Annotated in this window: 112 protein-coding genes (1 of these 112 only partly in view); 75 read left to right on the top strand and 37 right to left on the bottom strand. The window is 49.1% G+C overall.

Translation table 11 applies throughout. From position 1 onward, the window contains the following. Positions 1 to 1,081: the 3' portion of a D-xylose transporter XylE gene (gene xylE / locus ACXAD6_RS18155; RefSeq protein ID WP_202411455.1), read on the top strand. The gene continues 362 nt to the left of window position 1, outside the view; 1,081 of the gene's 1,443 nt are visible here — the last part of the coding sequence; the start codon falls outside the window, past its left edge; the stop codon is at positions 1,079 to 1,081. Between the two features lie 221 nt (positions 1,082 to 1,302). Here xylE and ACXAD6_RS18150 read toward each other — a convergent pair whose 3' ends face one another. Next, positions 1,303 to 2,646: an alanine/glycine:cation symporter family protein gene (locus tag ACXAD6_RS18150; RefSeq protein ID WP_474970110.1), complete on the bottom strand. Its 1,344-nt coding sequence runs from the start codon at positions 2,644 to 2,646 to the stop codon at positions 1,303 to 1,305. Between the two features lie 188 nt (positions 2,647 to 2,834). Here ACXAD6_RS18150 and ACXAD6_RS18145 point away from each other — a divergent pair, with 188 nt between their 5' ends. Then, positions 2,835 to 3,851: a threonine aldolase family protein gene (locus tag ACXAD6_RS18145; protein ID WP_474970109.1), complete on the top strand. Its 1,017-nt coding sequence runs from the start codon at positions 2,835 to 2,837 to the stop codon at positions 3,849 to 3,851. 287 nt (positions 3,852 to 4,138) lie between these two features. Here the strand turns inward: ACXAD6_RS18145 and ACXAD6_RS18140 are convergent, their stop codons facing one another. Beyond that, the gene (locus tag ACXAD6_RS18140) at positions 4,139 to 5,497 is read right to left on the bottom strand and encodes an FAD-dependent oxidoreductase (protein ID WP_474970108.1); all 1,359 of its coding nucleotides are present in this window, start codon (positions 5,495 to 5,497) and stop codon (positions 4,139 to 4,141) included. Between the two features lie 147 nt (positions 5,498 to 5,644). Beyond that, a complete protein-coding gene (locus tag ACXAD6_RS18135; RefSeq protein WP_027955925.1) occupies positions 5,645 to 5,926 on the bottom strand; it encodes a hypothetical protein in 282 nt (93 codons plus the stop codon). A gap of 237 nt (positions 5,927 to 6,163) precedes the next feature. On the opposite strand from ACXAD6_RS18135, the gene ACXAD6_RS18130 reads away from it, so the two are divergent. After that, positions 6,164 to 7,288 carry an endonuclease gene (locus ACXAD6_RS18130; RefSeq protein ID WP_474970107.1) on the top strand — a complete coding sequence of 375 codons (1,125 nt, stop codon included), beginning with the start codon at positions 6,164 to 6,166 and terminating at the stop codon, positions 7,286 to 7,288. A gap of 220 nt (positions 7,289 to 7,508) precedes the next feature. On the opposite strand, the gene ACXAD6_RS18125 is transcribed toward ACXAD6_RS18130, so the two are convergent. Then, positions 7,509 to 7,745, bottom strand: a complete 237-nt coding sequence (locus ACXAD6_RS18125) for a hypothetical protein (protein ID WP_160890064.1) — start codon at positions 7,743 to 7,745, stop codon at positions 7,509 to 7,511. 330 nt (positions 7,746 to 8,075) lie between these two features. On the opposite strand from ACXAD6_RS18125, the gene ACXAD6_RS18120 reads away from it, so the two are divergent. Both ACXAD6_RS18120 and ACXAD6_RS18115 read left to right on the top strand, forming a co-directional pair. Continuing rightward, positions 8,076 to 8,543 (top strand): NUDIX hydrolase, encoded by a 468-nt coding sequence (locus ACXAD6_RS18120; RefSeq protein WP_474970106.1) that lies wholly within the window; start codon positions 8,076 to 8,078, stop codon positions 8,541 to 8,543. 55 nt (positions 8,544 to 8,598) lie between these two features. Next, entirely contained in the window at positions 8,599 to 9,867 is a 1,269-nt protein-coding gene (locus ACXAD6_RS18115) for a M48 family metallopeptidase (RefSeq protein ID WP_474970105.1), read from the top strand. Positions 9,868 to 9,902: 35 nt separating this feature from the next. On the opposite strand, the gene ACXAD6_RS18110 is transcribed toward ACXAD6_RS18115, so the two are convergent. Together ACXAD6_RS18110 and ACXAD6_RS18105 are read right to left on the bottom strand one after the other, a co-directional pair. Further along, positions 9,903 to 10,424: a PilZ domain-containing protein gene (locus tag ACXAD6_RS18110; protein WP_474970104.1), complete on the bottom strand. Its 522-nt coding sequence runs from the start codon at positions 10,422 to 10,424 to the stop codon at positions 9,903 to 9,905. Between the two features lie 231 nt (positions 10,425 to 10,655). Beyond that, complete coding sequence (locus ACXAD6_RS18105; RefSeq protein WP_474970103.1) at positions 10,656 to 10,799, bottom strand: LapA family protein; 144 nt, start codon at positions 10,797 to 10,799, stop codon at positions 10,656 to 10,658. A 132-nt stretch (positions 10,800 to 10,931) separates the two neighbouring features. Here ACXAD6_RS18105 and ACXAD6_RS18100 point away from each other — a divergent pair, with 132 nt between their 5' ends. The 7 genes from ACXAD6_RS18100 (at position 10,932) to rlmH (ending at position 17,954) form a co-directional block, all read left to right on the top strand. Next, entirely contained in the window at positions 10,932 to 12,293 is a 1,362-nt protein-coding gene (locus tag ACXAD6_RS18100; RefSeq protein ID WP_474970102.1) for a sigma-54 interaction domain-containing protein, read from the top strand. A 194-nt stretch (positions 12,294 to 12,487) separates the two neighbouring features. Beyond that, complete coding sequence (locus ACXAD6_RS18095) at positions 12,488 to 13,183, top strand: CoA transferase subunit A (protein ID WP_474970459.1); 696 nt, start codon at positions 12,488 to 12,490, stop codon at positions 13,181 to 13,183. A 17-nt stretch (positions 13,184 to 13,200) separates the two neighbouring features. Next, a complete protein-coding gene (locus ACXAD6_RS18090) occupies positions 13,201 to 13,881 on the top strand; it encodes a 3-oxoacid CoA-transferase subunit B (RefSeq protein WP_474970101.1) in 681 nt (226 codons plus the stop codon). Positions 13,882 to 13,894: 13 nt separating this feature from the next. Then, entirely contained in the window at positions 13,895 to 14,671 is a 777-nt protein-coding gene (locus ACXAD6_RS18085; RefSeq protein ID WP_474970100.1) for a 3-hydroxybutyrate dehydrogenase, read from the top strand. Positions 14,672 to 14,688: 17 nt separating this feature from the next. Continuing rightward, entirely contained in the window at positions 14,689 to 15,867 is a 1,179-nt protein-coding gene (locus ACXAD6_RS18080; RefSeq protein ID WP_474970099.1) for a thiolase family protein, read from the top strand. A 36-nt stretch (positions 15,868 to 15,903) separates the two neighbouring features. Then, on the top strand, positions 15,904 to 17,187 hold the full coding sequence (locus ACXAD6_RS18075) for a GntP family permease (RefSeq protein WP_160837508.1): 1,284 nt from the start codon (positions 15,904 to 15,906) through the stop codon (positions 17,185 to 17,187). 287 nt (positions 17,188 to 17,474) lie between these two features. Then, a complete protein-coding gene (gene rlmH, locus ACXAD6_RS18070; RefSeq protein WP_206934881.1) occupies positions 17,475 to 17,954 on the top strand; it encodes a 23S rRNA (pseudouridine(1915)-N(3))-methyltransferase RlmH in 480 nt (159 codons plus the stop codon). Between the two features lie 94 nt (positions 17,955 to 18,048). Here rlmH and ACXAD6_RS18065 read toward each other — a convergent pair whose 3' ends face one another. Continuing rightward, a complete protein-coding gene (locus ACXAD6_RS18065; RefSeq protein WP_474970098.1) occupies positions 18,049 to 18,669 on the bottom strand; it encodes a GntR family transcriptional regulator in 621 nt (206 codons plus the stop codon). Between the two features lie 201 nt (positions 18,670 to 18,870). Between ACXAD6_RS18065 and garR the strand changes: the two genes are divergently transcribed. The 4 genes from garR to ACXAD6_RS18045 all read left to right on the top strand — a co-directional run bounded on the left by garR (position 18,871) and on the right by ACXAD6_RS18045 (position 25,848). Continuing rightward, positions 18,871 to 19,785, top strand: coding sequence for a 2-hydroxy-3-oxopropionate reductase (garR, locus tag ACXAD6_RS18060; protein WP_474970097.1), 915 nt, complete (start codon positions 18,871 to 18,873; stop codon positions 19,783 to 19,785). Between the two features lie 24 nt (positions 19,786 to 19,809). Next, positions 19,810 to 21,237, top strand: a complete 1,428-nt coding sequence (locus tag ACXAD6_RS18055) for a four-carbon acid sugar kinase family protein (RefSeq protein ID WP_474970096.1) — start codon at positions 19,810 to 19,812, stop codon at positions 21,235 to 21,237. Between the two features lie 72 nt (positions 21,238 to 21,309). After that, entirely contained in the window at positions 21,310 to 22,665 is a 1,356-nt protein-coding gene (locus tag ACXAD6_RS18050; RefSeq protein ID WP_474970095.1) for a GntP family permease, read from the top strand. Positions 22,666 to 22,974: 309 nt separating this feature from the next. Then, positions 22,975 to 25,848, top strand: a complete 2,874-nt coding sequence (locus ACXAD6_RS18045; protein ID WP_474970094.1) for a DEAD/DEAH box helicase — start codon at positions 22,975 to 22,977, stop codon at positions 25,846 to 25,848. A gap of 38 nt (positions 25,849 to 25,886) precedes the next feature. On the opposite strand, the gene ACXAD6_RS18040 is transcribed toward ACXAD6_RS18045, so the two are convergent. Next, positions 25,887 to 26,279 (bottom strand): (deoxy)nucleoside triphosphate pyrophosphohydrolase, encoded by a 393-nt coding sequence (locus ACXAD6_RS18040; RefSeq protein WP_224868766.1) that lies wholly within the window; start codon positions 26,277 to 26,279, stop codon positions 25,887 to 25,889. A 261-nt stretch (positions 26,280 to 26,540) separates the two neighbouring features. Here ACXAD6_RS18040 and ACXAD6_RS18035 point away from each other — a divergent pair, with 261 nt between their 5' ends. The 17 genes from ACXAD6_RS18035 to ACXAD6_RS17955 all read left to right on the top strand — a co-directional run bounded on the left by ACXAD6_RS18035 (position 26,541) and on the right by ACXAD6_RS17955 (position 44,468). Continuing rightward, complete coding sequence (locus ACXAD6_RS18035; protein ID WP_474970093.1) at positions 26,541 to 28,256, top strand: sensor histidine kinase; 1,716 nt, start codon at positions 26,541 to 26,543, stop codon at positions 28,254 to 28,256. Next, positions 28,253 to 29,818 carry a response regulator gene (locus tag ACXAD6_RS18030; RefSeq protein WP_474970092.1) on the top strand — a complete coding sequence of 522 codons (1,566 nt, stop codon included), beginning with the start codon at positions 28,253 to 28,255 and terminating at the stop codon, positions 29,816 to 29,818. Before ACXAD6_RS18035 ends, ACXAD6_RS18030 begins: the two co-directional genes overlap by 4 nt. A gap of 113 nt (positions 29,819 to 29,931) precedes the next feature. Further along, positions 29,932 to 31,233: an extracellular solute-binding protein gene (locus ACXAD6_RS18025; protein ID WP_474970091.1), complete on the top strand. Its 1,302-nt coding sequence runs from the start codon at positions 29,932 to 29,934 to the stop codon at positions 31,231 to 31,233. A 21-nt stretch (positions 31,234 to 31,254) separates the two neighbouring features. Next, positions 31,255 to 32,142, top strand: coding sequence for a carbohydrate ABC transporter permease (locus ACXAD6_RS18020; protein WP_474970090.1), 888 nt, complete (start codon positions 31,255 to 31,257; stop codon positions 32,140 to 32,142). After that, positions 32,139 to 32,969 carry a carbohydrate ABC transporter permease gene (locus ACXAD6_RS18015; protein WP_474970089.1) on the top strand — a complete coding sequence of 277 codons (831 nt, stop codon included), beginning with the start codon at positions 32,139 to 32,141 and terminating at the stop codon, positions 32,967 to 32,969. Before ACXAD6_RS18020 ends, ACXAD6_RS18015 begins: the two co-directional genes overlap by 4 nt. A 4-nt stretch (positions 32,970 to 32,973) precedes the next feature. Continuing rightward, on the top strand, positions 32,974 to 34,254 hold the full coding sequence (locus ACXAD6_RS18010; RefSeq protein WP_474970088.1) for a glycoside hydrolase family 125 protein: 1,281 nt from the start codon (positions 32,974 to 32,976) through the stop codon (positions 34,252 to 34,254). A gap of 19 nt (positions 34,255 to 34,273) precedes the next feature. Next, entirely contained in the window at positions 34,274 to 35,647 is a 1,374-nt protein-coding gene (locus tag ACXAD6_RS18005; protein WP_474970087.1) for a glycoside hydrolase family 1 protein, read from the top strand. After that, on the top strand, positions 35,637 to 36,545 hold the full coding sequence (locus tag ACXAD6_RS18000; protein ID WP_474970086.1) for an ROK family protein: 909 nt from the start codon (positions 35,637 to 35,639) through the stop codon (positions 36,543 to 36,545). The genes ACXAD6_RS18005 and ACXAD6_RS18000 overlap by 11 nt, the downstream gene beginning before the upstream one ends. A 52-nt stretch (positions 36,546 to 36,597) precedes the next feature. Continuing rightward, positions 36,598 to 37,482: an AbaSI family restriction endonuclease gene (locus ACXAD6_RS17995; RefSeq protein ID WP_474970085.1), complete on the top strand. Its 885-nt coding sequence runs from the start codon at positions 36,598 to 36,600 to the stop codon at positions 37,480 to 37,482. A gap of 253 nt (positions 37,483 to 37,735) precedes the next feature. Continuing rightward, positions 37,736 to 38,737 (top strand): LacI family DNA-binding transcriptional regulator, encoded by a 1,002-nt coding sequence (locus ACXAD6_RS17990; protein ID WP_474970084.1) that lies wholly within the window; start codon positions 37,736 to 37,738, stop codon positions 38,735 to 38,737. A 26-nt stretch (positions 38,738 to 38,763) separates the two neighbouring features. Next, a complete protein-coding gene (locus ACXAD6_RS17985; protein WP_474970083.1) occupies positions 38,764 to 39,717 on the top strand; it encodes a sugar kinase in 954 nt (317 codons plus the stop codon). Between the two features lie 9 nt (positions 39,718 to 39,726). Further along, entirely contained in the window at positions 39,727 to 40,383 is a 657-nt protein-coding gene (gene hxlA / locus ACXAD6_RS17980) for a 3-hexulose-6-phosphate synthase (RefSeq protein ID WP_474970082.1), read from the top strand. After that, a complete protein-coding gene (hxlB, locus tag ACXAD6_RS17975; RefSeq protein WP_474970081.1) occupies positions 40,346 to 40,903 on the top strand; it encodes a 6-phospho-3-hexuloisomerase in 558 nt (185 codons plus the stop codon). Before hxlA ends, hxlB begins: the two co-directional genes overlap by 38 nt. A 12-nt stretch (positions 40,904 to 40,915) precedes the next feature. Next, positions 40,916 to 41,572 (top strand): bifunctional 4-hydroxy-2-oxoglutarate aldolase/2-dehydro-3-deoxy-phosphogluconate aldolase, encoded by a 657-nt coding sequence (locus ACXAD6_RS17970; RefSeq protein WP_474970080.1) that lies wholly within the window; start codon positions 40,916 to 40,918, stop codon positions 41,570 to 41,572. Between the two features lie 31 nt (positions 41,573 to 41,603). Next, on the top strand, positions 41,604 to 42,635 hold the full coding sequence (locus tag ACXAD6_RS17965; RefSeq protein WP_474970079.1) for a TRAP transporter substrate-binding protein: 1,032 nt from the start codon (positions 41,604 to 41,606) through the stop codon (positions 42,633 to 42,635). A gap of 70 nt (positions 42,636 to 42,705) precedes the next feature. Next, positions 42,706 to 43,182, top strand: coding sequence for a TRAP transporter small permease (locus tag ACXAD6_RS17960; RefSeq protein ID WP_474970078.1), 477 nt, complete (start codon positions 42,706 to 42,708; stop codon positions 43,180 to 43,182). After that, a complete protein-coding gene (locus ACXAD6_RS17955; RefSeq protein ID WP_206934818.1) occupies positions 43,179 to 44,468 on the top strand; it encodes a TRAP transporter large permease in 1,290 nt (429 codons plus the stop codon). Before ACXAD6_RS17960 ends, ACXAD6_RS17955 begins: the two co-directional genes overlap by 4 nt. Before the next feature lie 135 nt (positions 44,469 to 44,603). Here ACXAD6_RS17955 and ACXAD6_RS17950 read toward each other — a convergent pair whose 3' ends face one another. The 3 genes from ACXAD6_RS17950 to ACXAD6_RS17940 all read right to left on the bottom strand — a co-directional run bounded on the left by ACXAD6_RS17950 (position 44,604) and on the right by ACXAD6_RS17940 (position 46,611). Continuing rightward, on the bottom strand, positions 44,604 to 45,533 hold the full coding sequence (locus ACXAD6_RS17950) for an ABC transporter ATP-binding protein (protein ID WP_474970077.1): 930 nt from the start codon (positions 45,531 to 45,533) through the stop codon (positions 44,604 to 44,606). Further along, positions 45,533 to 46,222: a hypothetical protein gene (locus ACXAD6_RS17945; protein WP_474970076.1), complete on the bottom strand. Its 690-nt coding sequence runs from the start codon at positions 46,220 to 46,222 to the stop codon at positions 45,533 to 45,535. Before ACXAD6_RS17945 ends, ACXAD6_RS17950 begins: the two co-directional genes overlap by 1 nt. An 89-nt stretch (positions 46,223 to 46,311) precedes the next feature. After that, on the bottom strand, positions 46,312 to 46,611 hold the full coding sequence (locus ACXAD6_RS17940; RefSeq protein WP_474970075.1) for a hypothetical protein: 300 nt from the start codon (positions 46,609 to 46,611) through the stop codon (positions 46,312 to 46,314). A 183-nt stretch (positions 46,612 to 46,794) separates the two neighbouring features. Between ACXAD6_RS17940 and ACXAD6_RS17935 the strand changes: the two genes are divergently transcribed. The 6 genes from ACXAD6_RS17935 (at position 46,795) to ACXAD6_RS17910 (ending at position 49,625) form a co-directional block, all read left to right on the top strand. Further along, complete coding sequence (locus tag ACXAD6_RS17935) at positions 46,795 to 46,962, top strand: hypothetical protein (protein ID WP_474970074.1); 168 nt, start codon at positions 46,795 to 46,797, stop codon at positions 46,960 to 46,962. After that, positions 46,934 to 47,302: a hypothetical protein gene (locus ACXAD6_RS17930; RefSeq protein ID WP_474970073.1), complete on the top strand. Its 369-nt coding sequence runs from the start codon at positions 46,934 to 46,936 to the stop codon at positions 47,300 to 47,302. The genes ACXAD6_RS17935 and ACXAD6_RS17930 overlap by 29 nt, the downstream gene beginning before the upstream one ends. A gap of 122 nt (positions 47,303 to 47,424) precedes the next feature. Next, on the top strand, positions 47,425 to 47,781 hold the full coding sequence (locus ACXAD6_RS17925; RefSeq protein WP_474970072.1) for a hypothetical protein: 357 nt from the start codon (positions 47,425 to 47,427) through the stop codon (positions 47,779 to 47,781). Positions 47,782 to 48,191: 410 nt separating this feature from the next. Further along, positions 48,192 to 48,446, top strand: a complete 255-nt coding sequence (locus tag ACXAD6_RS17920) for a hypothetical protein (protein ID WP_474970071.1) — start codon at positions 48,192 to 48,194, stop codon at positions 48,444 to 48,446. 503 nt (positions 48,447 to 48,949) lie between these two features. Beyond that, complete coding sequence (locus ACXAD6_RS17915) at positions 48,950 to 49,387, top strand: GNAT family N-acetyltransferase (RefSeq protein ID WP_474970070.1); 438 nt, start codon at positions 48,950 to 48,952, stop codon at positions 49,385 to 49,387. 64 nt (positions 49,388 to 49,451) lie between these two features. Beyond that, the gene (locus ACXAD6_RS17910) at positions 49,452 to 49,625 is read left to right on the top strand and encodes a hypothetical protein (protein WP_474970069.1); all 174 of its coding nucleotides are present in this window, start codon (positions 49,452 to 49,454) and stop codon (positions 49,623 to 49,625) included. Positions 49,626 to 49,706: 81 nt separating this feature from the next. Here the strand turns inward: ACXAD6_RS17910 and ACXAD6_RS17905 are convergent, their stop codons facing one another. Beyond that, positions 49,707 to 49,898, bottom strand: a complete 192-nt coding sequence (locus tag ACXAD6_RS17905) for a hypothetical protein (protein ID WP_474970068.1) — start codon at positions 49,896 to 49,898, stop codon at positions 49,707 to 49,709. Positions 49,899 to 50,226: 328 nt separating this feature from the next. Between ACXAD6_RS17905 and ACXAD6_RS17900 the strand changes: the two genes are divergently transcribed. Continuing rightward, positions 50,227 to 50,439, top strand: a complete 213-nt coding sequence (locus tag ACXAD6_RS17900) for a hypothetical protein (protein WP_474970067.1) — start codon at positions 50,227 to 50,229, stop codon at positions 50,437 to 50,439. 107 nt (positions 50,440 to 50,546) lie between these two features. Here the strand turns inward: ACXAD6_RS17900 and ACXAD6_RS17895 are convergent, their stop codons facing one another. Beyond that, positions 50,547 to 51,545: a tRNA dihydrouridine synthase gene (locus tag ACXAD6_RS17895; RefSeq protein WP_474970066.1), complete on the bottom strand. Its 999-nt coding sequence runs from the start codon at positions 51,543 to 51,545 to the stop codon at positions 50,547 to 50,549. A 301-nt stretch (positions 51,546 to 51,846) separates the two neighbouring features. Here ACXAD6_RS17895 and ACXAD6_RS17890 point away from each other — a divergent pair, with 301 nt between their 5' ends. Then, positions 51,847 to 52,476, top strand: a complete 630-nt coding sequence (locus ACXAD6_RS17890; protein WP_474970065.1) for a hypothetical protein — start codon at positions 51,847 to 51,849, stop codon at positions 52,474 to 52,476. Positions 52,477 to 52,521: 45 nt separating this feature from the next. Here the strand turns inward: ACXAD6_RS17890 and ACXAD6_RS17885 are convergent, their stop codons facing one another. Then, a complete protein-coding gene (locus ACXAD6_RS17885; protein ID WP_474970064.1) occupies positions 52,522 to 52,881 on the bottom strand; it encodes a hypothetical protein in 360 nt (119 codons plus the stop codon). 201 nt (positions 52,882 to 53,082) lie between these two features. On the opposite strand from ACXAD6_RS17885, the gene ACXAD6_RS17880 reads away from it, so the two are divergent. Together ACXAD6_RS17880 and ACXAD6_RS17875 are read left to right on the top strand one after the other, a co-directional pair. Next, on the top strand, positions 53,083 to 53,415 hold the full coding sequence (locus ACXAD6_RS17880) for a PadR family transcriptional regulator (RefSeq protein WP_474970063.1): 333 nt from the start codon (positions 53,083 to 53,085) through the stop codon (positions 53,413 to 53,415). Next, positions 53,412 to 54,170, top strand: coding sequence for a DUF1129 family protein (locus tag ACXAD6_RS17875; protein ID WP_474970062.1), 759 nt, complete (start codon positions 53,412 to 53,414; stop codon positions 54,168 to 54,170). Before ACXAD6_RS17880 ends, ACXAD6_RS17875 begins: the two co-directional genes overlap by 4 nt. Positions 54,171 to 54,211: 41 nt before the next feature. Here ACXAD6_RS17875 and adhP read toward each other — a convergent pair whose 3' ends face one another. From adhP to ACXAD6_RS17860, 3 genes are all read right to left on the bottom strand, one after another. Beyond that, complete coding sequence (adhP, locus tag ACXAD6_RS17870) at positions 54,212 to 55,234, bottom strand: alcohol dehydrogenase AdhP (RefSeq protein ID WP_474970061.1); 1,023 nt, start codon at positions 55,232 to 55,234, stop codon at positions 54,212 to 54,214. 183 nt (positions 55,235 to 55,417) lie between these two features. After that, positions 55,418 to 55,705 carry a hypothetical protein gene (locus ACXAD6_RS17865; protein ID WP_474970060.1) on the bottom strand — a complete coding sequence of 96 codons (288 nt, stop codon included), beginning with the start codon at positions 55,703 to 55,705 and terminating at the stop codon, positions 55,418 to 55,420. Between the two features lie 20 nt (positions 55,706 to 55,725). Next, a complete protein-coding gene (locus ACXAD6_RS17860) occupies positions 55,726 to 55,896 on the bottom strand; it encodes a hypothetical protein (RefSeq protein ID WP_474970059.1) in 171 nt (56 codons plus the stop codon). A 69-nt stretch (positions 55,897 to 55,965) separates the two neighbouring features. Between ACXAD6_RS17860 and ACXAD6_RS17855 the strand changes: the two genes are divergently transcribed. Next, entirely contained in the window at positions 55,966 to 56,265 is a 300-nt protein-coding gene (locus tag ACXAD6_RS17855; RefSeq protein ID WP_474970058.1) for an allophanate hydrolase-related protein, read from the top strand. An 896-nt stretch (positions 56,266 to 57,161) separates the two neighbouring features. Here ACXAD6_RS17855 and ACXAD6_RS17850 read toward each other — a convergent pair. The 3 genes from ACXAD6_RS17850 to ACXAD6_RS17840 form a co-directional block, all read right to left on the bottom strand. Further along, complete coding sequence (locus ACXAD6_RS17850; protein ID WP_474970057.1) at positions 57,162 to 60,266, bottom strand: efflux RND transporter permease subunit; 3,105 nt, start codon at positions 60,264 to 60,266, stop codon at positions 57,162 to 57,164. A 79-nt stretch (positions 60,267 to 60,345) separates the two neighbouring features. Next, entirely contained in the window at positions 60,346 to 61,689 is a 1,344-nt protein-coding gene (locus ACXAD6_RS17845) for a sensor histidine kinase (protein ID WP_474970056.1), read from the bottom strand. Then, positions 61,686 to 62,363: a response regulator transcription factor gene (locus ACXAD6_RS17840; RefSeq protein WP_474970458.1), complete on the bottom strand. Its 678-nt coding sequence runs from the start codon at positions 62,361 to 62,363 to the stop codon at positions 61,686 to 61,688. Before ACXAD6_RS17840 ends, ACXAD6_RS17845 begins: the two co-directional genes overlap by 4 nt. A gap of 316 nt (positions 62,364 to 62,679) precedes the next feature. Between ACXAD6_RS17840 and ACXAD6_RS17835 the strand changes: the two genes are divergently transcribed. Together ACXAD6_RS17835 and ACXAD6_RS17830 are read left to right on the top strand one after the other, a co-directional pair. Beyond that, on the top strand, positions 62,680 to 64,101 hold the full coding sequence (locus ACXAD6_RS17835) for a YfcC family protein (RefSeq protein ID WP_474970055.1): 1,422 nt from the start codon (positions 62,680 to 62,682) through the stop codon (positions 64,099 to 64,101). 28 nt (positions 64,102 to 64,129) lie between these two features. Further along, the gene (locus tag ACXAD6_RS17830) at positions 64,130 to 65,278 is read left to right on the top strand and encodes a M20 metallopeptidase family protein (RefSeq protein WP_474970054.1); all 1,149 of its coding nucleotides are present in this window, start codon (positions 64,130 to 64,132) and stop codon (positions 65,276 to 65,278) included. Positions 65,279 to 65,375: 97 nt separating this feature from the next. Here ACXAD6_RS17830 and ACXAD6_RS17825 read toward each other — a convergent pair whose 3' ends face one another. Further along, the gene (locus tag ACXAD6_RS17825) at positions 65,376 to 66,161 is read right to left on the bottom strand and encodes an SDR family NAD(P)-dependent oxidoreductase (RefSeq protein ID WP_474970053.1); all 786 of its coding nucleotides are present in this window, start codon (positions 66,159 to 66,161) and stop codon (positions 65,376 to 65,378) included. 300 nt (positions 66,162 to 66,461) lie between these two features. Between ACXAD6_RS17825 and ACXAD6_RS17820 the strand changes: the two genes are divergently transcribed. From ACXAD6_RS17820 to ACXAD6_RS17795, 6 genes are all read left to right on the top strand, one after another. Then, positions 66,462 to 67,091, top strand: a complete 630-nt coding sequence (locus ACXAD6_RS17820; RefSeq protein WP_474970457.1) for a 2OG-Fe(II) oxygenase — start codon at positions 66,462 to 66,464, stop codon at positions 67,089 to 67,091. A 143-nt stretch (positions 67,092 to 67,234) separates the two neighbouring features. Further along, entirely contained in the window at positions 67,235 to 68,344 is a 1,110-nt protein-coding gene (locus ACXAD6_RS17815) for a GGDEF domain-containing protein (RefSeq protein WP_474970052.1), read from the top strand. Between the two features lie 87 nt (positions 68,345 to 68,431). Beyond that, complete coding sequence (locus tag ACXAD6_RS17810; protein WP_474970051.1) at positions 68,432 to 69,370, top strand: ABC transporter substrate-binding protein; 939 nt, start codon at positions 68,432 to 68,434, stop codon at positions 69,368 to 69,370. A 34-nt stretch (positions 69,371 to 69,404) separates the two neighbouring features. Beyond that, positions 69,405 to 70,394: a FecCD family ABC transporter permease gene (locus tag ACXAD6_RS17805; RefSeq protein ID WP_474970050.1), complete on the top strand. Its 990-nt coding sequence runs from the start codon at positions 69,405 to 69,407 to the stop codon at positions 70,392 to 70,394. A gap of 15 nt (positions 70,395 to 70,409) precedes the next feature. Continuing rightward, the gene (locus ACXAD6_RS17800) at positions 70,410 to 71,411 is read left to right on the top strand and encodes a FecCD family ABC transporter permease (protein WP_474970049.1); all 1,002 of its coding nucleotides are present in this window, start codon (positions 70,410 to 70,412) and stop codon (positions 71,409 to 71,411) included. A 137-nt stretch (positions 71,412 to 71,548) separates the two neighbouring features. Then, a complete protein-coding gene (locus ACXAD6_RS17795) occupies positions 71,549 to 72,415 on the top strand; it encodes an alpha/beta fold hydrolase (protein ID WP_474970048.1) in 867 nt (288 codons plus the stop codon). A 525-nt stretch (positions 72,416 to 72,940) separates the two neighbouring features. On the opposite strand, the gene ACXAD6_RS17790 is transcribed toward ACXAD6_RS17795, so the two are convergent. Both ACXAD6_RS17790 and ACXAD6_RS17785 read right to left on the bottom strand, forming a co-directional pair. Further along, complete coding sequence (locus ACXAD6_RS17790; protein WP_474970047.1) at positions 72,941 to 73,090, bottom strand: hypothetical protein; 150 nt, start codon at positions 73,088 to 73,090, stop codon at positions 72,941 to 72,943. Between the two features lie 198 nt (positions 73,091 to 73,288). Then, positions 73,289 to 73,489: a hypothetical protein gene (locus tag ACXAD6_RS17785; RefSeq protein WP_474970046.1), complete on the bottom strand. Its 201-nt coding sequence runs from the start codon at positions 73,487 to 73,489 to the stop codon at positions 73,289 to 73,291. Between the two features lie 111 nt (positions 73,490 to 73,600). Between ACXAD6_RS17785 and ACXAD6_RS17780 the strand changes: the two genes are divergently transcribed. The 3 genes from ACXAD6_RS17780 to ACXAD6_RS17770 all read left to right on the top strand — a co-directional run bounded on the left by ACXAD6_RS17780 (position 73,601) and on the right by ACXAD6_RS17770 (position 74,917). Beyond that, on the top strand, positions 73,601 to 73,786 hold the full coding sequence (locus tag ACXAD6_RS17780) for a hypothetical protein (protein ID WP_474970045.1): 186 nt from the start codon (positions 73,601 to 73,603) through the stop codon (positions 73,784 to 73,786). 88 nt (positions 73,787 to 73,874) lie between these two features. Then, complete coding sequence (locus tag ACXAD6_RS17775) at positions 73,875 to 74,240, top strand: CidA/LrgA family protein (RefSeq protein ID WP_474970044.1); 366 nt, start codon at positions 73,875 to 73,877, stop codon at positions 74,238 to 74,240. Further along, complete coding sequence (locus tag ACXAD6_RS17770) at positions 74,237 to 74,917, top strand: LrgB family protein (protein ID WP_474970043.1); 681 nt, start codon at positions 74,237 to 74,239, stop codon at positions 74,915 to 74,917. The genes ACXAD6_RS17775 and ACXAD6_RS17770 overlap by 4 nt, the downstream gene beginning before the upstream one ends. 153 nt (positions 74,918 to 75,070) lie before the next feature. Here ACXAD6_RS17770 and ACXAD6_RS17765 read toward each other — a convergent pair whose 3' ends face one another. After that, positions 75,071 to 75,610: a hypothetical protein gene (locus ACXAD6_RS17765; protein ID WP_474970042.1), complete on the bottom strand. Its 540-nt coding sequence runs from the start codon at positions 75,608 to 75,610 to the stop codon at positions 75,071 to 75,073. A gap of 408 nt (positions 75,611 to 76,018) precedes the next feature. Between ACXAD6_RS17765 and ACXAD6_RS17760 the strand changes: the two genes are divergently transcribed. From ACXAD6_RS17760 to ACXAD6_RS17745, 4 genes are all read left to right on the top strand, one after another. After that, positions 76,019 to 77,539: a malate:quinone oxidoreductase gene (locus ACXAD6_RS17760; RefSeq protein ID WP_474970456.1), complete on the top strand. Its 1,521-nt coding sequence runs from the start codon at positions 76,019 to 76,021 to the stop codon at positions 77,537 to 77,539. Positions 77,540 to 78,157: 618 nt separating this feature from the next. Next, on the top strand, positions 78,158 to 79,453 hold the full coding sequence (locus tag ACXAD6_RS17755) for an acetamidase/formamidase family protein (RefSeq protein ID WP_474970041.1): 1,296 nt from the start codon (positions 78,158 to 78,160) through the stop codon (positions 79,451 to 79,453). Positions 79,454 to 79,605: 152 nt separating this feature from the next. Then, a complete protein-coding gene (gene fmdA, locus ACXAD6_RS17750) occupies positions 79,606 to 80,784 on the top strand; it encodes a formamidase (RefSeq protein WP_474970040.1) in 1,179 nt (392 codons plus the stop codon). A 44-nt stretch (positions 80,785 to 80,828) separates the two neighbouring features. Next, positions 80,829 to 81,005, top strand: a complete 177-nt coding sequence (locus ACXAD6_RS17745) for a hypothetical protein (protein ID WP_474970039.1) — start codon at positions 80,829 to 80,831, stop codon at positions 81,003 to 81,005. A 104-nt stretch (positions 81,006 to 81,109) separates the two neighbouring features. Here ACXAD6_RS17745 and ACXAD6_RS17740 read toward each other — a convergent pair whose 3' ends face one another. Further along, positions 81,110 to 81,439 carry a hypothetical protein gene (locus ACXAD6_RS17740; protein ID WP_474970038.1) on the bottom strand — a complete coding sequence of 110 codons (330 nt, stop codon included), beginning with the start codon at positions 81,437 to 81,439 and terminating at the stop codon, positions 81,110 to 81,112. Positions 81,440 to 81,579: 140 nt separating this feature from the next. Between ACXAD6_RS17740 and ACXAD6_RS17735 the strand changes: the two genes are divergently transcribed. Together ACXAD6_RS17735 and ACXAD6_RS17730 are read left to right on the top strand one after the other, a co-directional pair. Continuing rightward, positions 81,580 to 82,566, top strand: a complete 987-nt coding sequence (locus ACXAD6_RS17735) for an aldo/keto reductase (RefSeq protein ID WP_474970037.1) — start codon at positions 81,580 to 81,582, stop codon at positions 82,564 to 82,566. Between the two features lie 277 nt (positions 82,567 to 82,843). Then, positions 82,844 to 85,048: a hypothetical protein gene (locus ACXAD6_RS17730; protein WP_474970036.1), complete on the top strand. Its 2,205-nt coding sequence runs from the start codon at positions 82,844 to 82,846 to the stop codon at positions 85,046 to 85,048. A 46-nt stretch (positions 85,049 to 85,094) separates the two neighbouring features. Here the strand turns inward: ACXAD6_RS17730 and ahpF are convergent, their stop codons facing one another. Together ahpF and ahpC are read right to left on the bottom strand one after the other, a co-directional pair. Further along, a complete protein-coding gene (gene ahpF, locus ACXAD6_RS17725; RefSeq protein WP_474970035.1) occupies positions 85,095 to 86,630 on the bottom strand; it encodes an alkyl hydroperoxide reductase subunit F in 1,536 nt (511 codons plus the stop codon). Between the two features lie 15 nt (positions 86,631 to 86,645). Continuing rightward, positions 86,646 to 87,209 carry an alkyl hydroperoxide reductase subunit C gene (gene ahpC / locus ACXAD6_RS17720; protein ID WP_027956005.1) on the bottom strand — a complete coding sequence of 188 codons (564 nt, stop codon included), beginning with the start codon at positions 87,207 to 87,209 and terminating at the stop codon, positions 86,646 to 86,648. A gap of 422 nt (positions 87,210 to 87,631) precedes the next feature. Here ahpC and ACXAD6_RS17715 point away from each other — a divergent pair, with 422 nt between their 5' ends. Both ACXAD6_RS17715 and ACXAD6_RS17710 read left to right on the top strand, forming a co-directional pair. Beyond that, positions 87,632 to 88,210 carry a copper resistance CopC family protein gene (locus ACXAD6_RS17715; RefSeq protein ID WP_474970034.1) on the top strand — a complete coding sequence of 193 codons (579 nt, stop codon included), beginning with the start codon at positions 87,632 to 87,634 and terminating at the stop codon, positions 88,208 to 88,210. Between the two features lie 67 nt (positions 88,211 to 88,277). Next, positions 88,278 to 89,333: a copper resistance D family protein gene (locus ACXAD6_RS17710; RefSeq protein ID WP_474970033.1), complete on the top strand. Its 1,056-nt coding sequence runs from the start codon at positions 88,278 to 88,280 to the stop codon at positions 89,331 to 89,333. A 43-nt stretch (positions 89,334 to 89,376) separates the two neighbouring features. Here the strand turns inward: ACXAD6_RS17710 and ACXAD6_RS17705 are convergent, their stop codons facing one another. Genes ACXAD6_RS17705 through ACXAD6_RS17695 form a run of 3 tightly spaced genes read right to left on the bottom strand, consistent with a single transcriptional unit; the run spans position 89,377 to position 92,998 of the window. Then, positions 89,377 to 90,723, bottom strand: a complete 1,347-nt coding sequence (locus ACXAD6_RS17705) for a GntP family permease (protein ID WP_027956007.1) — start codon at positions 90,721 to 90,723, stop codon at positions 89,377 to 89,379. An 18-nt stretch (positions 90,724 to 90,741) separates the two neighbouring features. After that, positions 90,742 to 92,277 carry a gluconokinase gene (gene gntK / locus ACXAD6_RS17700; protein WP_474970032.1) on the bottom strand — a complete coding sequence of 512 codons (1,536 nt, stop codon included), beginning with the start codon at positions 92,275 to 92,277 and terminating at the stop codon, positions 90,742 to 90,744. Continuing rightward, on the bottom strand, positions 92,270 to 92,998 hold the full coding sequence (locus tag ACXAD6_RS17695) for a GntR family transcriptional regulator (RefSeq protein ID WP_474970031.1): 729 nt from the start codon (positions 92,996 to 92,998) through the stop codon (positions 92,270 to 92,272). The genes gntK and ACXAD6_RS17695 overlap by 8 nt, the downstream gene beginning before the upstream one ends. Positions 92,999 to 93,201: 203 nt before the next feature. Here ACXAD6_RS17695 and ACXAD6_RS17690 point away from each other — a divergent pair, with 203 nt between their 5' ends. From ACXAD6_RS17690 to ACXAD6_RS17660, 7 genes are all read left to right on the top strand, one after another. Further along, the gene (locus ACXAD6_RS17690) at positions 93,202 to 94,026 is read left to right on the top strand and encodes a PRD domain-containing protein (protein WP_474970030.1); all 825 of its coding nucleotides are present in this window, start codon (positions 93,202 to 93,204) and stop codon (positions 94,024 to 94,026) included. A 209-nt stretch (positions 94,027 to 94,235) separates the two neighbouring features. Continuing rightward, positions 94,236 to 95,618 (top strand): sucrose-specific PTS transporter subunit IIBC, encoded by a 1,383-nt coding sequence (locus ACXAD6_RS17685; RefSeq protein ID WP_474970029.1) that lies wholly within the window; start codon positions 94,236 to 94,238, stop codon positions 95,616 to 95,618. Positions 95,619 to 95,704: 86 nt separating this feature from the next. Beyond that, entirely contained in the window at positions 95,705 to 96,661 is a 957-nt protein-coding gene (locus ACXAD6_RS17680) for an aminoimidazole riboside kinase (RefSeq protein ID WP_474970028.1), read from the top strand. Between the two features lie 3 nt (positions 96,662 to 96,664). Further along, positions 96,665 to 98,116, top strand: coding sequence for a glycoside hydrolase family 32 protein (locus ACXAD6_RS17675; RefSeq protein WP_474970027.1), 1,452 nt, complete (start codon positions 96,665 to 96,667; stop codon positions 98,114 to 98,116). 485 nt (positions 98,117 to 98,601) lie between these two features. Continuing rightward, positions 98,602 to 99,879: a glycoside hydrolase family 68 protein gene (locus ACXAD6_RS17670; protein WP_474970026.1), complete on the top strand. Its 1,278-nt coding sequence runs from the start codon at positions 98,602 to 98,604 to the stop codon at positions 99,877 to 99,879. A 62-nt stretch (positions 99,880 to 99,941) separates the two neighbouring features. Beyond that, a complete protein-coding gene (locus tag ACXAD6_RS17665) occupies positions 99,942 to 101,270 on the top strand; it encodes a glycoside hydrolase family 68 protein (RefSeq protein ID WP_474970025.1) in 1,329 nt (442 codons plus the stop codon). Between the two features lie 473 nt (positions 101,271 to 101,743). Further along, positions 101,744 to 103,729, top strand: coding sequence for an acyltransferase family protein (locus tag ACXAD6_RS17660; protein WP_474970024.1), 1,986 nt, complete (start codon positions 101,744 to 101,746; stop codon positions 103,727 to 103,729). Positions 103,730 to 103,785: 56 nt separating this feature from the next. On the opposite strand, the gene ACXAD6_RS17655 is transcribed toward ACXAD6_RS17660, so the two are convergent. Continuing rightward, entirely contained in the window at positions 103,786 to 105,288 is a 1,503-nt protein-coding gene (locus tag ACXAD6_RS17655; RefSeq protein ID WP_474970023.1) for an esterase/lipase family protein, read from the bottom strand. 224 nt (positions 105,289 to 105,512) lie between these two features. Here ACXAD6_RS17655 and ACXAD6_RS17650 point away from each other — a divergent pair, with 224 nt between their 5' ends. Beyond that, complete coding sequence (locus tag ACXAD6_RS17650; protein WP_474970022.1) at positions 105,513 to 105,890, top strand: hypothetical protein; 378 nt, start codon at positions 105,513 to 105,515, stop codon at positions 105,888 to 105,890. Positions 105,891 to 105,945: 55 nt separating this feature from the next. On the opposite strand, the gene ymzB is transcribed toward ACXAD6_RS17650, so the two are convergent. Continuing rightward, a complete protein-coding gene (gene ymzB, locus ACXAD6_RS17645) occupies positions 105,946 to 106,293 on the bottom strand; it encodes a protein YmzB (RefSeq protein ID WP_474970021.1) in 348 nt (115 codons plus the stop codon). Between the two features lie 98 nt (positions 106,294 to 106,391). On the opposite strand from ymzB, the gene ACXAD6_RS17640 reads away from it, so the two are divergent. Both ACXAD6_RS17640 and ACXAD6_RS17635 read left to right on the top strand, forming a co-directional pair. Then, entirely contained in the window at positions 106,392 to 107,240 is an 849-nt protein-coding gene (locus tag ACXAD6_RS17640; protein ID WP_474970020.1) for a hypothetical protein, read from the top strand. Beyond that, the gene (locus tag ACXAD6_RS17635; RefSeq protein ID WP_474970019.1) at positions 107,237 to 107,935 is read left to right on the top strand and encodes an LPXTG cell wall anchor domain-containing protein; all 699 of its coding nucleotides are present in this window, start codon (positions 107,237 to 107,239) and stop codon (positions 107,933 to 107,935) included. The genes ACXAD6_RS17640 and ACXAD6_RS17635 overlap by 4 nt, the downstream gene beginning before the upstream one ends. Before the next feature lie 38 nt (positions 107,936 to 107,973). On the opposite strand, the gene ACXAD6_RS17630 is transcribed toward ACXAD6_RS17635, so the two are convergent. Next, on the bottom strand, positions 107,974 to 109,425 hold the full coding sequence (locus ACXAD6_RS17630; protein WP_474970018.1) for a DASH family cryptochrome: 1,452 nt from the start codon (positions 109,423 to 109,425) through the stop codon (positions 107,974 to 107,976). A 194-nt stretch (positions 109,426 to 109,619) separates the two neighbouring features. On the opposite strand from ACXAD6_RS17630, the gene ACXAD6_RS17625 reads away from it, so the two are divergent. Then, a complete protein-coding gene (locus tag ACXAD6_RS17625; RefSeq protein ID WP_474970017.1) occupies positions 109,620 to 110,546 on the top strand; it encodes a hypothetical protein in 927 nt (308 codons plus the stop codon). A gap of 24 nt (positions 110,547 to 110,570) precedes the next feature. Here ACXAD6_RS17625 and ACXAD6_RS17620 read toward each other — a convergent pair whose 3' ends face one another. Then, complete coding sequence (locus tag ACXAD6_RS17620; RefSeq protein WP_474970016.1) at positions 110,571 to 110,756, bottom strand: hypothetical protein; 186 nt, start codon at positions 110,754 to 110,756, stop codon at positions 110,571 to 110,573. 119 nt (positions 110,757 to 110,875) lie between these two features. Between ACXAD6_RS17620 and ACXAD6_RS17615 the strand changes: the two genes are divergently transcribed. Beyond that, the gene (locus ACXAD6_RS17615; protein ID WP_474970015.1) at positions 110,876 to 111,331 is read left to right on the top strand and encodes a hypothetical protein; all 456 of its coding nucleotides are present in this window, start codon (positions 110,876 to 110,878) and stop codon (positions 111,329 to 111,331) included. Positions 111,332 to 111,423: 92 nt separating this feature from the next. On the opposite strand, the gene ACXAD6_RS17610 is transcribed toward ACXAD6_RS17615, so the two are convergent. From ACXAD6_RS17610 to ACXAD6_RS17600, 3 genes are all read right to left on the bottom strand, one after another. Continuing rightward, positions 111,424 to 112,050 carry an NUDIX hydrolase gene (locus ACXAD6_RS17610; RefSeq protein ID WP_474970014.1) on the bottom strand — a complete coding sequence of 209 codons (627 nt, stop codon included), beginning with the start codon at positions 112,048 to 112,050 and terminating at the stop codon, positions 111,424 to 111,426. A 65-nt stretch (positions 112,051 to 112,115) separates the two neighbouring features. Continuing rightward, entirely contained in the window at positions 112,116 to 114,041 is a 1,926-nt protein-coding gene (locus tag ACXAD6_RS17605; RefSeq protein WP_474970013.1) for an ABC transporter permease, read from the bottom strand. Beyond that, positions 114,031 to 114,792 (bottom strand): ABC transporter ATP-binding protein, encoded by a 762-nt coding sequence (locus ACXAD6_RS17600; RefSeq protein ID WP_474970012.1) that lies wholly within the window; start codon positions 114,790 to 114,792, stop codon positions 114,031 to 114,033. The genes ACXAD6_RS17605 and ACXAD6_RS17600 overlap by 11 nt, the downstream gene beginning before the upstream one ends. Positions 114,793 to 115,343: the final 551 nt, after the last annotated feature.

Genomic DNA, 115,343 nt, shown 5'->3' with positions numbered 1-115,343 from the left:
CATTATCGGCGGGATTGGTGTCGGACTGGCCTCCGGTCTTGGACCGCTTTACATCAGTGAAACATCACCGGCCAAGATCCGCGGCAAGCTGGTGACGCTGAACAACCTGGCCATCATTTTCGGTATGCTCGTCGTCTATATCATCAACTGGCGGATTGCTGCCGGACAGAGTACCGCGTGGATCCATGATATCGGCTGGCGCTATATGTTCGCTTCTGAAGCCATCCCTGCGCTGTTATTTTTCGGATTGTTATTCTTAGTACCGGAAACACCGCGCTACTTAATCTTGAAAAACAAAGATGAAAAAGCGATGGATATTTTAACGAAGGTCAACGGCTCAAAAGAAAAGGCGAAAGCGATCTTCGATGAGATCAAAGAAACCGTTCAGAAGGAAGGCACGAAGAAAGCACGCGTCTTTTCCTACGGCAAGCTTGTCGTCATCGTCGGAATTTTACTGGCTGCTGCCCAGCAGTTCGTCGGTATCAACGTTATCCTGTACTACGCGCCGCGTATTTTCGCCAACATGGGAGCATCGGCAGACGGATCGATGATGCAGACCGTTCTGATTGGTGTCGTCAACTTCATTTTCGTATTGATTGCGCTGCTGCTTGTTGAAAAAGTCGGAAGAAAACCGCTCCTGCTGATCGGATCGGTCGGTATGGGTGTGGGGATGTTCGGGATATCCGCCCTGTCCTTCGCTGATTCACTTGGACTTGGCGCATTATTGTTCATTCTCCTGTACGTCGCTTTTTACAACCTTTCCTTCGGGCCGCTCGTCTGGGTGCTGGCATCGGAATTGTTCCCGAACAAGATTCGCGGACAGGTCATGGCGATTACTGTAGTAGCAAACTGGGGAAGTAACTTGTTGATTTCATCCACATTCCCGTCGCTGCTTGAAATCGGTGCAGGCGTCGCCTACGGTTTCTACGGCGTGATGTGTGTCCTTTCCTTCCTATTCGTCTGGAAGCTCGTTCCGGAAACGAAAGGAAAAACACTCGAGGAAATTGAAGAACATTGGACAAGCAAAGCGGAGGATCAATCATCTGCAGCCTATTCTACACTGGAAGAAAGAAAAGCTTAACTGAAAGCGGTTATAGAAAGAGGGATATACAATGGAGCGTTATTCATGTGAAGGTGACTTGGAAGGACCCCTTTTCGTATACGAGTTTCGACCAAAAAACAGCACACGAAAGGATCCAGCCAAATCAGAATCATTTTATCACATGCGTTCCGGAAGAAAAAAGCAAACGCACTGAGGATAGAAAAAAAGCCAGCCCGGCATCAGGCTGGCTTTTTTCTGTTTCAGGAGTGAAGACGGTCGCTGTTCCACGTCTTTTTGATGATTTTCGTTAAGGCAAGGACAGCGATCAAGTTAGGAACCACCATCAATGCATTGAACGTATCGGCCATCTGCCAGACGAATTCCACCTGGACGACGGCTCCTGTGACGATAAACAGCAGCACGAACGCACGGTAGGCCGGTACGGCTTTTTCCCCGAACAGGAACTTCACGTTCACCTCTCCGAAGAAGGCCCAGCCGAGGATCGTCGTAAAGGCGAAGAACAAGAGGCAGATCGCGATGAACGGAATACCGAATTCACCGAGTCCGCGGGCGAACCCTTCCTGCGTAATCGCACTTCCTTCAAGCCCTGTTTGATGGGCATCGGTTACAAGTACGACGAGGGCGGTCATCGTACAGATGATCACAGTATCGATGAATACACCGACCATGGCCACCAGCCCCTGGTGGGACGGGCGCTTCACTTGAGCGACGGCATGGGCGTGCGGGGTGGAACCCATACCCGCTTCGTTCGAGAACAAGCCGCGGGCAATGCCGTACCGGATCGCTTCTTTCACCGTAGCACCGAGCACACCACCGCCGGCGGCTTCCGGACTAATCGCAGCCTGCACGATCAGCTGCAGCGTCGGCAGCACCTGATCCCAGTACTGCACCATAATGACGAGGCTTCCGCCGATGTACAACAGCGCCATGACGGGGACGACATTTCCGGCAAAGGTGGAAATCCGGTCAATCCCGCCGAATAAAATAAGACCGATTAAAATAGCAATCACAATACCAAGACCGAGATTGAGACCGAACGAGGAGGCATCCAGCGCCTGATTCATCGCTGTAGCGATCGCGTTGGACTGCACCATGTTTCCGACAAAGCCGAGCGCAATGATGATGGCTACAGCGAAAAAGCCGGCCAGCCATTTGCTGCCAAGACCGTCACGGATGTAATAGGCCGGACCACCGTGGACGGATCCATTTTTCTTTACCTTATAGAGCTGGGCGAGGACCGCTTCGGCAAAAATCGTCGCCATGCCGAAGAACGAGCTGATCCACATCCAGAAAATCGCACCGGGTCCACCGGCAGCGATCGCTGTGGCGACACCAGCCAGGTTTCCGGTTCCGACCTGCGCAGAAATCGACGTGGCGAGCGCTTTGAACGAATGGATGCCTTCCTGTTTTTCCTTCTTGAAAAGCGGTGCGAAGGTAATCTTGAAGCCTTTACCAAGGAAGCGCACCTGGATGAAGCGGAGCTGGAAGGTGAGCCATACACCGGTTCCGAGAAGGAAGACGAGCATGACAGGTCCCCACAGAACACTGTTTATATCTTTAAAAAGTTGCGTCAACTGTTCCACTTTTTTAATGTCCTTTCTTTCTTTAATGTATAACCATAAAAAAGAGTATCGCACGTGGAAGCGTTTCACAGCAAGTGACATTTATTGAAAACTCGGCGATTTCAAGCGATTTTTGACTGTTTTTTCACATCCCTGTCTTTCCTTTTTGTCAGATCCTTCTATACAATAGAAGAAAAAGGGGAGAGACGATGATCGATTTACGAAGCGATACAGTAACCAAACCAACGGAAGCGATGCGCCGGGCCGCATATGAAGCGGAGGTGGGGGATGATGTGTATGAAGAAGATCCCTCCGTCAAAAAATTGGAAGCCGAAGCGGCTGCGACACTCGGAAAGGAAGACGCCTTGTTTGTCACAAGCGGTACCCAAGGCAACCAGATTGCCGTTTTGACCCATACAAGACCGGGGAATGAAGTGATTCTTGAAGCCGACTCGCACGTTTTCTTCTACGAAGGGGCCGCCATGTCCGCCCTTGCCGGCGTTCAGCCCCGCACGATCGTCGGCCACCGGGGAGTGATGAACCCGGATGATATTGAAGCGGCTGTCCGTGCGGATGATATTCATTTTCCGGAAACTGGTTTGATCTGTCTGGAAAACACGCACAACAAAGCAGGGGGAGCCGTTGTCCCGCTTGAAAACATGCGCCGGGTTTACGAAACGGCCCGGGAGCACGGCATTCCGGTTCATTTGGACGGGGCACGACTGTTCAATGCCGCAGCTGCCTCAGGGAAGTCTGTGAAAGCGTACGCTGATTGGACGGATACCGTGCAGATCTGTTTATCGAAAGGGTTGGGCGCACCTGTGGGGTCGATCATCGCCGGTTCGTCCTCGTTTATCCGTCAGGCGAGAAAATGGCGGAAGCGGCTCGGAGGTGGTCTGCGGCAGGTCGGGATGATCGCTGCGCCTGCCTATATTGCATTGACGGAAATGACGGAGCGGCTGTCGGACGATCATGAAAAAGCACGGCTGCTTGCTGATGGAATGTCCCGTTTACCGGGGTATGAGGCCGCTCCGGTCGAAACGAATATCGTCCTAGTTGATGTCACAGCGACCGGAATGACGGCTGCAGCATTCGTTGAAAAGCTTAAGGAACGCGGCATTCTCGCTGTCCCGTTCGGACCTTATGTGGTAAGGTTTGTGACCCATTATGATGTGACAGAGCAGGAGATTTACGACGTGCTGGATGATATCGAACGGATAGGCTGACCCAGCCGATTTACTGGTTGGAAATGGAAGGTTTGCGAGTATACAGAGACTACAACACACTTGGAGGTGGGCTCTGATCGCAGATGTCATTCCATTCCGGTCAGGTGAGCGTACGTCAGCTGCAGAACGTGAATGTGTGGAGTTATATGAGCGCGATCCGTACATGAATGACAATATCCCTCTGGATGAACTCGGTCATCATCTGCGACGGACGTTGACGAACCGGCAGAAAGGCTGTAAGAAAAAATGAACAAACCCCCGTGAATGGGCACGGGGGATTGATTCATTTAGACGAGGGCTGGTGTCCGGTTGTAATCCTGCTGCGCTTCAAGCCCCGCCTTGTTCAAGAAGTTCCACGGCTGGTTGAAGTGCGGCTGGAAAAAGAAATCGACGTAAGCAAGCTGGTCGATCGTCATCCCGGCCTGAATGCAGACGCTCATCGTATTGATGGACTGCGTCACATCGGCTTTGGACAGCACCTGGGCGCCGAGAATCTTCCTTGTTTCCGGATCGATCGTCACTTTCAGCTTCACATTTTCCGCTGTCGGCATGAACGCCGGGCGGTGAGTATCTTCTATTGTGAAACTTTTCACATGAACATCTAAAAGTTGACCAGATGTTTCTGTCAGCCCTGTGGATGCCATGTTGTAGTCGTAAATGTGCAGCCCGGATGTACCCTGGGTGCCTCCGTGGGGCATGACCGGCTCCATGATGTTACGGGCGGCGAGTGTTCCCATACGGACCGCGTTCGTTGCGAGCGGGATATAGGCATGTTTTCCAGTCGGGTTGTACGTCACGGCACAGCAGTCTCCTGCTGCGAAGATATCAGGGTGGCTCGTCTGCATATATTCATTGACGATGATTGCACCGTTATCGAGCATGTCGACGATTCCTTTGACAAGATCGGTGTTCGGACGGAACCCGACACACATGATGACAAGATCGGTCTCATAGCTTCTGCTGTTCGTGATCACACGCCCGACCTGGCCGTCGCTGCCTTCAAACCGCTGGACGGTTTCATTCATCGCTAACGTCATGCCGCGGTTTATGAAGTCCTCTTCGACGATGGACGTGAATGCCTCATCCAGATATTTGTTCAAAATCCGGTCGGCACCATCAATCAATGTCACCTCTTTGCCTGCTTTTTCAAAGGCTTCAACAAGCTCGACACCGATATAACCAGCTCCAACGACAGTCACTTTTTCAGCGTGTGCAGCCCGTTCAATGATGGTATTCGCCTGGTTGTAGTTTTTCGCAAGCAGAATGTTCTCAAGATCGATGCCTTCGATCGGCGGTGTCACCGGCCATGATCCGGTCGTGATCACTAATTTATCATAGGAATCGGTGAGATGTTCACCGGTCACAAGGTTCTCAGCGTAGATGGTTTTCGCTTCAGCATCAATGTCTTTCACGTCATGCTGCATCCGGATCGTAACGCCGAGCTTCTGCAGCTCCTCCGGAGAAGAATAAAAGAGTCCCTGCGGGTCTTCGACGACTCCGCCGACATAGAGAGCGAGTCCACAGGATAGAAAGGAGACGTTATCGTTTCGTTCATAAACGGTAATCTGAGCTTCAGGATACATGGTCGCCATATTCGTCACCGCAGCGGTTCCTGCGTGGGTACTTCCAATTACTGCAATCTTCATGGAATAGATCCTCCTTATAAGCTCATGTGAAATACTTCACATGTTAACTGTAATTGTATTATAAGACGGATCGAAGAAGAATACAACCCTTTTGCTCACTATTTCACAAAATAAAAATAACCCGCCGGAAAGCCGGCGGGGCAGGAGTTATTCCTTATCCTTGCGGGGGAACGTTTTATTTTTCACTTTCTTGAAGGCCTCAGAGGACGTATCCACCGTTTTGTCGATGGCTTCGGTGCTTTTTTCGGACGCTTTTTTAATGATGTTCCCCGATGAATCGACGGTTTTGCCAATCAATCCGCCTTCACCGGTAATCGATTTGATGACCTTCCCGGACGAATCGACCGTCTGGTGGACGATGTTGTTGGCCTCTTTGGCCACCTGCTTGAAGAAGCCGTCTTTTTCCTTAGAGCTGCGCTTTTCACTCATGTGAACATCTCCTCCTTGGAATCAATGGCTTACCCTTTATACATATGTACCCGTGATGTTCCTATGACAGGAGAAAAGAAATCTGATTCGGACGTCATGCGCCGGAGGTCCTCATTATGAAGCGGATGTTAACGCTCTGTGAGAATCGTGCTAACTTCACGGTTTCAGGCAGGAAATCAAAGGTCGATATGGAAAGAAGCGGTGTAAGGCCACATGACAAACAAGGGAGTGTACATGATGAAGAAATTATTTTTGATTGTCTTTAGTCTTGTCTTTTTTACCGGGGGACCAGCTGTAAGCGCCGCTGGAAACCTGTCTGTCCAGGAAGCGATGCAGACGTCCAACGGGACCGATGTGACTGTTGAAGGGTACATTGTCGGCGTTCCGGTATCCCAGTCGACCGTGGAGCAGAGCAATTTTTCCTCCAATTATGCTCTTGCGCTTGCGGATGACGCCGGTGAAACGGATATGAATGACATGATTCTGGTCAAGTTGGATTCTGAATACCGCTATGAATGGGGACTTCAGAACAACCCCGGATTGATGGGTGAAAAAATCGTCGTGGACGGCACCCGTGATGCCTACTTCGGCCATGAAGGCGTCGAATACGTAAGCTCGATCGCCAAAACGTCCGGCGACTGCGGCGGCGACACCGGGAGCGGGGACGGAGACGGCTCGACGTCCGATGACTACTACAGCAGTGCGGATGGATTAACAGGAGATGCATTGAAGCAGGAGCTGCACAACGTCATCGACGATCACAATGAGCTTACATATTCCGACGTATGGGATGCGCTTCGCCATACTGATGAAGATCCGAGCAACACAGGCAATGTCCTGCTCCTGTATACAGGGAACTCGATGTCCAAGTATGACAACGGCGGGTATGTCGATGATTGGAACCGCGAGCACGTCTGGGCGAAGTCCCACGGCGATTTCGGCACAAGCATGGGAGCCGGCACCGACATTCATCACCTGCGTCCGACCGATGTATCGGTGAACTCTGCCCGCAGCAACCTAGATTTTGATAATGGCGGATCCGCTTATGCCGACGCTCCGGATACGTATTCAGACAGTGACTCCTGGGAGCCCCGTGATGAGGTCAAAGGGGATGTGGCCCGGATGATTTTCTATATGGCCGTCCGCTACGAAGGCGATCAGGGCGAACTGGACCTTGAAATTGCGGATTACACCGGTACGAGCGGTCCATACTTAGGGAAGCTTTCCACATTGAAACAGTGGCACGAGAGCGATCCGGTCGACAGCTTTGAGCGTAACCGGAACGAGATCATTTTCAGTGACTATCAAGGCAACCGCAACCCGTTCATCGACCACCCGGAATATGTGGAACAGATCTGGTAAAGAGAAACCCCCGGAAGCGACCTGCTTCCGGGGGTTCTGCATTCTTTCATTCTTACAGCAGCAACATCAGTCATGATGAGTGCTATTGTATCTGAACTTATGTAAACGTATCTCCAACCTGTTAGAGTTCTTCATGATATTCTTCCTTGTTGTACAACCGGAAGATACATTGATTCAGTCCCGGAAAGTGGGGGACTTAACAAAAAGCTGCTCCGGTTTTTTACGAACGATTTTTCTTCAACATCTGGTAGGTACCAAGGACAAGCAGTACAGCTGCGACGATGAGTTCGGTCCTGAATATCATGGGAAAGCCAGTGAAGACATGCGCCTCCATCGGTCCGCCACTCCCCAAAGTCTCTAAGTTCTGCAACATGAGCCATTGGCTGTACATCATCACTATACTGTAATGAACAAAAGAACCGAATAAAAGAAAGACACCATATTTTATAAAGTTCACGTTATATCACCTCCTCTTCTAAACCACACTTCCATCATCTAATTATTTATGGTTTGCCTGAGACATACAACCTTGAGAAAACAATCAATTATAAACGATTTTTTTCCAAAACAAGATCGTCCGTCTTAACGTCCTTTTTTTGGGGGGGTTTATGCTGAAAAAAGGGAGGGGAGCACCAGCCGGCCTTCTGTTTACCCATATATCCTTGAATAGGTGGAAATCCTTATATTCATTTAAGTCACAGCTGCTCCAAAAAAATAAAGGACTCCCGCCCCCGTCCGGCGTAAGTAATAGGAATGGGATTTGTTAACGAAAAAAGGGGGCAGACGGATGGATGTACGATTCCGCAGCGACGGCCGGTTTTTCAATCACCGCGCCGCCGGCATACTGATCGAGCAGGGGCATGTGCTGTTACATAAACAAAAGAAAGATGCCCACTGGTCCCTGCCGGGTGGTGGCATTGAGCTCGGCGAGGATTCGATGAATACGATCATCCGTGAGATGAGGGAGGAACTCGGCTGGGAGGTCGAGGTCGAGCGTACGGTCTGGATTGCCGAAAGCTTTTTCCCTCACCGCGGGGAAGCGCTTCATGAGGTGGCTTTTTACTATGCGCTGGAAACGAAGGAGCCACAGTTCAGGACCGGTCCTTTTTCCGGTAAAGAAGGCGATCGTCTTATCTATCAGTGGATTGCTCTGGATGATCTGTCCCTGCATGAGGTGAAGCCGGCGTTTCTTAAGAAGTCGCTGCTGGAAATTCCAGATCATCTGATGCATCTGATCCTGAAGGAAACGTTCTAAGCGGACGGGCGGGCTCGTACACTATGACGAATGCGTATGTCAGGGAGGGCAGGCAGTGAAGAAAAAATTTATCACATGGACGTTCATTCTCTACGGCCTCTATAGTCTGGTGCTGGGCCTGTATTTTTTCCAGTGGTCAAACCCCGGCGTGCCTCCGGAATACGAAGGGACCGCCGCCGATCCGGCGACATTTATGACCGCGAGGGAGCTTGAACTCAGTCAGGAATACTCGACCTATCAGAACTTCCTCTCCTTTCTCGGCGAGCCGTTGGAATGGATCGTCTATCTCGGTGTGATGGTTTTCGGCGCGTCGATCGTCTTCAAGCAGTTCGGGGAGAAGGTGTCACGCTTCCGCATCATCCAGATTCCGTTGTTTGTGCTGTTGTTATCGACGCTGACATCGATCCTGCTATTCCCGATCGATTACGTAAAGCGGCGCTTGTCGGTGGAGTACGGCATTTCCACCCAGAGCTTTTCAAGCTGGATGCGCGATGAGCTGCTCAGCTTCTGGATCGGCTGGCTCATCATGGCCGTTCTCATTACTGTCTTATATTTCCTCATGAAAAAATTCGAAAAGCGCTGGTGGCTGATCGCCTGGCTGCTGATGATCCCGTTTCTCATTTTCATGATGTACCTGCAGCCGGTCGTCATCGACCCGCTGTATAATGATTTCGGTGAACTGCAGGACAAACAGCTCGAGGAAAAAATTCTCACACTCGCCGATGAAGCGGATATTCCTGCTGATCGTGTTTATGAAGTGAACATGTCGGAGAAAACGAACAGCATGAACGCTTATGTGAACGGCATCGGATCCAATCTCCGCATCGTCTTATGGGATACGACCCTGAACCGGCTTCAGGAAAACGAAGTGCTTTTCATCATGGCGCATGAAATCGGCCACTACGTCATGAACCACCTGTATTGGAATCTTGCCGGGGCCATCTTCGCCACCTTCCTTGGACTGCTGGTGACCTATCACCTGCTGCGGTGGGCGGTGCGGCGCTACGGGGAAAAGCTCGGCTTCACGAAAGTGTCCGACATCGCGAGTCTGCCGATGTTTTATTTGATCCTGACGCTGCTCTCTTTCCTTGCAAGTCCTGTGGAGCTTGCGATATCACGCAATGCGGAAGCGGATGCCGACCGTTATGCGATCGAGATGACACAGGATACGGAAGCGGCCGTCGGGTCCTTCCAGGAGCTCACCGTCAACGGTTTGAGTGACGTCGATCCACCGGCGCTCGTGAAGTACCTGCGCTACGGGCATCCGACAATGATGGAACGGATCTATATGCTGGAAAACTATGAGCTGAGCGAAGAGAAGTAGGCAAGAGCCTCCGGGTGTCCGGGGGCTTGTTCTATTCAGAGTGCCTTTTTATTTTTCACAATCTGCAGCTGATACAGGATGCGCTCCAGGCGCTCCCGGTTCTTTTCGCTGATTTCGATGAACTCCACCCCATAGACAACGGCGGAGCTTGATAACTCCTCGTGTTTCCGGGCCATCCGGGCCTGCAGGTCAAACTCTTCGTCGTTCAAGAAAAAGTGCAGCGCAATGGTGATGTTCTCCTGGATGGGGATGTTGTACGGTGATGAAAATTTCAATCCGGTGAGGCTGATGTTTTCGATGTAGCTGATAAAGTATTTCTGGTTCAAGGCTTTGAACCGTTTGGTATCGATATCAATGATGATGATTTTACTTTCGACATGGGGTACATCGACCCGGAGGCTTCTTTGTACGTACGGTTGTTTCGACGGGGGGCCGCTTCTTGCGGGGGGATCGGCAGCTGTTGGAGCGTCCGCTGCCTTTTTCTTAAGAAGATCTTTCATTAATAACACGGTAAACACGACAATGATCAGGGCTTCTGCCCATACGATATAAACCAAGACAACCACCTCGTATTCCTTCAAGTGTATCCCGGTTCTCTTTCTGACTGGTCCGGGCCGAAAGGTTGTATGGATGCGGTCTCCCGTTTTTTTATTTTTGGCGGCTTCACGCTCCTTTTGTGGGTATTTTTATTGATTTTATTGCATGATATAGGTATTTGCTTTTACATATCCATGTTTGTTTTAGGGAAAGCTGTGATTTTTACTAAAACATAGGAAGAGTATAACCTATTATAAGGAATGGTCCTCGTCTCTTTCCCGCTCCAGACGGTCCAGCCGCTCCTTCAACCTCTTATTCTCTTTTTTCGCCTGTTCCGCTGTATAAAAAGCTCCGACGGCCAAAGATAAGGCCAACCAGCTCCACAACCAGTCCATATCAAACACCTCCCTTTCCCATCCTATCATGGTAAAAAAAGGAGGTGGGGTATCTAGCAACGCCAGCTCTCTTTTGATAGACTCAAAGTAGCGACTATTGAAAACGTTATCATAGTAAAGGAGTGACCCAGGATGCCATCGATGCTTGAGGAGCGCAATCATGTGCTGGAGACGCTGTTTGGCAATGTGAAGCACTGTATCGTCGTCGTCGACCGGGCCGGCCGGATTTCCTATATGAATGAAAGCTACGGCCGGTTTTTAGAAGTCGACCAAAAAGAAATCACCGGCCGCCACGTGACCGAAGTGATCGAGAATACGCGGATGCACATCGTCGTCGACACCGGGGAGGAGGAGATGGCCGATCTCCAGAAGATCCGCGGCGATTATATGATCGCCCACCGGATTCCGCTCCAGGAGGACGGCGAGGTGATCGGCGCCCTCGGCATGGTGCTGTTCCGCGATACCGACGAATGGAAAATTATGAACACCCACATCAAGGACCTCCTGCTTGAGCTCGAGACATACCGCAGCCAGATGCAGCACGTGAACGGCGCCAAGTATTCGCTTCATGACATCATCACCACCTCACCGGAAGTACTGCAGGTCAAGGAAAAGATCCGCAAAACCGCCTACAGCGACGTGTCGGTGCTCGTCCGCGGCGAAAGCGGGACAGGCAAGGAATTGTTCGCCCACAGCATCCATCACTTGAGTGAGCGGAGCCAGCAGCCCTTCATCAAGGTGAACTGTGCGGCCATCCCGGAGCATTTGATCGAAGCGGAGCTGTTCGGCTACCAGGAAGGAGCGTTTACCGGTGCGAAAAAAGGCGGTAAGCCGGGCAAATTTCAGCTCGCCCACGGCGGCACGCTGTTTCTTGATGAAATCGGCGACATGCCGCTCCACGCCCAGGTGAAAATCCTCCGTGCCCTGCAGGAAGGCGAAATCGAAGCGGTCGGCGCAGAGAAGCCGCAGGCCATCGACGTCCGCATCATCGCTGCCACCAACCGGCCGCTCGAAGCGCTTATCAAGGAGGACAAATTCCGGGAGGATCTCTTCTACCGCATCAATGTCGTCCAGATCGATATTCCTCCGCTCCGCAGACGCCGGGGCGACATCAAGGTGCTCACGAAGTTTCTGTTGAAAAAGCTCAGTGACCGGACCGGCAAACGGGTCGAGACGCTCGCCCCGGACGTGGAGGCTCGCTTTAACAAACACGACTGGCCGGGGAATGTCCGTGAACTGGAAAACGTCATCGAATCCGCCATTCATATGACGGACGACGGGGAAATCCGTTACGGCGACCTGCCGGATTACCTGTCATCATCCGGAAACGGTCAGCGCGCCGGACAGACGCTCAAGGACGTCGTTGAGGAAGCGGAAAAAGCGGCGATCCTCCGCGCAATCGAAGAAGCGGACGGTGACAAATGTACAGCCGCCGACCGCCTCGGCATCGGCAAATCAAGCTTGTACGACAAAGTGAAAAAGTACGACCTGTAAGCCATTCCAGATTTCAGGAATCCGTTCCGGAAATCCGGAATGGGTTTTTTTATGCCGTTTTGTAAGGGTTTTCATGAATGGTAAATCAGTTTTTCCATAAATCCGGAAACCGGAAAACCAGATTCCTTTAGTACCGCGGTTGAAAAGTTGGCATGAAACTTGCATGTAGAAGGATGGAAGGGGTGGAAACCAATATGAAACACATGTACACATCATTTCAGGAAGCGGTTAAGGACATAAACGATCACTCAACGATTATGGTCGGAGGATTCGGACTCGTCGGAATCCCGGAAAATCTCATTTTGGCACTCGTCGAATCGAACGTGAAGCATCTCACCGTCATCAGCAACAACTGCGGCGTTGACGACTGGGGGCTCGGCCTGCTTTTGGAAAACAAACAGATTGATAAGATGATCGGCTCCTACGTCGGCGAAAACAAGGAATTCGAACGCCAGGTGCTCGCAGGTGAACTGGAAGTCGAGCTCACGCCGCAGGGAACGCTCGCAGAACGCATCCGCGCAGGCGGCGCCGGCATTCCGGCTTTCTATACACCGGCAGGCGTCGGAACACCGATTGCGGAAGGAAAAGAAGTGCGCACCTTCGACGGCAAAGACTATCTGCTGCAGACCGGACTTACCGCTGATGTCAGCCTCGTCCGTGCCCTGAAGGGTGACAAGCACGGCAACCTCATTTATAACAAAACGGCGCGCAACTTCAACCCGATGATGGCCGCTGCCGGTGCGGTCACGATCGCCGAAGTCGAAGAGCTGGTCGAGCCGGGCGAACTGCATGCCGATCAGATCCACACGCCGGGCATCTACGTACAGGGACTCATTGAAGGACAGCAGGAAAAACGCATCGAACGCCGGACCGTACGCACTCACGCATAACAAAAGGAGGGGCTATTATGGCCGTAGAAATGGATAAAGCGGCAGTCAGGGAACTGATTGCCCGACGTGCTGAAAAGGAAATTGAAAGCGGTTACTATGTGAACCTTGGAATCGGAATGCCGACGATGGTCGCCAACTACATCGATGCGGATAAGGAAGTTGTCCTGCAGTCGGAAAACGGACTGCTCGGCATTGGACGCTCTCCGTACGAAGAGGAAGTCGACCCGGACTTGATCAACGCCGGAAAAGAAACCGTCACCGCCTCCATCGGCGCCGCCTACTGTGACAGTGCGGAATCGTTCGCGATGATCCGCGGTGAGCACCTCGACCTTGCGATTTTAGGCGGCATGGAAGTCGCAGAGAACGGCGATCTCGCCAACTGGATGATCCCCGGAAAAATGATCAAAGGCATGGGCGGGGCGATGGATATCGTCCACGGCTCCAAAAAAGTCGTCATCATCATGGACCACGTGAACAAGCACGGCGATCCGAAAATCCTGAAGGAATGCCGTCTCCCGCTCACAGGAAAAGGCGTCGTCGACCGCATCATCACCGAGCGTGCCGTCATGGACGTAACAGAGGAAGGTCTGAAGCTGATCGAAATCGCCGAAGGCTGGACAGTGGATGAAATCAAGGCATCGACAGAAGCGGATCTGATCGTCAGCGACGAGCTGATGACAATCCAGTCCAACACGTGAGGAGGAACACCGGATGGTAGAAAATAAAGTCGTCTTCATTACAGGCGCGGCCAGCGGCATCGGCTATGAAATCGGCACCGAGTTTGCCAAGAACGACGCCAAGGTCGTCCTGAGCGATATAAACGAGGAAAAAGTGAAGGAAGCCGAAAAGCAGCTGTCTTCAGAAGGGTATGACGTCACAGGGCTCGTCTGTGACGTGACGAAGGAAAAGGATATCCAGGACGCCATCAATAAGACGGTGGAAAAGTACGGCCGTCTCGACGTGCTCGTCAACAACGCCGGCCTCCAACACGTTTCGTCCATCGAGGAGTTTCCGACAGAGAAGTTCGAGCTGATTACGAAGATCATGCTTGTTGCGCCGTTCATGGCGACAAAGCATGTGTTCCCGATTATGAAAAAGCAGGGCTTCGGCCGCATCCTCAACATGGCCTCCATCAACGGCCTGATCGGATTCGCCGGCAAGTCCGCCTACAACAGCGCCAAGCACGGCGTCATCGGTCTCACAAAAGTGACCGCTCTGGAAGGCGCGGAGGACGGCATTACCGTCAACGCCATCTGCCCGGGCTATGTCGATACACCGCTCGTCCGCAACCAGCTTGAGGATCTCGCCAACAACCGCGGCGTCTCGCTCGATAAGGCACTCGAGGAAGTTATCTATCCGCTCGTCCCGCAGAAGCGTCTCCTAAAAGTCCAGGAAATTGCCGACTACGCGCTGTTTTTAGCCAGTGATAAAGCGAAAGGCATTACCGGTCAGGCGGCTGTCATCGACGGCGGCTATACGACTCAGTAACCGAAAGGGGTATTTCAATGAAACCCGTATATATCGTAGAAGGAGCGCGCACGCCGTTCGGTACGTTCGGCGGCGCCCTCAAAGACGTGGAGCCGACAGACCTCGGCATCACTGCAGGAAAAGAAGCGCTGAAGCGGAGCGGTATCGACGCCGGCAGCATCGACTTTTCCGTCATCGGCAACGTCATTCATTCATCTCAAAATGCACCGTACATGGCGCGCCACATCGCGCTGAAAACAGGCATCCCGATGGAAAGCCCGGCCCTTGCCGTCAACCGCCTCTGCGGTTCGGGCATGCAGTCCGTCGTATCCGCAGCCCAGTCCATTCTCCTCGGGGAAGGGGAAACCGCCCTTGCCGGCGGTGTCGACAGCATGAGTCTCGCCCCGTACGCCCTGCGCGGCAGCCGTTTTGGTACGAAGCTCGGCACACCGAAGGTCGATGATATGCTCTGGTCTGCGCTTACCGATGAGTACATCGGTGCCGGCATGGGCATGACAGGAGAAAATCTGGCCGAGCGTTACGAAATCTCACGCGAAGCCCAGGATGAATATGCGACCCGCAGTCACCAGCGTGCCGCCGAAGCCCGCCGCTCCGGCCGTTTTGCTGAGGAAATCGCTCCAGTGGAAGTGAAGGGACGCAAAGGCACGACCGTCGTCGATCAGGACGAGCACATCCGGGAAGACACGAATTCAGAAAAGCTGGCCAAGCTGAAGCCCGCCTTCAAAAAAGACGGCAGTGTCACAGGCGGAAACGCGAGCGGCATCAATGACGGCGCTGGAGCGGTCGTTCTGGCCAGTGAAAACTACGTACACGACCACAGTTTAAGCCCTGTGGCAAGAATCGTCTCCTGGTCCGTGGCCGGTGTGGATCCGCACTACATGGGCATCGGCCCTGCGCCGGCAATCCGTCAGGCGCTTGAAAAAGCGGAGCTCTCCCTTGAGGATATGGATCTTATCGAAGTGAACGAAGCCTTTGCCGCGCAGTATCTGGCGGTGGAAAAAGAGCTCGGGATCGACCGTGAGAAAGTGAACGTCAACGGCGGTGCGATCGCGCTCGGCCACCCGGTCGGCGCCAGCGGGACCCGCGTGCTGTATACGATGATCAAGGAATTGAAGCGGCGCGGTGGACGCTATGGCGTTGCTTCGCTCTGCATCGGAGGCGGACAGGGGATTGCCATGGTCGTCGAAACCGTCTAAAATCTTAACGTAAAAATCATTTAGGGGGAAACACCAATGTTCGGGATATTACTCGGCCTCATCGTCCTGATGGCGCTCGCCTACCTCGGCTGGTCGATCATCTGGGTCGCACCGATCGCTGCCGGCGTCGTCGCCGTCACCGGCGGCCTCGACCTGCTCGATGCTTATAAAGATACGTACATGGGCGGCTTTGTCGCCTTTGCGAAATCATGGTTCCCGGTCTTCATGCTCGGGGCGATCTTCGGAAAACTGATGGAGGACACCGGCATGGCCCGCTCGGTCGCCGTCGCATTCACAAAAGTGATCGGCACCAAGCGCGCCATCCTCGGCGTACTCGTCTCCGCCGCCGTCTTAACGTACGGCGGGGTGAGCTTGTTCGTCGTCGTCTTCGCCGTCTATCCGCTCGCCTTATCGCTGTTCCGGGAAGCCAACATCAGCCGGAAGCTCATACCAGCGACCGTCGGGCTCGGCGCCTTCACCTTCACGATGACGGCCCTGCCTGGTACACCGCAGATCCAAAACCTCATTCCAATGGAATACTTCGGTACAACCGCATCCGCGGCTCCGGTCATGGGGATCGTCGCCGCCATCATCATGGCGGTCGGAGGCTATTTGTACCTGCGCTTTAGAGAGAAACAGCTGCGCGACAGAGGCGACATCTTCGTCGAACCGGAGGATAAAAGTTCACTCGGTGACGTGGAGCGCGAGCCGCACTTCATTCTGTCGATTCTACCGCTGCTGACCGTGTTACTAACACTCAACTTGCTGCAATGGGATGTCGTCACCGCATTAATCGCAGGAATTCTTTTAATTATGCTGTTGAACATTACCTTGTTCAAAAAGTTCGTCACATCCATCAACAAAGGGGCGAGCGGATCGGTCATTGCCATCATCAATACCAGTGCCGCCGTCGGCTTCGGGACCGTCGTCCGCGAAGTGCCCGGCTTTGAGAAGCTCACGCAGATCCTCGTCGGCATCAAAGGCAACCCGCTCATCTCGGAAGCGGTCGCCGTCAACGTCCTCGCCGGCGCCACAGGCTCTGCTTCCGGCGGCCTCGGCATCGCCCTGGAAGCGCTCGGCTCCAAGTACTATCAAATCGCCCAGGACACCGGCATCAGCGCCGAAGCATTCCACCGCGTCGCTTCCCTGTCCTCCGGCGGCCTCGACGTACTGCCGCACAACGGAGCGGTGCTCACGCTGTTTGCGATCACCGGCATGACCCACAAGGACAGCTACCGCGATATCTTCGTCGTCGCACTTCTGATCCCGGTCATTTCTGTTGCGGTCGTCATTCTGTTGAATACGATTGGCATTCTATAAAGAGAGTAAAACTGGTCATGGTGATAGTCACGTTCCGCTTATCGGTGGCTGCTTGCCGCGGGCACGACCTCAGCTAACTTGGGCAGCAAAACCATCTGCCCAAGTGGATCTTCGGTCCGTGCTGTTCCCGCAGGCGTCACCACCGAACGCTGCTCGTGACCTTAACTTAAAAGAGAGTAAACACCCTCTCAAGCTTGAATGAACACCACAGGTATCCTGTGGTGTTTTTCTATTCCTGGAATCGTCATGGTAAACTAGAGGAAACAGAACGTACGGGAGGAAGCACCATGAAATTAACGATTGTCACGGTAGGAAAACTGAAAGAAAAGTATTTGAAGCAGGGAATCGCCGAATACGTGAAGCGTCTCGGACCTTACGCCAAAGTCGAGGTCGTCGAAGTACCTGACGAAAAAGCTCCGGAAAATCTGAGTGAAGCGCAGATGCTTGAAGTGAAGCAGAAGGAAGGCGAGCGTATCCTGAGCAAGATCTCCCAGGATACGTACGTTATTACGCTTGAAATTGAAGGGAAGCAGCTGACATCTGAGAAGCTTGCGAAAAAGATGGACGAGCTTGCGACGTACGGAAAGAGCAAAGTGGCGTTTGTGATTGGAGGGTCCCTGGGGCTTAGTGATGAGGTACTGGAGAGAAGTGACTTCGGACTGTCATTTTCAAATATGACGTTCCCGCATCAGTTGATGCGGTTGATGCTGGTGGAGCAGGTGTACAGGGCGTTTAAGATTAATCGGAATGAGCCGTATCATAAGTAAGGCTATTAGTTTCCTAAAACGAAAGAGAAGGTTATTCCAAAGTGAATAACCTTCTCTTTCGTTATTTAGAATTCAATGATCTTAGCAGCTCCAGTCACCGGTTCCTGGATATATGTAGGAAGAAGTCCAGATCTGCTTGTAAATGATCCTTCATCAGTGTTTCTGCTCGATCAGGCTCGCGGTTAAGGATGGCCTGATATATGTCCTCATGCTCTTCAATTAATCCAGGTCGGTTATGATACACAACCGTTTTACGAAATAGATAGATGATGGACTGCATGCGGTTAATGGTTTCGATCATAAATGTGTTGTTACTTGCTTCCACAATGACATCATGGAATTGTTTGTTTGACGTCATGGTTTCTTCGTAGTTCCCGTTTTTACTCGAATCAATACAGTCTTTCAAAATGGCTAAGGTCGATGGATCCATATAATTTGCTGCTAGACGAGCGGCATCCCCTTCGAGGAGCATCCGGACCCGGAACATATCGCGCAGATCGGATTCTGTTGGCTGGACGACTCGTTTATCCCTTACAAGTCCTTCTTCTTCCAACTTTCGTAAGGCTTCACGAACCGGCGTGCGGCTTACCCCGAGTGCTTTTGCAAAGCGATCCTCGACTAATTTGGTTTTTCCTTCGATTTCCCCGTTTAAAATTTGCTCCCGAATATATTCATAGGCCTGAGTATAAGCGGAAGCGCGTTTAGATGTACTCATAATCGGTTGGCTTCTTCAATCAGAATTCATAATTTTAAAAGCATGGATTGAATCAGCACTCACGCCCCCTTTTGCTGGTTTTAGTATAACATTTCTATCCTGTCATAAAATGACTGGTCACAAAATGATTATTTTTGTATACAATTTTAAAAATAATGTATACAAAAATGCGATGGTGTAATACAATGGCTTTAACGAATTATGAAAGCGCTATTACAGGAGGTCTTCAGTATGAGAATTGGATTTATTGGATTAGGTATTATGGGAAAGCCGATGGCAGCGAATTTATTGAATGCAGGTTATGACTTAATCGTCTTTGACGTAAATGAGCGTGCGACCGAGGAAGTGAAGGGCCTTGGTGCTTCTACAGGGGTGCATGCCGCTCACGTAGCAAAAGAAAGTGATGTTATTTTCACAATGCTGCCTAAGGGGGAGCATGTAAAAAGTGTTCTGTTTGGTGAAAACGGTATCATAGAAGGGGCGGATGCCGGTACAACGGTTGTGGATATGAGCTCCATTTCGCCGGTCGATACAAGAGCCTTTGCAGATCAATTGGAAGATAAAGGACTATCCCTCATTGATGCCCCTGTTAGTGGTGGGGAGCCAAGAGCGATTGATGGAACACTCTCCTTTATGGTTGGTGGAAGGAAGGAAAAATTCGAAGAAGTTAAACCATTGCTTGAGGTAATGGGAGAGAACATCGTATTAGTGGGTGAGGTTGGAAGTGGAACCACAGCAAAGCTTGCCAACCAAGTGATGGTGAATGTAAATATCGCTGCTATGTCTGAAGCCTTTACTCTTGCTGCCAAGTCCGGTATTGATTTAGAGAAAATGTATGAAGCTGTACGTGGAGGACTTGCTGGAAGTGCTGTACTCGATGCGAAGACGCCTCTTGTCCTGGAGCGCAACTTCAAAGCCGGCGGCCGCATAGATATCAACGCTAAGGATCTTACCAATGTGATAGGAACAGCAGAAGAGCTCGATTTGGACCTGCCTCTTTCCCAGCAGGTGCTTCATATGTTTGAACGTTTAATAGAAGAAGGGAAAGCAGGCGACGATCATGCTGGCTTGATCCAATATTATGAAAAGCAATTTCAAACGAATGGGACTCTTTAAAAGCGAAGCAGAAAGGGTGAAAACATGAATCAAACGATACATGTGAAAGAGTATATAAACAGCTTGAATAACCATGAAGAGAGCAGCGTGAAGCAGCAGTGGGAGCAGGCCTATGCTTCTTTTCAACATAAGATCGTTGTGTTGGATGATGACCCTACAGGTGTTCAAACCGTCCATGACGTAGCTGTCTACACAGATTGGGAGAGAGATACTATTCACAAAGCTTTTCAAGAGGACAATCAAATGTTCTTTATCCTGACGAATTCGAGGTCCTTCAGTGAACAACAAACGGCTGATGTTCACCAGACTATAGCTGAGCGTGTGGAGTCCATCTCTAACCAGACGAATATGCCATACATGTTGATTAGTCGAGGGGACTCTACTTTACGAGGGCATTACCCTTTGGAGACGGATACGTTAAGAAACGCAATCGAAGACCGTTCACATTCTTCCGTGGACGGAGAAATCCTTATTCCCTTTTTCAAAGAAGGGGGCCGCTTTACGATTGAAGGGGTTCACTATGTAAAAAGCGGGAATGATTATATTCCAGCTGGTGAGACCGAATTTGCCAAAGACCGTACGTTTGGTTTTCAATCGAGCGATTTGCGATCCTACGTGGAAGAAAAAACAAAAGGGGCATACGCTGGCGAAGATGTAACAACGATAACCTTAGAATCCTTAAGAGCGATGGATATAGATACGATCCACTCCCAGTTACAGAAGGTGTCCGACTTTGGGAAAGTGGTTGTCGACGCTTTAACTGAAGAGGATCTTCAAGTATTCTCTATTGCCTTAATTCGCTCCATCCAAGCAGGGAAACAATTCTTGTTCCGAACAGCTGCCTCCTTTACAAAAGTCATTGGAAATATTTCTTCCAAACCTCTGCTTACGAAAGAACAGCTCGTTCATAAGCACTCCAATCATGGCGGGCTTATCATCGTAGGGTCACACGTGAATAAGACAACCGAGCAATTGAATGAATTGAAAAAGCTTGAAGATCTTCACGTCATCGAATTTGACAGCCACCTCGTGTTAGATAAGAAAGCATTGGAAAAAGAAGTGGAACGCGTGATTAATGAAGTGGATGAGACTATTCAAAGCGGTCTTTCTACGGTGGTTTATACAAGAAGAGAACGTCTCGACCTTGGGGAAGGCAAGGAAGAGGAGGAACTTAAGCTTTCCGTGGATATTTCAAAAGCGGTTACGAACATCGTACGTTCCCTGTCCAGTCAACCAAAGTATATGATTGCAAAAGGCGGCATTACTTCAAGCGATATCGGTACTCATGGGTTAGGCGTTACCCGAGCGAATGTCATGGGCCAGGTCGCCCCGGGGATACCCGTTTGGCAGACGGATGAAGAAAGCAAGTTTCCCAACCTTCCGTATATTATTTTTCCAGGAAACGTTGGAGACCGAAGTACATTAAAGAATATCGTAGAGTCAATTTCTTGACGAGGCGCCAACCCGTTTTTGTAGAGAGAGGGAAGAACGGGTTGGCTTCTCCACTAAAAAAGGAGTGAGTCCATGTTGTCTGGTAACCTGTTGATTTTGATCTTTTTCCTATCCTTAGCGTTCTTGTTTTTCCTTATTTTAAAAGTAAAGCTGGAGCCATTCTTATCCTTGATCGCTGTCGCTCTTCTTACCGGCCTGATCATAGGAATGCCCGCAGCTGAAGTTCCGGGCATCATTGTAAGCGGTTTCGGTAATACATTGGCTGGTGTAGGGATTCTTATTGGTTTAGGTGTCATCTTTGGACAGTTCCTTGCTGCATCTGGAGCAATCGAAAAGATTGCGCAGTCCATCTTAAAGGTGTTTGGTAAAGAAAAATCCCCTGCAGGACTGTCTTTAACAGGTGCAACGGTTGGGATTCCTGTCTATTTTGATGCTGCCTTCGTTATTTTAACTGGACTTATAAAAAGCTTATCTAGAAAAACAGGAATCTCCATCGTATCGTTTGTGACGGCGCTTGGGGTAGGATTAATTGTCTCCCACAGTATGATTGCTCCAACGCCGGGGCCGTTAGTCGTTGCTGAAAATACAAGCGCAGATCTAGGGTTGTTTATTGTTTACGGCCTTATATGTGCCATACCAGCAACACTGGTAGGCGGCTATTTTTATGGCATGTTCATTGGAAGAAGAGTAAAACAACAACAGGACCCAGAGCAGGGCTTAGCAGAAACCGCTGCTGCTGTAGAAGAAGTGGAAGGACCGACGATCAGCACAGGTTTATCCTATGCCATCCTTACCCTTCCTATCGTATTGATTTTGTTGAATACGATCACGGATCTTGTAGCTGGCGGTACAGGATTAGCGACGGTTTTCGGCTTTATTGGTGACAAAAACGTTGCCCTCTTTATCTCCGTCATCGTTGCTGTTATCGTTCTCCCTAAATACATTAAAGAATCGAACCAAACGTTATACAGCCAGGCTATCAATACAGCAGGAAGTATTCTGCTTATCACGGGTGCCGGTGGTGGATTCGGAGCAGTGATTAATGAAAGTGGTATCGGTGACCACTTAATCCAGACGATGCAGAACTGGAGCATTCCAGTTATCCTGCTCGCCTTCATCTTCTCGCAAATTCTGCGTGCTTCCTTAGGATCTACAACGGTTGCCCTGGTCACAACATCCAGTATCATCGGTCCAATGGTTGCAGAACTAGGTGTCTCTCCTGTTCTCGTCGGCCTCGCGATCTGTGCGGGTGGTGTAGGGTTGTCCCTGCCGAATGATTCTGGATTCTGGGTGGTCAGTCGTTTCAGTAAACTGTCCGTTCCGGATACCCTGCGTGCTTGGACATTAGGTGGTTTTGTAGCAGGGATCAGTGCGCTTGTTATGGTGTTTGTATTAAGCTTGTTCAGCGGTATACTGCCTGGGATTTAAACATAAATACTCGATAGCTTATAAGCTGTCGAGTATTTGTATGTGCAATTGCGTTTATTTTTGGTTCTTAAGCCTAAAAAGTCCACATGTATCTATAGAAGGTCAAAACAGATAGGTTCAAGATATAATTGTAAGAAGACAAGGGTGTACCATAGTTCATACAGATCAAGTTGGAAAGAACGAGGGTGGACCTCGTTCTTTTTCTTTATTCTATTGCTTATCTACTTTAATGTTATATATATCCAGGTATGGTGCATACCTAGTTTTTAAGATAGAAATAAAAGTAGATCAATAGGATGGAGGGTTAAGATGGAATCCATTATTGAGCAGTTACAGAATTCCTTTCATAAGGGATTCATTGACCGTGAATTCTCAACTTCGACTCGTTTTCGGCCCGAACTGTTAGTGAACAATCAACATCAACGTAAGGACGTTCTTACGTCATTAGTGGATGAACTTAAAAATTGTCGCTCGTTTATGTTTTCTGTAGCTTTTATTACGGAAAGTGGATTAGCGACTCTGAAATCACACTTATTAGATTTAAAATCAAAAGGTGTGAGAGGCAAAATACTAACCTCTACGTATCAAATGTTTAATAAACCTAAGGTGTTTAAAGAGCTACTAAAGCTCGACAATGTGGAAGTGCGAATTGCTGATGTGGAAGGTTTCCATTCAAAGGGATACATCTTCCAACATGACACTCATGTCTCTCTTATTGTAGGAAGCTCCAATCTCACAACCAATGCTCTTAAAGTTAATTATGAATGGAACATCAAGTTAACCTCTCATGAAAATGGGGAGATTATTCATCACTTTAATGACCAATTCCAAGTCATGTGGGATCAAGCGGATCATCTTTCAATGGCTTGGATCATGGCGTATGAAGAAAGCTATCAGCCTCCTCAGTTCTTCAAGGTTGCTGAAAAAGCAGCGCCATATGAGCAGAATAAGCTAGGCTATTCTCTATCTATTCAGCCTAACCAAATGCAGATGGCTGCATTGGAAGGCATTCAGCAGGTAAGAACTGAGAATGAAGAAAAGGCTCTGATCGTATCTGCCACGGGTACAGGGAAGACGTATTTATCCGCTTTTGATGTCCGTAGAACACGACCCAAACGGATGTTGTTCATTGTGCATAGAGAACAAATTCTACATAAAGCGAAAAGTGACTTTCAGATAGTGCTGGGCGGTGAGGATAAAGACTTTGGAATCCTTTCAGGTACTAAGCGTGAAACAGATGCTCGTTATTTATTTGCGACAGTCCAAACGATATCAAAATCCAATGTCATGCGAACTTTTGATCAAGAAGCCTTTGATTACATATTAATTGATGAGGTTCATAAAGCCGGCGCGCAGTCTTACTTGAAACTGATCGACTACTTTAAGCCCCAATTTCTGCTTGGTATGACGGCTACTCCTGAGCGTACGGATGGTTTCAACCTTTTTGAGCTGTTTGATTATAACGTGGCTTATGAAATTCGTCTCCAAGAAGCGCTAGAAGCTGATATGCTTACACACTTTCACTATTTTGGGGTAACCGATCTTTCTATCGAGGGCCATGGGTTTACAGAAAATGAGATGTTTACCTACCTAAAAGCAGATGAGCGGGTTGATCATGTTTTGGAGAAGGTAGAATACTATGGCTATTCAGGTGAAAGGGTAGCTGGATTGATTTTTTGTAGTACGAAGAAAGAGGCTGAACAGCTTTCACATCTTATGAACCAGCGTGGCTATAACACCGACTTTCTCACAGGCGATCACTCTCAAGAAACAAGGCAAGCAGCGGTTCAAAAGCTAGAAAACGGTGCTTTGGACTACATTTTAACAGTAGATATTTTCAATGAAGGGATCGACATCCCCTGCATTAACCAAGTCGTTATGCTAAGACAAACACAGTCCAGTATTGTGTTCATTCAACAGCTTGGACGAGGTCTTAGGAAGCATGATACAAAAGACTTTGTTACTGTCATCGATTTTATTGGGAACTACGAAAACAATTACCTGATTCCCATTGCCTTGTCTGGGGATCATTCGCAGAACAAAGATAATATCCGAAGAAGAGTCATTGATACGAGTTATATTCAAGGAAAATCCACAATCAATTTTGAAGAAGTAGCTAAAGAGAGAATTTACGAGTCCATTCGAACAGCTAACCTAACGCAAATGAAGGTGTTGCGTGATGCTTATAAAGAACTGAAGAATAGGATCGGTCGCATTCCAATGCTAGTAGACTTTCAGAAGCACCACTCTATTGATCCTCTCGTTTTGGTAGATAAAAAAGGGAACTATGTAGAATTTTTGGAGGGAGTCAAAGAAGAAGTGGGCCACCTAACCCATAGGGAAAGACAAATCTTAACCATGCTCTCTCAGGAAGTGTTAAATGGAAAAAGAATCAACGAGCCCTTATTGTTGCGTTTGTTATTAGACCACTCGTCGATCTCCTATCCTGAGTACAAAGAAAAAGTATTGGAGCGCGGAGGACGGGTGGATGAACAAACGCTACACTCTGTGGAGCGGATGTTTAGTCTGGAGTTTTTCAAGATTACCGATCAAAAAAAGTATGGAAACAAGCCTATTATTATCTTCGATGGGGATGAAATTAGCTGGGAAGAGGAAATCGCCTCATCCTTGAATGAGAATGCTACCTTCCGTACATTTGTTCAAGATGTTGTGGATGTTGCTATGACCAAAAGCAAGATCTATACTCCGGCACAACCTTTTACTCTTTTTGAAAAATACTCTCGTAAGGATGCTTGTAAGCTTCTGAATTGGGAGAATGATGAAAGCTCAACGGTCTATGGATACAAGCCTAAGTATGGAACATGTCCGATCTTTGTGACTTATCATAAGCCTGAAGAAGTGGAGTCTAGTGTGAACTATGAGGATGAATTCTTAAATCCTGAAGTTCTCACGTGGTATTCCAGAAGTAAACGGACCTTACAATCCAATGAAGTCGTCCAAATCGTTGAAGCGGAGCAAAGAGAGAATGATCTTCACATTTTTGTGAAGAAGGATAACGGGGAAGGTAGTGATTTTTATTACCTTGGGCAAGCGATCCCGGACCAAAACACGGTGGAACAAACCACAATGAATGATGGGGATAAGGAAATTCCTGTAGTTCGCATGAATATGAAACTTGAACATCAAGTGAATCAAAAAATTTATGATTATCTCCATGAGTAATAAGAAATCCCCTTCATACAGAAGGGGATTTCTTATTACTAATTCTTCATCAATAGTTCAACAGCCGGTATGTCGGCAGGAGCCCACTTTAACGAAGGTAAATTCTCTCTATGTAGCCATAGGAGCTTGGAGTGCTCTTGAGCTGTAGGATTGCCTTCAATCAGTTTAGCTCGTAAAGCAATCAATTGGATGATAAAGGAGTCATACTCGTGTGTGTGATCTTTAATTACATCCTGAGCTTCGATTTCACAGGATAGCTCTTCTTGAATTTCCCGTTCCAAAGCTTCCTGTAGGTCTTCACCTTCTTCTACTTTTCCACCAGGAAACTCCCACATGTTTGGAATTGACATCTCTGGTGAGCGAAGGGCGCAAAGTATTTCATTTTCTTCATTTTCAATAACAGCAGCCACGACTTTAACGGTTTTTTTCATTGAAGAACGTCCTTTCCTACTTGATCTACGATTATCGTAGCATAGTGACTATTCAAATCTTTTACTGTTAGAATAACATACCTTCAAAAAGGAGCCTTATGATGAATTATAAATGTGCGCTGTTTAAATCATGTATGGCTTTTTAGTGCATCGACAGCAAATCTCCATAAGGGAAATATAACCATTACTATAGTCTCGTAGAAGCATTGCTTTTTTCGACAATTCCTCTAAAATAAGATAAAAAAGTAGGATTTGATAGACGTGAGACGATTATTCAAGGACAGCCTGCAGGGGAAAATCTTCGTATTCACTTTACTCATCATCTTTGTGCCGTTAACCGCCTTAGGGGTGTTTTTTTACTATCAATCAATGAACCTGACAATCGATAAGCTTAAAGCAGCGGATGAGAATGTCGTCGAGCAGATCGGCTCCAACCTGTCCTTCGTGCTGGAGGATGTTCATGATTTAACGCTGTTCTTCATCCAGAGTGATCAGGGGCAGGATTTACTGACGAATGAGCCGGTGACACCCGCGGAATTGAATGAAAACAAGCGCAGCGTCGAACAGCTTCTGCTTCATTTAATCGGGTCGAAGGACTACATTTTTTCCGTGCAGATTGAAAAAGAGGAAGACGTACTTGTGCATACCGGTCCGCGTACAGCGGCGATGTCGGAGGAACAGCATGCGCGCCTGGATGAGTTGAACGGGGCAGGGCTGCTTACTGTCCATGAAGACGCCTCCAGTTTGTCGTACTCAAGACTCGTGAAGAACGTGAACAACGTGACGGAACCTCTGGGGTATTTGACGATCACGATTCACAGCAACTATCTGGATCAGCTGTTCCAAAGCAAGGTGACCGGTGATTATGACCGGTATTTCCTTTTACACGGAGGCAAAACCGTCGTTTCCAAGGGAACGCTCTACAACGACCGGGACACGCTTGAAATATTGGAAAATGTAGAGGAGACGGTGCAGTCCAGCGGGACAGAGGTGCGGACGATCGAAAAGGACCGGTACATCCAGTCTACCCGTGCCATTGAAGGGACGTCGCTTGCGGTGGTTCACCTCGTATCCCTCGATGCGTTGATGCAGGACAGCACGATCATTCCGGCGGTTGTTGTTATGGCATTAATTGTAAGCCTTTTCATCTGTGCGTTTGTCGCGTATCAGTTTTCGAGATACATCGTGAGACCAATGAAGGAGCTGCAGTCCTTGATGAAGCAGGTGGAGCAGCGGGAGTTCAACGTCCGTTATGCACCGAAGGGGTTGAGAGAGATAGATAACCTCGGTGCCGGTTTCAATTCGATGCTCGAACGCATCACGTTTCTCATCGATATGGTGTACCTCGCTCAAATCAAGAGCAAGGAAGCGGAGCTGAAGGCATTATATGCGCAGATCAATCCTCATTTTCTCTATAATACGCTCGATACGATCTACTGGATGGGCCAGATGGAGAACGCGGTGAAATCCTCAGAAATGGTCCATGCCTTGTCGCGTCTGTTCCGTCTTCTTCTGAAGGATCAAAAAGAGGTGTGGACAGTCGAAGAGGAAGTGAATTATGCAAGGCACTACCTGGACATCCAGAAGGTTAGATTCGAGGATACGATCCAGTTTGACATTGACGTCGATCCGGATGCTTCGAAGCTGCCGACGGTCAAAATGGTGCTTCAGCCTTTAATTGAAAATGCGATCTCCCACGGCATCGAGCCGCAGGGCGAGGGCATCATCCGCATCCGTATCCAGCGGGTGGCGGATGAACTGGAGATGACTGTGGAGGATAACGGCGTCGGAGCCGATCCGGAGGAATTGAAGGAGCTGCTGGAGCGGGAGATCAAAGGAAAACGCGGCTTTGCCTTAAAGAATATCCACGAACGGGTGCTCATTCATAGTGGCGGGGACTGCGGGCTTTCTTTTCATAGAAATAGCGAAGGCGGCCTGACGGTCGTAGTGAAACAAAAAGGGGAGGTGGCGGAATGAAGCTGTTGATTGTTGAAGATGAAGCGGTCATCCGGAGAGGGCTGGTCACATCCATGAACTGGGACGAGCTTGGGGTGACCGAAGTGGAAGCCGCAAAAAACGGGCAGGAGGCGCTGGACAGGCTGCCTCATTTCCGGCCGGATGTGGTCATGACCGATATCCGCATGCCGAAGATGGATGGCTTAACCCTTCTGCAGAAGCTGAAGGAAGACTCCCCCGGCCTTTTTACGATTTTACTGAGCGGCTATCAGGAATTCGACTATGCCCAAAAAGCGATCCGTCTCGGTGTGACGGAGTATTTGATCAAACCGATTGATAAAAAAGAGATTGCCGCCGTGATGGCAAGGATTGCCATGCAGAAGAAGGACCGCGAGTCGAAGTCCGAGACGTTGGCGAAAGCACAGGATCAGGAGCGGACAGAGTGGTTCAACAGCCTGATGAAGGAGGACGGCTTTGTTTCCGACACTCTCTGGCAGCGGTCGGGTGAGCTGGGCATTTCCTTCACGAAAGGAAAGCACCGCCTCTTTTTTGTAGAGGTGGATGACTACCCGATCCTGAAAGAAACGTGGAAAGGGGAGGATTTCCAAAGGCTTTATCGTGATGTTCAGCTTTTTCTGGACGAGGAGATGCTGCCTGAGTATACCGTACAGTTCTGGCCTGTTCATGCATTCCGGTGCGGGGCTATCGTCAGTAGTGTTCAGAGCTTGAATGTGAAGCCGCTCCTTCATGCGCTCCGCCACAAAGTGAAGAAAGCTTATCAGGTCAGTATTACCATTGGCATGAGCCGCGAGTTCCAGGATGCCCGGGTGCTTCCACTTCCGATGCAGGAAGCGAAAGCAGCGCTCTTACGGAAACGCTATGAAGGAAAAGATACGATCTATATGGCAGCAGGTCAGAGGGAGGAGCTCACGCATGCCGGCGACGGCGCTCTTTTTGACGGTCCTTCGTTTATGAAAGCCATCAACGAAGGAAATACGGGGCACGTGAAAAAAGCGCTCCGGCAGCAGTTCCGTGCTTTTAAACTTTCGCGTACTCCGCTTCCCGAAGTCCGGACGTGGTGCTTGAAGCTTCTCCTCTACACGAGGGAGGACACCCAGCTGCCGGTAAAAGCGGAGGATCTTTTTACAGCGTTGAACCGTTTTGACAATTTGAAGGATATGGAGGAGTTGATGGTGACCAGCTTCGCTGAGCTGTTGAAAGAGGCGGAGGCGTGGCGGGAGAATCACGGCAATGCGCTCGTCTTGCGGACGATTCACTATTTGGAGGCGCATTATGATGAGCCGCTCACACTCGATGAACTAGCGAAGTACTCCTTCGTTTCGCCTTCGCATCTGAGCCGGATGTTTAAAAAGGAGACGGGGACGACGTTTGTGAAGTGGCTGAATGAATACCGGGTGGAGAAGGCAAAGCAGATGTTCAAGGCCTCTCCGGCGCTGCCGATTTACAAGGTGGCCGAGGAAACGGGCTATCCGGATTATAAATATTTTGTGAAGGTCTTTAAAGCAAACGTCGGCCTGACGCCAAAAGAATACAAGGCGAATTTGGAAAGGCATTCGATATGAATGTCTTTTTTTGAACAAAAATGAAGATGAATGCGCAAAATAGGAGGCATTCAGATCAAAATGTAAGCGCTATAATTTGTCTATAATCTTATTTTCCTAAGGGGGATGGAATCATGAAGTCGTTATCTGTTAAAGGTGTTCTTCTCATGATGTTGGTCTTATTGCTGGCTGCGTGTTCACAGGGGGAAGCCGACGGGGAGGGCGGGGGAAGCAGCGCTGTTTCCATGATGCACTATTACAATAAAGAGCTGAATGAACCGGCGCCAACTGCACAGCTGGAGAAGCTGGAGGAATTCAAGGAAGGGAACGGGGACATCACAATTGAAGAGGAAATCCAGTCCCACGATAACTACGAAACGAAAATCAAGACGCTGGCGGCAGGGAACGAACTTCCTGATCTGTTCCTCATTAAGGGTTCGATGACGAAGACCTTCTCAGAAAACGGGCAGATCATCGCGCTCGACGATTTTCTGGAAGGGCGTGAAGATACTTTTGTCGATGGTACGCTGACACCGTTCCAAGTGGAGGACAGCACGTACGGCATTCCGGTATCAGGCGGGGCGACACACTTGATTTACTACAACAAAGATCTGTTTGAGCAGGCCGGTATCGAAGAATTTCCACAGGACTGGGCAGGCTTCATGGAAGCGGTCGACAAGCTGAAGGCAGAAGGCATTACGCCGATTGCTCTCGGAAACAAAGGGAAATGGGTGTTGAATTCCAGCTACCTCAGTACGCTCGGCAGCCGCTACACCGGGACAGACTGGTTCCAGAGCATCTTGAATCATGAAGGTGCGGCCTTTACGGATGATTCGTTCGTCCAGGCGCTGGGAGCGATTGATGAGCTTGCGAAAAACGATGCCTTTAACGACAACATGAACAGCATTGATAACAGTGAACAACAGGCAATGTACATGAACAAGGAAGCGGCGATGTTTATCGAAGGAGACTGGGCTGCGGGTACGATCACAAGCAGTGCCCCTGAGGATGTTCTTGCAGCAACCGAAGTGGCGATCTTCCCAGAGCTTCCGGGTGCGGCTGAGCCGGATACCCTTTCCGGTGGTGGGGGCTGGGCTTATGCGGTCAACGCCAATGTCTCCGATGAGAAGCTGGCGGACATTAAGAAGCTTGTCGAGCATTTAACGAATCAGGAAGCAGGGAAGCTGATTCTTGAAAAAGGACAGATTCCGGCTGTGACGGTTCCTGGAAAAGAAGAGATGGACATTCCGGATATGACGAAGAAGATTTTGAGTGTTGTTGAAAACAATCAGTACGTACCGATTTATGACACGATGCTTGATCCGGCGTTGATCGAAGTGATGAATACCAACCTTCAGAACATGACGATCGGTCAGGTATCACCGGAGGAAGCGGCTGCCAATATTCAGGCGGAGTATGAGAAGGGAAGCCAATAACATTGGGTTGAAGGTGATTGGATGGTAGGTAAAAGCGCAATCAAACCGAGTAACCACAAAATTTATTTTTACCTGCTCCCGGGGCTTGCGATTTATGCCTTCGTTGTCCTCATACCGCTGCTAATGGCTGTGCGGTACAGCTTCTACGACTGGTCGGGTGGACCGAACCTGACCTTCGTGGGGCTGGATAACTTCAGGGAGCTGCTGAGGGATCAGGTGTTTTGGACGTCATTTGGAAACAACATATTTATCATTATCATGAGTGTCATCGGGCAGGTGGGCATCGCCTTTTTCATCAGTGTCCTTTTGACACGGTCCTGGGTGAATTTCAAGCAGTTCCACCGAACGGTCCTGTTCATTCCGAACGTGCTGGCCGCGGTCATCATCGGATTTTTATGGTCGATGGTCTACAACCAGAATTACGGGCTTTTGAACTTTGTCCTAAAGGCGGTCGGGCTGGAAGGCTGGGTGCTGCCTTGGCTGGATGATCCGGATATCGTCATGGGAGCGGTCACGATCCCGCTGATCTGGCAGTTTATCGGCTTCTACATGATCATTTTCATGGCAGCGATGCAGAATATTCCGGATGAGCTCTATGAAGCAGCCGAAATCGACGGAGCTTCCTCGTGGAAGCAGACGTTGTACATTACGCTGCCAATGCTGAAAAACACCTTTAAAGTCGCGATCATGCTTTGTATTGCCGGCAACATGAAAGTGTTCGATCACATCTTCGTCATGACCGGTGGCGGACCTGGAAACAGTTCGACGGTGATGGCGCAGTATGCCTATGATGTATCCTTTGAACGCTTTGAATTAGGGTACGGCAGTGCCGTTTCCATCGGAATGCTGGTCCTCAGTCTACTGCTGATCGGCATCAGTCAATGGATAGGAAGGAGGGGAGAAGAATGAGGGCTTTTGCCTGGATTGGAAAATCGACGTTAAACACTCTGCTTTTCATTTTCTCCCTTTCGGCCATTTTTCCGATTGTCTGGATGATCTATTCATCCTTTAAAACGCAGTCCGAGTTTACGCTGAACATCTTGTCGCTGCCGTCGGAATGGAACTTCTCCAACTACGTGGAGGCGTTCAAAATTGGTCAGCTGCACAACTACTTTTTTAACAGCGTCTACATCAGTTTCATTTCGGTATTCTTAATCATATTTCTCGCGTTCATCATTGGGTACATGCTTGCCCGCTTCGCCTTTCCAGGGAGAACGATCATTTATGTACTCTTTTTGTTCGGGATGCTGATTCCGATTCACGGCCTTCTCGTCCCGATTTTTATTGAGTTTCGAAGCACTGGACTGCTGAACCAGCCGTATACGCTCATTCTTCCGTATGTCGCGTTCGGACTGCCGATTGCAATTTTCTTATTCGAAACGTTCATCAAGCAGATTCCGAAAGAGATCGAAGAGGCGGCAATCATGGACGGCTGTAATACGTTCCAGGTTATTTTCAGAGTCATATTCCCGATGGCCGGTCCGGTCATCGCCACCGCTACGATTTTAAGCTTTTTAACCGCTTGGAATGAATTCCCGTTCGCTCTCGTGCTGATCCAGAGCCCGGAGCTGCGGACACTGCCGGTCGGGCTGACGAATTTCAACGGCCAGTATACCGTGAACTACCCGCAGATGATGGCGGCCATGTCGGTCACTGTGCTCCCTGTCCTGATCGTCTACCTCGCATTCTATAAGAAAATTATTAAAGGCATGACGGCAGGTGCCGTGAAAGGATAAGCAGATGAAATTACCACCAGTTATTTATGATGTAATCGACCAGACCTCTGAACAGCTCAGCCATCGACCTCAATTGCAGCAGCTTTTTCAAAACTGCTTTCCGAACACGCTGGAAACGACGACAAAACTGCTCGATGATGGCACGACCTTCGTTTTTACCGGAGATATCCCGGCCATGTGGCTGAGGGATTCGGCCGAGCAGGTCAGCCCATACCTTCCGTATCTGTCCATCGACAGGGACCTGCGGAGTTTGATTCGAGGATTAATCGACAGGCATTTGTTTTACATTCAGCACGACCCTTACACGAATGCTTTCAATGAGGCGCCCAACCATGCGCACTGGAATGACGACGATAAAGCGGAGATGACCGCCTGGGTGTGGGAGCGTAAGTATGAGCTCGATTCCTTATGCTTCTCCCTGAACCTGATTTATGAATACTGGAAACAGACGAGAGATGATACGATCCTTGGCACATCGTTTCTGCACGCGCTTCATATGGTTGTGACGGTGTGGGAAATCGAACAGGATCATGAAAAGAGATCGAGCTATACATTTGAACGAGACGACTGTCCCGATATTGATACATTGAAAAACAATGGAAGGGGGACGCGGGTTCGCTACACAGGAATGACGTGGTCCGGCTTCCGTCCGAGCGACGATGCGTGCGCGTACGGCTATCACATCCCGGCCAACATGTTCGCTGTTGTCGTCCTTGGAAAAATGGCAGAAATGCTTCGCTACAAGGGCAACCAGCAGAGACTGTTAAGACGCCTGACCAAGCTGCATAAGGAGATCGATCAAGGAATCCAGATTCACGGCACGTACCTGCACCCCGAATTCGGGAAGATTTATGCGTATGAAACAGACGGGTTCGGAAGCTACGCACTCATGGATGATGCGGGCACACCGAGCCTGTTATCGATTCCATATATAGGCTACCGCTCGATGGATGATCCCATTTATCAAAATACGCGCCGCTTTATTTTGAGTAAGGATAATCCCTACTTTTATACAGGAGCGTATGCTGAAGGGCTTGGGAGTCCGCATACCCCGGAAGGATACGTCTGGCATCTCGGAATCTCGATGCAGGCGCTCACGACGAACGACCGGGAGGAGCTGAAGCGCTTGATTGATATGCTCGAGCGGACAGATGCGGGCACCGGCTATATGCATGAAGGCTTCCACACGGATGACCCATCCATGTATACGAGGGAATGGTTTGCCTGGTCCAACAGCATGTGTGCCAGGGCCATCCTTCATGCCCTCGACAACAAAGCCATCTAAAATGAGAGGAGGAACTGAAATGGACTATTCATTTCCGGAAGGATTTCTATGGGGAGCCGCATCCTCCGCCACACAAACGGAGGGGGCTTCACAGGAAGGCGGGAAAGCACAGAACATCTGGGATTACTGGTATACTATCGAACCGGAGAAATTTTTTCACGAGGTCGGTCCAGGCACCGCTTCTGATTTCTATCATCAATTCAAAACGGATGTCCAGCGGATGGCGGACATTGGCATGAACTCCTTCCGCACCTCCCTGTCATGGGCGCGCCTCATTCCGGACGGCCGTAACGTTAATCCGGAAGCGGTCCAGTTTTATCAATCGCTTATTGATGAACTGTTGGAAAAAGGCATCCGGCCGATCATCAACCTCTATCATTTTGATATGCCTCTGCATCTTCAGGAAAAAGGTGGCTGGGAAAGTCGGGAAGTCGTGGAAGCCTACGTTCATTATGCGAAGGAGGCCTTCCGGCTGTTTGGCGGCCAGGTGAAAGACTGGACGACGTTCAACGAACCAATCGTTCCCGTGGAAATGGGCTACCTGAACCATTATCACTACCCATGTGTCGTTGATATGAAGCGGGCGGTCCAAGTCGCTTTTCACTCCATGCTTGCCAGTGCCAAAGCTATTGAACAGTATAGAAAGCTGGGCCACGATGGAAAGATCGGCATCATTTTAAACCTTACACCCTCGTATCCGCGCAGCGATAATGAAGCTGACGAAAAAGCGGCGGAAACAGCGGATCTTTTCTTCAACCGAAGCTTTCTGGATCCTTCAGTGCTCGGCCGTTACCCAGCGGAGCTGACCGCTCTGTTAAACCAGCATCACATGCTTCCCGACTATGTGGAGGGTGATATGGAGACGATCGCTTCTCATACGGTGGACTTTTTAGGTGTGAACTATTATCAGCCGCGCCGTGTACAGGCGAAAGAACACCCGGTATCCAATCCGGCTCTTCCTGAGCATTTCTTCGATCCGTATGTATGGCCGGAGCGCCGGATGAATCCATACAGAGGCTGGGAAATCTATGAAAAGGGACTCTATAATATTGCGTTGAATATCAAAGATCACTACAACAACATCCCGTGGTACGTCGCAGAGAACGGGATGGGGGTTTCAGATGAAGAGCGCTTCATGGATGAGGACGGTATGATTCATGATGATTACCGGATCGAATTTCTCGAAGAGCATTTGAAGTGGCTCCATAAAGGGATCGGGGAGGGATCAAACTGCTATGGTTTCCACATGTGGACATTCATCGATAACTGGTCTTGGCTGAACGCCTATAAAAACCGCTACGGCTTTTACAGGGTGGATGTGGAGACCCAGCAGCGTTCCCTGAAAAAAAGCGGTCACTGGTTCAAGGGAGTGAGCAAGAACAATGGCTTCTAAGCTGCTGGGTGTAGACATCGGCGGAACGTATGTGAAATTTGCTGAGGTGACGATGGACGGAGAAATTCTGAGCCATTGGAAAGAACGGACGCCCTCCTCCTTGAAAGGCTTGTATGCTCTCATCCAGTCGGCTCTCGAAAAATGTTCTGGGGACCTACAAGGCGTAGCCGTCAGCTCCCCCGGATCGGTCACGGAAGAGGGGATTATAGAAGGTTCCAGTGCTGTCCCGTATATCCACGGTCCAAACTTGAAGGAAGATATGGCGCAGATTTTTCAACGTCCCGTTACGATTGAAAATGACGCCAATTGTGCGGCACTTGCTGAATACTGGTCCGGAGCAGCAGTTGGTATCGGGCACGTTGCGGTTGTCGTACTCGGGACAGGCATCGGCGGTGCGGTTCTTCATCACGGACGCATCCAAAAAGGGGCCCATCTCCACGGTGGGGAGTTCGGCTATATGATCATAAATGGGGAAAATCTCGGGAATGGCCTGAACACCTTCAGTGAGGCCGCTTCGACCTCATCGATGGTCCGGAAGGTGGCAGCGCATCAAGGTGTCGAGACTTCTTCGATCACCGGAGAACAGGTCTTTCAGATGGCGGAAGACGGTGATGCTTTTTGTAGGGAAGTCATTGATGAATTTTATACGATGCTTGCTGTAGGAATCCACAACATTCAGTATGCTCATGATCCTGAAGTGATTTTAATTGGAGGCGGCATCAGCGCCCGCCATGATCTAGTGGCGAATGTGGAGGAGAAATTGAGTGGTCTGCGTCATTCGATAGAAGAGGCACAGCTTATTCCGAACCTGAGGATCTGCCGGTACGGGGCCCATGCCAATATCGTTGGAGCGGTCTATCATTTTAAGACACTGGTGGATGGAGCGGATAAGATATAATGAAAAGCAGTCCGATGCGGGCTGTTTTTTTATGTGAAAAGGATGATGTTCAGTGAACAAGCGGGAATACCTAGTGAAAACCTTTGCTCGAACAAAAAAGAAAGACTATGAAAATTACATCCTGACAGCGATCTGGCACAAGCTGGACAACCTCAACCTCAAACCTGTCACCCAGCAGTATGTGAAGCGTCGTGAGGGCTATGCGCTGATGGACTTGTATTTCCCACAGCTGCAGATCGGGATAGAAGTGGATGAAGCCTATCATAAAAACCATCAAACACAGGATCGACTGCGGATGGACGACATCCTATCAGCAGTGAAGGAAGAGGAAATCGGGAATTTCCAAGTGTTCCGCTTGGATGCAACGCTGTCTATAGAAGCCCTGCATGCGAGGATTGTTGAAGTAACGGATCGTATTCGTGAGCAGATGGAAAAAGAACCGCTGCATTGGCATACGTATGAAGAAGAGTTAGAGCTTTGCCGGGGGCAGTCGCATTTGTCCATTTATGATTCCATCACCTTTCAAGATATTAAAGATATTGCCAATACGATTTTCGGGAAGAACGCGAAAAGGTACCAGCGCAGTTATTTTCGGATACGTGAAAACATGTGGCTCTGGTGCCCCAAGCTTTCAATCGTTGACCAAGGGCAGACAAAATCGGCAGCGGCGGGCTGGCTGAATATCCTTGCTGATGACTGGTCCTATATTGATGAGTCGCATGAAGATGAGGAAATTGTAACGCAGCGGAAAGAAACGTATCAAACAGAGGTGGAGTCTGGGCAGGAACGGGCGGTGTTTGCGAAGTATAAGGACAACCTCGGTTTTCACCGCTACCGGTTCGTGGGAGTCTACCGATTGGCCGGGATTTCTCCGGATGACAGCCGGTTTATGCGTTATGAACGGGTGAGCGATAGGATTGAAATTGGACGTGGATGATGGACTTTATTTTTGGAAGGGGAAAGCAGGGGATGCTTTTCCTTTTTATCTTAATATCCTCTTTCCGCCATATATACCAAAATAAAGTCGTTAATACTGTGTTTTTATCCACTATTTGTAAAGTTGACGCTATAATTTTCTATAAATTTAGAAAAAACTAAGAAACCCCTTGTAAAACGCTTACACAAAATCTATAATACAACTAAATCGATTTACTAAACCGATTTAGTAAAACAGAAATGTGGAGATTCCAATGAAAAAGATAACCATCGCAGACGTTGCGAAACAAGCAGAAGTATCTAAAAGTACCGTTTCGCAGTATTTGAATAAACGCTATGACTACATGGGAGAAAAAACGAAGCAACGCATCCAGAAGGCCATTGAGGAGCTTGGCTATCAGCCGAACTTCGTGGCACGGAGCTTGAAGCAGAAGTCCACGAAGACGATCGGCGTCATCGTGGCGAATATCCTGCACAACTTCACGACAGAAGTGACAAGGGCAATTGAAGACGCCTGTCACGGTGCAGATTTTCACACGATCATCTGTAATGCGGATGATGATCCGGTGAAGGAGAAGCACTACATCGAAATGCTCCGGGCCAAGCAAGTGGACGGGCTTATCATTTTCCCTACCGGAGATAACCGCGACTTGTACCAGCAGATGCTGGACGCGTCTTATCCGGTCGTCTTTTTGGATAGGAAGGTGGGAGAAATGCCGGTGACCGCCGTTATGCTGGATAACGAAAGGGCGGCAGAGCTTGCGGTCGACCACTTCGCTGAGAAGGGATACGAGCGGATCAGCATGGTGACGACATCGATTTTCAATCATGTCACGCCGAGGATGGAGCGGATTGAAGGGTATAGAAGCGCCCTCCGAAAAAACGGTCTGGCCGTTGAGGAGGAATACATCGTCAGCGCCGATCAGGATGAGATGCAGGAGGCGTTGGAGAAGCTCCTGCAGACGGAACAGCCGCCGGATGCGATTCTTGCCGGAAACGATCTCGTACTGATCGAAGTATTGAAATATGTGAAGCACAAAGGTCTACGGGTACCGGAGGATCTCGCCATCATCGGCATCGATGACGTATCGTTCGCAAGCTTCTATACGCCGTCGATTACAACGGTCGCCCAGCCGACGTTCAAAATGGGACGCATGGGTGCAGAGCTTCTGCTGGATAAGATCGAGAAGAAGGATAAACAGATGAGTCCGTTCTACCGCTTCGAGCCGAAGCTGATGGTCCGGGATTCCGTCTAACGAGTCTACAGGGAGGAGGAATGGACATGAACGACGTGATGACGATCGGGGATGCGATGATCACCTTCGATCCATCAAAGAACGGCCCGCTGCGGCATGTGCATACATTCGAACGAAAAGCAGGAGGGGCGGAATTCAATGTCGCCATCGGCTGTGCCCGCCTTGGTTTGAAAACGGGGTGGATCAGCCGCCTCGGAAATGACGAGTTCGGCCGGTACATCCGCAACACGGCCCGTGGGGAAGGCATCGATATTTCCGCGGTCAAGCTGATGGACGGCTATCCAACGTCCTTGAATTTTAAGGAAATCAAGGAGGATGGGAGTGGGAGTACGTTTTATTACAGGCAGAACTCCCCGACGAAGACACTGACTGAGCAGACGCTCGACATTGAAGCCCTCCGCAGGACGAAGGTGTTACATATTACAGGGGTGTTTGCGGCCATTGAGCCGGAGAAAAACATACCGCTGTTGAAACGGGCGATGACCGTCGCCAAAGATCACGGTGCTCTCATTTCCTTCGATCCGAATATCCGTCTCAAACTGTGGAGCCGTGAGGAAGCGAGAAAAGCGCTGACGCAGCTGCTGCCTTACGTCGATATTATGCTGACGGGCGTAGAGGAAGCGGAACTGCTGCTTGGTGTGGAGCGTGAGGAAGAGATCGTTGCCGCGTGCCAGCGCTACGGCATTTCAACGGTTGCGATCAAGCAGGGGAGTGAAGGAGCGTTCGCTTCGATGGACGGAGAATCACTGCGGCTGGCCGCGGTCCCTCCGAAAAAGGTCGTCGATACGGTTGGTGCAGGAGACGGGTTTGATGCCGGCTTCATTTACGGCGTCCTGCACGGCTGGTCGTTGAAGCGGACGTTGCAGTTCGCCAACACGATTGGATCGATGGTCGTCAGTGTGTACGGAGATAATGAAGGCCTACCGGAACTGGAAGATGTCCTTGTTCAATTAGGTGAACGAAAATTAGTGGAAAGGTGAGGTGAGAAGATGAACCTGCAGCTGGCCCTCGACCGCCTGACTAGGGAAGAATGCTTCCACATTCTTGATGAAACCGCTTCAACTATTGACTGGATCGAAGTTGGAACAGGGGTCATCAAGGAATACGGGATGGCGGTCGTTTGTGAGATCAAAGACAGATACCCGGATAAAACGCTCGTCGCAGATATGAAAACGTGTGATGCAGGAAAACATGAAGCTGCCCAGGCGTTCCGCGCCGGTGCTGATATTACGACAGTCATGGCGTTTTCCGCCGATCAGACGATCGTCGATACGCTGAAGGTAGCGGAAGAAACAGGAGGCAGAATCATGATTGATCTGCTTGGCGTCACCGACCCGGGACGCATTAAGGAGCTGACCGGACTGGGTGTCGATCTAGTCAGCCTCCATTTCGGTAAAGACATGCAGCAGACCGGTGATATGAAAAAAGAGGATCTGTTTTCGCTCGTAAAGGAACACCCGGATTTGGAAGTCGCGGTCGCCGGTGGGATTAACGCCGATTCCCTTCCCGGGATTTTGAAGGAAGGGCCGGATACGATCATTGTCGGTAGTGCGATTACGAAACAAGCCAACACGAAAAAAGCGGCGGAGTCCCTGAAAGGAGCCATGAATGACTATGAAAACCACCATCAGTACAGTCAGCGGTGAAATCCAGGAAGTGCTGGCCAATGTAGATGAATCCCAGGCCGGAAATCTGGCGGATCAGCTGCAGAAAGCAAAGCGGATTTTCGTTTCCGGCGAAGGGCGGTCCGGCTTGATGGGCAAAGCCTTCGCGATGCGTCTCATGCACGCCGGCTATACCGTCTACGTTACCGGAGAGACGATTACACCGAACATCGAAGCAGGTGACCTGCTTGTCGTCATTTCCGGATCTGGAACGACCGGATCCTTGAAATCCTTTGCCGAAAAAGCGAAGGAAGCAGGAGCAGCCATTGCCGCTGTGACAACCAATCCAACGTCCCCCATCGCTGAGCTCAGTGACTCGGCACTCGTCATCCCGGCAGCTACGAAAAAACGACTTCCGGATGAACCGGCAACCATTCAGCCACTCGGCAACCAGTTCGATCAATCGGTGCATCTGTTGCTGGATGCCGTAATCATTCAGGCGGTATCGGATCAGGAAGATTCCAACGAACAAATGACGGCACGCCACGCGAATTTGGAATAGGAGGGAAAGCCAATGAATACAGCAGAACGTTTGAAGCAGGCCCGGATCATCCCGGTCATCCGCCAGGCAGATGAAACGAATATCCTGAAGATTGCTGAAGCTCTCGTCAACGGCGGTATCCAGGCGATTGAAATCACCGCAGAAACGAAGGGTGCGGCGAAGCTTATCCGTAAAACGGCCGATGCTTTTGAAGGGAAGCTGCTCGTTGGAGCAGGAACGGTGCTTGATCCGGAGACAGCGAGAGAAATGATTGCAGCCGGTGCGGCCTTTGTCGTTGCTCCAACACTGAATGTGAAAACCATCGAGCTCGTCCACCGATATGGTCTGCCGTGTATTCCAGGCGTTTTGACACCAACGGAAATCCAGACCGCGCTGGAAGCAGGAGCCGGAACGGTGAAAATTTTCCCCGCGGGCACAGTCGGTCCTTCCTATATCAAAAATGTGCTCGGCCCGCTCCCGCAAGTGTCCATCATGGCGACCGGCGGCATCCATCTCGAGAATATGGAAGAGTACTTCGCCAATGGAGCCGGAATCGTCGGCATCGGAAGCCAGCTTGTGAAAGCTTCTGCACTGAAGACCGACAGCGATTATCAGGCACTCCAGGAAAAAGCGGAAATGTATGTGGATCGTGCCCAGCAGTTTTACGAGCAATTGGCGCTTCATGTGTAAGCGGATTCAAATATAAAGGAGGACGTAAAAAGTGAAAAAGACCTTATCTCTATTGTTGTTCATGTTGTTCGCCGGGGTATTCGTTTTAGCGGGATGCAGTGGTGGCGAGGAGGAAGCGAGCGGAGAGACGGGTGACGGAGACAAGCTGAAAATCGTCGCCGCCCACAACCAGACGTCTCCGGAGAACCCGTATCAAGTGGGAATGGAAGCCTTTAAGGAAACGGCTGAAAGCGCGGACGCCAACATCGAAGTGGAAGTTCACGCCGGAACTCTTGGAACGAGTGAATCGGAACTTGTGGAAAAATTGAAGCTCGGTGCAGCAGATGTTGTGCTCGTATCTCCAGGCTTCATGTCCAAGACGGGCATCGAGGAAATCGATCTTTTCGCCCTTCCTTACGTCTTCGAAAACTATGACCACTGGGAAAGTGTCGTGGACGGGGAAGTCGGTGAAACGATGGCCGAGACGATCAATGAGAAATCCAACAACGACTTCAAACTGCTCGGCTACTGGTCCGCGGGTGTCCGTCACTACTACGGCAAAAAACCGCTCGAATCCATGGCTGATCTGGAAGGGATGAAATACCGCACACAGACGTCCGGTGCCGTCGCGAACTACTGGGAAGAAACCGGTGCTGTTCCGACATCTGTCGCCTGGGGTGAATTGTATCAAGGTCTCCAGCAGGGGGTTGTCGATGCAGCAGAAAACTCCTATCCATACTTCGTGCAGCAGAACCATCACAAAACAGATAACGGCAAATACATCACAGAAACCGGCCACGACTATACGACACGCTTTCTTTTGATCAACGGCAAGAAGTTCGAGAACTATAGTGACGAGCAGAAGCAGGCGATCATGGATGCTGCTGAGGCGTCTGTAGAAAAAGAACGTGCTGAGGTGAATGAGCAGGAAGAAGCATACAAACAGCAGGCGATCGATGACGGAGCAGAAGTGAACGAAATCGACCGTGAGCCGTTCATGGAGATTGCTGAACCGATCCAGGATACACGTGCCGAAGAAATCGGCGTGACCGATCTTTTAGAGAAAATTAGAGAAATAAAGTAAAGAAGGGAAGCCCGGGCACGGTCGCTGTGCCCTTTCCTTTTATCTTCTTTGAACCAAGGAGGTTCTGATATTGATTAAATGGTTAGAAAGAATTCAGCTGACCGTCGGCGTCCTGTTTCTGATCACCTTTTTCGTCACCATCATCATCCAGGTGGCCACCCGGTTCATGGGGGTTTCCGCTGTCTGGACAGAAGAAGTCGCCACGTATTCATTCATTTGGTCCGTCTTTATGGGAGCAGCTGTCATGTTGAACAGAAGAGAGCATTTCCAATTCGACTTCCTGTTGAAGAAGCTGAAAGGAAAGGGGAAAAACAGTCTTTACCTGCTTAATGATCTCATTCTTCTCGTATTCAGTATCGCCATTTTCTATTACGGCATCGAAGCGTGCCAGAATTTCTGGAACTACAACTGGGTCTCCCTGCCACAGGTGAAAATGGGCTACGTCTGGATTTCCGTTCCGATCATGGGTGGTACGATGGCCATCTACACCCTCGCCCATATCATTCGCAACGTTAAAAACTTCAACACAGAGGAGGTGGCAGAATGATTGGTCCTATCTTAGTCTTATTGTTCGTCCTGTTGATGATTATCGGCATTCCGATCGCCTTTGTCATCGGAATCGTTGCCATGACCGGGATCATCAACGTGCCTTACATTCCTGAAGTCACCGTCCCTGTCAAAATGCTGAACGGACTCGATTCCTTCGTGCTGCTGGCGGTACCATTGTTCATTCTCGCCGCGAACTTGATGAACAGCGGCCAGATCTCGCAGAAGCTCATCGACTTTTCACTGTCGATGGTCGGCCACATCCGCGGAGGACTTGCCCACGCCAATATTCTAGTATCGATGCTGTTCGCTGGTGTATCCGGAGCGTCCCAGGCGGATACCGCGGGTGTGGGGAAAATTTTGATTCCGAATATGAAAAAGCAGGGGTATGACACAGGTACCGCAGTCGGTGTGACCGCTGCCTCCTCAACAATCGGAGTCATCATCCCGCCAAGTATTCCGATGATCATTTATGCCGGGCTGACGAACGTGTCGGTCGGAGCTTTGTTCCTTGTCGGGATCATTCCAGGCGTGCTTATCGGGATCAGCATGATGGTCATCGTCTACATACTGGCGCTGAAACGCGGGTATCCGACGTATCAGAAAGCATCGATGTCCAACTTCATGAAACAGTTTCTCGACGCTATTCCTGCACTGATGACGCCGGTCATCCTGATTGGCGGAATCATCACTGGGATTTTCACAGCGACCGAAGCGGCCGCGTTCGCCTCCATCTATACGGTCATCGTCGGGATGTTCTATTATAAGACGTTGAAGCTGAAGGATTTCCCGAAAATCCTAGTTGATACGCTCACATTGAGTTCCTTGTCCCTGTTCGCTCTGGCTGCTGCCAACGCACTCGGAGAATTGATGAGCTACTACCAGTTGTCCATGTGGGCCGAGCAGTTCTTTGCCAATAACATCGACAGCAAGTGGGTCTTCCTGCTGATCATCATCGCTTTCTTCCTGTTCGTCGGTACGTTCATGGATGCGATACCAGCGATGATCCTGTTCATTCCTGTTGTGCTTCCAGTGGCGCTGACGTTTGATATCAGCCCTGTCCTGCTAGGGATCATAACGATCATGACGCTCGCCGTCGGCCTGGTGACACCACCGTATGGGCTGTGTCTGCTGTTGGCAGCGAAAATCGGAAAACTGCCGATTGAACGGTCGTTTAAGGCTGTCGTTCCGTATATTACGGTCGTCGTCATTGTCCTGCTCGTCGTCGCATTTATTCCGAGTGTCGCGTTCTATATTCCGGAAATGATTAACCCGGGGATGTTTTGAATGAAGAGGTGGAGAATTTTCTCCACCTCTTTTTCATGGATTAATGTCTATCTTAAATGGGGAGGATCATGTTCCGTTTATCGGTGGCAGCCGGCCCTGAAGGCTTCACACATCGGCCGGTCTTCTGAAGGACAGTTAAGCACTTTGTTTATCTTCACCTGTGCTTAAGAATATTTCTTCCAATGTAGGTTCATTAACTTCTATTCTGAATATATCAATACCCTTTTCTAAGTAAAGCCTGTTGATTGCAGCAATGGTCTGCTCATTTGATACGACAAGGCCCGTATGTTTACTGGATACTTCCACTTCGGAACCATAGGTTTTAAGCTCTTGGATGAGAGGTGTTTTCACATCAGCCTGTATTTCGCTATGTTTGATATGAACCGTGATATTACTTTGAAAATCGTCCCTTAACTGTGCCATAGTTCCCTGGGTTTTTATTGTTCCTTGATCCATAATCGCGATTTCATCACACAACTTTTCTACCTCATCGAGGTTATGGGAGGTTAGAAAGATGGTGGTTCCCTGGGCCGCAATATCTTGAATGATTTCGTGGAAATTCAGAATAGCGTTCGCATCCACACCTGAAGTCGGCTCATCTAAAAAAAGAAGTTCAGGATCATTGATTAAAGCCTGCGCAAGGCCGAGTTTCTTTTTCATACCGAATGAGAATTTCTTCGCCTTTTGGTTGACTGCATCCTCCAGTCCCACTTTTTTTAATAAGTCTTCCATGTGGCTTTTGCTTACCTTCAGTCCTAATATTCTGCTGAAGTATTTCAAGTGTCCCAGGGCTGTTAAATCATCGTAGAACGTAGAGTAGTCAGGTAATACCCCGATCCTGCTGCGTAATTCATCTGCACTGGACCCTTGGTCTGGCAGGAGAGTATAAGAACCTGAAGTAGGGTTGGTTAATCCGGTTATCATATTAATGAAAGTAGATTTACCGGCTCCGTTTTTACCTAAGAAACCGAAGATACTTCCCTTTTTCACTTGTAAGTTGATTTCATTTACGACTTTTTTATCTCCATAGACTTTCGACAACTGGTAGGTTTCAACCGCGTACATTACAAATCTCTCCTCTTAAAAACAAATAGGCTGATAGCTAGAAATATAATCGGGAACAAAAGGACAGGAAACGCCATATACTCCTCCCCATGACTATAGTAAAAATAAGGAGTGATAAAGCTGAATATTTTTAGAAAAATGTTATCGGAAGCCATACTCCAGAACCCCAGCGCAGTAAAAGCAACAGCGCCGCTAACCCCTATAAACATGGATAAGGACGGTTTAGGAATCAGCGTCGATAACAGAATCGAAAGACCGACGTAATATAAGATGAAAATAAAGGTTTGAGCGAATTCCAGGAAAAAGAATGCTTTGGAAAACGGAATGATAAGGAGGAAAGCGATGAGTAAGCAGGTGATCCAAAAAAGGGTAACGCCCAGCATTTTACCTGTTACAAAGTTAAACCTCGTCGTTTTGGTAGCTATAAATCTTATTGTTCTGGAACTGAGCTCTTGATTGATCACATTATGCGATAAGCTTAAAACGAAAAGCGGTCCGGCAAGGATCACAATGATAGTCGCTCCAGTGGCATAAGCATTGTTTCCAAAACCTAGTTGATCAAGCTGGCCTTGAAAATTACTGACTAGTTTGGCGGCTCCTAAGGTGACTCCAAAGAGGATGCAGATGATTATGATGGAACGTATGCTTTGAAATAGGTTTTTAAATTCTTTCAGACTAATGGTCAGCATAAGGGCAAATCTCCTTCGTTAACTACAATGGGTAGAATTTCTTTTAGATACTCTTCTTATGTAAAAATGACCGCCTGCTTTTTCTTTGATTACGCAGGAACAGTGGACTTTTTCCTACGTAAAATGCTTGCTCCAACGACGATGAACGTCAGCATGATCAACACCCACATCGTGTCGCGGTATGTAGACAGGGTGAGGCTCTGGATGATGGAGTGATAACTCTCGAGAAGCAGCCAGCCAATCGGCAGAATAGGAGCGGCGGTGGCCATCGACTTGTTGAGGACTTTCTTTCCCTGTTCGGTTCTTCCTGCTTTTCCCCACGCAAACGTAAACAAAATGACGAGAAAATAGACGAAAATCGGAATCAAAACTACACCTGTAATGAACATCCTTCAGCCTCCTTACTACGTATACGGATAATCACCTCTTTTGTTTCAATAAATTCCCAATGTAAAAATAATGCTTATACGATGGTCCGAACCCACCTTTCTTAGTTACCCCTTCACGCCTATGAATCTTGATGATACGGTTTAAGGAGTTTTCATACATAAGAAGCAGGGAGGTAACAACGTTTGAAACACGGCCTATGTTCAGCTTTTATTTTTATTCTGCTTACGGGTTGTCAGCATCAATCTGTGGAAGACGTGATTGAAACTGGACACAGTTCGTCTATAGAAGTGACGGAAGTTGTGGATGTGACAGACTTTGGAGATGCGAAAATGGTTTTTGTATCTTACTGATCAGGAAGGAGTAAATATCAAAGTCAGTGCCCTTGTTAAGAAGTGGCATGGCTGGGACTTAAGGAGCACCACAGGTTTTTCTGCCTCGGAGAACGAATTGTACGCAAGGCACAGCAGGTGGCGCGTGCTGCCTGAGGAGGATCCCTTCAATGTTCTATATGGAATGGTCAACAGCAGAGAGATCGATTCCATTGAAGTGGAAACGGATGATGGCTATACACAAATCCCCCTGCATGACACGGGGATGGGGAGGGTTTTTTATGCCCCGAATAACGCGCCACCCGTGAGGGCACTCGATCAAGAGGGAAACGTTCTATACGAGGAAGACTTATCAGGGTGACTTCACTTGTATGATGGATGAAGATTCTTTTAAACGGCATTGGGGGAGATTACAGGACAGAGCTTACGTTGAATCATAATCACCAATAGTAAATGACGGTAAAAGCAATGGAGGTACAGAATTTGAAGAAATTATTTTTCTATTTATTTATTGTGATGTTTGTCATGGCTGGGTGTACAAACCAAACCATCATGTTGTCAGGTGAATCCAGCAGCTGGGAGGGAAAATACATAGCAGATAACGCACCAGATTCAGAAAACGGGGAATTTACGTTCCATTACAATAAAGAGGAAGAATTGAAAGACTTGAAAATTACGATCAATGAGGGAGAAACTGTTCAAACATGGGCAGAATTGGATAAAAGAACAGTGACGATCTCTTCTCAATGTTCAGGCTGTACGCCTGAAACAGGTGAACCTATCAGCGTGGAAATTCAATGGGGCCGTCCGCAGCAAACAGAAAAACTAACACTGGAGTAAATTTTAGCGAGCGCAATTTTAGAATTATGGATATTAGAATCATATGTTAAATGTTTTGCATCTTTAACTAATGAAATTGACCTTTGAACCCCCATCAGCATCGAATGCTTACAAGCCGTCGATGCTGATGGGGGTTCAATATTGGTAAGTGTCTAATGTTCTAACACCACTGTTTTTTGCTAATCTTGAAGACTCAACTTCCTTATATTAGGTATTTTGAAACTAAATTGGAGAAGTAGCGTATGAGTAATATGAGGAGTTTCAATATAGGTGAACGAGGATAACTATCGTACTTCTAAAATGGAGGTGTTGGACCGTTATGAATACTGGAAGCCAACATAAACTGTTCAATGATTCTATAGCCAACAAACAAAACATTGAAGGTTATCCTATTGAGTGGGGGAAAGAAAATGAACATTAAGGTGGTACTCTTAACGCTTCTTCTTTTCCAACTCTTATATTTATCGGTAAAAGTTAAAAATGATAAACATATCAAACATTATATACCTGCCTTTATTATAAGTGTAATTACAGCTTGGTCTATTTATAAAACCTTTACTCTGAGTGGGTTTGAAGGTATCAACTCAGCTATTTTTTCTGCTGTTGGACTATTCGTTTCATTTGTCTTTACCAAACATCCTCCGTTTTTAAAAGCCAAAATATAATGTCTTGAAACTGACCCTAAAAGAAGCGATTTTTTAATATAAGCAATCGATTCTTTAAGGGTCAGGTTATTTGAAGAGCCTGATTCCAGATATTCTTTTAAGATGTATTTCGTATAGACTTGAGTTGAAAATAATTATTTGAAATAATTGGAATTGATTTATAAGTTGCTCATTCTCTACATATGGGGAGGTAGAAGAAGTTGCTAAAGTCTGAGTTTGCCAATAGATTCATAAGTTTACTTGCTCTTTGGGGGTTAGTGACTTTTGTGTTAGTAAATGATAACGGTATATCTGTAGATAACACGGCTTTACTAATCCTTACCATTGTTTTAGCGATTTTGGGCACAACTTATCATTTATATAAATTATTTCTGAACAAGGAATAAGTAATGAACATCTTGAAACCAAACCTTCCTGTTACGTCGGATTTACTGTAGCAAAGGAAAACGTCTCTTTTACCAAATCCAGAATGTATAACTCAACTGTTAACGGGGGAGATCAAGTTGAAAGTACAAAGGATAAAAGCAGAACAAACTTATAACCTCCGACACAAAATACTTAGACCTCATCAACCGTTCGAGGCATGTCAATATCATACAGATCATGACGATGATGCTTTCCATATCGGGGCGTTTAATGATGAAGGTTTGATAAGTGTGGCTTCTTTTTATCTTGAATCCCATCCTGAATTTCGAAGCTCTCATCAATATAGATTAAGGGCTATGGCTACTGTGGAAGAGTTTAGAGGTATGGGAGCGGGGAGGGAGGTAGTGAATTTCGCCGAGAGGGATTTGAGAGAACGTAAAGCTGACTTTCTTTGGTGTAAAGGAAGAACTTCTGTCCAAAAATATTATGAAAGGCTGGGATTTAAGCCTTTTGGAGAAGTTTTTGATTACCATCCAATTGGTCCCCATGTCATTATGTATAAAGTTATAAAATAGAAAGTTAAGAACTATTTATCCAATATTCACCTATAATTTAAGTCTTAAGCTGACGGGTGATCCTATGTCTGAAGAGAATGAAAAAGAAATCTTACATGAAATGAAGAAAATGAATGAAAAGCTTGATAAATTAAATGAACCTAGTCCATTCACAACGCCGGTTATAATTGTAGTCGGCATTGCCGGACTTTTACTTTTGGCACCATTGTTAGTCGATGTGCTCGTATCTATCCTATAGAATGGAGTACCGCAGCGATGGAAGTATCGCGAATTCTATTCTCCCTGTAACAGGGACGTTTGTTAAATTAAAGCCATTGTCCTATATTCTTAGAATGAATTGACTCAGTATAAACATTACAAGTAATAGACCAATGCCTAACAAACTGTATCCAAGATGTTTACGTTCTGACAAGTACTCCCCTTTAACAGCTTTCCAATCTGGATAAAAAAAGCTGATCACTCGGACAGCTATTATACCAATCATAACTAAAACGACAGCTAATACTTCCACTCATTCACCTCCTTTTACATATCCAGTATCCTTTTCCTTTCTGTGTAAAACTAAGTGGGGGATGTTTGTTATCGTTTAAAAATGTATCTTGTAATGGAGTTTTATAAAACCGGGGCGATTATTCAAAATATAATCGCTTTTTTTAAACTGAAAATAGGCCCGGGTTGTGCAAAAATCGGTGGCGGGGAGAATAAGCATACAATTAACATGGGTGATTTTTCCATAAAACTGCATATTTGGTATGATACATTTACATCATATTGATTCATTCATCAAATCACTTTGAAAAATGAAGTGAAACCACAATAGCTGAGAGAGGGGAATGCAGATGTTTTCAAAGGGGAAAACCACAACGGGAAAATGGCTGGCTTATTTAGGGTTATGGATGTTTGCTGCGGGATTTGCATTTAGTGAAATTATAGGAATTGAAGGTACTCCAAGTTTGTTAAGGTCTGCATCCATCCCAATGATTGTAATAGGAATATTGATGTTAATCATATCAAACTTCTTCAATGAGGAACGTTATAAAAATGAAGGATAGCAAAAGGTGGGAGATCTCACGACTAAGTCTTCAAGGATTGGAGGCATTAGTTGAAAAACCCAAATAATAAAAGAGGAGAACCGATAAGGCTCTCCTCTTTCGTCTGATTAAGAAATCGTGAATCCTTCTTCTTCCTTTATGCCGCCTTTTTCCTCGAACTCATCCAGCAGCGCACGTACCTCATCCGTAGAATGGGTGCCCATCAGCTGATTTCTCAGCTCACCGGCTCCACGGAAGCCGCGGACATAAATTTTGAAGAAGCGGCGGAGCGGTTTGAATAGACGCGGCTCCAGCTCTTCAGAGTACTTGTCGTGAAGATCCAGCTGCAGACGTAGAAGATCCAGCAGTTCATCACTTGTGTGTTCCTTCTTTTCCACTTCGAAGCAGAAAGGATTGTGGAACACACCGCGTCCGATCATGATGCCGTCGACGCCGTATTTTTCAACGAGCTCCAGTCCCTTTTGACGGTCAGGGATGTCTCCGTTGATCGTGATCAGCGTGTTCGGAGCCACTTCATCGCGAAGCGCCATAATATCAGGAATCAGCTCCCAGTGGGCATCGTAGTTACTCATTTCCTTCTTCGTACGAAGGTGGATGGACAGGTTGACGATGTCCTGTTCCAAGAGGTGCTTCAGCCATGGACGCCATTCGTCGAGGTTCGTGTAGCCAAGACGGGTCTTCACGCTGACAGGCAGTCCGCCGGCTTTCGCTGCATCAATGACTTCAGCAGCCACTTCCGGACGGCGGATCAGGCCGGAGCCTTTTCCGTTACCGGCTACGTTCTGAACCGGGCAGCCCATGTTGATATCAATCCCACGGTAGCCCATCTCCGCCATGCCGATACTCATCTCGCGGAAGTATTCAGGTTTGTCTCCCCAAATGTGGGCGACGATCGGCTGTTCATCCTCTGTGAACGTCAGGCGGCCGCGCACGCTGTCCTTCCCTTTCGGATGGCAGTAACTTTCTGTATTTGTAAACTCAGTGAAAAACACATCAGGTCGTGCCGCTTCCGTCACCACATGACGGAACACAACATCTGTCACGGCTTCCATCGGCGCTAGAATGAAAAACGGCCGGGGCAGCTCATGCCAAAAATTATCTTTCATAATATATCTGAACCCTTTCTTTATGAGAAGTTTGATTCCCAAAGCTAAAAAGCGACGCTATCTATATCCATTACCATATTGAATGGATTTCAACCAGTATATACTTTAATAGTATCTTACGAAAAGTGCAAGGGAACGAGATGGTTTGGCTGGGTATAAATGCACATGAAGTCATAGTCTGCGTAATGGGTGAAGGGGTATCTTTTTTATGGAATAGGTCTTACTCAAAATTCCGGCACATCAAATTCCTTATTATGGTAAAATTTACGCATGAGTAATCCGGAGGGGCAGGAGGAAACTTATGAATAAAGCGGGGAAATGGATTCTAATCACGATTGGTTCTATGGCAGCTTGTATCGGGCTCCTGATCGTTATCTTTATCATCGATATGACACCAAATTCATCAAAAGAAGAAAAGGTGAAGGAAAAAGCAGCCGCTTACTTGGAAGAGACGTATTCCGGTCAAATGGAAATCTACGATACGCTGTACGATAACATGGGAAACTTCGCTGGGTTTGAGTACGCTGCCAAGGTAACGAATAACGATAACGACGTGAGTTTCTTAGTCTATGAAGATAGAAGTACAGGAAGGATGGTCGACGACTATGCGGTCAGATATTACGAAGATCAATTGTATGACATGATCATTGACGATATAGAACAGAGGTTTAGTCCTATTGGGATGGTCACGGTTTCATACGATGAAGGGATCCAGAGAAAATTTCAGGGTGAAGTAGACCTTCCGGAGATTCGTGAACTGGAAGCTTCTCCGTCCATCATCGTCTGGCTCGATCGGGACGCGGAAGAGGGCGATCAAAGAAGAGTGGATGAGTTAATGGATATCTTGAAAAATGAGCTCGAAATCCCTCATGCCGGGCTGAAAGTGGATGATCAAAGTTTCGAAAAGGAAAATATTATAGAAGAGTATTGAGAACGTTTGAAAGCAGAACAGGAAGAGGACGCATCTGTTCTGCTTTTACTCCGAAGAATAATCTTCTTTCTGCTTTTTTCTTAAAATAATAACCTCGATCAATTTAAATACGATATAGGCACCATACAATATAAAAAATACGTCCCTCCACATGGTGTTTGTTATAAAATCGAAGTTTCGGAGCATTCCGGTCGTCAGAATGATGAGCGCACTGATCTGAAAGATGTGGATCCAGTGCGTTCTTTTGCCAAAGGGATCAAAGGCTTCGGAGCACATATAGACACCACAAAAGCCTAAAAAATAATAGTTTAAGGCTATCGTTTCCTCAGGCAGGTCGTCATAATACAAGATAAAAGGTATTTCCACTATTGCAACACTAAGCAATCGAAGAATCACGTTACCCATGTCCTTTCTGAAACTCCTTCCATCATTAGAGTAGTACCTGTAAAGGCTTCAAAAGTATTTATAGGAAATATTTACAAGTATCCTTGAAATAAATGGGTTAAACCTGTAAGCTTAAACTAACTTGCATAACAATATAGAACGTTTTTATTTTTTTACCTGACTACCTTGCAATGCAAGAATGATGGAGAGGGGAACGTCTGGATGTCGTCGAGCCAAATGTTGAAAGGAATTCTTGAAGACTGTCTGCTCACCATTATCGGAAAAGGGGAGACCTACGGCTATGAAATGATCGAAAAACTGAACGGCTATGGCTTTTCCATGGTCAAGGAGGGGAGCATTTACCCGCTGCTTCTCCGAATGAAAAAAGAAGGGCTGGTCACTACGACGAAGAAAAAGCATCCGTCCGGCGGCCCGCAGCGGAAATACTACACCATTACCGAAGAAGGCCGGCACGAACTGGAAGCTTTCAAAATCCGGTGGAAAAGCATTTCTGGTGGCGTTGAGAATTTACTGGAAGGGGAAGAGCGTATATGACTTTATCAGAGGAAAGCCGGGAATTCGTCGATCATCTAAGGCTGTATCTGCTTACGAGTGGCAGGAATGAAGCCGAGGTGGAGGAGATTACAGAAGAGCTTGAGGATCATCTCCTTGAAGCTGAACAAGAAGGAAAAAGCACGGAGCATATCACTGGAAAGTCTCCGGAAACGTATATAAAGGAACTGGCGGGGGAGATGCCTTTGGATAAGAAACAGATCGCCGGGTGGATCCAGGGGTTTATCCTCGGTATCGTCGCCTTCCTGCTGCTTGGAGATGCTCTGGAAGGGGAGCTGTCGTATTCGCTTCTCGAACTGATCGGCTATCCTGTCATCGCCCTGCTTTATTTAGGAGTCATTATTTTGTCCTTCCGCTACGTATCCTCGAAGCGTCCGACGAAGAGAAAGGAGTTCACCTTCTATGCGGTCATCAGCAGCGGGTTCATGCTGTTGTTCATGGGATTGTTTTTCATGGATCAAATGCTTTCGATACCGGCTGTATGGACGGCTGGACCGACAGCGGAGGTGGTTATCCTCGTTTTATCCGCTCTGACCCTTGTGGCGCTCGCATGGAAGTGGAAGAGCTTCTTCTTGGTTTTCGTGGCGCTGGTTTACTATGTGCCGCCTTTACTCATGGAAGCAGCAGGCGTCCAGGCCGATACGAGCTTGATGGTTGAGGCGTTCCTTCCTTTAGGGCTGATCTTGTTGTATATCGTGATTCATACCTTTATGGAAAAAAGAAAGCAGACGACATAAAAAAACCGCCCGTGCCGGAGCAGGCGCGGGCGGTTTTATGTTTAGTGCTGATGGAAATCGATCACCATTCTGCCTTGGATTTTACCCTGCTCCATTTCCTCGAAGACGTCCTGAACTTCGTGAAGGTGGCGTGTCTGTACGACAGGAACGACTTTTCCTTCGGCTCCGAATTGGAAGGCCTCTTCTAAATCCTTACGCGTACCGACGAGAGAGCCGATCACTTCAATGCCATCAAGGACGAGTCGTGGAATGTTCAAATCCATCGTTTCAGACGGCAGTCCGACCGCTACGACTTTACCGCAGGCGCGGACGGCATCGACAGCAGAGTTGAACGCTTGTTTAGAAACCGCCGTAACGACAGTGGCGTGCGCACCGCCGAGCTGCTCCTGGATGATTTTCTCTGCATCTCCATCCGTTGTTGGATTAATCGTCATGTCGGCGCCGATCTCTTTGGCGAGGGCGAGCTTATCGTCATTGATATCGACTGCGATCACTTCGGCGTTGAAGACGTGTTTGGCATACTGGATGGCAAGGTTGCCCAAGCCGCCGCAGCCGTAGATGGCGATCCATTGACCGGCTTTCACGTCAGATACTTTGATCGCTTTATACGTCGTCACGCCGGCGCAGGTGATGCTGCTGGCCTGCGCCGGATCGAGTCCGTCGGGTACTTTTACCGCATAATCAGCTGTCACGATGCACTGCTCGGCCATACCCCCGTCGACACTGTATCCGGCGTTCTGGACATTCCGGCAGAACGTTTCCCGTCCGGTCGTGCAGTATTCACAACGTCCGCAGGCATGGAACATCCAGGCGATGCTCACCCGGTCGCCGACCTTCAAGCTTGTGACATCATCAGCGATTTGTGAAACAACGCCGATGCCTTCATGCCCAAGAACACGCCCTTCGACATCACCGAAATCACCAGCAGCGACGTGCAGGTCCGTATGGCAGACCCCGCAGTATTCCACATCGACGAGGGCTTCCCCGGATTGCAGTGGACGGACATCCTTTTCGATAACCTCAACGTTGGCTTTCGCATGTGGATTGACTACAACAGCTTTCATATGCGTTTCCCCCTTATATTCAATGAATAATGAAATGGTGTGTGGAGAAGATCTTCCTTACATATTCATCATAGCACCATAAACGGAAAAAAGTTTGTGAAATGTTGAACAAACTATGAACTTTAGTAGTCTCTAAAAAAAGACTCCCTGCAATCATGCACGGAGTAAACAAAGATGAGTTATTTACATCGCTGGATGATCTTTCTTTTTTCCGCGGAAAGAGACAAAGTGAAGCAGGGTATACAAAAGAACTCCAAGAAGAAAAGAAACAACCATTCCCATCGCTGTTGCTGTTGCATACATTTGATGTTCACTCACTTCAATGAACCAAAGATTTCCGCCCATCCATTCAGGCTCGGACAGGACATTTCGATTACCTGTCAGATGAAGGACGAAAGGGGACAGGAGGATGAGAACGATATAAAGAATGGCGGTTTTGAGCCCGCCTGCACCGATTCTAAGCAGCTTCATTTACGATCAACTCCTTACCATCAGGATTTGAAATAGTGATAGGTGCGTATCATCCCTATCACAAGGAGAACGACTAAAGCGGTACCGTAAAAGAACGATTTAACCGTTTGGCTGAGCGAATGGATACGACTAATTGCAGCGGATCCTAAGACGAAAAAAATCAGGATGGGTATCAAGTATTTTTCTTTCATAAGTGGTCCTCCAGTGGCTGGGTTCCATTAACGTTTTGGATAATCTTAGTGTATCATAGGTTGCTTGGTATGGAATTAAATTCCATTAAAAATCGCTATCAGCTTGTGAAGCTTCCAGGTGAACCGGAAAAGCCGGGCATGATCAAGCAGTTTCACAGCGGCACTTCGGTGGAGGTGGAAATCTGGGACATGCCTCTCCGTTCGCTCGGTGCTTTCACCACTTCCATTCCTGCGCCGCTGGGTATCGGAAAGGTTGAACTGGAAGATGGATCAGAAGTGTCCGGGTTTATTTGTGAAGGCTATGCGGGGGAAATCGCAGAAGATATTTCAGAGCTTGGCGGGTGGAGGAATCTTCAGACTGTAAAGTGAATGGGTGACCGTAAGAGGGTTCTCTTCCGGTTTTTTTATGAAACGAAAAAGAATAGGCTTCGTATATAAGCCATAAGAGAAATTCACATTAGGATTGGGGTTCTATATGAGTTTATTATATAAACAGTGGATAAGAAGTTTACTATTAGTATTCGTGCTATCTTTCTTATTAATCTGGAATCAACTGCCTGTGTTTATCTTAGGGGTGCTGATATTAATTTTAATAGAGATATTCGTATACAGAGTTCACATGAAGAAAGGTCAGTCTAAATGATTTCGGCTTATTTAACTAAAGCCGCTATCGTTGAATACGTCGATTCATGATGAGGTGATCAGCTTAGGTGTATCCGTATCACTCACTTTTGCTTCGTTCCTGCTTTTTGATCTTGTGGTCGATCATGGACCACTTTAAAAGTACTCCCAGCGCAGCTATCATTGCTGATGCAAAATAAACCGTTTCTCCTGCTCCGTTAATATATAAGAATAGGGCAATGATTAATATAATAATAGATAAGACTTGTAATATTCGGGCTTTCCTCTCCATCGATGACATCATTTCCACTCCCATGTAAATTTTCTTGGCCTATGGTGATCAACCCGGCAACAGGCTGCCGGGTTCATAATTCATTCTCTCTTATATCTGTTTCTTTGGTTATTTTTTCATACTTAGATATCCTTTTTAAATACTTATAGTGAATGTCAGTAAAGGTAGTTAGTTTATGAATGAATAACGAACAAATCTATTGAAATCCAAGAAAAAGAGAATTAAATACATAAGCAGCGCTGTGTATATTCTTATTAATAATCAGCTTTTTGTCGCTTGAAATCACGATAAAAAATTTCAAAAAACGCGATAAAAGAACCCGCAGACCTCAAAGGCCTGCGGGCTCCATCATCTATTCCATTCTCCGGAACTTCCCAACCGCATAATAGAAGACCGGTACAAAAATCAAGGTGAGCAGCGTCGATGTCGTCAGGCCACCGATGACCGTAATCGCAAGTCCTTTGGATATCAGCCCGGAAGCCGAGTTCGAAAGGGCGAGCGGCACGAGAGCGAAGATCGTGGCCAGGGCGGTCATGAGAATCGGACGCAGACGCGTACGGGACGCTTCGACGATCGCTTCTGTGAGCTCGTAGCCTTCGCGGCGGTTGCTTTCGACGCGGTCAAGCAGCACGACGGCATTGGTGACGACGATTCCGATCAGCATCAGCATTCCGATCATTGCACTCATTGACAGCGTCTGGCCGGATAGGAACAAGCCGGCGAGCGAGCCGATCGGGATGAAGATCAGGGAGGATAGGATGACAATCGGTGTCAGGATGCCCCCGAACGTAATGCTGAGTACAAGGAACACGAGTCCGACAGCAGCGGCCATGGCAAGCCCGAGGTCGGCGAAGCCTTCATTAATCATTTCCAGTCCTCCGGTCAGTTCCACTTCCACGCTGTCCGGCAGGGTGAGGGAATCGACATCGGCCTCCACGTCACGGGAAACGGCAGCGGTGTCGTCTCCGATGATCGTCGCGGAGACCGTGCTTGCCGTTTCACCGTCCTGGTGCTTGATGGATTTCGGCACCTCCACTTCCTCAATCGAAGCGATTTCCTGCAGCTCTTTGGCCCCGTCCTGTGTCATGATGGTATACGTTTCGATATCCGCCTTCTTTGTGAAGGTTTCATCGAAGGAAAGCTCCATCTCCCATTCCTCAGTCAGGGTGAGCGTGCCGCCATCAAGGGGCTGAAGCCGTTCGCGGATCGGCTGCATCAGCTGATACGGACTCACACCGAGCTCTCTGCCATCTTCATTAAGGGAAATATCGTATTTCGTCTGCGTATCCTCCATATCGTTGGATACATTCTTTAATTGATCGTTTTGTTCAAAAAGCTGGGCGACCTGGTTGGCGGCCTCTCTCAAATCTTCATTCTCATCACTGTACAAATTCACATCAATCGTATTGCCGGATGGCGGTCCATCCTGCTGGACTTCCGCAGCACTTACAACAGCCTCCGGATAGGCTTCCTGCGCCTGGGCAAGCAGATCTTCCTCATAGTCGTTCATTACTGCATCGGCTTGGACGTCCTCCTGAAGCTGGACGTAGAAGCGGGCGATGTTTTCAGAAACAGATGCATTCATGCCTGGAAGCTGCCGCTGGCTGGAAAAGCCGATGGATACCTGCGTGTAGTCGATCTGATCGTCATCCAGAAGGGTGGCTTCCATTGACTGCGCAAGCGCTGTCGTTTCTTCAAACGTCGTCTCATCCGGAAGGGTCAGTTCGACTTCGAACGTTTCACTGCCTTCACTCGGCAGGAACGATACGCCGAGTGCCGGAATGAAGGAGAACGATCCGAACAACAGGACGAACGAAAGGGTGAAGACGAGTCCTTTCTTCTTCAAGGATCCTCTTAAGAATTTTTCATACCATGTGGCCAGCCGGCTCGATTTTTCCTCGTGCTTCACGTCCTTGAAGAAGAACTTGCCGAGCACAGGGATGAGCATCAGCGCGACCAGCAGGGAGATGGTGATCGAGAACACGACGGCGAGACTGAACGGTCGGAAAAACTCGCCGAGAATACCGCCGACAAAGGCGAGCGGCAGGAAGACGATTAGTGTCGCAATCGTGGAAGAGGCGACAGCGCCGAGCACTTCCTTCGTCGCCTTGAAGACGACATCCCGCTGCTTCATATCCGGATACTGCTGTTTCCAGCGGTAGATGTTCTCGATGACGACGATGCTGTCATCGACAATTCGACCGACGGCGACGGCCATACCGCCGAGTGTCATAATGTTCAACGTATAATCAAATGTTTCAAGCAGGGCGATCGATCCGAGAATTGAAATCGGCAGCGACAGAATCGCGATGATCGTCGCCCGGATGTTTCTTAGGAAAAGCAGGATGACGATGACGGTGAACAAGGCCCCGAACCCGCCCTCCTTCAACAGCGCGGAGATAGATTTGTTCACTTCTTCGCCCTGGTCGAGAACGGTATACAGCTCATAGCCGCTGTCATCCACTTCTTCATTCAAATAGGACTTCACCGCATCAGCAACATCGGCGGTGTTGGCGTCCTGGGCTTTTGTTACTTCAATCAATACACTGTCTTCCCCATTGAAACGGGAGACTTCGCTGCGCTCGGTCACTTGAGTGATATCGGCGATTTCCCCGAGGGTCACTTCCTGAGGGGCTTCCGCCTCTACAGCTGCATTTGCTTGTGATTCTGCGGCAGCCTCAGCACCTGCATTTTGTGGTGGCTGCTGCTGTTGAGCACCGGCCGATGTAACCGGAAGGGTGAGGTCTTCAAGAGCAGTCACATCATCAAGTGTTCCTGTGATTTCCACCGGCGTGGACAGACCGTCCTGCTGGAGGGATCCGGCGGGAAGCTTGTATTCGGACTGCTCAACAGCCTCAAGGATGGAAGACAGGGTCAGTCCGTACGTGGAAGCTTCTTCTTCATCCACTTCGATCTGCAGCTTCGATTCCTCACTTCCTGTCACCTGCACACCAGCTACACCTTCAAGGTTCTCAAGCTTCGGAACGATCGTATCTTCTACATCGGCCTGCAGCGCCTGCAGGTCCTCGGAGGAAAGTGCGGCCTGGTAGATCGGTGTCGAGTTGATCGACAGGGCGGTCACCTCGGTTTCCGCATCCTCCGGTGTCGTTACATCGGCGATTGCATTGGTGATGTCTGATTGAGCTTCTTCGATATCTTCACCGAATGGATAGGTGATGGTGATAAAAGACGCGTTCTCCTGAGACGTACTCGTCATCGCGTCATAGTCTTCCATGTTCAGAAGGGCTTCCTCGAGAGGCGTGGTCACGTTTTCCTCCACTTCCTCCGTCGAGGCGTTCGGATAGACCGTCTGGACCGTCAGGACAGGAAAGCTGACGTCCGGGAAGGTTTCCACTTTGATTTTGTTCGTCGCAAAGATCCCCATGGCGATCACAAGGACCGTCAGAATCAGGACGGCGACCGTATTTTTTAAGCTGAATTTAGTTAACCAGTTCATACATCAGGGCTCCTTTTTCAAGATGGTAGCCTTATCATAAAACCGTTGTATGAACTGAATATGAACAACCACAATTTTTTCAGCGGCAGGGGAGATGGACAGTGAAAGCTGCGCCCTCTCCGGGACGGCTCGTCACGTCGATGGTTCCGTCGTGAAGCTGGACGATTCTTTCGGCGATCGATAAGCCGAGGCCGCTTCCGCCTTGTTTTCTCGTCCTTGATTTGTCCGCTTTGTAAAAACGCTCGAAAATCCGCTGCTGATCCTCGGGGCTCATGCCTTCACCGTCATCTATGATGGTCACTTCTGCACCATCCGTATCTGCCTTCAGACGAACGGCAATCGTTCCTTCCGGCTCTGTATGGCGGATGGCGTTGCTGAGGATGTTCACCCACACCTGCTCGAGCTGGTCGGCATCTCCGTAAAGGCTGCAATCCTCAAGATTTGCGTCGATGGTGATTTTTTTATCCGACCACTGCGGCTCCATGTGGGCGAGTACCCGCCGGAGCTGTTCATCCAGCTTGTAGGAGGATGGCTCATACGGCGGGTGGTCGCTGTCGAGAGTGGCCAGATTCAATAAATTCTGGCTGAGGGCTGACAGACGGCGGCTTTCCTTTTCGATGATGTCGTAGTAGGCCTGCCTGCTTTCCTCATCTGTGGCGACGCCGTCTTTCAAGGCTCGGGCAAAGCCCTGGATGGATGTGAGCGGAGACTGGATTTCATGCGAGACGTTGGAGACGAACTGCTGGCGCATGCCGTCCAGTTCACCGAGCCCGTGGGCCATCTGATTGAAGCTGTGGGCCAGGCTGCCGAGCTCGTCCTTCCGCTTCGTCTCCACTTGGACATCGAAGTTACCTTTGGCAAGCTCGCCGGCCGTTTCCGTCATCGCTTTGATCGGTCTGACAATCCAGCGCGTCGAAAGAATGAACACGAAGCTTCCAATCAACAGAACGGTCAGAAAAAGGATAAGGACGATCTGGCGGAAGCCTTCGAAAAAGAATTCAAAATCCGGCCGCAGAAACAACGCGTAGGAGCTGCCGTCCTTCTCAAAAGGGAGTCCGATGTTGATCCGGGGAGGGAGCAGGTACTCGTTATGGACGTCGCCGTTCAGCACGCGCTCGACGTCGGCCTGATCGATATCCCAGTCCTGTCCTTCCTCGTAATAAAGGCTTTTCTCCGCATCGTCCTTAAACAGCAGCACTTCAAAGCTGCCCGAGCTCATGGCGTCGAGATAGAGGTCGGCATCGGTGTCCGACTCTTTTTTATACAGCTCAATGAACTCCTTCCCGATATTCACCATCTGGGTTTCCAGTTTCTCCGCCACCTGCAGGGCGTGGAGCCGTCCGGAAATCGAAAACGTGATGACGAGCCCGATGACGATGGCAGCGATGAATGTCACGACGATTTGAGCATACAAGCTTTTCAAGACGTGACCTCCTCCATCCGGTAGCCGACACCGCGGATCGTCTTCACGGATATGCCGGCGCCTTTTTTCTTCAGTTTGTCGCGGATCCGTTTGATATGAACGTCAACGGTGCGGTCGTCGCCTTCGTACTCGAATCCCCAGATCCGCTCAATCAGCTGGTTGCGGGTGAAGATCTGCTCCGGATAGGAAGCGAGGGTATACAGCAGCTCGAATTCCTTCAGCGGCCACAGTTCACTTTCTCCGTTGATGGTGATCGTTTTGTTCGTTTCGTAGAGCGTGACATTTCCGGCTTCAATCGTATGAGAGGCACGGATGTGGTAGCGCCGCAGCAGCGCTTTGATGCGCATCATCAGCTCCACAGGCTCGAACGGCTTCACGATGTAATCATCGGTCCCAAGTTCGAATCCTTTCACTTTATCCTGGACCTCTCCCTTCGCTGTCACCATAAGAACCGGGATTTCATAGAAGCGGCGGATTTCTCTGCACAGCTCATAGCCGTCCATGTTCGGCATCATCACGTCGATGACAGCGAGGTCGACGGCGGTGGAGCCGAGCACGTCAAGCGCCTGTTCGCCATCATCGGCGGTCAGCGCTTCGTAGCCTTCGTTTTTTATGTACATCGTGATCAGCTGCTGAATATGTGGATCGTCGTCGACGACGAGAATATGGATCATCAGCCGCCCTCCTTGCTTTCGTTTTTTAGTTGTAGTGTACCACAGCCGCCCGATCTGCTTCCGTCTTCTCTTGGAAGGATCTTCATTTTTTTCTGCCATCGATTGGGAAAAAGGGCTTGCAAAATCTATGAATATGAAATACAATAACATGAATAAAAATTCATAGATTCACACATCAGGACAAACAGACAGCCAGACACTCAGTAGTAGGATACAAGTGAAGCGTGACTTCAATATGTATAGAGGCAATGAGTATGGTTCAGCAGCGGGTCCTCGCTGCTTTTTTGTTTGGATAGAAAAAGAGGGGGAGCACAACATGTTACAGAATGAAAAACAGACTGCCCGGGAGCCACAGCAGAAACAGGAGAAAAAAGGCATCAACATCAACGCTTTTGTACTGATCTTCTCTGTGATCGTCCTGGCTGCCATCTTGACGTACATCGTGCCGGCAGGAGAGTATGAAAGAGTCGATCAGGACGGCCGTACCGTCGTCGTACCCGATTCGTTCCAGTTCACCGAACAGTCGCCGGTCGGATTTTTTGATATTTTTACAAGTGTTCATACAGGGCTCGTCAATAGCGCGGGCATCATCTTTTTCGTATTGATCGTCGGAGGGTCTTTCGGGATCTTAAGTGCGACTGGTGCGCTTGATGCGCTGATTCGGACGCTGACGAAAAAGCTTGGCGACAAGGAGCTGCTTTTGATTCCAGCACTGACGCTGTTGTTTGCGGTGATGGGATCATTGATGGGGCTGGCTGAGGAGACGATCATTTACATTGCCATCGTCGTGCCGCTTGCGATGTCGCTCGGGTTTGATGCGATCGTCGGTTATGCGGTGGTTGCCCTGGGGGCGAACATCGGCTTTATGAGTGCTTTGACCAACCCGTTCAACGTCGGTGTGGCCCAGAGTGTCGCAGAACTGCCGATGTTTTCCGGCATGGGGCTGCGTCTCGTGCTGCTGGCCACCTTTTACGTGGCGGCTGTGCTTTACATTTACCGTTATGCAAGAAAAGTGAAGAAAAATCCGGAGCTCCGCTACATGGGCACGTTTTCCGAGAACAAGCCGAAAATGGCCGGACCGGCGAAGCTTGAAACGCGTCACAAAGTGATTTTGACTATTTTTCTATTAAACTTTGTCGTGCTGATTTACGGTGTGCTTCAGCTTGGCTGGTACATTACCGAAATCGCCGCTCTCTTCCTGTTGTTCGGCATCATCGTCGGCGCCATCGGGAAATTGAAGCCGAACGAAATGGCGGACAGCTTGATGGACGGGGCGAAAAAAGTGATGACAGGGGCGTTGATCATCGGGTTCGCCCAGGCGATCCTCGTCGTCTTCCAGGAAGGACTGCTGATGGATTCTGTCCTGTATTTTGCGTCTTCCGTACTGAATCAGCTGCCTCCGGTGTTCAACGCAGCCGGCATGTTTTTCGTCCAGCTGTTCTTGAATTTCCTGATCCCATCCGGAAGCGGACAGGCGGCGCTTACGATGCCGATCATGGCGCCGCTGGCGGACCTTGTCGGAGTGACGAGGCAGACGGCTGTTCTTGCTTTCCAGCTTGGGGACGGGATTTCCAATACGATCTTCCCGACCTCCGGCGTCTTGATAGCCGGCCTTGCGATGGCGGGCATCCCTTATACGAAATGGGCGAAGTGGGTCTTCCCATTCATCCTTATTGAAGTGGGACTTGCGCTTGTATTTTTATTCATCGCCCACACCATCCAGTACGGCCCATTCTGATCAGTCTTTATAACAGGAGGAACACGTCATGACACACACAACAGCTGAATTGACCCAATGGACGGTGCAGCAGCGCCGTCATTTCCATAAACATCCGGAGCTTTCCGGACAAGAACATAATACCGCCGCCTATGTGAAGGAGCGCCTTGAGGCGTTCGGCATTCCCCTGCTTGACGGCTTCACAGCGCCGAACGTCGTGGCGTTCTTCAAAGGAACCGAAGGGAGCCGGACGGTTGCCTTGAGAGCCGACATGGACGCCCTGCCGGTGCACGAGCAGGTGGAAAAGCCGTTCTCTTCCACGGTTCCCGGCGTGATGCACGCCTGTGGGCACGATGCCCACACGGCGACACTGCTTGGAGCAGCGAAGTGGATGAGTGAGCATCCGGAGCTTGTGAAAAACAACATCGTGCTCATTTTCCAAAGCTCGGAGGAGGAATCGCCAAGTGGTGCCCAGCAGCTCGTCAAAGATGGAGTGCTTGAAGGCGTGGATGCCATCTACGGCCTGCACTACATGTCCAATGTAGCTTTGGGGAAAGTCGGCTTTGCGGAAGGTTTTTCGATGGCGTCCAGTGACGATTTTGACATTGTCATCGAAGGAAACGGCGGCCACGGCGGCATTCCGCAGGATACGGTCGATCCGATTTATGTCGCGACACATTTGATCCAGAGCTTCCAGTCGATCATCAGCCGGAACCTGAATCCTTTTCACCCGGGCGTCATTTCGTTCGGCAAGATGGAAGCGGGCAATTCCTACAACGTCATTCCCGACCAGGTGACGCTGAAAGGGACGATCCGTGCACTCAGCTTTGAAGGTCAGGAGCTGATGTACAAGCGCACGGTCGAGCTGACAGAAAAAATCAGCGACAGCTTCGGCGCTGTCGGCCACTACCATTACATCGAAGGCACGCCGCCGGTGTACAACCATCCGGAAGCCTGTGCCACGGCCCGCGGCATCATCCAGTCGACGTTCGGAGACGATGTGTTTACAGAGGTGGAACCGACGATGGGAGCGGAAGACTTCGGCTATTACTTGAAGGAGAAAACCGGAGCTTTCATTAATGTCGGGATGGCAGGGGAGAAGAGTGCGTATCCCCATCACCATCCGAAGTTTGATGTGGATGAAGATACCATTCCGACGGGGCTTGAGCTGATGATTCAGCTGGCTTTGAGAGGATAATAGAAGCGTATTTTCATATCCTTTTGAAAATGAGAATTGAACAAAAGGGGGGATCTTCTGTTAAACAGAAGATCCCCCCTTTTATGAAAAGAAAATATTACTGCTGAGGCTTGGCTTTTTCCGCATGCTTCGCTGCCAGAACATCTTCGGCCGTTCGTTTATTTTCCTCGGCTTCTTTTTTCGTCGCTTCATCTCCACCGACGACTTGATCCACTTTGTTCTTCAGAGCTTCATACCCCTGCCTGGCGACTAGTTCTTTATCGTTTTTGTTGTTCTCGTCTCCAAAGTAAGTATCATCCATACCGGCATTGTGGTGGAAGCTTGTGTTTGTGGCACCAGGAAGCATGGCGGTCACATTGACGCCGGTTTCTTTCAGCTCTTCTCTTAATGCTTCAGCAAACATGAATCCGAATGCCTTGGATGGACCGTAGACCGTTTCGTAAGGCGTAGGTAATGTCGCTGATACCGAAGAGACGATCATGATGTCGCCTGCTTGATTCGGAACCATATGCTGAACGACGCGCTTAGCCATATGGACGGTTCCTGAGACATTGATGTCGATGAGCTTCAACTCTTCTTGTAGATCATTTTCCAGGAAGGATCCTCCCATGCCGATGCCGACATTGAGAACAGCCGCATCCAGGTTTCTTTCTTTGTTTTTCACAAACTGCCAGAAAGCCTCCACCCCATCATACGTCGATGCATCCGCCTGGAATGGATAAGCTTCCACTCCTAATTCTTCGATTTCTTCTGCGGATTGATAGATGGTTTCACTGGACCCGGACATTGCCACGTCATAGCCATCATTCGCAAATAATTTAGCCAGTTCAAAACCGAGCCCTGATGTAGATCCTGTGATCATTACTAATTTTCTATCTGTCATCGTAACCACTCCTCAAAATATATATAGGGAACCATACTTTTTCGTTATCAAGCATCTGCGCATGAGAGATGAATTCCCACAGGCTGTACATATCAAACATGAGGGGAGCCCGGGAAGGCGTGTGGTTTCAATAAAGAAGGAAGGGTAATTGTGACCAATTTCAAAAATATTTTGAAAAATTAAGGAAATTTAAGTAAAAAGATGGTAAAATACTTCTCATATCCTGAAAATCCATTCAGGAGCGAACGCTTTTTTGAAAGCGTTTCATCATTATGAGGAAAAGGTGAAGGACACGTGAATATGCAAGTGAAAGAAGTATCTATTTTCGACCATAAGGGAAACCGGATTGTCACCGACGACCGTGAAATTTCTGTGATTGCGAAGATGGAGGATCCGAAAATCGTCATTCTGGGAAATGTGGTCAGTGATGAAGAATGCGACAGTCTCATCCAGCTGTCCAAAGACCGGATGGACCGTTCCAAAATCGGCTCCAGCCGTGATGTGAGCGAGATCCGGACGAGCAGCAGCACATTTATTCCGGAAGACGATGTGAAGGCACGAGTCGAGAAGCGGATGGCGCAGATCATGAACGTACCCGTCGAACATGGAGAAGGACTTCACATGTTGAACTATAAGCCCGGCCAGGAATATAAGGCCCATTATGATTATTTCCGTGCCAATTCAAGAGCGGCGGCCAATCCGAGGATTTCTACGCTGGTGATTTACTTGAACGATGTCGAGGAAGGCGGAGAGACGTATTTTCCGCATATGAATCTATCGGTATCCCCGCAAAAAGGGATGGCGGTCTACTTTGAATACTTCTACAATGATAGGGAGTTGAATGAACGGACGCTTCACGGCGGATCGCCTGTCATTGAAGGGGAAAAGTGGGCAGCAACGATGTGGGTGAGACGTAAACAGTACAGATAAAGCAGACACCTTCCTAATAGAGGAGGGTGTTTTTTACTCTTTTTGTTCATTATAATGTTTTGACTAGCCTGAATTTTCGAAGTATGATATAGAAAAATAGGCGGAAAGCACCACGAAAGGCATCGAAAAAGAGGAGCAGGGTGATGGACTATTTTGTACAGTTCCAGTTGAACGTATTTGCGCTTCTTTGTCTGGCTGTCCTGTATGTCATTATGAGAACGAAATCCAAGGTGGAAAGCTTCGGAAAGCGTCTGCTCCGGATGATTATGGCAGCCACTGCAGCGGCTGTCATCCTTGAACCGCTCACGTGGATCTTCGACCGGAAGCTTTTTTTCGGAGCGTATCTGCTGGAGTATTGGACGAACTTCGGCTTGTTTCTCATCGGCCCTGTCCTCGGTGGTCTGATGCTTTCGTATGTGGATTATCATCTCTTCAAAGCCCCTTCGCGTGTGTATAAGAAGCTGTTTTATCTGCACATGACCATCTTCACGTTCGTTGTTCTCCTGATCAATGTATTTTACCCTGTTTACTTTGACGTGGACCCTGTCGTCAACGGTTTCAGCAGCGGACCGCTCAAAGAATTTCACTACCTCATCCTTGCCGGCATTTACATTTCGATGTTCCGGTTACTGATTAAGAATAAACCAAGAGTCAGCCGCTCGACGTACTGGATTTTCACCGTTTTCTTTGCACTGCCGATTGGCGGCATGATTGTCCAGCTGTTCGATTCCAAGCTGTATTTTTCGTGGACGTCGATCGTGCTTGGAATTCTCGTCGCCTATACGTTTTTGGAATCGACGACGTCAGAGCAGGATTTCCTCACAAAACTGTATAACCGGCAGAGCTATGAAATCTACCTCAATCATATGACCGAAATCCGCCGGCCTTTCGGGATCATTCTCATCGATCTCGATCATTTCAAGGAAATCAATGACCATTTCGGCCACCAGCAGGGGGATCAGGTGCTTATTGAGTTTGCGGGGGTGCTGGAGAAAACGTTCAAAAACCATGGGCTGCCGGCCCGGCTGGGCGGGGATGAGTTCGTCATCGTCTTTCATGAAGGAGAACATCTGGTCAGGGAATCCATGGAAAAAGTATCTGCCCGTCTGCAGACGTACCAGGATCCATTCATCCGAAACCTTCAGTTCAGCTATGGATGGTCCTGTTACGAAGAGGGCATGTCGATGGAAGATCTGTATACATCAGCCGATCAGAAAATGTATAAGGATAAGCGGGAAGGGCGCCTTATGTGAGCCCTCCTGCTTTTTTTATATTGCATAATCCAGAACAGTTGGTGTAACATTGATAATCATTATCAGTTTACATAAGGAGGAAGTTATATGAAATCGTGGTTGAAGTGGATTGGGATCGTTCTCATCCTTGTCGTGGCAGCTGCCTGCTCGCAGCAGGAAGAAGAATCTGCTGCATCAGAAGAAACAGAAGGAATCGAGGTTCAGCATGAGCTTGGTACGACGACTGTACCGGAAAACGCTGAAGATGTCGTCACTCTGGAGCTTGGAGTGACAGAAACGGTGGCCGCACTGGGGATAAAACCTGTCGGGGTTGCGGATGATGACCGCCCGGAACGGATTGCCGCATCAACAATGGAAGTCATTGAAGGCTACAAATCTGTAGGCGCTCGTTCTGAGCCCAGCTTGGAACTGATCCGTACGCTTCAGCCGGATGTGATTATTGCGGATGTGGACCGCCATGAGGCCATTTACGAAGAGCTGAGCGCGATTGCACCAACCGTGGCCGTCGTGAACGATGCCGCGGATTATCAGGATGTGTTAACGGCTACAGAAACGATTGGAAAAGCGCTCGATCGTGAAGATGAAACAGAAGAGCTTCTCGATGAGCACCAGACGATGCTCAATGATCTGAAGGAAAACCTCGAGGGTGTGGAAGGAACGGTCCTGCAGGCGCAGTATACGGAAAGCAATATCTTCGGAGCTCCGACATCCTCCTTCTTTATGCCGAGCTTCATGGAGGAAGCCGGACTGGATTATGCGCTCCAGAACGAAGAGGAGACTTCCGAGGATCTGACTATTGAACAGCTTCTGAAAATAGATCCGGACACGCTTCTTTTGACGAAGAACGAAGATGATCCTTCCGTAAAGGAACAGTTGAAGGATGATAAGCTGTGGAACCAGCTGACAGCCGTGAAGGAAGACCGTGTCTTTGAGCTGGACCACAATGATTGGTCCCGCCGCCGCAGTATTCCGGCAGTCAACGAGCAGATGGACCAACTGAAGGAGATATTTGCGTCCCAGAAGTGACCGCACTGAAATTTTTTAAACCGTAGGTGAGTATATGCGTGCCCGGAAACTGATGCTTGTATATGGAACATCGTTTTTACTATTGCTGGCGGGGGCCTGGTTTTCCTTGAAGATCGGCGCCTTCTCCTTTACAACCGAAGAGCTTGTTCGCTTCCTGCAGGAAGGCGGCTCAACGAATGAAGCGCTCGTCTTATACGATGTGCGTCTTCCACGACTGATCACCGCTGTTCTTGTAGGAGCCAACATGGCCGTCGCCGGGGCGCTTGTCCAGAGTCTCACCCAGAACCCGCTGGCCTCTCCGAGTGTCCTCGGGATTAATGCCGGTGCATCGTTTTTCGTGGTCGCCGGCATCCTTTTCATGCCGTCTCTGACAGGACTATCTCTTGTCGGTGCCGGCTTTTTAGGTGGAGCGCTCGCTGCCGGTGTCATTTTCCTGATGAGTGCTGTTCTTCAGGGCGGGCGGATGCTTGTGAAAATCGCCCTCGTCGGTGTCGTCATCCAGTCGCTGTTCGCCTCCGGGACACAGTCGCTGATGCTGTTCAATGAAGAGTCGATCCACCAGATACTCGTCTGGCTCACAGGGACCGTCGCGGGTTCCACTTGGGAAGATGTGCGGATTCTTCTTCCATTGACGCTCCTTGGTCTGATTACGGCAGTCATCATGTCAAAAGCCTTGTCCGTGATGTCACTGGGAGAGGATGTCGCCCGCGGTCTTGGGCAGCAGGTACGCCTTCAGAAAACTGCTGTGATTCTCCTCGTCGTCGTGCTGGCAGGAGCGTCGGTCGCTTTTACCGGACCGATCGGATTTGTCGGACTGATCGTTCCACACATCGTCCGTTACCTTGTCGGGCCCCGGCATGCGCTGGTCCTTCCGGCAAGTGCCCTGATCGGAGCAGCTCTTCTCGTCCTGGCCGATGTAGGGTCGCGGTTTATTTCCTTCCCGTCTGAAACACCGGTCGGAATCGTCACAGCCCTGATTGGTGCTCCTTATTTCATTTATCTCGCCCGAAAGACTCAACGTTAGAAAGGAAACCCTTGTATGCTGAGACGTCATCCATCTTTCATTCTTACCGTTACGGCTGCAGCTGTCTTGATCCTGGCCATCATCAACGTCGGCATCGGTGATGTTTTTATCCCCCCTTTGGAAATCGTGCAGATGCTGGTTGGACAGGGAGACGCAGACCTCCGATATATCGTGTTCAACTACCGGGCACCGCGGATCGTTCTTGCTGTGCTGGTGGGGGGATCATTGGCTGTAGCCGGTGTGATTATGCAGACGATATTGAATAACTCACTGGCGGCCCCCGATACGCTCGGAGTTTCCGGAGGAGCAGCGGTGACAGCGCTTGTGACAGCGAGCCTTCTTCCGTCCATGTCAATCACGTCTGTGAGTTTAGCGGCCTTCATCGGGGGAGCAGCTGCCGCATTTATCGTCTATGCCCTGGCTTATAAAGACGGAGCCAATCCAGTCCGGCTCGCCCTTGTCGGCGTCTCGGTCAGCGCCCTCTGCGGCTCCGGCGTCGAGCTTAGTCTATTGAAGCTCGACGCCAACGCTCAGACGTCCCTGCTCTGGCTGAACGGAAGCCTGTTCGGTCGCACATGGGATCAAGTGCTGACGCTCGCACCCATCACATTCGGCATCGTTATAGTCCTGCTGTTGTTTACGAAAACGCTGGACTCCTTGAAGCTCGGCGGACAGATCGCGATGGGCCTTGGCGTCTCCGTGGAAAAAATGAAGATGCTCCTGCTCGGATTGAGCACCCTGCTGACGGGTGTGAGTGTGTCGGCTGTCGGGATGATCGGCTTCGTCGGTCTCATCAGCCCCCATATTACGAGGCAGCTTGTCGGCCTGCAGCACCGCTATGTTCTGCCCGGAGCGGCCCTCGTCGGAAGCTTTCTTCTCCTGTTGGCGGATACGATCGGCCGCAGTGTGCTGCAACCGCTGGAAATCCCAGCCGGCATCGTCATCTCCCTGATTGGAGCCCCATACTTTTTGTTTCTGCTTTATCAGGAATCTAAACAAGGGAAAAGAGGAGCCTGAAGGACTGGTCATACACAGTCCTTTTTTCTTGGGTTTTAATTCCTATTTTTCCAAATCACCTGCCTTCTCGTTTGTGAAATTCATCCAAGAGGCGTAATGTGTCTCGATGATAGAATGTTCAGAAAGGATGGATAGCGATGTGGAAAAAAGATTACGTAACCATCAATGACGTGGACCTGCACTATGTTACAGCCGGAGAGGGGAAGCTGATGCTGTTCCTGCACGGTTTTCCTTACTTCTGGTACAACTGGCACCATCAGATCGAAGAATTCTCCAAGGATTATCAAGTGGTGGCTGTCGATATGCGGGGCTACAACCTGTCGGACAAACCGGAGGATGTGGCTTCCTATGACATGTCAATTCTCGTGGATGATGTAAAAAAGCTGATTGAAGCCTTTGGGGAAAAGGAATGCATCCTCGTCGGACATGACTGGGGCGGAGCGGTCGCATGGACACTTGCCTACTCAAGTCCGGAATACATCAGCAGACTGATCATGTTTGATGCGCCGCATCCGTACACATTCCGCCGTGAGCTGGCTGAAAATCCGGCACAGCGGGAGGCGTCGAGCTATATGGGCTATTTCCAGCGCCTGGATTCCCACGAGCGTCTGTTAGCCAACGATGGAGAGAAGCTGCGCCAGATGCTGTTTGATCCACTCGTGGCAAAAGGGGCGATGACCGAGGCGGAGGTCGAGAAGTACATAGAGGCTTGGAAGCAGCCCGGTGCTATGAAGGCGATGCTGAACTATTACCGTGCGATTTCGTTCTATCCGTTTGAAGAGCATGTGAAGCAGCCGGTACAGCTGCCTTATGAGCAGTTTCATCAGCCGGTGCTGCAGTTCTGGGGCGATGCAGACGCCGCCTTTGAAAACAGCAACCTCGATGGGATGGAAGAGTACCTGTCTGATCTGACCATCCACCGCTTCCCGGGTGTCGGACATGCGCCGCACCTTGAAAAACCGGACGAAGTGAACCGGTTGATGCGTGAATTTTTAACGGAGTAATAATAGAAAGGCCGTTCCTGAAAAGGGGCGGCCTTTTGGCTTCAGAGGTTTCTCTACAAGCTTTTTTCTTTCTTACCGCCAGGAGCGAAAGCCCCTTCCTTTTCCGCGTACGAGCGCCCGAGCTTCCTCGCAACACCCACGCTCGGCGATCTCGGATCACTCGTTCTTCCGCAGGAGTGGAAGGGGGAACCGCTCCTTGGGAGTTCTTTAACATCGACAAAGTCTCCTTCACCCCGCTCACCCTTGCTGGATGGAGGATAATCTTTTTCATAGTACGGGAGGCGGCTGTCATCAGCGCCTGTTCTTTTGAATCTGCATAGGGCACAATCTCTTTCCTATACACTAACGTCGGCACGAGGAGCGTTCGGTGGTGATGCCCGCGGCAAGCATCCACCGATAAGCGGAACGTGACCCTTCCTACGACAAATGGCCAACTCTAACTGATTAACACAGGCTTTTTCTACAGCCAAAGGAGCTGCCTACGATAGACAGCTCCTTACACTTATACACCACTATGCTGTGTAACTATCGATTTTCTTTGATGATCTGGTAGATGCCTAATGCGATGAACACCATTGCAATTCCAATTTCTACTTTGAAAATCAAGGAGAATCCCGGGAAAACTTCTGCTTCCAGCGGGCCTGCAGATCCTGCTATGTCTAATCTTTGTAACATGATCCATTGGGTATACATCATGACCAGGGTGTAATGAGCAAAAGCACCTATCAAAAGAAATAAGCCATACTTCATATAAACCACGTTCAAACCACTCCTCTGCTCATTATTTATGGTTGATCCCGCACATTCAACCTTACGTTTCAATCGATTGAAATTTATTTCCTTCCATAACGGTCTTCATTCAATCAATGGATTTCAATTCCGCCCGTACTTCACCCATTTTATTGTCAACGAAGAAAATAGATAGGCGGCCATGACCAGTATAGGAACCACCAGAAGGGCAATCAGGTTCGTTTTCCAGGTTAATGGCACCATTCGTTCCCAGATCTCCCCTGTGATTTTCCATAAAACAGAAAAGTAGAAGAGAAAAATAATGATCGAAGCGATTGTTTTCATGGGAGCTTCCGCCTCCTTTATGTATCCGTGTTATCTCTAGTAGAGCATACGTGTGTCGTTTTTTCCAAATAAGGGAAACCGTTAGTAACACGTGTGAGGGAGGGATGGAGTTTGAATAAAACGCAGCAGATCATTTTAGGGCTGGCGATAGGAACAGCGCTGTTTATTGGGGTGCTCGCCGGGATGTCTTTCTCGGAAAACATTTTTGTCGTGATGGGTACCGGACTGGCAGCAGGATTCATCGTCCGGTTCGTTGTCCAGCGTGCGTTTACAGAGATGAATAAAAATAAATCCTGAATGCTTCCTTCCATGGCTGGCCGCCTGTTTTTCCTGAAATAGTGTTATCATAATGAAAGATTCTAACCATGGGAAAGAAGGATGTACGTTGAATAGAGTTGTCATTGTCGTCTTGCAGATTGCCGGTCTTTACGCGCTGTATCTTGCCGGGTCGTGGATCCAGCAGGCGCTTGGATTGTTCATTCCGGGCAGTGTGATCGGCATGCTGCTGTTGTTTGTACTTTTATCTTTGAAAATTATTCCGGAGCGGCTGCTCCAACAGGGCGTGGCGTTTATGATCCGTCACCTGCCGTTCTTTTTCATACCGGCAACCGTCGGAATCATCAGCTACGCCTACGTGTTTAAAGGGAAAGGCCTGCTGCTTGTTGCCATCGGTCTCTTCAGTACAGCGCTGGTCATGGCTGTCTCCGGACGGGTGACCCAGACGCTCGTCAAAAGGAGGGAGGAGGCATGAGTACCGCTCTTTTGATGATGGTGATGACAGTTGCCATTTACATGGTGACCCTGTTCGTCTACCGCAGACACAGGCGGCTGTACACAACCCCCGTCATCGTTTCTACTGCTTTGATTGTCATCATTCTATTAGTCTTTCACCTGCCATATGAAACGTATATGACCGGCGGAAAATGGATTGACCGGCTGCTCGGGCCCGCGGTCGTTGCGCTCGCTTACCCGCTTTATCAATTCCGGGACATTTTGAAAAAGATGTTCGTTCCGATTGTGACAGGAACCGTGATTGGTGCGGTGGTTGGAATCGTTTCCGGACTGCTGCTCAGCAAATGGGCCGGGTTCAGTGACCTGATCATCCATTCAATCGTTCCAAAATCGGTGACAACGCCTGTGGCGATGTCGATTTCAGAATCGACGGGCGGGGTCATGCCCCTCACAGCCGTATTCGTCATGATTGCCGGCATTGGCGGCCTTTTGATACACCCGTTCGTATTGAAAGTGAGCGGTCTGACGCACCGGATCGGCCGTGGTGTCGGCATGGGCAGCGCCTCCCACGCCATTGGAACATCCGCTTCGATGGAGCGCGATACGCTGGAAGGATCGATCAGCACCGTGGCGATGGTGCTGAGTGCTGTCATCGTCTCCATCATCGCTCCCGGTCTTACGCTGTTGTTCATGTGAAAAGGACCCTCCCTTATGAAGAGGGCGTTGATAAGAAAGAAGAGGCAGTCCAAGTTTACTTGGCATGCCTCTTTTGTCATATTCCGCGGGTATTTATAACGTTGATAGATTTTTTCATAGGAACATTGAAAAAGACTTAAAACCCAAGATTCATTATCTAATGACATCATCATTTTTATCGTAAAGCGTCACTTCTGCCGGAAAAGTATGGTCCACATCAGCAGGCAGCTTCTCATACTTCAAAAATCTTTCATCACTGGAGACATCCGATACGAATGTGTAGTTCTCATTCATTGATACAGCTTTTACGTGTTCTATTTTTAAATCAGGATTTTTCCCTGTCAGGATAGCATAACTGCCTTGATTTGTTTTTATTTCTTCGTAGGAAACGGAGTTGGAACCATATCCGGAATGGTCGATTTTATATTTCCCATTCCACCCCTTAATCAAGTGGGCATACCCAAGATCATGCTGCTGTGTTTCAAATAAAGCTGCGTAGGATGTTGTATCGTCCAATTGAACAATCGTGATCATCTCCGGCTCCACACTCCCTGATGTTCTATTCAGCCATTCCTTTATATTCTGTTGTACATCCATTTCACCAGCCTCGATGGTGTATTGGGTATTTATATACCCTGTACAACTGATAAAACTCACCGCAAGAAGAACTATGGCATATATTAATTTCTTCAAACCATCTCACCCATACCTATCAAATGTTTTTGTCAGCCTTTCTTGAGTGGGAAATTGTAGGTCGTCAGCATCTCCCATCTCTCTAAACCTTATATTCTGCAGGAATACGTTCCCATTTCTATACGAATCAATAAAGATATCGTTTCACACGGACTTCATTTATGGAAAAGGCATCCATTCGTTTTGGAATAAACCGGACAGGTTATAAGAAGAATAAGAAGGAAATGAAAAATTTTCCGGGTATGCTCGTCCGAATCGTCACGGATCGAGGTGTTTTTTCTTACATTATTCGTGTGGGGAATTTTTAGATTATCGTGACTTTTCCATCTATAAAGCGTTATCATAGAGATAACGAGTATATCTTAACAGAAAAGCGGCTGCATCCGGCGGTGGTTTTTCTGCAAAATCATAGTTATAAGGATGGTAGACATGAGCAACAGAGCAATCGAAACAGACGTGATCTTGATTGGCGCTGGAATCATGAGCGCGACACTTGGGTCGCTGCTCCACGAGCTTGCCCCGGACTGGAAGGTGACCGTGTTTGAAAAGCTCGGCCGCACAGGTGAGGAAAGCTCAAACGAATGGAATAACGCAGGCACTGGACACGCAGCCCTTTGTGAATTGAATTACACAAGCGAAAAGCCGGACGGCTCGATTGATATGACGAAAGCCGTGAAAATCAATGAACAGTTTCAAGTTTCCAAGCAGTTCTGGTCTTATCTCGTGAACAACCGCCGTATAGAAAAGCCGGAGGAATTCATCCGGCCGCTTCCACACATGAGTCTCGTATACGGAATCGAGAACATCAAGTTTTTGAAAAAACGCCATGAAACGATGGCGCAGAACCCACTTTTCAAAGATATGAAGTTTTCTGATGATCCGGAAACCTTGAAAAAATGGATGCCGTTGATTATGCAGGAGCGCACGTCGGAAGAGCCTGCAGCCGCAACGAAAGTCGATGCCGGTACGGATGTGAACTTCGGCGCCCTCACACGCAAAATGTTCGACCACCTGGAGCATGAGAACGTGACGATGAACTATAACCACAGCGTCGAAAACCTCGAGCAGACGAGCGGTGGTACGTGGAGTGTGAAAGTGAAAAATGCCAACGGGGAGACCACCCGCTACTTAACGAAGTTCGTCTTCATCGGAGGAGGCGGAGGAAGTCTCCATCTGCTTCAAAAATCGGGGATTCCTGAAGGAAGAGGCATCGGAGGTTTTCCTGTCAGTGGACAATTCCTCGTCTGCAACAAACCGGAGGTCGCAGAAAAGCACCACGCTAAAGTGTACGGCAAAGCACCGGTCGGCGCACCACCGATGAGTGTGCCGCACCTCGACACCCGCTACATCGGTGATAAGAAGACCCTTCTTTTCGGACCGTTTGCCGGTTTTTCACCGAAATTCCTGAAGACCGGATCCAATATGGACCTCCTGACATCGGTCAATGCCAACAATGTCATGACGATGCTGGCCGCCGGTATGAAGGAAATGGCCCTGACGAAGTATTTGATCCAGCAGGTGCTCCAGTCCAAGGAGCAGCGGATGGAAGCATTGAGGGAGTTCGTTCCCGATGCGAAAAGTGAAGATTGGGAGCTTGTTGTTGCCGGTCAGCGTGTGCAGGTGATCAAGGATACCGAGGATGGAGGAAAAGGGACGCTTCAGTTCGGTACTGAAGTCGTCAGTTCCTCCGATGGGACCGTCGCCTGCCTGCTTGGAGCATCCCCGGGAGCATCCACCGCTGTCCATGTCATGATTGACGTGCTGCAGCGCTGCTTCCCGGACCAGTTCGCCCAGTGGGAGCCGAAGCTGAAGGAAATGATTCCGAGCTACGGCACATCCCTTCAGAACGACCCGTCTCTCGTTGAGAAGATCCATGCCGAGACAGGCGAAGCTCTCGGACTGACGGAAAAAAAGCTCGTAATGAATTGAGGAGAGGTGACCGCCTCAGCAGCTGAATGAGAAATCAAAGCCCTTCATCTTTGTCGGATGAAGGGCTTTTTTGTATGTGGCTCTGTTATTGCTTGGTGTTGTTATTTAACATGTGAGCTTATATCACTCCTTTCTGTCATGGGATATGTATGAGGCGACCTTGGGAATGACTCCCTTTCCGTGGGGTACCGTGAGCCTCCTCAGGCAGCGCCTTCCGGGGTCTCACGATGTACCTTCATCCCACAGGAGTCTCGCCATTCCCAAGGCCGCCTCTTCAAAGAAGGGTGGTTAGAAAGGACATAACCGAAGTCCGTTACACCACTACGAAAGGGATGGCAGGGAAAACAGGTAGACTCCTGTGGGAAAAAGGAACAAGGGGAGACCCCGGAGAACGAAGTTCGAGGAGGCTCATCGTTCCCCGCGGAAAGCGGACGGTTTTCCCTGCCATCCCATGCTCTGAGTAAACAACGGACCGGACCCCTGATTCCAGACGGAGACAATTTAGTAATCATTTAAAATATCAACAACAGACTTTAACAAAGCTTTGTATGTAGAAAAGTCACTTTTATTGTAGAAATATCGGAATAATTTTACAATTTTAGAAAAGGAGGAGATCATGTGGAAGCGAAACAGACCGTGTATGTGAATACCTTTACGGACGGAGTGCTGGATCCCGGTAAAGCTATGGAATATAAAGTGAAGGACGGCGGACATATTATCGCCAATACGACGCCCGGGTGCTGGGGGCCGATGATTACGCCGGCGTTGAAGGGCGGTCATGAAGTGACGAAGCCTGTGTATGTTGAAGGGGCCGAGGTGGGGGACGCTGTTGTCATACATATCCAGTCCATAGAAGTGACGTCGATGGCCACAGCCTCCGGCAATGATCAGCCGGTGGAAGGCCGGTTCACAGGCGACCCCTTCGTCGATGGCCAATGCCCGAGCTGCGGGACGAAAAATCCGGATACGTATATCGAAGGAATCGGCCAGCAGGCGGTCCGCTGTCAAGTGTGTGGAGAAGACGTCACCCCCTTTGTATTTACGAATGCGTACACGATGGCTTTCGATGAACAGAAAGAACTTGGACTCACGCTCCACCAGGAAGCCGCTGAAAAAGTGGCCCGCGATGCCAAGGCTTACATGCGGACACCGGAGGAATCAATCCAAAACCCGGTTGTCACGTTCGCTCCCCATGATATCGTCGGAGCCGTGGCTCGTCTGCGTCCGTTTTTAGGACAGCTCGGAACTACACCCTCCCGTCCGATTCCAGATTCCCACAACGCTGGTGACTTCGGACAATTTTTGATTGATGCCCCTCACGATTTCGGCTTAACAGCTGAGGAGCTTGAAGAGAGAACGGACGGACATATGGACATCAATCGTGTCCGCGAAGGGGCTGTCCTCATCTGCCCTGTCAAAGTGGAAGGCGGAGGTGTGTATGTGGGCGATATGCATGCGATGCAGGGGAACGGCGAAATCGCCGGCCACACGACAGATGTTTCGGGTATTGTCAGCTTGAAGGTCGATGTGTTGAAAGGCGTAAATCTGGAGGGCCCGGTGCTGCTTCCGGTGGAGGAAGACCTGCCGTACCTTGCCAAGCCTTTCACAGAAAAAGAAAAACAGCGGGCCTTGAAACTTGCGGAGAAATGGCAGGTGGGACAGCTGGAGGATTCCTATCCCGTTTCCTTCATCGGAACAGGGGCGGGTTTGAATGAAGCGACAGCGAATGGCATGGAAAGGGCAGCCAGGGCTTTTGGAATCGATGTTCCTGAAGTGATGAACCGTTCCACCATTACCGGATCAATCGATATCGGCCGGCACCCTGGTGTGGTTACGGTGACGTTCCTTGCACCGGCCCACTACCTGAAAAAAATAAAACTGGAGACGATTGTAAGGGATTATTACAAGCTTTAAAGCAGATCGCCAGGTGATTGGTGACAAAATCTTCCGTTTAGATTTCCAGAAGCGGGGGAAGAAGTGTAATAATTTGTGGTATGGGGGAGGTGTATGTCCTATTTCCGGAAGTCACTGGCGCTCGAACCGATCTATGAAGAGAGGATGAGTCGATGACGAAGCAGATTTTTCAAGTCGATTTGAACAAGCGTATGGATGAACAGGATGTTGTAGGACATAATCGCTGGCACCCGGATATTCCCGCTGTCTTTTCTGTCAATCCCGGAGAATCGTTCCGTATGGAATGCCTCGACTGGACGGATGGACAGATTAAGAACAATGATGACCCTTCAGATATCAGGGACGTCCATCTCGACCGGGTGCATGTACTTAGTGGACCGGTCCACGTCAATGGCGTGGAGCCGGGAGATTTATTAGTCGTCGATATTCTCGATATCGGCACGTTTTCCTCCCATGAGTGGGGCTTTAACGGGATTTTTTCCAAGGAAAACGGCGGCAGCTTTTTGACGGATCACTATCCGGAAGCCGCTAAGTCAATCTGGGATTTTGAAGGGATTTACGCCACCTCCCGCCACGTACCGAACGTCAAATTTGCCGGCATCATCCACCCGGGCCTCATCGGTGTAGCCCCGTCCCAGGAGATGCTGGATGAATGGAACAGAAGAGAAGAAGAGCTCGTCAGCCAGGATCCGGACCGCGTTCCTCCACTGGCCAACCTGCCGACTAAGGAGAACGCCGTTGCAGGCAGTCTGAAGGGAGCCGACTTTGACCGAGTCGCCAGAGAAGGAGCACGGACAGTACCCCCGCGTGAAAACGGAGGAAACTGTGACATTAAGAATCTTTCTAAAGGTTCGAAAATCTATTTTCCTGTCTTTGTGGACGGGGCCAAGCTGTCTGTCGGTGATCTGCACTTCTCCCAGGGGGACGGCGAAATCACCTTCTGCGGCGGAATAGAGATGCCCGGATGGATCGATTTGAAGGTCGAAGTCATCAAGGACGGCATGAACAAATACCAGATTAAGAGAAATCCGGCGTTCCGCCCCGGTCCCGTGATGCCGCACTATAACGAATTCCTCGTCTTTGAGGGCGTGTCCGTCAACGAGTTTTCCGGCAAGCAGACGTATTTGGATGCCAATACGGCGTACCGCAATGCCTGTCTGAATGCCATTGAATTTTTGAAGACATTCGGATTCACGGGTGAACAGGCGTACATGCTGCTTGGAACGGCACCTGTGCAGGGGCATCTGGCCGGCGTCGTCGATATCCCGAATTCGTGCTGTACACTGGCTCTGCCGAAGGAAATTTTCACGAAAGATATTCTGCCGAAGTAGAGGAGCGGATACGTGTTGGCCCATTTTTCTTTTTTATGTGAAGCGTGCGGAGAATTCACAATCTGGATGACCGGCATGAAAGAAAGCAGGAGAGAGGCTTCCTGTCCGGATTGTCAGGGCGTTTCAAAGCGGGTTTTCAAGCCGCCGATGACGTCCAGGATGGACAGCCGCGTCAAACAGCGGATCGAAAACGGCATGGAGCCCCGGACCGTCAGGCGTGAGGACCTTCCAGCTTCACGCCCGCGGCGCCAGATAACAGCCCGGCCGTGGCAGGCTGGTCATTAAGTCAAAAAAAGCAGCTGGACGCTTGATGTCCGCTGCTTTTTCAGGCTTTCCTTTTTCGGAATCCTTCCCATGGGGAGGGTTCTTTCCATGCCCTTGCTTTGGTCAGAAACGGAGTCAATAGAGAGAGGGAGATGAATCCCGCTGCGGCTCCCAACCCGTAAAACGATCCGGGCAGCCCGAATGTGACTTTCAAGATCACAAGGACGATAGGAAGAAAAATGAAGAACAGGAAAACAGAATCATCCAGTCTCAAATATTGTTCGAAAGCACAGTGGGGACAGGCAGCCTTTCTCTCCTGCAGCAAGAGTGGCTGCTGGCTGAACGCTGCCCGAAAGCTCCATCTCTGCTTACACTGGATACACGTCGTCACGGTGTTCTCCTCCATTTCACTATTCTTTTTCTATCTATACCTTTTTCGCCTCAAGTGGAAACCTTTGCTCCTGAAGGTTCGTTTGAAATAAGATAGGAACGGATATAGAAATATAGTCTTCTAAAGGAGGAATCTTCATTATGAAAACGTTGGAAAACGCATTAAAACATAGAGTAGGTCTTGGAACCGCACCGCTTGGCAACATGTTCCGAGATGTCCCGGAGGAAGAAGCACGGGAAACGATTCAGACTGCCTGGGATCAGGGCGTCCGTTATTTTGATACGGCTCCTTTTTACGGCGCGGGTCTGGCGGAAAGCCGTCTTGGGGATGTCTTGTCCCAATATGACCGTGATGAGTACGTGATAAGTACGAAGGTCGGCCGCTACATGACGCAGGAGGAAGAAGACAAAGATGGGTTGTTTGCGCATGGACGCAATAACAAGGTCATCACGGACTATTCCGCAGAGGCAACGAGAAAATCAATTGAACAGAGCCTGGAACGTCTGAAGACGGACCGCCTCGATATCGTCTATGTGCACGACTTATCGCCGGACTTTCACGGCGACGAATGGATTTCCAAGTTTGAGGAAGCACGGACAGGAGCTTTCCGTGTGCTGTCCGAGATGCGTGAAAAAGGCATCATCAAAGGCTGGGGCCTTGGCGTGAATACGACCGAGCCAATCGAAATCGCGATGGAGCTGGAGGAAAACCGTCCGGACATCAACCTGTCAGCCATCCAGTATACCCTGCTTCAGCACGATCGTGCGCTTGAGCGTATGATGAAGACGGCGGAGGAAAAAGGCATTGATATCGTTGTCGGCGGCCCTTACAACTCCGGTGCTTTGTTCGGCGGTGACCACTTTAACTATGAAAAAGCGGGCGCAGACATCATCGGCCGTGTGAACCAGTTGAAGGAAATCGGTGATAAGCATGGTGTCCACTTGAAAGCGGCGGCCCTGCAGTTTTCTACTGCCCATCCGGCTGTGAAATCCGTCATTCCTGGATCCACACGTCCGGAACGCATTAAAGAGGATCTTGAAATGATCCAGCGCGACATTCCAGAAGCTTTCTGGCAGGAACTCGTGGAGCGCGGCTTCATTTCCCCGCAGGCACCACTACCTAAATAAACGAAAAGGGTTCATCTTATCTTTTCGGAACTAAAATAAGCGGTCGCTATTTTTATCGACAGCCTTGGGAAACCGCATCGGCGGTTTCCTTTTTTATTGCAGTGGGCGAATATCCGCCATGTTCTCGAGATGGGTGCAGATGTCTGGAAATAATGGAACCCAAAAGTTCCTCTCTACAAAGGGGAGCTTTTTTGTGGGACAAAAAGGCTAAAGCCTATTGAAAGTCTTCGGTTTATAGATGATAATGATTATCATAATCATTATGAGGAGGATAACAATGAAGCATTTGATGAAGCATATGCTGGTGACGATGGTCCTTTTTGGACTGGCTGATCTGGCTGTACATACGAAAACACAGGCGGAAGAACTTCCGGAACATTCGTACGTCGATTTTTCCAGTGACCGTTCTACATGGTTTTTCCGTACGGATGGGGGAGATAGGAGTACGGCCTTTTTTGATTTTTTCTCACCGTTTGATCCGACCGTAAAAGTGGAAGGCTATGATCCTTTAACTTCGTACGAATTGGAACATCGCTATTATTTCGGGGAAGATGACGCTCTCATGGTTCACATCGAGGATATGAAGAAAATGTACGACCCGTATTTCGATTACACGATGGAAGAGGATACGCTCCGCATCCGGCACACCGCTTTTGACAAGCTGTTAACCTCCGGCATTGGTGAACGATCTACGACGATACAGTATACGAAAAAGGTGTGGGACCTTTCGATTGATCTGTCTGAAGTAGAGGGCACTTATGATTACCGTGAGTTTCAGCCGGTGGAAGGTGGCAGGAACAAAGGCGCTGTTACGCCGGATGAGCTGATTGAGGAGGCTGGCTTTACTGGAAAATCCTTCACACTCTCGTCCGGTTCGATTGAACAGAAGGAAGGTGGTGTATATGTTCCTCTTGCATCTTTGATGGAATGGATGGGCAAAACCTCCTTTGAGGAACAAGGTTATCTGACTGTCCAGTCTGAGGGTCTGGCAGACGTGACCACTTCTGTAGACCGCCCGGATGTCGAGGTAAGTGATATTGTCGTTCCGAAGCCGTCCAATACATGGCAGGGCGGGGATGATGAGACCTACACATGGGCGGATTATATGAAAGATGTCGATGATGGCGAGCGTCAAACCGGCTGGCTGTGGCAGTCGTTTCATGTTGCTTCCGATGCTTCCTTCAAGGATGAAGATGGAGATCCTGTCCATGTGAAAGCTGACCGTATCGTGCCATTTTCCCTCTACGTGCCCTCTACGTATGATCCGGAAAAGACACGGCTGACGTATATGCTGCATGGTGGAACGGGGAATGAGCATACCCCGACCTACCGTCTGATGAAAGAGGGCATTCCTGTAGAGACCTATGCTGAAGAGTACAATTATATCCTTCTGTCTCCGAATGGATGGACGCAGAACCCGGTGTGGAGGGAGAAGCAGGCGCTTTATTCCGTAGAGCGGTCACTGGCGGAAACCCAGCAGCAGTTCCCTGTCCCGGATGATCATCTGTTCATAACCGGGAACTCCCTGGGGGGACGCGGCACGCTGGAAATTGCGGCCCGCTTCCCTGATCGTTTCCAGGCGATGGCGGCGACAGCTCCGAAGATTACGGATCGTGCTCCCGAAGGAGGGACGATGGTGAACATTGAGGGAACAGACTATGACTTGAGTGCTGTGAAGGACCTGCCCGCGCTCATTGTCCAGGGGACCGCAGATACGACCACCTCTTTCAAGGTGCAGATTGGAAGTGGAGAATCGCCTGGATCCATCGTTTCCTCCGTCATGCCGAAGCTTGAGAATGCCCGTTACATAACAGTGGAAAACGGAGATCATTCCTATTCGTATGCCGCTGTTCTTGAACCGATTTTTGATTTCTTCGAAGACCAGCTGGCAGAGGAGAATGCAGAAACTGCTGACACGGCCGTCCTTTATAAAGAAAGTGCCCGTGCCGCAGCGAATGGAGAGCAGGTAAAGCTGGATCAGAATACTGAAGTCGTAAATGGAACGACGATGGTCGCACTATCCAGCGTCAAGGAACTTTATGAGAAGAGCGCGGATGTATATCCGATTCACTTGTATGATAGTGATTCGGAGCAGCCGGCAGATTACTGGACGCTTATCGTGAACAACCAAACGATGAATCTGACCCCGGGAGAAAAAACGTACCGCATGAATATGGAGCGTTATAAAGAAGACGCTAAAGTGACCAGAAGCGGCGCCCCTGGTGATGAAGATCAGCTGGAAGCTGCCCCGGTGCTCACAGAAGCCCCTTATGAGAAAAATGGCGAGCTCTATGTACCAGCGGAAGAAGTTCTGACGACTTTAGGAGTAGACACGGCCATTCGTGAGGAAAATGCATGGCAGAAATATCGTGCTTTCTGGTTGTCAGGTGCAGCAGTCATTGTTGCCCTCATCGGCGGCTGGGTTATCTTCAGGAAACGTTCTACATCTAAGTCAGAATCGAAACAACGAAAGCAGGCATAAAAAAATCCCGCATCCTTTATTGGATGCGGGATTTTCTATAGAAAGATCAGTTGCGGATCAGATAATCGAATGCGCCAAGCGCTGCGTTGGCACCGTCTCCCATGGAGATGATGATCTGGTTATGCGGACTGTCGGTAACGTCACCGGCAGCAAACAAACCAGGAATGCTTGTAGATCCGTGTTTATCTGTAATGATTTCACCAATCTTATTCGTTTCAACATCTGTGGTGAGCCATTCCGTGTTCGGCACGAGACCGATCTGGACGAAGACGCCCTCAAGGTCCACGTGCTGTTCTTCGCCGGAAGCACGGTCGATGTACGTGATGCCGTTCACATTCTCATCGCCGGTAATTTCTGTTGTCTGGGCGCCTGTCTTCACTTCGACGTTTGGCAGACTGTGGAGACGATCTTGAAGCACATCATCAGCTTTCAACGTGTCTGCAAATTCAAGGACGGTGACGTTCTGCACGATACCGGCAAGGTCGATCGCTGCTTCCACGCCGGAGTTTCCTCCGCCGATGACCGCTACGTCTTTGCCTTCGAATAGAGGACCGTCACAGTGCGGACAGAATGCGACACCTTTGTTTTTGTACTCGTCTTCTCCCGGAACGCCGGTTTCGCGCCAGCGGGCACCCGTGGAAAGAATGACGGTTTTACTTTTCAGTACGCCGCCGTTATCAAGTTCAAGTTCAAACATGCCTTCCTCATTTTTGCGCAGATCCTTGGCACGCTGCAGGTTCATGATATCAATATCATAGTCTTTGACGTGTTCTTCAAGGCTTGCAGCAAACTTTGGTCCCTCCGTGCTTTTCACACTGATGAAGTTTTCAATCGTCATCGTATCCAGCACCTGTCCGCCGAAGCGTTCCGCTACGATACCGGTACGGATTCCCTTACGAGCGGAGTAGATTGCAGAACTCGCACCAGCTGGTCCACCACCGACGACAAGAACGTCATAAGGTTCACGCTCTGTAAATTCTTCAGCAGATGGGCCTTCACTGATTTTAGCAACGATCTCTTCAAGGCTGATGCGGCCGCCATTGAAGAATTCACCGTTAAGGAAAGCGGATGGAACCGCCATGATGTTGCGGCTTTCTGCTTCTTCTTTAAAGGCAGCACCGTCCACCATCGTATGGGTGATGCCCGGGTTCAGCACGCTCATGATGTTCAAGGCCTGTACGACGTCCGGACAGTTGTGGCAGCTCAGGCTGACAAATGTCTCGAAATGAAACTCGCCCTTGATGTTCTGGATTTTCTCAATCATCGTGTCATCCACTTTCGGAGCACGGCCGCTCACTTGAAGGAGGGCGAGGACGAGAGAGGTGAATTCATGACCGAGAGGAATGCCGGCAAACGTGATGCCCGTTTCTTCCTGAGGGCGGTTTACGCTGAAGCTTGGTGTGCGATTAAGTGTTGTGTTCTGGACAGTAATTTTCGGTGACATGGATGCAAGTTCATCGGTGAGAGCCAGCATGTCACGGGAGACTTTGTCGTCCCCCGCGCTGACTTTCAGCTCGATGTCACCTTCTAAAAGCTGCAGGTACTGTTCCAGTTGTGCTTTTATTTGTGCATCGAGAACCATGGATTAAGACACTCCTTAGATTTTACCAACTAGATCAAGGCTTGGTGTAAGTGTTTCTTCGCCTTCTTCCCATTTGGCAGGGCAAACCTCGCCTGGGTTGTTGCGAACGTATTGAGCGGCTTTGATTTTGCCGATCAGGTTATCTGCATCGCGGCCGATTCCGCCTGCGTTAACTTCTACCGTCTGGATAACGCCGTCTGGATCGATGATGAATGTTCCGCGGTCAGCAAGGCCGTCTTCTTCGTTAAGAACGTCGAACTGACGGGATAGCTGCTGGGAAGGATCCCCGATCATAGCGTATTCGATTTTACCGATTTTTTCAGAGCTGTCGTGCCAGCCTTTGTGTACGAAGTGTGTATCTGTAGAAACAGAGTATACTTCTGCACCTAGTTCTTTAAGAGCTGCATAGTTGTTCTGCAGGTCTTCAAGCTCTGTCGGGCATACGAAAGAGAAGTCTGCCGGGTAGAAACAAACAACGCTCCACTGACCTTTGAAGTTTTCGTTGGAAACGTCGATGAATTCACCTTGTTTGAATGCTTTCGCCTGGAATGATTGTACTTCTTTTCCGATTAGGGACATAGTAAAATTCCTCCTGATATAGGTAGAGATTTAACTGCAGAAAAATGGGCGCAGTTATTTATAATAATTATTATCCAGTAACTATTATTATATACATTGTTTTATTTGTCAACATTTATAAGGTTTTGTCAGAATTTCTTCTGAAGAGCTGTGTAGAGCGGTTCAGCAGAGTAGGGGATAGGTAGGGGATGGATCCCATAGAACGGGGAACATGGAGATTTTGTGACAAACGATGAGAAACTTTGACTTTGAATGATTCTATCACATAAACTTAGCTTGGTTACGGAAGTCTGTCATCACGGGATGGATGATCCGTAAAGGGATGATACCCGTTATCTCTATAGTAAAATACTCCGGCTGCAATAGCCAATCATAAGGCTTTCATTTACTTAGTCTTAATATGGAGAAAGGATGGAAAAATTATGCACAAAATTTCTACTGCGTTACTGGCACTGGTCGTCGCTCTTGGGTTGTTCACCCCGGCAGTCCATGCTCATACATCATTGGAAAACTCGACGCCCGCTGAAGGGGAGACGGTGGAAGAACCGCTGGATACGATCGAACTGAACTTCAATACAGTCATTGAAGAAGGAAGCACGCTTGAATTATCGAAAGCGGAAGGAGAGGCTCCTGCACCGTCCGAGGTGACGATCTCTGATCAGACGATGACCGCCGTGTTTGATGATGCCCTTGAAAACGGTGAGTATACCGTCAACTGGGAAATCATCGGTGCCGACGGTCATGTGATTGAGAAACAGTTCAGCTTTACTGTAGATGGACCAGCTCCTGAAGAAAACACAGAAACGACTGAAGAAGTGGTTCCTGAAGAGGAGGACGGTACAGAAACGGACACCGATGCGGAACAAACGGAAACAGATGTGGACAGCGAACAGGAAACAGAAGAGGAAAACAGCCTCCCTGTGTTCATGATTGTTGTTGCGCTCCTGCTTCTTGTCATTGTCATCGTACTTGCCGTGAAGCTGTTCAGCAGCAAGAAGTGAGTCGGTACCAATGGGGATTCTGATTGGATTGACTGAGCTGCTTTTGTACCTTTCGTTTTCCTTATTAATGGGATCTCTGATCCTGCTGCTTGTGCCGGACCATCTGAAACCTCCGGTACGCATAGATCAAAGGCTGATTCAGGCATGTGCCCTGCTGGTGACGTTCGGATCTTTCCTGCCGGTGCTGCCCATCGTCGATCTGCTTGCATCATCAAAAGGGTGGGGGAGCGCCTTCATTCAGGTGATTTTTGAGTTTGCCGTCGGACGTGCCTTTTTACTGACCGCCCTTTTCTCTATGCTCCTTCTTCTTATCTGGACAACAAAGGGTGTAAAGGAAAAAGCGGGTCTGCTCTATCTATCTTTAGGGCTTGTCGCTGCGATGACGGCTTCTTACTCGATGGCTGCTCATGCGGCATCCATCGGAGGAGCGTCCGGGCATGTGTTTCATACCCTGCATTTTCTCGGGGCATCCGTATGGATCGGCCTGCTCCTGATGGTCAGCTGGTTTGCGGTGTCTAAGAAGAACTGGGGTTCCTTTCTACGGTGGTACACACCGACGGCTGTCTTCAGTCTGGTTGTCGTGTTTGCCGCCGGGTATTTCACGATGTCCGTGGATTTGTACAGCTACGGTGCTCCAGATATGAATGCGTTGGAAGGCTATTCTCAAGCCCTGCCATCGAACTACGGTCAGGCCCTTCTCGTCAAGCACCTGTTTGTCATCGGCATCCTTTTGTTCGCCTTGATGAACGGGGTGTTGTTCCGTAAAAAAGCCGGTGATCAGCGTTTCAATCCGCTTCCGTGGACGAAGGCGGAAAGTGGGTTTGCTCTCGGCGCTTTTGCTTTGACGGCTGCCATGGGGCGGGCAGGTACCCCAAATCAGGAGGGAACGATAGGAGACGAAGCTTCCTTTTTGTACCGGGCGTTTACAGGGGAAAGCGGCTCGGAACTCATTGAAGTGACGATGTCGTTCGGACCGGTCAGCTGGATGCTCGGTCTGATCGGCTCTTTGTTCCTGCTGCTCACTATCGCTTCCGCAGTGAAGAGGCCTTCACTTGGGATAGTGACGGCTGCAGGGAGTTTAATGATTGTATCGTTTTATTTGGCTGTCATGACGGCTGTATAAAAGGAAAACCCGTACGAGGAGGATCCTCGTACGGGTTTTTTCGTTAAACAAAAAGGCTGAACAGAAGGACGAATCCAAGACCGGCAACGGAAATGATCGTTTCCAGAAGCGTCCATGTAGCGAACGTTTCCTTCATCGTTAAGCCGAAGTATTCCTTGAACATCCAGAAACCAGCGTCGTTGACGTGGGAAGCGATCAAGCTTCCGGCTCCTGTGGAAAGCACCATCAGTGCCAGGTTCACATCCGTCTGCCCGAGAAGCGGTGTGACAAGGCCGACCGTCGTCAAAGCAGCCACTGTAGCAGAACCGAGAGAGATTCTTAGAATCGCAGCAATAATCCACGCAAGCAGCAGTGGAGACATGGAAGAGCCCTCGAACATCTGCGCCACATAATCACCGACACCGCCGTCAATCAAGACCTGCTTGAAGGCACCGCCGCCCCCGATAATCAACAGCATCATACCGATTTGGGCGATAGCTGTGGAGCAGGAGTCCATCACGTCTTTCATCGGAATGTTACGAGCAATCCCCATCGTGTAAACCGCCACAAGCAGGGAGATGATCATCGCTGTGGATGCGTTTCCAATTAAGTTTATAACAGAGAGAAAACCGCCGGATTCTACACCCATGGTTTCCTGAATCAATGTAATAATTGTAGAAATAGCAATGAGAATGACGGGCAGCATAGCTGTGAAAACACTGATACCGAAGCCTGGTGTCTCTTCAAGCTTAAAGGATTTCTGTTCGCCTAAAGAAGCGATGTTCCCCTGCTTTTTGAAAGAGTCCGGGACAATTTTCTTCGCCATTTTTGTAAAAATCGGACCAGCAAGAATGACCGTCGGGACAGCAATGATAATTCCATACAGCAGCACTTCACCAAGATCTGCCCCGTACTCACCAGCGATCACTGTCGGCCCCGGGTGAGGCGGCAGGAAGCCGTGAGTGACGGACAGGGCGGCTGCCATCGGGATTCCCAGATACAAAATCGATACGCGCAGTTCTCTTGAAATCGCAAAAACGATCGGGATCAACAGCACGAGGCCGACTTCAAAGAATAACGCGATCCCGATAATGAAGGATGCGGCGACAACGGCCCATTGGATGTTCTTTTCTCCGAACTTATTGACGAAGGTCATGGCAATGCGCTGGGCACCACCGGCGTCTGTAATCAGTTTACCGAGCATAGCTCCAAGACCGAAAATCAAGGCGAGGTGGCCGAGTGTTCCGCCGAGACCGGCCTCGATGGTTGGTACAATATCCGTAAGCGGCATGCCGAGCAGGACGGCAACACCGAAGGAGACGATAATCAGGGAAACAAACGTGTTCAGTTTGAGTCCCATAATCAAGATAAGTAACGCGACAATTCCTATAGCGACCATTAATAATGGCATCGTAAACCCTCCGTTTGTTTAGTTGGTTAAGTTTCGTTGGTAATTGGCAATGGTGGCGTAGTTTTCTTCCAGAGATCTGGACAGCTGGATGAACATCGGAAGCAGCTGGCGGTATTCATGGACCGCTTCTTCCTCCGGTGTATGCTTGAAGGTGCTGCCGATCATCCCGGATACAATGTCTAGTGAATCCGCCCGGCCTGTAGCGTAGAGTCCTAGAATACAGGCTCCAAGACAGGAGCTTTCATAGCTTTCCGGCACGACAACTTCGGATTCGAAGATATCGGCCATCATCTGGCGCCACACTTCCGAGCGGGCAAACCCGCCGGTCGCCTGGATTCTTGTCACCGGTCCGTCCATACATTCCGTCAACGCAAGGAAAACGGTGTACAGGTTGTAGATGACCCCTTCCAGAGCAGCCCGGATCATGTGCTCTTTTTTATGGGATAACGTCAGTCCGAAGAAGGATCCGCGTACATCCGGGTTCCAAAGCGGGGCCCGCTCACCAGCCAGGTAAGGATGGAAGAGCAGTCCGTCAGATCCTGGTCGGACGCCTTCTGCGATTTTCGTCAGCACTTCGTACGGGTCGATGCCGAGACGTTTCGCTGTTTCTGCTTCCGATGAAGCAAATTCATCACGGATCCAGCGGAGAATCATGCCGCCATTGTTGACCGGTCCTCCGATGACCCACTGATCTTCGGTGAGCGCGTAGCAGAAAATCCGGCCCTTTTCATCGGTCTGCGGCTTGTCGATCACGGTCCGGATCGCTCCGCTTGTTCCGATGGTAACGGCGATTTCTCCTTTTTTGATGGCGTTGACCCCAAGGTTGGATAGAACGCCATCACTGGCTCCGATCACAAAGGAAGTGTTGGAATCAAGACCGGTGACCTTGGCGTATTCTTCTTTCAGTCCGGTAAACTGAGAAGTCGTGGAAACAAGCTCGGACAGTTTTTCACGGCCGATGCCGGCAACCTCAAGGGCTTCTTCATCCCAGTCGAGTTTCTCCAGATTCATCATCCCTGTTGCTGAAGCGATGGAATGATCGATCACATAGGTACCGAATAGTTTATAAAAGACATATTCTTTGATTCCGATATATTTATAGGTTTTGGAATCGATTTCAGGTTGTTCCTGGACAAGCCATGTAATTTTGCTGAGCGGGCTCATCGGATGAATCGGTGTCCCCGTTCTCCGGTAAATGTTGTGCCCGTTCCACTCGGTTTTGATTTTTTCCGACCACTTCTCACTGCGGTTGTCCGCCCATGTGATGCAGGGGGTGATCGGACTGCCGTCCTTATCGACAGCAATCAGGCTGTGCATCGCACTGCTGAAGGATACAAAGGATACGGCTTTGTCCGTATGCTTCTGTTTAACAAGTGTGACCGCTTCCAAAACAGCCTGAAAAATTTCCTCCGGGTCCTGCTCAGCTGTTGAGATGTCCGGCGTATGAAGAGGGTAGCCGACATTCGCTTTCTCCACGACATCTCCCTGTTCGGTGAACAAGACGGCTTTTGTACTGGTGGTGCCGATATCGACACCCATCATATAGTTAGTCATCGCTTTCGACTCCTTTTGAATAGATCTGCTGCGACCTCCATAAATCCTCGACACTTCCTTGGACGTCATCGAAATTTTTGTGCAGCGATTTGACCATAAGATCGCGGTCTTTCTGACGGATCGCTTCGATATACAATTCATGGTTGTTGATAATCCGGTCGAAATCGTCGTACTTTTCCTTGAAGCGCATGCGCATGGAAATGAGGATCAGGCTTTCCAGTGTCGGCTTCAGGTTCTTCCAGATCATGAGAATGTGGGAATGATCAATAGCGCGGATGATCGTTTCGTGAAACAGGACATCTTCAAATGAAAAATCATCAGCATCTTTGTACTTGATCGCAATCTTCATCATTTCCAGTGTCTTGCTCAGTTCTTTCACGAGACCTGCTGTGTCCATTTTGACGAGCCGTTCGAATACGAATGTTTCGATTAAAAGACGGACATCGTAGATTTCCTGGATTTCCTTCTCGGACAGTTCAAGAACAACCGCCCCCATCCGTTCGAGACGGATCAGGTTTTCTGATGCGAGCAGCTTCAGGGCTTCACGGACAGGGGAGCGGCTGACGGAAAATTCGGAAGCCATCTGGTTTTCGGACAGCTTTGAACCGCTTTCAATCAAACCGGCAATAATCCGGATCCGAAGCTCAGAGGCGACACGTTCGCCGGCCGATGCTTTATTCAGCCATTTTTCAGGATATAAATAAGGGATGGAATCTGTCATCGATTCACCTTCTTTAATGATTTTCGTATACTTGTTTAACTTGTATACAAGTATTATGGCATAGATCATAAAAATTGAAAACGCTTTTAATAAACTTTTTTGAAACGCTTTCTTCAGGTCCTGTGCTGATGGGGCCTGAATGTGTCATAAGGGGATACATTCGTGGTAAACTGGTAGGAGATATTATGGACCGGAGGGGCTTTATGCGCATTTTTAAAATTTTGAACAACAACGCTGTTGTGGTGTACGACGGAGGACAGGAAAAGATTGTGATGGGGAAGGGGCTTGCCTTTCAAAAGAGGCGCAACGATATCGTCCCGAAAAATAAAATCGAAAAGATCTTCCTGCTTCGGGATCAGTCATCAGAGAAGTTCCAGCAGCTGCTTTCGACTCTCCCTGAAGCTCACATAGATCTCGCTGAACGGATCATCAGCTATGCAGAAGGCCATTTGGAAGCGCCTTTGAATGACCACATTCATATTGCACTCACCGATCACCTTTCGTTTGCACTTGAACGTCTGGAGCAGGGGTTTCCGATTCACAATAAGCTGACGCATGAAATCAAGTTTCTCTATAAGAAGGAATTTGAGGCGGGGATGTGGGCAAAAAAAGAAATCAGGAAAGTGATGGGTGTTGATATTCCTCCTGATGAAGTCGCGCATATCGCGCTGCATATCCATACTGCGAAAATGGGATCTCCGTCGATGGGGGAATCGCTTCAGACAGCGACGGTCCTCAGGGATGTCGTTGAGAAAGTGGAAGAGACTGCAGGGATTACGATTGAAGAGACAAGTATCAATTATCAGCGCCTGGTCACCCATCTGCGCTTTGCACTGAGCCGTGTGGAGGAAGGCAGTCAGTTCGAACCGATTGACGAAGATATGCTCGAATTGATAAAAATGAAATACAGCGACGCATTCCGGACGTCTGAAGAAGTGGCAGACTTCTTGAAAGCGGAGTACAATATCGATTTTCCAGAGTCTGAAATCGCCTATATCGCCCTCCATATTCAGCGTTTAATGAAGTGATTGTTTTTAATTGAAAATGGTTGACGACAGCGTTTTCACCGTATAGAATAGGAGTCAATCCAAAGTTCAATAATGTAGGATTGTTACTGCGGAAGCAGGCAAGACCTAAAATGTGTAAAGAAGCATAGGTGTATCCTTTTTCAGGGACCTATCTGCATTCTTTATGCGTTTTAGGTCTTTTTTATTGGAAAAATAAAGGAGGAATCACCATGAATCACAAAGAAGTTGCTGAACAGCTTGTCCCACTGCTTGGTGGAAAAGAGAACATTGTCAGCGCCACTCACTGTGCCACTCGTCTACGCCTTGTTATGGATGATGAGAGCAAAATAGATAAATCGGCTGTGGAAGAACTTGATGGAGTCAAAGGGGCGTTCTCAAGCTCCGGCCAATATCAAGTGATCTTCGGAACAGGAACCGTGAATAAAGTATTCGCCCACTTCGGCCCGCTTGTAGGCGCGTCCATGGGGGAGGAAGAGGAAAAGAAAGACGCCTCTGTTTCCCATAAAGATGCAGCGAAAAGCAAAATGAACCCGTTCGCCCGTTTTGCGCGGACCCTTTCCAACATCTTCGTTCCGATCATCCCGGCGATCGTAGCTGCCGGTATGCTGATGGGGCTGCTCGGCTTAATGCGTACGTACGAATGGATGGATCCAGCAAGTGGATTGTTTGTCATGCTGGATATGTTCTCCTCAGCGTCCTTTATCATTCTTCCGATCCTGATCGGTTTCAGTGCAGCCAGGGAATTCGGAGGAAACATGTACCTCGGTGCGGTTATCGGGGGAATTATGACCCATCCGGCCCTGTTAAACCCTTGGGGGCTTGCTGATGCCCAGCCGGAAACCCTTGATTTCTTCGGCTTCGGCGTTGAAATGCTCGGTTATCAGGGTACGGTTATCCCTGTTCTGTTGACGGTTTACGTCATGTCCTGGCTTGAAAAGAATTTCCGTAAGATCGTTCCGAACGCGGTCGATCTTCTGCTTACCCCGTTCCTGACTGTTATTTTCACCGGTTTCGTAGCGCTTCTAGTTGTAGGACCGCTCGGCCGTGCGCTTGGGAATGGATTGACAACCGCTCTTGATGTCGTTTATGAAACGGCCGGTCCGATTGCCGGACTGATCTTCGGGGGCTTGTACTCTACGATCGTACTGACAGGGGTTCACCACAGCTTCCACGCCATTGAGGCGGAGCTGTTGAATAATGTCGGCGGAAACTACCTGCTTCCAATCTGGGCGATGGCCAACATTGCTCAAGGGGGAGCGACACTTGCCGTCTTCTTTAAAACACGCAACAAGAAAACGAAAGAAATCGCTCTTCCAGCTGCTATCTCCGCATTCCTCGGGATAACAGAGCCGGCGATCTTCGGTGTGAACTTGAAGCACCGCCGCCCGTTCATCGGTGCAGCTATTGGTGGTGCGCTCGGCGGAGCTTACGTCGTCTTCACCAAAGTGATGGCAAACGGTATCGGTCTGACAGGTATACCGATGTTTGCGATTGCGCAGGACCCGATCAACTACGGCATCGGCTGTCTGATCGCTGTCGGCGGTGCGGTTACTGCCACTCTTCTTCTTGGATGGAAGGAAGAAGCGAAGTAAACCCCTTTTTTTCAAGTCCTTACCAGCTTGTCTGGTAGGGATTTGTTTCGTATGATTCATACAAAGGTTCAAAGGAGGAATTAGTGATGAAAAATGGTGTCATCTCGCTCGGTGAAGCGTTAATCGATTTTATTCCCTTGGATAAAAACAATGTGAATTACCAGAAAAGTCCCGGCGGTGCTCCGGCCAACGTGTCGGTCGGTCTCGCAAGACTCGGGGTTCCATCCACGTTCTTAGGGAAGGTCGGCGATGATGTTCTCGGACGGTTCCTGAAGACCACCCTCGAAGATTTCGGTGTGCAGACCCACGCCATGCCGTTGACGGGTGATGTGCGTACAGGTGTGGTGTTCGTAACGAACGCGGAAGACGGAGAACGCAGCTTCGATTTTTATATTCATCCCAGTGCAGATCAGTTTTTAGAGCGCTCCGATCTTCAGGAAGCTGACTTTGATACACACAAGGTGCTTCACTTCGGTTCCATCTCCATGATCGGAGATACGGTAAAAGATACGACGAAGCGGGCTGTGGAGCTGGCCAAAGAAAACCGGATGGTGATTTCCTATGACCCCAACCTGCGCATGATGCTTTGGCCATCTGAAGAACAGGCCCGCGAAACGATCATTTCCATGCTCGGGGAAGCGGATATGCTTAAGCTTTCTGAAGAAGAGCTGGCATTCATTACGGGAGAAAAAGAGATCACGCCCGGCCTGAAAGCTCTCGAGAAATATGAAATCCCTCTCGTTCTCATTACGATGGGCGGGGACGGAAGCTATGTTTCTACGAAAGAAGGCGTCGAGCACGTTCCGGCTATGAAAGTAAAAGCGGTCGATACAACAGGGGCTGGAGATGCGTTTGTCTCCGGTATGCTTTATCAGCTGAACCGCTATGAGGGGAACATGGAGGAGCTGACGCTTTCGGAAGCTGTGAAAATGGCAGAGTTTGCATCCGTTTCCGGAGCACTGGCTGCATCGACAAAGGGAGCGATGACGGCCCTTCCGACTATCGAAGAAGTTCAAACACGCCTTCATCAGTCAGGAGAGTAACCGATGTCTAAAGATCAAGAACTGCGAAAGAGCGCTTATGAAGAAATCGAAAAGCATCAGTCTCTAGTAGAGAGTGATCCGTATCGTCTCCATTACCACATCATGCCTCCGGTCGGACTGTTGAACGATCCGAACGGCTTCATTCAGTTCCAGGGCACGTACCATCTGTACTATCAGTGGATGCCGTATAAAACCGACCACGGTGCTAAACTGTGGGGGCATTATTCGTCTGAGGACCTTGTCCACTGGACGCATGAAGAGATCGCTCTGACCCCGTCCGAGTGGTTTGAGAAAAACGGCTGCTATTCCGGCAGTGCCATCGAGCATGACGGAAAGCTCTATGCCTTTTACACAGGAAACGTCAAAGATGAAAATGGAAACCGGGAATCGTACCAGTGTCTCGCTGTATCCGAAGACGGCATTCAATTTGATAAAAAAGGTCCTGTCGCCCATCTGCCTGACGGCTATACCGCCCACTTCCGCGATCCTAAAGTATGGAAGCAGAACGGCCGCTGGTTTATGGTCATCGGCGCTCAGACGGAAGATGAGAAAGGGGCAGTCGCTCTATTCACCTCACAGAACCTGATGGACTGGACCCATGCCGGTATTCTTGCCGGCGCTGGTCAGGCACCTCTCGGGGAGTTCGGGTATATGTTTGAGTGCCCGGATTTATTTGAACTGGATGGACGTGATGTGCTTGTCTTCTCTCCGCAGGGACTGGAAGCGGAAGGGATGAACTATCAAAACGTTTATCAAGCCGGTTATGTGACAGGTACCTTCGATCCGGAAGAAGGGATATACGAGCATGGTGCATTTACAGAGCTTGATCACGGTTTTGACTTTTACGCGCCGCAGACGACCTTGGATGCGCACGGCCGCCGGCTGATGTTCGGCTGGATGAGTGTACCGGACCAGAATGAGCAGGATCACCCGACGATTGCCCACAAGTGGCTGCACAACATGACGCTTCCGCGGGAATTAACATGGCAGGACGGTCAGCTGTACCAACAGCCGGTTCAGGAATTGGAAGCACTCCGTCAGGGAGAAGCCGTTGAACATCAGGTCAGCCTCCACAACGAGAGCCGTACCTTGGACGGTGTTCATGGGAAGGTCGTTGAACTGATGATGAGTGATATCGACGTTGCAGAGGGCTGGATGAGTGTGGCCATCGGTGGAGATGCAAGGATTCTATATTCCAGCGATCAACAGGTGCTCACCCTGGAACGTCAGAGCTATGTGGATGGAACCGTCGAAAAGCGCCAGGTCGAAGTACCGCAGCTTGATAGTCTGAGGATATATGTAGATACGTCCTCTATCGAAGTTTTCGCTAATGATGGTGCCTGCGTGATGACCGCCCGGTTCTATCCATCTGTTCAGGACACGAGCATTCGTTTCAGCAGTTCAGCAGCTGCAAGCTTCTATCTTCACAAATGGAACCTTGCAAAAGTTTTCTAGGTATATAGATGTGCAAAAGACAGACGGGACCCGTCTGTCTTTTTTTATGTCTTATTTCCTATAAAGCGCTTCACATTGTAATGGTTATAAACGGCTTGAAAACACTGATATGAAAGGATTTAATCGTAATTCTACCATTCTCGGAAAAGAACAAACATTCGTTGGAATATTGGTTCTTTATATTCAATTCATAAAAATTAAGAAGGGGTATAAAGGACGTATGAAACTGGATTTTAGAATCATTTAAATGGAATTTTATTACAACGCACATCCCTCTTCTCCCCTAATTTTACATTTTGTGCAATCCTTTGCACAGTAGTGGGGAAATCGCTGTCATCCTTGTGAAAGGTGCCCTTTCATGACTTTTGGCATAAGCGTGAATGGCAGGATTTCCGGCGTTGACCACCCCTGTTTTACCACGTAAAGTTAAGACGTGTTCCGGAGCACACTTCATATACTTAACAATTCTGGAGGGGAAAGAAAACATGAAACGAAATCATTCGATCTTATCTAAACTGGCGCTTTCTGCTTTTATCCTGACCGGCACGTTTGCCCAGCTCCCAACAACTTCTCACGCAGCATCCACAGATGACACACCTGTGTGGTCCCGTGAAGACGCGCAGAACTTCACGTTAACAGACGAAAACACAGCCCCAAACATTGATTCCTTTACTGATGTTGCCCCGGACTATTGGATCTGGGACACATGGCCGCTTCGTAACCGTGATGGTTCTTTCGCCAAGATCAACGGGTACTATGTACAGTTCGCGCTGACAGCGAGCAAAGAATACACATGGGGCGGCCGCCACGATCATGCGGAAATCCGCTACTTCTATTCTAAGAACGGTAAAGATTGGGAAATGGGTACGGTCCCTTATGACACGGACAAGGCGCTTGGTTACCGCCAGTGGGCCGGATCAGCTATGATGGAGAAAGACGGCACGATCCACTTGTTCTACACGGCTGCAGGACGTAAGGATGAAGGTCCGACATTCGAACAGCGTCTGGCTAAGACGACATTTGAAATGGATTACGACAACAAAGAAGGTTTCCAGGTAACAAACAATGGCGACCACCAGATTCTTGCTGAAGCAGATGGCGAGTATTACGAGACACAGGAACAAAAGACCGGAAGCATTATCTATTCTTTCCGTGATCCTTGGTTCTTCCAACACCCTGAAACCGGCGAAGAATACATCATCTTCGAAGGAAATACCGGTGGCGATGAAAAGACACTCGAAGAGAAACACATTGGTGATGTAGACGAAGACGTTCCTGCCGGCGCTGAAGACTATAACGGAAATGTCGGGATTGCTAAGGCAGAAAACGAGGATCTGACAGAATTTGAATTAATGCCGCCTCTTCTTGAAGCGAATGGTGTGAACCAGCAGCTGGAACGTCCACACGTTGTCCAGAAGGGTGATGACTATTACTTGTTCACGATTACCCATGAGTTCACATTTGCTCCTGGAATTGAAGGTCCGGATGGTCTTTACGGCTTCCACGCCAACTCCCTTTTCGGTGATTACGAGCCGATGAACGATACGGGGCTTGTTATAGCCAACCCGGCTGAAGATCCATTCCAGGCATACTCCTGGGCTGTGCTTCCACACGGACAGGTGATCAGCTTTGTGAACGAATACCATGATGAAAATGGAAACTTCCAACAGGGTGGATCCTTTGCCCCAACGCTTAAACTGAAGTTGAAAGGTGATACTTCTGAAATTAAGCGTGAGATGGGTGAAGGTGAAATTCACGGGTAAGTTTTGATGAACAAAGCCGGCACGACCTGCCGGCTCCCTGTTTATAAATAAGGAGGAGAACGATGAAAACAAATACATGGATGAAACGTTCCTTTTTAGTGACGACCGCTCTTGTTTCCACGTTGGCATTTGGCAGTTCTGTTTCTGCAGAAACCAGTCAGACTTCCAACTGGACGATTGAAGATGCCTCACAGATTGAGCGCACGAAAGATACAACCGCCCCTTATATCGAGCCGGATTTTGAAAAAATGGCTCCAGAACTTCATGTTTGGGATACGTGGCCGCTTCGTAACAAAGACGGCTCGGTCGCCAAAGTGAACGGCTACTACGTGATTTTCTCCCTGACGGCTCCGTCCGACCTGCTTCCAGGTAAACGACATGATGTAGCGACGATCCGCTACTTCTATTCCAAAGACGGCAAGAGCTGGGAGCTTGGCGGAGAGGCGTTTGATCCAACAGGCGCCTACGGTTCAAGGCAGTGGGCAGGCTCTGCGATGATTGAAGACGGTGAACTGAACCTGTTCTATACAGCTACAGGTCGTAAAGGGGAGGAGGGCGTCACCTATGAACAGCGTCTTGCTCTTGCTAAAGGGGAAGTGAACGCATCTTCTGAAGGCATTTCCTTCGAAAACTTCGATCACTCCATCATCCTTGAGCCTGAAGGCGAGCACTATCAGACTGAGGAGCAGGCAGAACAGGGTGACATCGGCTACACGTTCCGTGATCCATGGTTCTTTGAAGATCCAAAAACAGGGAAAGACTATATCTTGTTTGAAGGAAACTCAGCCGGAACACCAGCGGAGCGTACGCTGGATACCGATTATATCGGAAGCGGTTCTTTCCAGGATGACTTCAGCTTCACAGACGAAGGATTTGCAAAATTATTCAACGGGGCGATCGGAATTGCTGAAGCAACGAACGATTCCTACACCGAATATGAAGCTCTACCACCAATTCTGGAAGCGAATTACGTCAACCAGGAGCTTGAGCGTCCCCATATCGTAACCAAGGGTAATCAATACTACCTGTTCACGAATACACATGAACACAAATTTGGTCCGGACCTCGATGCACCGGACGGCCTGTACGGCTTTTCATCCGATGAGCTGACGTCCGGCTATGAGCCGCTGAATGACAGTGGGTTAGTCCTGGCCAATCCGGAAGAACACGCGTACCAATCCTACTCCTGGATGGTTCTTCCAAACGGAAAAGTGATCAGCTTCTATAACTTCCATGATCTTGATGGAAAGAACATCTCAGATCTTGGAGGAACGACTCCGGAGTATCAGATGTCCCACTTCGGTGGTACACTGGCGCCGACCATCAAGCTCGCGATCCAGAATGACAAAACCAAAGTCATCAAGGACGGCCATCCGGGAAAAATTAAATAACTTCGATTGAACCACCGGCTCTTCATAAGAGCCGGTGGTTTTTTGAATTTGTTATAAAAGTACAATTGTGAAAGATCAGCTGGCAGATTTTCTCACAAGTATTCCAATTATTTTTATAAATGGTAGAGTTATAGATGATTAGGGAGACCGGAGGAGTGTAGGAAAAGACTGAGCCGTCAGGGAAGGTGCCCCACTTCTGCTTGTGAGAAAAGATTAGATTCCCAAGGCTCCCTGAGGAAGCGGTCCGAAAGCGTACGGTCCGCGATTATATCCTTCTTGGCGGGGGGGATTGTCGTGGATGTCAAAGAACCTTGAATGAAACCTGCCAATAGGGCAGGCGATTAACCTCTGATTCCTTTTGTAAAAACTCTGCAAATCCAGTAAAAATCTCTCCTGATAGGTTCACAGTTCTGGTGGGGTCCGATAAGCTGAAGGGATACATAGGAGGAAGAGAGAAATGGAGATGGTGATGAGTGAATGATTTAAGGACCCCTGAGAAAAGATTCCGTCCGGAAATCGAAGGCGTGCGTGCGGTTGCCGCCTTCCTTGTGGCGGTGTACCATATATGGCTTGGATCGGTTTCCGGCGGTGTGGATGTATTCTTTATCGTTTCCGGTTACTTGATAACGACCTCCCTGCTTTCCAAAATGCTCAAGCAGGGAAATATCCATTTAGGAGAATACCTGCTGGGGCTCGGACGCCGGCTGTTCCCGGTGGCGTTTATCGTCGTGCTGTTCACCCTTGCCGGCTCCATCTGGATTCTTCCGCAGGCCCAGTGGAAGCAGATCATCTCTGAAGGATTCGCTTCGGTGTTTTATTTCCAGAACTGGCAGCTGGCCTTCAGTTCCGTTGATTACCTGGCTCAGAACAACCAGGCAAGCCCTTTTCAGCATTTCTGGGCCTTATCTGTACAGGGACAGTTTTACATAACCTGGCCGATTGTCATCACGGCCGCGTATTTTCTTGCGCGGAAGGTTTTGAAAACGCCGGTCCGGAAAACACTGCTCGGTGTGCTGCTCACATTGTTCGTGCTATCTATCTCGTACTCTGTTTACAAAACGGCTGTAAACCAGCCGTGGGCCTACTTTGATACGTTTGCGCGTGCGTGGGAGTTCAGTCTCGGAGGCATCGTCGCATTGCTGCTGCCTTATGTGAAGCTGAACAGACATGTGTCTGTGATTCTTGGATGGACCGGCCTGGCCGTTATTTCGCTTACGGGTATTCTGCTTCCGGTATCTACTGTTTTTCCCGGGTGGGTCGCTCTTTTACCGGCCTCCGGCGTGATTTTTGTTATTATATCGGCTGAAAACAGCGGTGGCTTCGGTGTGGACCGTCTGTTAGGCTCCAAGCCTTTCCTCAAATTCGGAAGCATTTCCTACGGGTTTTATTTGTGGCACTGGCCGCTTTTGATTTTCTATTTTGCCTGGTTTGATACCGGTCAGGCATCGATATTCGCCGGGGCGGTCATTATAGCAGCTGCCCTTGTGCTTGCTTATGTAACGGTAACCTACATTGAAGCGCCTGTTCGTAACTTGAGCGTGAAAACGTCGAAGGTGAAAATCGGAAAAGCGCTCACCGCCTTGATTGTCCCTGTTCTTCTCGTCAATGGCGGATGGAATTTTTACGTGAGTCAGATGCAGGGAAAGGCTTATGAGGCGGGGGACTATCCAGGTGCTCAGGCCGTCTTCTATAACGTAGATGCGGAAGAACTGGATCCTTATCCATCGACTATTGAAGTGCAGGAGGAGCTGCCGGCCTTTTATGAGGACAGAGAATGCTTCATGTATACGAGTGAAGAAGGGATGAAAACTTGTTCAATGGGAGAAACGGAGAATCCCGACTATACGGTTGCCCTCGTCGGCGGATCCCATTCGGGACACTGGTTCCCGGCCCTCAGTGAACTGTCTGATGACCTGAATTTGAAAATCGAGCTTTACAATAAGGATGCCTGCCGGTTCTCCAACGATGATTTTGACGGGTTGTTGAACGAAACGTGTATGGACTGGAATGAAAAAGTGCTGCAGGATCTCCAGGAGGACCCGCCGGACCTTGTCTTTACAACATCCACCGTCAACAGTGGAACGACGGTGCCGGACGGCTATCTTGAACAGTGGAAGAAACTTGAAGGGACGACCCATATCATGGCTGTCCGTGATAATCCGCGGATGAAAGAGGATACGCCGCTCTGCATTGAGGAAAAGGGGTCGATCGAGGATTGCTCGGTTTCCAGAGATGAAGCTTTATCCGATGTCGTTCCATGGGAAAACACGGATGGGATCCCGGAGAATGTCACATTTGTGGATTTGTCGGATTACTTCTGCGGGGAAGAAGTGTGTGAGCCTGTCATTGGTAATGTGATTGTCTACCGCGACAAGCACCACTTGAGTACAGCTTACTCCAAAACCCTTGCGCCCGCATTGAAGGAGCCTTTAGAGGAAGCGCTGCAGAAACAATCCTGATAAAACGGCAGGAGAACGTCACATGTTCTCCTGCCGTTTTTATTTGTCCACCCGTTTTAAAAGTCCTCGCTGTATACTCTGCCGTTCTGGTCGATATAGACCGAGGAAATCATCGTCCGGGCGAACTTTTCTTTTTGGTAGGTTCCTTGTACTTCGATGGTCAGGCTGTACACACCTTCTCCGAGCTTCGGAAGCTGGTAGACACCGTCCGACTGCTTCTTCGCTTTCAGTTTTGTTTCTTTTTCCCGTCCGTTTTTATAGTGGGTGACGGTCATATCTGTCTTATATTTCAGACGGGTATCTTTGTTTTTCACTTTCAGCTCGTCCACATTCATGGAGGCGCTGATTTTATCGTTCAACTCACTGTCAAAGGAGGTGTTGAGCAGATAGGATTCTCCGCCAGGGCTCCGGGCTTCCAGTTTCCATCTGCCTGCTGCGGGGTCATCGATTCTCAATGTGTGATGATAGGATCCTTCAAGCACCTCGGTTTCATCCTTCGCGGCTTTAAAGCCGCTGTAGGTTTTTTTATCAGGGGAGACAAGCTTCAAGTCAACATCCGGGCTGGAACTGATCCAGTCGAAGGTGACGGCGTCTGCTCCGGATTCTACAATAACGGTCTCCCGTGTGCGTCCTGTGTATTCGCCGCCTGAGACGTACTGGCCGGCCGCCGGCTCGGATTCTTCTGACACAGCGGCTGTTTCGAGTCCGAATGCCGCCAGCGGAGCGGTCTCATTCAAGTAAGGACGGAAAAGGGGAAACGTGGAGGAGCCTTCTTTAATGCTCGTGTGATCCCATTTTCCAACTTTCAATTCCTGGGCGTAAGGAAGGCGTGAGCTTTTCACTGTGACCGCCCCATCGTTGCTGCCGTAAGAGCTTAAGTACAAGCCTCCCCAGTACAGGGAGCTGCCGAAGCTGCCCCATTCCGTACCGCCGAACGTGTAAAACGGGACGGCATCGATTCCTGGTCTGCTGTCGGTGGTGGAGCGGAAATAGCTCATGTATCCAGTCTGCAGGGAATAGGTGGCTTCATTTTTACTGCCGATGATTCCCGCAAGCCATCCGGCCCAGCTGCTGTAAGCGAGATCGGCAAGCTGCGAGCCGTGGTGCGGGGAGGATAAGGTAATGACACGATCCACATAGGGAGACGCACTGTGATGAACAAGCGCCGCCTGTGTATCAATGCCGCCTTTGCTGTGAGCGACGATAACGACTTTTTCACCGAAATGATGATACATGTCTTCGATTTTTCCGGCCAGCAGCTCCCCGTTGTCCCACATATCTTTTGTTGGGTACAAATCGATAAAGGCTGTTTCGTAGCCGTTATCGAGAGCGGTGATATACATATCATTACTCTCGTACCACGTCTCTGATGAACTGTTGAGGCCGTGAATGAAAAGAATGGGGCGTTTCTCTTCTGTTACAGAGGCGGGCGTGTCTCCCACGTACCATTCCCCGGGATTCCCGGAGGCTCCATCTTTAATGGAGCCGGCGTGGCTGGTGATGGGAAAAAAGAAAAGCAGGAAAGCGCAGGTAAAGAGACCTTTGGTCAGCAGATCCATGTACATTCTCCTTCACAATTGAATTGAGGAGGTCATGAGGTTTGATCCAGGGGTGTCCACCATTTCTATCGTACGCAACCTGGAAAATCTGACAAGGTGCATTGGAAACAGGCAGAAAGTCCGGGAAGGGAAGGAGCGTCTGCATCAGGAGCGGAAGAAAACGAAAAGGTGTGATTTCTACTCCCTAAATCCCCCATGGTTTCATAGGATAGAGGAGGGGAGGAGTGGTTGAGGTGGCTGAGGCTGTTTCACGCGGGAATAATTTAATTTTCATGACGGAGCCGGGAGGTCAGACGGTTGAATCAGGGGCTACCGTGGATGTAACGAAAGATCTGCCCGGCGGCATTGATGTCCGCCCGTTCTACTCCATCCGGGTGGCCGGCGGCAACCGGGTGGTATCGGAAGGGCCTGTCACGTTCAAATTGATTGTGAAAGTGGAAGGTGTGAATTTCCTCCTGCTGGATTCTTTCCGGGTCATTCCGGGACAGCAGTTTACAAGGGTTTTTAATGTACCTGGGACGGGACTGACGATAAAAACAGAGGCAGATGGAGGAACGGGGCTGAATGCCGTGGATGTTGTGGTGTTCGGATATAAATTTTGACGGCAGGGATTTTCCCTGTTTTTATTTTTGTAAAAAGGCCCCGCTGCCGAGGCCGTTATTTTTTCTGAATGATATAGGTTGCCCGGTCCGTCGTGACAATAAAGCCCTCCGGACTGTATAGGTACTGCGTCGTATCCTGCAGAGGAATTTCGTAATAGGGTGCTGGGAGCGGCTCCATCTGCTGAGGGCCGATTTCCGCTTCGCCATCTCCATATAAAAACAGGGAATGCATAGGCAGGTATTCATCCAGACGTGCAGCATCCGTCCCGTAAGCGATGTGATCCAGATGCATCTCTGTTGTATCCTTATCGTTCAGTTCCAGTTTCGTAATGACAATATCGGCACCGCTCCATCGCTGGAAGCGTTCGTTGAAATGTTCAATCGTTAATGGTTGTCCATCCATGATGAGATCCCTCCTGACTTTATCGTCTCCAAAGGAAACCCGCTCTACGCTGTTAAATAGTGGTCGCGGGGGGAATGGAAGGGGGAGGAGGGAAATCGATGGCCGATGATTTAAAAGAAGCCCGCCAGCTGCTCAGCAGGGCGGTTGATATTCAAAGCAGACTGGGACGTTCAGATGTCCGTAACGAGCTCATCCACCGGTCGGTGCCTGTCTTATGGCTCGGGGAGAGGCGGGATCATCCGATCGTCACCATTGGGACAAACCCGACGTCCCGATATGTTTTGAACGACCAGGCTGAATGGCAGACGACGGCGCAGTCATTTGACAAGGAAAGTGCAGATCTACTCGCATCTTTTCAAGAAGATGATGACCGGCAGACAGCCGTCATCAGGAAATATGAGGATTATTTTAAGGGGGAAGAGGCGTATACCCGATGGTTTGGCAGAAAGGGTGGAGCGAAGCTTGAGGGGTTTATGAACGGGATGGGAGCTTCTTTTTATCAAAACGAGCCCCCTCTTGTTCATGTCGATGCTTTTCCTTTTCCGACGCTCCAGTTTATGGGTAAAATAAAAAAGAAAGAGAAGCTGCTGCGTCTTCCTGAAGTAACGGCAATGCTTGAAGAAACGCTGCATTATTTACAACCTTCCCTTATCCTGCTGCTTGGCAGAGAACACAGGAGAAGGTTTACAGATGTCTATGATGTGTCCTACGATTCATCCATGAACGTAGAAGGATTCCCTTCTGCCCGGTTTCATTTCGGTACATCCCCCACCTTTGATGTACCTGTCATCGGCCTCGATTTCAAGCCGTCCGAGCCGTTTCTGGGCCTAGGCAGCCGTGTGGATGATCGTGGGGCACATCACGGGCGGTATGGAAAACGGGAAAGTCAGAGGGATATCGGTGCATATATTCGAGAGTGTTTTTTGAAAAGGGGAGAAGGAGTATGAGAATGAGACTGGGAGTGCTGTTTCTGTTCAGTCTGGTTGTAATAAGCGGCTGTGTGCAAGGCGATGTGAAGCTGACCGTCAACAAAGATAAAAGCGGTGAGGCACAGGTGCAGATTGGTGTGAACGAGGAAGAGGCGGGTCTGTTCATGGAGCGGATGCAGGGTGTGATTGATGAAGCGGAACAGGACCTCGAATCCCGCGGCTATCAGGTGGAACCTTACGAAGAAGATGGCTACACCGGGTTTACCGCCGGAAAGGCTTTTGAAAACGTCGAGGAAATCCAGGTTCCGGATCAGCTGGAACAACCGGCAGCCGCTGGAATCGGGGATGTGATGGAAGGTCTACCCGTAGAATGGTCGGAGGAGCCCGGGTGGTTTACGACTACATATCAGGTGGAAGGTGAAATAAATCTTGAAAACAGCGGAATCATGGGCGGGATGCAGCAGATGGTTTCGGATCAGCTGGATCTGACGTTCACACTCGACCTTCCGATCGCACCGAAAGACCACAACGCCGACCGGACAGACGGAAATGAACTGCAGTGGGATATTCAGACTGCCGGTACAACGAATATGATGGTGGAACTCGCCGTCCCTAACATTCGGAACATCATCATTACCGCTGTCGCAGGTCTCCTGATCATTGGATCCCTCCTCTTTTATCTACGGAAAAAACGGAAAACGAGGCAGGACTGAAAAAAGCCGCCGGACATGAGGATGTCCGCGGCTTTTCTCTATTTTGTCCCTTCTTCAAAAGCGGTCTTCATCTCCCGCATCGATTCGTACAAGTCGATGATCGGAAACGGATAATTTTCTCCGAGCTGAACCCCGTACTGTTCCTGTTCAATCATTCCCATTGCCCTCGGCTTGAAAATCCAAGGTACGGGCAGTTCACGAAGCTCAGGGACCCACCAGCGCAGGTAATCGCCATCAGGATCATAATCCTCCGCCTGTTTTTCCACGTTAAAAACCCGGAAGGAAACAGCATCATTTCCGACTCCCGCGATATACAGCCAGTTGCCGTAGTTGCTGCTTACGTCATAATCGACGAGTTGTGATTCAAACCAGGCGGCCCCGATCCGCCAGTCCAGACCGAGGTTCTTTGTAAAAAAGCTCGCCACATTCTGGCGTGCCCGGTTGGACATGAAACCGGTCTGTTTTAATTCCCGCATGCCCGCATCTACGAGCGGATAGCCCGTGCGGCCGTCCATCCACGCCTGCAAATGCTCCTCGTTTGTTTTCCAGGGGATCTCCAAACCATTCAGCCCTGTCCTGTAGAAGAGACGATCGCCGTATTTCCGGTGAACGAGGTGGAAGTAGTCCCGCCAGAGCAGTTCGAAATATAGCATATAGGTCGACTTGTTTTTCGTATGGTTATTTTCATAGTGCTGGATCTGCTCATACACGACCCGCGGGGACAAATTGCCGTTCGCCAGATATGGAGAAAATTTAGAGGAATCGTCTTCTAGAAGCATCCCGTTTCTCGTTTCCTTATAAACCCGGAGGCGGTCCTTAGTAAAGATGTAGTCCCGGAGCCGTTGTTTAGCCGCTGTCGATCCGCCATGGTAACGCGGCTCTTTCCACTCGTTCTCCAGGCCTGAGGCAGCTACGTCCGGAATCTTCCCTTCCTCTATCCTATTTGGAAGCTCCACTTTCACAGCTGCTTGAGGTGGAGCGATCGCTCTAGGCGGCGTCACCCCATTTTTTTCGATTCTTTTTCTGAACTGGGAAAACGTATCCGGCACATCCCGGGTGGAAAACGGCAGGTCTTCCGGCGGAAACAGGTTATGTCCGTGATCGACGTAAAAAGGTACGCCGGGCAGAGCCTTTCGAACTCCTCTTTCGGTCTGCTGCTCTTCCGTTGCGATTTCTTCATGAAGGTACACACCGTTAATAGTCAAATCATCGGAAAGCTCGAGGAAAGCTTCTGCTGGGTCCTTGTACCTAATCAATAGGGGGACGTTCAGTTCAGCGAGATTCGTCCGCAGATCCTCCAGACTCTCCTGGATAAATTGTGCCCGGTGACGCCCGGTTTTTTTAAAACCATAGGAAAGGTCTCTGTATTCATATGGATCGAAAATATAAAGTGCGATGACCGGATGCCCTGCTGTGACAGCTCTAGTCAAGGGTTTATGGTCGTGGACACGCAGGTCATTCCGGAACCAGACAATCGAATAGGTGCTCATCGTCATTCTCTCCCTTTTTCTCCTAGTGTACCCTGTGGAGGACGCTTGTTCACACTTTTCATCGGTTGGATGTGTCTTTATTCGACAACATCGGGTATAGTTAAAATAGACCATTCAACGAAAGAGTACATCATCTATATTTTGTTGTGTACGGCCTGGGAGGGTAGCGGACACACGATAGGGGAGAGGAAGAAATGGAGCGTTTTCGTAAAAAATGGATGCGGAAGTCTGCAGTAATATTGACGGCGTTCACTTTGTTCACAGCAGGAGCATCGGCTGCAATTCCTCATCAGGTAGAGGCGAAAAGCTGGAAACAGGAAGTTCATACAGAGGAAGGAAAATACCCGGATCTCATCGTATACGGAGTCTACAAGGATTTGAAGCAGGAGACCCGGGGCCCACTCTCGTATAAAGAAACCAAAGCTTCTATCGATAAGATGAGCAAATCGGAAGTTATGGACCATTATCTGGATCGAAATAACCGCAGGGTCACGCCTTATACATTGATGAGAGTAGTGGATGCTGTGTACGGCATAGATCTTCAGGCTATATCTGATCTGGGGGTTGGAAAGCAGACAGCCACCTATTCAGATGATGTCCTGGACCGCATCAGGAAAACGGCATCCCCTTGGGAACTGAGCGATGAGCGGATTGCGAAGCTTTCGAAAGTCCGCGTGATGCAGTTGTACTGGCTGTCATTTGAAGAAAGACTGACGGCCGAGGAACGGTATACGATGATCAATGAAATCTTTGGAGTGAATTTAGTAGGCATTGCAGGATTGGAAGGAACGGGAGTTGCCCTTTTCTCAAAAAATCAGTGGATTTCGCAGTATGATACGGACTTATTCATTGTAGAGACCGGCAGTGATGATGTGGATGTGTGGGTATATCCGACAGAGTATTTCAAGCAGCAGACGGGCCTTGAAGAAAATCCAGAGGAATTGAACAATCGTTTGACCAAGCTGGGCTTCTCCTATAGTGAAGAAAAAGGCGCCTTTTATTACGCTGATCCGAACGGTGAATCGGTTCCGGATGCTTTCAAGGGACAGACGCTTGGAACCATCATTGGATTCATCCAGGAAAAGTATAAAGATCTTTTAGAAACAGAAAACGCTGCGTGAGACCGCAGCGTTTTTTTGTATGCTTTATTCCAGGTTCCACAACTTTTGCTGCACAGGATCGTCAGGATCAATGAAGATCGTACCATGCTCGTCAGGCTTCAGGCGTGTTTCGTAGAGGCCTTTTCCGGTTAATGCCTTCAATGTTTCGCTCTGTCTTTTTTCAACAGCCCGCAGGCGTTCGATTTGCATCCACATCTCTTCTTCTGTCACATCATCGCCTCCTGTTCCTTTATGGTAACATCAGATTTTACTCTATGTTTTTCTAACCCTATGATGGTAAAAATGGAAATTCAAATGTTATCCTGATTATGGAAAAGGAGGAGGAGCTTTTGAAAAACATAATTCGATGGCTGGCAGCGCCGATAGCTGTTCTCATGATCTTTGGTATTCAGCTGACGCTTGAATATAGTTCTTATCACGTTCCGTTTGGTGTAGGGATGGAGGGGGAAACCGTTGAAAAATATAATTGGAGGGGGGAGGTTGTTGAAACAGCCCCGCTTCCATCTGAGAATGTTTCCCACAACGGCACTCTTATTGTTGAAATGGAATTGAAAGAGGCGTTTGGACTTCTCATTTCGATTATCGCAGCTTTTCCATTATTCCTGCTGATGGATGTTGTTCTTAAACGTCTTGGTATTCAGAGTACCGGGTTATTGCCGAAGAGGTGGGAGAATGTAATCAAATGGGGATCGATCGCCTTTCTATTCGTTCTGTTGATGTTTACGTTCTTTATGTTCCAGGAGGCTGTTGAAGAAGGGCGGTCCTTTTTTGATGCTTTACCATAATACATAAGACCTGTGCAGCCAGCTTTTAACCCTATATCTAAAGCCTGTCCTGTGATCAAACCTTGATCACAGGACAGGCTTTTCTTTTGAATTTACTGTTTCTTTTTCAACACGTCAACAAAGTGGGCGAGGATTCTTGCGGTCATTCCCCAGATCACCTTGTCTCCATATTGATAAAAATATTCTTCCATCTGACGCGTGCGCCAATTGTAATTTTCACCACCCGGGATGAGCTCGTAGGGGAAGTTTTCCGCCGGCTGGGCCTCGAAATGGACGTAGTGGATTTCCGGATCCTGGTCCATAAAGAAGGAAAGCGGAACGGTAAAGAGCTCCTTCACTTCATCCGGATTCTTTTCAAAGGCACTTTCGTCGGTATTCAAGTACCCTGCAAAAGCGTAGACGATCATTCCGAACGGGGAGACGAGATAGTCGAGCGGATGGACGTCGGACAGTTGTCCGCGGCGGATGCCTAATTCTTCCTCCGTTTCCCGGATGGCGGCCTGACGTGCAGAAGAATCATCTGGATCGATTTTTCCGCCTGGGAAACAGATCTCTCCGGGCTGGCGCCTTAGTGTATTGGCCCGTACCTCGAACAGAACGTGGATGTCTCCATCCTTTTCCATGAGCGGCAGAAGGACAGAGAATTTACGGAACTGTTCGTGACCGAGCACAGAAGGCTGGTGTTGTTTCATTTGATCGAGTATATGTTTCGAATTCATCGTTTCACCTCATGCCTTTACTATACCAGACCGCACCGTCCGGGAGGAAAAGAGCCGCTCGACAATTACAGCGCTTCTTTGATCACCTTTTTGTAATATAAGACAGAAAGGAGACCGAAGATGGAATATAAAGCTGTGTAGACGCCCATCACCATCAGCATCGGTGTCCAGATTTCATTACCGAAAAAGAACCATCCGGACTTCACGGCGAAGTAGCTGTGCAGCAGACCGATCAAGAGCGGCACCCCGAAGTTGAAGAGCTGTTTGCCTTGAATGCCGCGCAGAAGATCGCCCCTTGTAAAGCCGAGCTTCCGCAGTACCGTATAGCTTTCCTTTTCGTCTTCCCCTTCATCCATCTGTTTGAAGTAGAGGATGCAGCCGGAGGTGATGAGAAAGGTGAGTCCTAAAAAGGCGACGATAAACATGACGGCCCCCATGTTCTGTTTCTGGGAGGTTTCCACGTACCATTGGGACCGGTGCTCGAAACTTTCTGTTAAACCGGCTTCCTCAAACAATTGAAAAGCTGCTTCATTCCTGCTGTCATCCTCCAGATTAATCCCGGTATAAATAGAAGGTTCCAGCTGCTCTTTCATGTTCATAAACTGTTCCTCGGACACGACGCCGATCGGCAGACCGCCGGCGGTATAATAGGAGGAAATCACATAGTCTTCCCGCAGTCCTTGATAGGAAAGATCCACGGCGTCATTCTCAGACAGCCATTCCACTTTTCCATCGCCCTTTAAGGAAATATAGGACTGCATAATATCGTTGTAGCCGGTCATGATCATGCTTCCTCTTTCCAAGTCGAGCTCAGGCACGGCGGTTTCACTGATGACAGGAATGGTTGTATTTTCTGCGTTGAAATTCATATCCTCGAGGTCCACATCCAGAATATCCTCCACATTGAATTTCGCCTGCAGCACCTCCACCTGTCTGTAGGAATGGTCAAAACCTTCTTCCTCCAATGTATCGGAAAAGGCCATCGCTTTTTCTTCGTTGGTGATGGCAAAATCATCAGGAGCATTATTTTCCGCAAGGCTTTCCGCTGAGTACAGTGAAATATAGCTCAGTGCCAGCAGTCCGATAGCAAGGGCGGAAACGGTCGTAATCACGGTGAGCAGGAAGGCATTGGATTTCATCCGGAACATCATCGAAGACAGCGAAAGCACTTCGTTGATGTTCATATAGCCGGCTTTCCGTTTTCTAAGCAGGTTGCTGACAAAGCGCACAGAACCCTTGTAGAAAAAGTAGGTGCCGATGATCGTGGATGCCAGAATGAACGTCATGGCGATAAACAGCCCGTTGATCGAGGTAATATCCCCTTCAAACAGCTGTGTGGACACATAATAGCCCGAAGCAATCATTCCTATGCCGAGCACTCCCATGATGTGTTCCCACACGGAGAGTTTTTTCACTTTACCCTGCGTGCTCGAGGTAACACGGAAAAGGGAGAGGATGGACTGCTTCCGAATAAAGATGTACATCGTCGCCATAATGAGCAGGAAGATGCCCGCAAATACGATCACCGTCTGGGCAAGGGCCGCCATGGAGAAGTGCAGGTCGGCCACTTCATCAACATTGACAATCTTAAAAAAGCCCATGAGAATCAGCTTGGAAATCGCAAACCCGATAAAAATGCCGGCCGCCATCGATCCGAAGTAGATAATTAGATTCTCTACCACCAACAGCCGGAAAATCCGGTTTTTCGTCATGCCGATCAGCTGGAACAGTCCGATTTCCTGACTGCGCCTTTTCACGAATAAAGCATTGGCATAAAGGAGGAAAACGGCCACGATGGCAATCAATAGAACCGAAGCGACCATCAATCCTGCACTTCCTTTCACAGATCCGTCCTGACTCATCGCCGGGTCGTACTGAAGGGTCACGAAGGAAAAGTAAAGGGCGACGGAAAAGACGAGGGCGAAAACGTATAAGTAATAGTTCTTGATATTCTTTTTCAAATTTCGGAGGATCAGCTGATTAATGCTCATAGCTTACACCACCCAATACACCCTGGGTTTTCATGATGTCCTTCAAAAATGCCTCCCGCGTCTGTCCACCTTTATTCAACTGGGTGTAGATCTGCCCGTCGCGGATGAAGATGACGCGGCTGCTGTAGCTCGCAGCTACCGGGTCGTGCGTGACCATCGCTATGGTGGCTTCCCGTGTGTCATTCAGGCCGCTCAATTTGCCCAGCAGATCGGATGCGGACTTGGAATCCAATGCCCCTGTCGGCTCATCGGCAAAAATGATGCTCGGTTCATGGATGAAGGCCCGCGCCGCTGAAGTCCGCTGCTTCTGTCCACCTGATATTTCGTTCGGGTACTTGTTTTGGACATCCTCGATGCCAAGTTCTTCGGCAAGCGCGTTGAATTTCCGCTGCGCCTCTATACGATCCGTTTTCGAAATAGAAAGCGGAAGCAGAATGTTTTCCTTCACCGTCAGTGTGTCCAACAGGTTGTATTCCTGAAAAATGAACCCGAGATGATGCTTTCTGAACTCTGCCAGCTGTTTGTCCTTTTGTCCGGTAATTTCCTGCCCGTTGATCACGATCGATCCGTGACTGACCGGGTCAATAGAAGAGAGGACGTTCAACAAGGTCGTTTTCCCGGAACCCGATGCGCCCATGATGGTGACAAACTCCCCTTTATCAATCGTGACATCGATGCCTTCCAAAACGTGCTGCTTCATAAATTTGTTTCCATAGCTCTTATGGATTTTTCTTGCTTCTAATAAACTCATTCATTCAACCTCCTTTTTCATCTGACTTCATTGTACGTTTACCGGGGACGTGTTTCCTTCGATTCAGCTAACAAAAGAGGGGGTGGAAGTGACACTTTTGTCACATGGTTTTCATTTAATAAGAGCTCTCCCGATAGGTTTGGAAAAAGCAGACCAGGGTTCACCTTAGAAGCTTAAATGAGGTTCAAGTCACGTTCGTACGTCGACTTTGGAGGTGCAGAATAACTCAGGGTTTTACATGAGTGGTCCTTTTGTTTCGTTAAAAAGTACCCCTGGGGTTATGAACAAAGTCTATAATCCCTAAGATACCTGCTGTAATGAGTAATAGAGCCAAAGCGATGAAAATCATCCGGGTGATCTTGTACGACCATTTTTCCGATTTAAAATCTCTTATCCCTTGTAAAGGGAAAAAGAGTAAACACAACCCGGACAAGAGTGTAAAAATAAACATGAACGATCCGCTCCCTATTCATGTGGCTGCTAGTCTATACGATGCGGCTCTTCTATACGTTTCACGAGGAGGAGAATCCATAAAAAAGTATCCTTCTACC

The sequence above is a fragment of the Halobacillus sp. ABH2_015 genome (genome assembly GCF_056158945.1).
This window is presented reverse-complemented; position numbering and strand designations above follow the sequence as displayed.

Coding starts and splice junctions, on each gene's coding strand:
- ACXAD6_RS18145 (WP_474970109.1), top strand. CDS start 2,835: ATGATCGATTTACGAAGCGATACAGTAACCAAACCAACGGAAGCGATG.
- ACXAD6_RS18140 (WP_474970108.1), bottom strand. CDS start 5,497: ATGAAGATTGCAGTAATTGGAAGTACCCACGCAGGAACCGCTGCGGTG.
- ACXAD6_RS18135 (WP_027955925.1), bottom strand. CDS start 5,926: ATGAGTGAAAAGCGCAGCTCTAAGGAAAAAGACGGCTTCTTCAAGCAG.
- ACXAD6_RS18130 (WP_474970107.1), top strand. CDS start 6,164: ATGAAGAAATTATTTTTGATTGTCTTTAGTCTTGTCTTTTTTACCGGG.
- ACXAD6_RS18120 (WP_474970106.1), top strand. CDS start 8,076: ATGGATGTACGATTCCGCAGCGACGGCCGGTTTTTCAATCACCGCGCC.
- ACXAD6_RS18105 (WP_474970103.1), bottom strand. CDS start 10,799: ATGGACTGGTTGTGGAGCTGGTTGGCCTTATCTTTGGCCGTCGGAGCT.
- ACXAD6_RS18100 (WP_474970102.1), top strand. CDS start 10,932: ATGCCATCGATGCTTGAGGAGCGCAATCATGTGCTGGAGACGCTGTTT.
- ACXAD6_RS18095 (WP_474970459.1), top strand. CDS start 12,488: ATGAAACACATGTACACATCATTTCAGGAAGCGGTTAAGGACATAAAC.
- ACXAD6_RS18090 (WP_474970101.1), top strand. CDS start 13,201: ATGGCCGTAGAAATGGATAAAGCGGCAGTCAGGGAACTGATTGCCCGA.
- ACXAD6_RS18085 (WP_474970100.1), top strand. CDS start 13,895: ATGGTAGAAAATAAAGTCGTCTTCATTACAGGCGCGGCCAGCGGCATC.
- ACXAD6_RS18080 (WP_474970099.1), top strand. CDS start 14,689: ATGAAACCCGTATATATCGTAGAAGGAGCGCGCACGCCGTTCGGTACG.
- ACXAD6_RS18075 (WP_160837508.1), top strand. CDS start 15,904: ATGTTCGGGATATTACTCGGCCTCATCGTCCTGATGGCGCTCGCCTAC.
- rlmH (WP_206934881.1), top strand. CDS start 17,475: ATGAAATTAACGATTGTCACGGTAGGAAAACTGAAAGAAAAGTATTTG.
- ACXAD6_RS18065 (WP_474970098.1), bottom strand. CDS start 18,669: ATGAGTACATCTAAACGCGCTTCCGCTTATACTCAGGCCTATGAATAT.
- garR (WP_474970097.1), top strand. CDS start 18,871: ATGAAAGCGCTATTACAGGAGGTCTTCAGTATGAGAATTGGATTTATT.
- ACXAD6_RS18055 (WP_474970096.1), top strand. CDS start 19,810: ATGAATCAAACGATACATGTGAAAGAGTATATAAACAGCTTGAATAAC.
- ACXAD6_RS18050 (WP_474970095.1), top strand. CDS start 21,310: ATGTTGTCTGGTAACCTGTTGATTTTGATCTTTTTCCTATCCTTAGCG.
- ACXAD6_RS18045 (WP_474970094.1), top strand. CDS start 22,975: ATGGAATCCATTATTGAGCAGTTACAGAATTCCTTTCATAAGGGATTC.
- ACXAD6_RS18040 (WP_224868766.1), bottom strand. CDS start 26,279: ATGAAAAAAACCGTTAAAGTCGTGGCTGCTGTTATTGAAAATGAAGAA.
- ACXAD6_RS18030 (WP_474970092.1), top strand. CDS start 28,253: ATGAAGCTGTTGATTGTTGAAGATGAAGCGGTCATCCGGAGAGGGCTG.
- ACXAD6_RS18025 (WP_474970091.1), top strand. CDS start 29,932: ATGAAGTCGTTATCTGTTAAAGGTGTTCTTCTCATGATGTTGGTCTTA.
- ACXAD6_RS18020 (WP_474970090.1), top strand. CDS start 31,255: ATGGTAGGTAAAAGCGCAATCAAACCGAGTAACCACAAAATTTATTTT.
- ACXAD6_RS18015 (WP_474970089.1), top strand. CDS start 32,139: ATGAGGGCTTTTGCCTGGATTGGAAAATCGACGTTAAACACTCTGCTT.
- ACXAD6_RS18010 (WP_474970088.1), top strand. CDS start 32,974: ATGAAATTACCACCAGTTATTTATGATGTAATCGACCAGACCTCTGAA.
- ACXAD6_RS18005 (WP_474970087.1), top strand. CDS start 34,274: ATGGACTATTCATTTCCGGAAGGATTTCTATGGGGAGCCGCATCCTCC.
- ACXAD6_RS18000 (WP_474970086.1), top strand. CDS start 35,637: ATGGCTTCTAAGCTGCTGGGTGTAGACATCGGCGGAACGTATGTGAAA.
- ACXAD6_RS17990 (WP_474970084.1), top strand. CDS start 37,736: ATGAAAAAGATAACCATCGCAGACGTTGCGAAACAAGCAGAAGTATCT.
- ACXAD6_RS17985 (WP_474970083.1), top strand. CDS start 38,764: ATGAACGACGTGATGACGATCGGGGATGCGATGATCACCTTCGATCCA.
- hxlA (WP_474970082.1), top strand. CDS start 39,727: ATGAACCTGCAGCTGGCCCTCGACCGCCTGACTAGGGAAGAATGCTTC.
- hxlB (WP_474970081.1), top strand. CDS start 40,346: ATGACTATGAAAACCACCATCAGTACAGTCAGCGGTGAAATCCAGGAA.
- ACXAD6_RS17970 (WP_474970080.1), top strand. CDS start 40,916: ATGAATACAGCAGAACGTTTGAAGCAGGCCCGGATCATCCCGGTCATC.
- ACXAD6_RS17955 (WP_206934818.1), top strand. CDS start 43,179: ATGATTGGTCCTATCTTAGTCTTATTGTTCGTCCTGTTGATGATTATC.
- ACXAD6_RS17950 (WP_474970077.1), bottom strand. CDS start 45,533: ATGTACGCGGTTGAAACCTACCAGTTGTCGAAAGTCTATGGAGATAAA.
- ACXAD6_RS17945 (WP_474970076.1), bottom strand. CDS start 46,222: ATGCTGACCATTAGTCTGAAAGAATTTAAAAACCTATTTCAAAGCATA.
- ACXAD6_RS17940 (WP_474970075.1), bottom strand. CDS start 46,611: ATGTTCATTACAGGTGTAGTTTTGATTCCGATTTTCGTCTATTTTCTC.
- ACXAD6_RS17930 (WP_474970073.1), top strand. CDS start 46,934: ATGCGAAAATGGTTTTTGTATCTTACTGATCAGGAAGGAGTAAATATC.
- ACXAD6_RS17920 (WP_474970071.1), top strand. CDS start 48,192: ATGAACATTAAGGTGGTACTCTTAACGCTTCTTCTTTTCCAACTCTTA.
- ACXAD6_RS17910 (WP_474970069.1), top strand. CDS start 49,452: ATGTCTGAAGAGAATGAAAAAGAAATCTTACATGAAATGAAGAAAATG.
- ACXAD6_RS17900 (WP_474970067.1), top strand. CDS start 50,227: ATGTTTTCAAAGGGGAAAACCACAACGGGAAAATGGCTGGCTTATTTA.
- ACXAD6_RS17895 (WP_474970066.1), bottom strand. CDS start 51,545: ATGAAAGATAATTTTTGGCATGAGCTGCCCCGGCCGTTTTTCATTCTA.
- ACXAD6_RS17890 (WP_474970065.1), top strand. CDS start 51,847: ATGAATAAAGCGGGGAAATGGATTCTAATCACGATTGGTTCTATGGCA.
- ACXAD6_RS17885 (WP_474970064.1), bottom strand. CDS start 52,881: ATGGGTAACGTGATTCTTCGATTGCTTAGTGTTGCAATAGTGGAAATA.
- ACXAD6_RS17880 (WP_474970063.1), top strand. CDS start 53,083: ATGTCGTCGAGCCAAATGTTGAAAGGAATTCTTGAAGACTGTCTGCTC.
- ACXAD6_RS17875 (WP_474970062.1), top strand. CDS start 53,412: ATGACTTTATCAGAGGAAAGCCGGGAATTCGTCGATCATCTAAGGCTG.
- adhP (WP_474970061.1), bottom strand. CDS start 55,234: ATGAAAGCTGTTGTAGTCAATCCACATGCGAAAGCCAACGTTGAGGTT.
- ACXAD6_RS17865 (WP_474970060.1), bottom strand. CDS start 55,705: ATGAAGCTGCTTAGAATCGGTGCAGGCGGGCTCAAAACCGCCATTCTT.
- ACXAD6_RS17860 (WP_474970059.1), bottom strand. CDS start 55,896: ATGAAAGAAAAATACTTGATACCCATCCTGATTTTTTTCGTCTTAGGA.
- ACXAD6_RS17855 (WP_474970058.1), top strand. CDS start 55,966: ATGGAATTAAATTCCATTAAAAATCGCTATCAGCTTGTGAAGCTTCCA.
- ACXAD6_RS17850 (WP_474970057.1), bottom strand. CDS start 60,266: ATGAACTGGTTAACTAAATTCAGCTTAAAAAATACGGTCGCCGTCCTG.
- ACXAD6_RS17840 (WP_474970458.1), bottom strand. CDS start 62,363: ATGATCCATATTCTCGTCGTCGACGACGATCCACATATTCAGCAGCTG.
- ACXAD6_RS17835 (WP_474970055.1), top strand. CDS start 62,680: ATGTTACAGAATGAAAAACAGACTGCCCGGGAGCCACAGCAGAAACAG.
- ACXAD6_RS17830 (WP_474970054.1), top strand. CDS start 64,130: ATGACACACACAACAGCTGAATTGACCCAATGGACGGTGCAGCAGCGC.
- ACXAD6_RS17825 (WP_474970053.1), bottom strand. CDS start 66,161: ATGACAGATAGAAAATTAGTAATGATCACAGGATCTACATCAGGGCTC.
- ACXAD6_RS17820 (WP_474970457.1), top strand. CDS start 66,462: ATGCAAGTGAAAGAAGTATCTATTTTCGACCATAAGGGAAACCGGATT.
- ACXAD6_RS17815 (WP_474970052.1), top strand. CDS start 67,235: ATGGACTATTTTGTACAGTTCCAGTTGAACGTATTTGCGCTTCTTTGT.
- ACXAD6_RS17810 (WP_474970051.1), top strand. CDS start 68,432: ATGAAATCGTGGTTGAAGTGGATTGGGATCGTTCTCATCCTTGTCGTG.
- ACXAD6_RS17805 (WP_474970050.1), top strand. CDS start 69,405: ATGCGTGCCCGGAAACTGATGCTTGTATATGGAACATCGTTTTTACTA.
- ACXAD6_RS17800 (WP_474970049.1), top strand. CDS start 70,410: ATGCTGAGACGTCATCCATCTTTCATTCTTACCGTTACGGCTGCAGCT.
- ACXAD6_RS17795 (WP_474970048.1), top strand. CDS start 71,549: ATGTGGAAAAAAGATTACGTAACCATCAATGACGTGGACCTGCACTAT.
- ACXAD6_RS17790 (WP_474970047.1), bottom strand. CDS start 73,090: ATGTTACAAAGATTAGACATAGCAGGATCTGCAGGCCCGCTGGAAGCA.
- ACXAD6_RS17785 (WP_474970046.1), bottom strand. CDS start 73,489: ATGAAAACAATCGCTTCGATCATTATTTTTCTCTTCTACTTTTCTGTT.
- ACXAD6_RS17770 (WP_474970043.1), top strand. CDS start 74,237: ATGAGTACCGCTCTTTTGATGATGGTGATGACAGTTGCCATTTACATG.
- fmdA (WP_474970040.1), top strand. CDS start 79,606: ATGACGAAGCAGATTTTTCAAGTCGATTTGAACAAGCGTATGGATGAA.
- ACXAD6_RS17735 (WP_474970037.1), top strand. CDS start 81,580: ATGAAAACGTTGGAAAACGCATTAAAACATAGAGTAGGTCTTGGAACC.
- ACXAD6_RS17730 (WP_474970036.1), top strand. CDS start 82,844: ATGAAGCATTTGATGAAGCATATGCTGGTGACGATGGTCCTTTTTGGA.
- ahpF (WP_474970035.1), bottom strand. CDS start 86,630: ATGGTTCTCGATGCACAAATAAAAGCACAACTGGAACAGTACCTGCAG.
- ahpC (WP_027956005.1), bottom strand. CDS start 87,209: ATGTCCCTAATCGGAAAAGAAGTACAATCATTCCAGGCGAAAGCATTC.
- ACXAD6_RS17715 (WP_474970034.1), top strand. CDS start 87,632: ATGCACAAAATTTCTACTGCGTTACTGGCACTGGTCGTCGCTCTTGGG.
- ACXAD6_RS17710 (WP_474970033.1), top strand. CDS start 88,278: ATGGGATCTCTGATCCTGCTGCTTGTGCCGGACCATCTGAAACCTCCG.
- ACXAD6_RS17705 (WP_027956007.1), bottom strand. CDS start 90,723: ATGCCATTATTAATGGTCGCTATAGGAATTGTCGCGTTACTTATCTTG.
- gntK (WP_474970032.1), bottom strand. CDS start 92,277: ATGACTAACTATATGATGGGTGTCGATATCGGCACCACCAGTACAAAA.
- ACXAD6_RS17695 (WP_474970031.1), bottom strand. CDS start 92,998: ATGACAGATTCCATCCCTTATTTATATCCTGAAAAATGGCTGAATAAA.
- ACXAD6_RS17690 (WP_474970030.1), top strand. CDS start 93,202: ATGCGCATTTTTAAAATTTTGAACAACAACGCTGTTGTGGTGTACGAC.
- ACXAD6_RS17685 (WP_474970029.1), top strand. CDS start 94,236: ATGAATCACAAAGAAGTTGCTGAACAGCTTGTCCCACTGCTTGGTGGA.
- ACXAD6_RS17680 (WP_474970028.1), top strand. CDS start 95,705: ATGAAAAATGGTGTCATCTCGCTCGGTGAAGCGTTAATCGATTTTATT.
- ACXAD6_RS17675 (WP_474970027.1), top strand. CDS start 96,665: ATGTCTAAAGATCAAGAACTGCGAAAGAGCGCTTATGAAGAAATCGAA.
- ACXAD6_RS17670 (WP_474970026.1), top strand. CDS start 98,602: ATGAAACGAAATCATTCGATCTTATCTAAACTGGCGCTTTCTGCTTTT.
- ACXAD6_RS17665 (WP_474970025.1), top strand. CDS start 99,942: ATGAAAACAAATACATGGATGAAACGTTCCTTTTTAGTGACGACCGCT.
- ACXAD6_RS17655 (WP_474970023.1), bottom strand. CDS start 105,288: ATGGATCTGCTGACCAAAGGTCTCTTTACCTGCGCTTTCCTGCTTTTC.
- ymzB (WP_474970021.1), bottom strand. CDS start 106,293: ATGGATGGACAACCATTAACGATTGAACATTTCAACGAACGCTTCCAG.
- ACXAD6_RS17640 (WP_474970020.1), top strand. CDS start 106,392: ATGGCCGATGATTTAAAAGAAGCCCGCCAGCTGCTCAGCAGGGCGGTT.
- ACXAD6_RS17635 (WP_474970019.1), top strand. CDS start 107,237: ATGAGAATGAGACTGGGAGTGCTGTTTCTGTTCAGTCTGGTTGTAATA.
- ACXAD6_RS17630 (WP_474970018.1), bottom strand. CDS start 109,425: ATGAGCACCTATTCGATTGTCTGGTTCCGGAATGACCTGCGTGTCCAC.
- ACXAD6_RS17625 (WP_474970017.1), top strand. CDS start 109,620: ATGGAGCGTTTTCGTAAAAAATGGATGCGGAAGTCTGCAGTAATATTG.
- ACXAD6_RS17610 (WP_474970014.1), bottom strand. CDS start 112,050: ATGAATTCGAAACATATACTCGATCAAATGAAACAACACCAGCCTTCT.
- ACXAD6_RS17605 (WP_474970013.1), bottom strand. CDS start 114,041: ATGAGCATTAATCAGCTGATCCTCCGAAATTTGAAAAAGAATATCAAG.
- ACXAD6_RS17600 (WP_474970012.1), bottom strand. CDS start 114,792: ATGAGTTTATTAGAAGCAAGAAAAATCCATAAGAGCTATGGAAACAAA.